We start from the raw sequence: 114,224 nt of genomic DNA on the forward strand, positions 1-114,224 counted from the left end.
TGTCTGTCTTTCAAACAGTGTGAGGCTCAAGGCACTCACACTTATCGGTAATCTGTTTTGTTAAAGAGCGTTTGAACTACTTCATCACCGCCGTTTCGTCAGCAGCGAAGAAGCGAACTATACGCTTGAAGACGTATACGGTCAATACTTTCAGCGGGATTTTTTTGGGAAATGTTGTCATATCTCTGTCGGATAAGGTTTTTTATTTCCGCCAAACGCTGCACCGCCTCCAATAATCCCTTCCTCCCCCTCCTCTGGCTGGTGCGCCTTTGTGAATATGCCGTCTGAAACTTGGGGCTTCAGACGGCATCTGTTGGCTCTTCTTATCTTTTCAGAATGATTTCCAATACGAACTTGCTGCCCATATAGGCAATCATAAGGCTGACAAATCCGATGATGGTCCACACGGCGGCTTTTTTGCCGCGCCATGCGGTCATGCTGTGCTTGAGCAGCAGTCCGCCGTAAATCAGCCATGACAATATGCCGAATACGGTTTTATGGGTAAAGGTCATGGGTTTGCCGAATACGGCTTCGGCGAAGAATGTGCCGCTGACGACGGAATAGGTCAGCAGGATGAAACCTGCCCACATGGCCTGGAACATGAGTTTTTCCAAACTGAGCAGCGACGGCAGGAATCCTGCGAGCTTGGAGAAGTTCCTGCGGTGCAGGCTCCGATTCAGCAGCAGGGTCAAAACGGACAATAATGTTGCGATGCCGAACAGCCCGTATGCGAGCAGCGAAGTTCCAATATGCAGCATAAAGGGAAGGTCGGTAATTTCATATCCCGAGAATTTTCCAGGAAAAACCAAACCTGACAGCAGCATCAGTGCGGCGCAAGGATACAGCAGCAACTGCACTCCGCGCAGCGGATAAAAAAAGCTGCCGGCAAAATAAATAAACAGCATCATCCAAACAATCAGGCTGCCGGAATACCCGAAGCCCATAATGATGATTTTGTCTTGAATGACCGGCATAAGTAGTGCCGCGCCGTGGACGGTCAATGCCGCGCCCAAAACCGGTAATTCCGTCTTCCACGGGTAATCCCGGCCGCGCCCCTGCTGTTGGCAGTGCCATGCAAATGCACCCAATCCTGCGTAAACCGCCGTCAAAAAGATGAAAACTGTCGGCATGGTGGACTTTCTCTATCTATACTGTTGCGCCGTATGCGGCCGCTTATGAAATATTGGAACTTTTAACGTTGGAATTGTAAAATCCCCGTTTCGGGCAAGCCTTGACGGATTTGCCGATATGCTGTCTGGCACACAAGCCGCATCAAATTATTTTGATTTTATTTTAACAAAGAATGCCCCTGATGGGGCAAGCTATTCTTATTCAGACCAAGGACCAGTATGTTAGACAATTTAACCAGCCGCTTCAGCAATGTCCTCAAAAACATCCGGGGGCAGGCCAAACTGACCGAAGACAATATTAAAGAAGCCTTGCGCGAAGTCCGCCTCGCCCTGCTTGAGGCGGATGTTGCCCTGCCTGTCGTCAAAGAGTTCGTCAACAACGTCAAAGAAAAGGCCCTCGGTCAGGAAGTGGCGGGCAGCCTGACGCCGGATCAGGCATTTATCGGCGTGGTCAACCAAGCCTTAGTCGAACTGATGGGCAAGGAAAACAAAACGCTGGATTTGTCGGTTTCACCGCCTGCCATTGTTTTGATGGCCGGTTTACAGGGCGCAGGTAAGACAACAACCGTCGGCAAACTCGCCCGCCTGTTGAAAAACGATCAGAAGAAAAAGGTTTTGGTGGTATCCGCCGACGTTTACCGCCCTGCCGCGATTGAACAGCTGCGTCTGTTGGCCGAACAGGTCGGCGTGGACTTTTTTCCATCCGATACCAACCAAAAACCGGTTGAGATTGCAACTGCCGCCGTCGATTACGCCAAAAAACATTTTTACGATGTCTTGATGGTCGATACCGCCGGTCGTTTGGCAATCGATGAAGAGATGATGAACGAAATCAAAGCGCTTCATGCGGCGGTCAACCCGGTGGAAACTTTGTTCGTCATCGATGCGATGCTGGGTCAGGATGCGGTGAACACTGCTCAGGCATTTAATGAAGCCCTGCCGCTGACCGGTGTCGTATTGACTAAGATGGACGGCGACTCGCGCGGCGGCGCAGCTTTGTCCGTACGCCACGTAACCGGCAAGCCGATTAAATTTATCGGTGTCGGCGAAAAAATCAACGGCCTCGAATCTTTCCACCCCGACCGTCTTGCCAGCCGTATCCTCGGCATGGGCGACGTATTGACCCTGATTGAAGACGTCCAAAAAGGTATTGATGAAGAAGCCGCCGCCAAAATGGCGAAAAAGCTACAAAAAGGCAAAGGCTTTGACCTCAATGACTTTAAAGAACAAATCCAGCAGATGCGCAATATGGGCGGCTTGGAAAGCCTGATGTCAAAAATGCCGGGCGAACTGGGTCAAATCTCGAAACAAATCCCCGAAGGCACTGCTGAAAAAGCAATGGGCAAAGTCGAAGCCATCATCAACTCGATGACCCCTAAAGAACGCGCCAACCCCGCCCTGCTCAAAGCCAGCCGCAAACGCCGTATTGCGATGGGTGCAGGTACGACCGTGCAGGAAGTGAACAAATTGCTCAAACAGTTTGAACAAATGCAGCAGATGATGAAGATGTTCAGCGGGAAAGGCTTGGGCAACCTGATGCGTATGGCGAAAGGAATGAGGGGGATGAAAGGGATGTTCCCGGGTTTGTAAGGTTTGAAAACGGATGCCGTCTGAACCGATTTTCAGACGGCATTTTGTCTGCTACCATATCCGCGTGCCATCTTGCATCATTTTAAAACAGGGCGGCGCGCCTTTTCTTAAATTTCCGAATAGCCGAACTGCCTGTCCGTGCGACAATCCCGCACCGGCAAAATCAGTCGGTTGTTCAAAAAAGCCCCACGGTCGGGGCAGTATGCGGGGGAGTGCCTTGTGCCTGCCCTACTTTCTTAAACCATAAAGGAAACATTATGAACCGTCGTCAATTTTTGGGCAGCGCCGCTGCCGTCTCCCTGGCTTCCGCCGCTTCTTTCGCGCGTGCACACGGACACGCCGACCACCATCATCATCACGATATGCAGCCTGCCGCCGCATCCGCCTACACCGCCGTCCGCCAAACTGCCGCACACTGTCTGGATGCCGGACAGGTTTGCCTGACACACTGTCTGTCCCTGCTTACCCAGGGCGACACGTCTATGTCCGACTGCGCGGTTGCCGTGCGCCAGATGCTTGCCTTATGCGGCGCGGTGCACGACCTTGCCGCACAAAATTCCCCTCTGACACGCGACGCGGCAAAAGTATGCCTCGAAGCATGCAAACAATGTTCCAAAGCCTGTAAAGAACATGCTGCCCACCATGCGGAATGCAAAGCCTGTTACGAGTCCTGCCTCGACTGTATCAAAGAATGCGAAAAACTCGTTGCCTGATACTGAAAAATGCCGTCTGAATCCTGTTCAGACGGCATTTTTTTACCCGCGAAATTATGCGCCGAACACTTTCAAACGTTCTGCAACGGGTTGGAACGTTTTTTCTCCGGCAGGCGCACCGATTCCCCCGACGACCATTTGCGCGCGCAACAACCAGTTTTCGGGGATATTCCACGCTTTGGCAATCGCCGCATCGGGCAAGGGGTTGTAATGTTGCAGGTTTGCACCTACGCCGACCACGGCAAGAGTCGTCCAGACGGCATACTGTACCATCGCGTTCGCCTGGTCCGCCCAAACGGGAAAGTTGGCGGCATAGGCAGGGAACTGCTCCTGCAAACCTTTGACAACATTTTGATCTTCATAAAACAAAATAGTTGCCGCACCCGCCTTAAACAGCTTCAATTTTTGCGCGGTCGGTTCAAAACTATCGGCAGGCACGACGGCACGCAGCGCATCTTCGACAAATTGCCACACTTTGTCGTGCTCTTCGCCAAACAGCACGACTACACGGGCAGATTGGGAATTGAACGAAGAAGGTGTGTGCAAAACGGCGTGTTCGACGATTTGGACGATTTCATCTTTGCCGACAGGCAGGTTTTTATTTAACGAATAAACGGAACGGCGGCTTTCCGCAGCCTGTTGCAGGGATTGACGGGTCATTTCTTTTCCTCAAAAACATTCAACAAAATACACTTTAGACAGTCCGGTTCAGGCTTTACGCTTAAAAAACAGCCTGTCCAGCGACCATGCTCCGCCGCCCGACGCCGCGATATAGAGGAATACGAAGCAGAACAGCACTGCGGACTCGCCGCCGTTGGCAATCGGGAACAAAGCATTTCCGGAAGCGTGCGCCATAAAATAGGCAACCGCCATCTGACCGGACAAAACAAACGCGGCAGGGCGCGTAAACAAGCCCAACACCAGCAAAATGCCGCCAACGACTTCCAAAATACCGGCAAGCAGCATCAGCCCGCCGGGCGAACCGCTGCCCATTTCAATGGGGAAGGCGAAGAATTTTGACGTACCGTGCAACAAAAACAGGTAGGCGGTTACGATACGCAAAACAGAAAGCAGAACAGGTTGGATACGGTTGCAGCAATCGGACATAAAAGCTCCTTTGATATTTGTCTTCATTTCAGGCGGCAGAGTATAGATGTTTCCCCTTTTCAAATATATACTGCTTTTATTGATACAACTTTTCCACACAAGAAAATATGGACACCCTGTTCAGCATCAAAGTTTTCCGCCAAGTCATCCAAAGCGGCGGCTTCACCCGCGCCGCCGACGCGCTCGGCATCTCCACCGCAATGGCAAGCAAACACGTCAGCCACTTGGAAAACACCGTCCAAGCCAAACTCCTGCACCGCAACAGCCGCAACCTCAGCCTGACCGAAGCCGGGGAAGAATACTACCGGCAATGCAGTTACGCGCTCGACACGCTCGACGATGCCGCGCAAAAAGCCGCCGGGGGGACGGAAAAACCGCAGGGGCTGCTGCGCGTAACGATGCCGCTGTGGTTTGCCGGCAGCCAGATATGCAACTGGCTGGCGGAATACCGCGAACGTTATCCCGAAGTAACATTAGAACTGATTTTGGACAACCGCCACGTCGATTTGATTGCCGAAGGCGTGGATTTGGCGTTGCGCGTTTCCCAAACCCTGTCCCCGTCGCTGATTGCGCGCCCGCTGGCGGAAATCGAATTTGCCCTGTTTGCCTCGCCCGATTTCCTGAGGCGCAACGGCGTACCGGAAACGCCGGAAGAAGTGGCGGGGCTACCCGCCGTCCTGCCGACCTACACCAACCAGCAGAAACTCGACCTCACCCGCAAATCGGACGGCAAAAAATACCGGCTTGAGCTGACCCCCGTCATCCGTACCGACAACACGCTGATGATGCGCGAAATGATTAAGGCGGGCGCGTGCATCGGTTATCAGCCGCTTTGGGCGGCGGAACACGATTTGCGCTGCGGCACGCTGGTGAGGCTGCTGCCCGAATATACCGTCCCGACCGACCGGCTGAACGCCGTTTATGCGGACAGGGCGTTTTTGAGTGCGAAAGTCCGCAGCTTCATCGATTTTCTGAACGAAAAAATCGCCAGCAGGAAAGGCTGCCGAAATGCCGTCTGAAACCGCCCGCCCCCTTTATGCGGACACGCGCACCGCGCACACGCTCGTCTGGTTCCGCCAAAACCTCCGTATCCGCGACAACACCGCCTTATGCGCCGCCGTTGCCGAAGGTTCGCCCGTTATCGGTATCTGGATTGACGATACCGAAACAGACAACCCGCGCCGCGCCGCGTTCTACCGCCAATCCGCCGCCGAACTCGCCCAAGGGCTTGCAGGGCGCGGCATTCCGCTCTACACGGCGGCATCGCCTGCCGGGCTCGTCCGGCTCGCCGTCCGCCTCAATATCCGCGCCGTCATCGCCGACGAATCCCATACTTTTTCCGACAAACTCGCCGACAACGCCCTTTGGCACGAATTGGACAAACACGGCATCGCGTTAACCTTCGTCAACGACCGTTCCGTTTTCGGCAAAACCGACCTGATACCCGACGGCGGCACGGCATATGCCGATTTCGACCGCTACCGCGAAGTATGGCTCGGCCGCTTTTCCAAGCAACCCCCCGCCGGTCCGGATCTATTCACGGCATACCACCAACCCTTCCCCGAAAACCTGCCCACCCCGCAGCCTGCCGCGCTTTCAGACGGCATCTTCCTGCCGCAAAACGGCGGCGAAACGGCGGCTTGGCGGCAGTGGCGGCGGTTTCTCGAACAGGCGGCTTCCTACTCCGTTTTAAAGGATTTCCCTTCGCGAAAAAACACTTCGCTGATGGGCGCGTATTTGAGTGCCGGCTGCATCTCGCCGCGCCTGCTCGCGCGGGAAAGCCTCGAACGCCGTCTGAACGCGTGGGCGGACAACATCATCCGCCGCGATTTTTTCCTCCAACTTGCCTTGCAGCACACGGATGACGACCCTTCAGACAGCAATCCGGAACACACCCTGCGCCTGACGCTTTGGCAGCAGGGCCAGACCGGCATTCCGATTATCGATGCCGCGATGCGCTGTTTGCATAAAACCGGCAGCCTCCACCCCGCCCTGAGACGCTTGAGCGCGGATTTTTTCTGCCACGTTTTAAACCTCCCCCGCCGCGAAGGCGAGATATGGTTTGCCCGGCAGCTGACTGATTTCGATGCAGCAATCAACCAAGGTAACTGGCGGCTTGTCGCCTCACTGCAAACCTGCCCCGACATTGCCGCCGCCGCACACAAGACCGACCCCGACGGCACCTTTGTCAGACGGCACATCCCCGAGCTTGCCCACCTACCGGCGGCAGTCATCCATACCCCGTGGCGCGCCGCCGGCAGCATCGACACCCACGGCTATCCAGCCTATCCTGTCGCCGGTATCCCCTAAGCGGCACGGCAACCTAAAACAAATGCCGTCTGAACTTCCGTTTCAGACGGCATTGTGTCCGAATGACTCAATATCTTCCGTTTTTTTCACTTTCAATAATCAGATATACCCAAATCACCGCCACCCAAGCCGACACCGTTCCCATCGCCAGCAAAAAATGCTGCCAATCCGTCATCGGCGGTACAGGGCAACGGCCGCATTCGATTTCCGCGCCGCCCAACAACCGGTACAGCAGCATATCCGCAATCCAAAGCAACAACGGGTATTTCAAACGCCGCAACCAAAAAACCAACCACGTCCGCACGATTCACCTCACCCCCTTTCCGACAACGATATTGTACCGCTTCCGTGCAATGTTAAAATAAGCCCACTTCTACCGCCGTACAAAACGCCATGCTCACCGATTTAGAAAAAAACGCCATCCGCGACCATTACCAAAACATCGGCAAAAACCTGCCCGGTTTCCGTCCGCGTGCTTCGCAGCGGGAAATGATTGCGGCGGTTGCCAACGCTTTTTCGCGGACGTTGACGCGCGAAGAGGGCGGCGAGCCGCCCAAGCGCGAGGGCGAGAGCATTGCCGTAATCGAAGGCCCGACCGGCGTGGGCAAATCGCTTGCCTACCTGCTTGCGGGCGGCATTATGGCGCAGACGCGCGGCAAGCGGCTGATTGTGAGCAGCGCGACGGTTGCCTTGCAGGAGCAGTTGGTTGACCGTGATTTGCCGTTTCTGGTTGAAAAAAGCGGTTTGGAGCTGACCTTTGCACTTGCCAAAGGGCGCGGCCGCTATCTTTGCCCTTACAAACTCTATCAACTGACGCAAAGCAACGCCCAGCAAAACCTGCTCGGCTTTGAAGCCCCTGCCGTCTTGTGGGACAGCAAACCCAAGCCCGAAGAATTGAAGCTGCTGCGCGACATCGCCGACGAATTTTCCGCCCGACGGTTCAATGGCGACCGCGACACTTGGCCGGAAAAAATCGATGACGCGATTTGGCTCAAAGTGACCAACGACCGCCACGGCTGCCTGAAAACCGCCTGTCCCAACCGTCCGGAATGCCCTTTTTACCTGGCACGCGATGTCTTGGAAACCGTCGATGTCGTCGTTGCCAACCATGACCTTCTGCTTGCCGACATCAGCATGGGCGGCGGCGTGATTCTGCCTGCGCCCGAAAACAGTTTTTATTGCATAGACGAAGCGCACCACCTGCCCAAAAAAGCCCTCAGCCGTTTTGCCGCCGAACATTCATGGAATATTTCCGTATGGACGCTGGAAAAACTGCCGCAGCTTACCGGCAAAATTGCCGCACTTACCGATAAAGCCGAACTTGCCAACCTGGCCGACGAAGCCGCCGCATCCTTGCTCGACAGCCTGCATGAATGGCAATTCCATTTGGCAGAAGAGCCGTCTTTAAGTCTGGGGGTGTCTGAAAACGACAGACGAACCAACAGCGAACCGACTTGGCTGTGGGAAGACGGCAAAATCCCCGAAGGCCTCGAAACCACCGTTTCCAATACGGCCATTGCTGCGCGCAGCCTGCTCAAACACGTTATCGGGCTGAACGATGCGCTTTCTGCCGCACGCCGCGAAAAAGAACAAGACGGCGCGCTCCTCGACCGCCTGACCAGCGAGTTCGGCCTTTTTATCGCCCGTATCGAACAAATCAGCGCGGTTTGGGATTTGCTCTCCACCGTCCCCCTCGAAGGCGAAGAGCCGCTGGCAAAATGGATAACCCGCCGTGCCGACGACAAAAACGACTACATTTTCAACGCCAGCCCCATCAGCAGCGCGTCCCACCTTGCCAACAGCCTATGGCGGCGCGCGGCAGGCGCGGTATTGACCTCCGCCACCCTGCAATCCTTGGGCAACTTTAACCTAATGCTGCGCCAAACCGGGCTGCAATGGCTGCCCGAAACCACCACCCTCGCCCTCAAAAGCCCCTTTGACTTTGAAAAACAGGGCGAACTCTACATCCCCCCCATATACGCCAGCCCCAAAGACCCCGAAGCCCACACCGCCGCCATCATCGAATGGCTGCCCAAGCTTATTTCACCCACCGAAGCCATCGGCACGCTCGTCCTGTTTTCCTCGCGCAAACAAATGCAGGATGTCGCCCTGCGCCTGCCCGGAGACTACCTGCCGCTCTTGCTCGTACAAGGCGAATTACCCAAAGCCGTCCTCCTGCAAAAACACCACCAGGCCATAGAAGAAGGCAAAGCCAGCATTATTTTTGGCCTCGACAGTTTTGCCGAAGGCCTCGACCTGCCCGGCACAGCCTGCGTGCAAGTTATCATTGCCAAGCTGCCGTTTGCGATGCCGGACAACCCCATCGAAAAAACCCAAAACCGCTGGATAGAACAGCGCGGCGGCAACCCTTTTATTGAAATCACCGTCCCCGAAGCCGGCATCAAACTCATCCAGGCTGTCGGCCGCCTCATCCGCACCGAACAAGACTACGGCCGCGTAACCATCCTCGACAACCGCATCAAAACACAGCGGTACGGTCAACAATTACTAGCCGGCCTGCCACCGTTTAAAAGGATAGGGTAAACATACCGCCCTTCCCGCAACAGAAAGGAAAAATCATGAACTTCACCCGGCTGCTCAACCAAGTCTTAAGCACGGTTCAAAAAAAAGGCACCACATTCTCCGACAGCCCGCTCAATTCATTTGGCGGAGGCGCGCTGGTTGCCGGTGTCGCCTCCATGCTGCTGAACGGTAAAAACCGCAAAACCATCACCAAAATCGGTTCGGCCGCCGCTTTGGGCTACCTCGCCTACCGGGGCTATCAGATGTGGCAGCAAAACAAAGGGCGGGCAACCGTAACACAAAGCGATTTCCAACCTGCCGGAGAAACTGAAGAAACATACAGCCGCACCGTATTGCGCACCATGATAGCCGCCGCCGCTTCAGACGGCATGATAGACGAAGCCGAACGCCGGGCTATCGGACAGGAAAGCGGCACAGACCCCGAAACTGCCGCATGGCTCGCCGCCGAATACCGCCTTCCCGCAAGCATCGAAGACATCGCCGCCTCCGTCGGCAACGATGAGGCACTGGCGGCGGAGGCCTATCTGGCGGCAAGACTGGTATGTGCCGATTTGTCGCGGAAAGAAACCGTCTTCCTCGCCCGCCTGTCGCAGGCTTTGAAACTGGATGACAATCTGGTGGAGAGTTTGGAAAGGCAATTGGGGTTTTGATTAAAAATTCCCTCCCGCAGGGGAGGGAAAAGCATCAAGAGAACAGTTATTTCCAGCCACTGTCTCTCAAAACGGCAAATGAGAACCGTCCGCCGACCTGAACGGGAAACGGTGCACGGCAGCACAAACGATATCGGACGGCAAGGCAGGCTACTGCAATGCACCGCCGTGTGAATGCTTGAGCAAGCTTTCGTGTTTGTGAAATTCCCGCCCCATATAATAAGAACCGAAATAGGTCAGGTGGTCTTGGTCGCCGTAAAGATAGCGGCCGTGTATTTCGACCGTGTTTTTGGGCAGGTATTTTTGTGCGTCCACCCAATGCACATTGGGGATATCTTTAACCAAATCAAAGACCGCCTGATTGCTCTTTTCAATATTTCCCATGGCTTGAATAGGTTGGAGATATTGGTTTATAGCAAATCTTTTCAATTTTTCCTCCCTCAAGGGCGAACGGCTGATTGATGTGTTGTTTGCAAAAACATAGACGGGTTTGACGGCGGCAATCCTCTTGACGGTTTCCCTGAATCGGGCTTGAAATCCGGGTATCAGGAAGGATTGCGCTTCAAATCTCGGCACGGGCTGTCCGCCCATCCTCAAATCATAGAATTGGGCAATGAAAACGGCTTCGGCCTTTTCAACTTCATCACGGTATTTTCGGCACAACGGGTTGTCTGCCAGCTTCTCATCCACCCAAACCAAACACTCCGGATCGAGGGACAAGATTTTGGCTTTCCACCCTTCCCTGCCGCCGACATAATCCAAAAAACCCCGCAAGTGTCCGGCGTGCGAGTCGCCGAGAGTCAGGACGGTTTCCGGAAAATGATTTTCCGCAGCAAGGGGCGCGCCGGGCAGCGGGCGGAGGTGTTCCTGTTTCAATATCCCCCTCGCGTACAGGTTATAGCCGACCAGTATCAGGGACGGGGCGAGATAAAGGCAGAAAAATGCCTTTTTGAAGGTCATCTTCCGTTTTCTAAGCGGCTGCTCAATCAAATAATAACTCAACAGGGAAAATCCGGCCGTCAATGCGGCAACCGCCGATACGGCAGGCAGTCCGAGCTGTTTGTCGCCTGTAACGTAATGGGCGAAGGCAATAAAAATCCAATGGTACAGGTATAGGGAATAAGAGATTTTGCCGACAAATACGATGGGGCTTGCCGACAGGATGCGGGTCGGAAGTGTCCCGTATTGCGTACTCCGGATAAGCAGTGCCGCCAGCAGGCAGGGAAGGAGCAGGGTAATTCCCGGGATAAACGGATCATGTTTGTCAATCACAAACAGGCAGATAAGCAACGCGCTCAGGCTGAGTAATGAAAGCAACTGCCGTTTTCCATTTTCTGTTTGCTGTTTACCGTTTTCCGTTTGCCCATAAACCGCCAGCAGCGAACCTGCCAACAGCTCGGGAAACCTCAGTGTCGAAAGGTAATAAGTATTGGGTTGGTTGAGGATGTCGGTATAAAACCCGCTTGGCAAAAACGATGAGGCAGTCAAAATCAGAAACAGGATGATGCTGATGTTACGCAGCACCCGTAGCGATTTGGTTTTTTTGCAGCAGAATATCAGCAAAAGGGGATACAGGAGGTAATACTGTTCCTCTACCGCCAAAGACCAAATATGCAGTACGGGGTTCTCGTTGGCACTCAAATCGAAATACCCCTGCTGAAACCCCAAATAAATATTGGACAAGAAAACCGCAGAAAGCTCCACGGTTTTCCGCATTTGGTTGAAATCTTCGTAAAGGAAGATTTGAGAGGCAATCACCGAAGCCAGCGACACGGCCGCAATAAAGGCAGGGTAAATCCGCTTAATCCTGCGGGTATAAAAATCCCGGAAAGAAAAAGAACCGTCCCGTATTTCGGCAAGAATGATGCCGGTAATGAGGAATCCTGAGATGACAAAGAAAATGTCCACCCCCAGGAATCCTCCGGGCAGCCAACGGTTATTCAGGTGGAAAATAATAACGGATAGCACGGCGACAGCCCGCAATCCGTCAATTTCAGGTCTGTATCGGACAGCTTGCATCAATATCGCCCCTGTATATCCGGTATTTTAAAAATGCCGTCTGAACGCGCGTTCAGACGGCATCGGTTTCAATAAACGCTCAAATCCGTTTCGCCAACGCTTCAGCCTTGCCCACATACAGCGCGGGGGTCAGCTCAAGCAATTTTGCTTTGGCTTCGGTAGGGATTTCCAGCGATCCGATGAAGACTTTCAGCACTTCGGGCGTGATGCCGCCTTTGCCGCGCGTCAGGTCTTTCAGTTTTTCGTAAGGATTGGCGACACCGTAACGGCGCATCACGGTTTGAATCGGCTCGGCGAGCAGCTCCCAAGTGGCATCCAAATCGGCGGCAAGGGCGGCAGGGTTGGGTTCGAGCTTGTTCAGACCGCGCAGGTGGGCGGCGAAGCCCAACACGGCATAGCCCACGCCCACGCCCATATTGCGTAAGACGGTGCTGTCGGTCAAATCGCGCTGCCAGCGTGAGACGGGTAGTTTTTCCGCCAAAAAACCCAATACGGCGTTGGCCATACCGAGGTTGCCTTCGGAGTTTTCAAAGTCGATGGGGTTGACTTTGTGCGGCATCGTGGAAGAACCGACTTCGCCCGCTTTGACTTTTTGTTTGAAGTAACCCAATGAAATATAACCCCAAACATCGCGGTTGAAGTCGATCAGAATCGTGTTGATGCGGCTGAGGGTTTGGAAAAACTCCGCCATATAGTCGTGCGGTTCGATTTGGATGGTATAGGGGTTGAAGGTCAGACCGAGGCTGATTTCGACAAAGTTGCGGCAGTGTGTTTCCCAATCCACATCGGGATAGGCCGCCATATGGGCGTTGTAGTTGCCGACCGCGCCGTTGATTTTGCCGAGGAACTCTTGCGCCTGAAGGATTTTAAACTGGCGTTGCAGGCGGTACACGATATTGGCGGTTTCTTTGCCCAAAGTGGTCGGCGTGGCGGGCTGGCCGTGGGTGCGGCTCATCATCGGGACGGCGGCAAGGTCGTGCGCCATAGCGGTCAGTTTTTCGATGATTTCGGCAAGTTTGGGCAGGATGACGGTTTCGCGCGCCTCTTGCAGCATCAGGGCGTGGGACAGGTTGTTGATGTCTTCGCTGGTGCAGGCGAAGTGGATGAACTCGCTGGCAGCAGCGACTTCCGGCACTTCGGCAAAACGTTTTTTCAGCCAATATTCGATGGCTTTGACATCATGATTGGTCGTGGCTTCGATGGCTTTGACGGCGGCTGCGTCTTCCAATGAAAAGTTTTCGATGACTTTGTCGATTTCGGCAAGCGTTCCGGCACTAAAGGGCGGCACTTCAACAATCTCCGGCTCGGCGGCGAGGGCTTTGAGCCAGTTTAATTCGACTTTGACGCGCGCCTTCATCAGACCGTACTCTGAAAAAATCGGGCGCAATGCTTCAACGGATTGGGCATAACGGCCGTCTAGGGGGGAAAGCGAGGCGATGGGGTTGATCATTTCGGCATCCTGTTCGGAAAAGACATCAAAAATTGTTAAATTGTTTGCAATTATACATCACTCTCAGGACGCTATGCCGTCTGAAGACCGTGTTCCGACAGATACGCGACGATTTCGTCTTCGTCGTCCGATATGGCGAACAAAGAAGCGGCCCCTTCGGAAATCAGGCCGCGCGCCAAAAGCTGCGCGTTTATCCACTCCGCCAAGCCCGACCAAAACGCCTTTCCAACCAAAACGACCGGACGCGGCGGCACTTTGCCCGTCTGCACCAAGGTCAGGATTTCAAACAATTCGTCCAGCGTCCCGAAGCCGCCCGGCATCACGACATATGCTTGGGAATAGCGGAAAAACACCGCCTTGCGTTCGGCAAAACGGGAAAACCGCAAGGCGATGTCCTGATACGGATTCGGTTTCTGCTCGTGCGGCAGGGAAATGTTCAGCCCCACCGAAACCGATTTCCCTGCAAACGCGCCCTTGTTTGCCGCCTCCATAATCCCCGGCCCCCCGCCCGAAATGACGGCAATGCCCGAATCCGACAGCCGCCTCGCCAGACGGCAGGCGAACGCATAATCCGCATGATTCTGCGGCGTGCGCGCGCTGCCGAAGATACTGACTGCCGGAAACACGCCCGCCAATGCTTCGTCTGCCTGCCGGCGTTCGGCATCGTAACGCGCCTGCTCCGGCACACGGTTTGTATTCCCCATTCCGTCCTCCGTTTAAAAACGGCGATTGTACCCCGTCAAAAACGCAACGCAAGCACCGCAAAGCCGCGCCAAACCTTTTTTCAGACGGCATTTTCGGTAATCTGCTAAAATCGCCCGCTTGAGTTTCCACAGAAAAATCCGAAAAATGTTTCAACACACAGGACGGCACATAAAGCACCGCCCTATGTGTTGCCCTGATTTGGAAGGGGTTGCGCCCCTCCCAAATAAATTCTGATTCTACCGCCCTAAAGGTTGGGGTTTCAACCGAAAAGGAAACACGATGAATATCTTTTACGAAGAGTCCGGCCAATTCAAAGTCGCCGCCGTCGTCCAAAAAAACGACGCCACCTACCAAGTCGATACCCAACACGGCAAACGCACCAAAGTGAAGGCAAACAACGTCTTTGCCGAGTTTGACGGCGATATGGCGGCGTTTTTGGAGAACGCGCAGGCGCAGGCGGCGGACATCGACACCGATTTATTGTGGGAAGTATGCGGCGAAGAGGAATTTACCGCCGAAGCCATCGCCGAAGAATATTACGGCCACACGCCGACCAAAACCGAGCTGGCGGCGACCTTGATTGCGCTGTACGCCGCGCCGATGTATTTCTACAAAAAAGCCAAAGGCGTGTTCAAAGCCGCGCCCGAAGAAACCTTAAAACAAGCGCTTGCCGCCATCGAACGCAAAAAACAGCAAGACGCGCAAATCGACGCTTGGGCGGAAGCCTTGAAACGCGGCGAGATGCCGTCTGAAATCGCGGCGGATTTGAAAACCATCTTACACGCGCCCGACAAGCAGTCGCTGACCTACAAAGCCTTTACCAAAGCCGCCGACGAGCTGAAAATCTCCGCCTACGAACTGGCGAAAAAAACGTGCGGCATTACCTCTATCCCTCAATACCTGCAAGACGGGTTTGAAATCAAATATTTCCCCAAAGGAACAGGCTTCCCCGACCTTCCGCTTCCTGAAATGCCCGACTTGCCCAAGGCTGACGTTACCGCCTTTTCCATTGACGACGAATCGACTACCGAAGTGGACGATGCCTTGAGCCTGACCGACTTGGGCAATGGCATGAAACGCGTCGGTATCCACATCGCCGCGCCGTCGCTTGCCATTAAACAAGGCGACAAAATGGAAAAAAACATTATGGAACGTTTAAGCACGGTTTATTTCCCCGGCGGCAAAATCACCATGCTGCCTGAAAACTGGATTGCCGCGTTCAGCCTTGATGCGGGCGCATACCGCCCTGCCGTCAGCATTTATTTCGATGTGGACAGCGAGTTCAACGTCGGCGAGCCGACCTGCAAAATCGAAGCCGTCAACATCGCCGCAAACCTGCGTATCCAAACCATCGAGCCGCATTTCAACGCCGAAACCGGCTTAGACGAAACCGGCGAAATGATGTTTGCCCACCATCAAGACCTGATTTGGTTCTATCAATTCGCCACCGCCCTGCAAAAAGCGCGCGGCAAATACGAACCCGACCGCGCACCACAATACGATTACAGCATCGAATTGGATGAGGCGGGCAACGTATCCGTCGTCCGCCGCGAACGCGGTTCGCCCATCGACATGCTGGTCAGCGAGATGATGATTCTTGCCAACAGCACTTGGGCGCAAATGCTGGACGAAAACGAGCTGCCCGGCCTTTTCCGCGTCCAACCGGCAGGTAAAGTGCGCATGAGCACCAAATCCGAACTGCACATCGGCATGGGCGTGCAACATTACGGCTGGTTTACCTCGCCGCTGCGCCGTGCCGCCGACTACATCAACCAAAAGCAGCTGATCAGCCTGATTGACGACTCTGCCGAACCGCTGTATCAAAACAGCGATGCCGAACTCTTCGCCGCCCTGCGCGACTTCGATGCCGCCTATACAGCCTACGCCGACTTCCAACGCCAAATGGAAGCCTACTGGAGCCTGGTTTACCTGCAACAGCAAGGCACGAGCGAGCTGACAGCCACCATCCTCAAAGAAGACCTCGTCCGCATCGAAGGCCTGCCGCTGGTCACGCGCGCGACCGGTATTCCGTTTGACGCGCTGCCCAAATCGCAGGCATTGTTCAAAATCACTGAATTGGATGCCGAGAAGCAGTTTGTCTCGCTCAACTACATCAAGGCAGCCGCACCCGGGGGCAAAACGGCAGGCAATGCCGTCTGAAGCCCGATACGGCAAACTCCGGCAAAAACAGAAACCCGAATCTCATCGTTCCCACAGTCGGGAATCCGGTTTTTTGGGTTTCCGTTGTTTTTCCGTTTCAATGAACTTCCAAACCGCCATTCCCGATAAATACCCGCAATCTAAAATCCCGTCATTCCCGCGCAGGTGGGAATCTAGGTCTGTCCGTACGGAAACCGATATGCCGTCATTCCCGCGAAAGCGGGAATCCAGACCTTTAAACTCCGGCCATTCCCGATAAATTCCTGTTACTTTTCGTTTCTAGATTCCCGCTTTCGCGGGAATGACGATGGAAAGATTGTTGTTGCTTCGGATAAATCTCTGCGGTTTTAAATAACCGGATTCCCGCTTGAGCGGGAATCCAGACCTTTAAACTCCAGCCATTCCCGATAAATTCCTGTTACTTTTCGTTGCTAGATTCCCGCCTGCGCGGGAATGACGATGGAAAAATTGTTGTTGTGTCAGATAACGCTGTGATTTTGAATAACCGGACTCCCGCCTGCGCAGAAATGACGGCGGAGAGATGATTGTGATTTCGGATAACGCCGTGATTTTGAAGTTTTGAAATGACAAGATAGGTATTTTCCATTTCCGTCATATCTGCCGATTTCGTGCGTCAAAATGCCGTCTGAAGCCTGTTTCAGGTTTCAGACGGCATTGCCTGCACGCTTACCGTTTAATAAGCGTATGTTTTACCGCTAAATATTTAGAGGCACTTACCATTCGAAATTGACACCGGCGTGATAAGCCGCACCGCCGCCGGGTGCAAAGGCAAATCCTGCTTTTGTTGCAAATTTTTCGTTGTAACGGTAACCGACACCGACGGCAAATGCGGATTGCGACCGATAACCGCCCACAGCGGCGGTAACGTTTGCCTTGCCGACAGAGTAGGGTTGGAATAAACCGCTTAACGCAGCTTGTGCCGCCAAACCGCGTTTCAGTTTTTTGTTTTCAGCATCTGCCGTTTTTCCGTCATTTGTTGCAACAACCGCAGTCTCATCAGAATTCGTCGCTGCAAGTGAGTAGCTAGAAACTACCCCCCCCCCGCGATTACCAGCAGGGAAAGCACTGACGGTGCCAATAATTTTTTCATCATTAAAATTCCTATGTTTAATATGATACAAAGCGTGAAATTACGATTAATCTGCCATTTTCCGGCTTATGCGGAAAATATGCTTCCCAACCGTAAGCCTGCATTGTAAAACAATAACATTCAATTACTGAATAATTTTCGCAGATTCAAGGAAAAAATCCTGATTCCTTACTTCTGCCTTCTTTGTTTCATCATTCCCCAGCAGGCGCGGATTTGGTTTTTGCGTTTCAGTTGCTTTTAGGTTTCAGGCAACTTTTAAATCGTCATTCCTGATAAATACCCGCAATCTAAAATCCCGTCATTCCTGCGCAGATGGGAATCTAGGTTTGTCCTCACCGAAACCGATATGCCGTCATTCCCGCGAAGGCGGGAATCCAGACCCTTCGGCACAGAAACTTATCGGATAAAACGGTTTCTTTAGATTCTACGTCCTAGATTCCCGCCTGCGCGGGAATGACGAATGACGGTGTAAAAGTAACTCGAAATCCAAAAAGCCATACCGCCCGAATTTTTGCCCGATCAGTATGGCTTTTTGCTTCAAACCGTTTCAGCGGATGTCGATGTATGCGCCGGAATGCAGGTCGCGCAACAGGTTGACGGTTGCCTGTTCTGCCTTCTGTTGGAAGATGTATTGGCGCACGGCGTTGCGGACGCGTTCCTGACGCGTGCCGGCCTCGCGTACTTCGTTCAGCTTGATGATGTGCCAGCCGAACTGGGTGCGTACGGGCGCGCTGACTTGGCCGGGTTTGAGGCTGCGGACGGTTTCTTCAAAGGCGGGAACCATCACGCCGTCGGCAAACCAGCCCAAATCGCCTCCATTGCCCGCGCTCGCGTCTTGCGAATATTGGCGCGCCAGGCTGGAAAAGTCTGTGCCGCTGCGGGCCTCTCCGTAGATTTTGCGGATGGTGCTTTCTGCACCGACAGCGGCGTTTTCGCTGTCGGCCTTAATCAGGATGTGTTGGGCGCGGTATTGGCGCATCGGCTCGCCTTCGGGCAGGGTGATGCCTTGTTTTTGCGCCTGCTCGAGGAAGGCATCAATTTCAGCTTCGCTTACCCGGCTGTTTTGCATCACTGCCTGCTGGCGGACTTTTTCGGCAATGATGTTGTCGGCAAGCTCGCGGCGTTGGGCGGGGCTGAGATTTTTGAGGGCGGGATTTTGTGCGACGACGGCATCGATTTCGGCTTCGGTCGCTTGGATATTGCGGCGTTTGCCCGCCTGTACGATCAGGGATTGGTTGACAAGCTGCATCAGCACCTGTCGGGACAGCTCGGATTCGCTTATCTGCGCGTCTTTGGGCAGGTTGGCTTCGGCTTCGGCAACGGCTTCGGCAAGCCGGCGGTTGGTGATGACTTCGTTGTCGGCAACGGCGGCAATGCCGTCTGAAAAGCGGATACCGCCCTGCTGTTGTGCGGGTGCGGCTTCTTTTTGCGCCGTGGCGGCAGCTTTGACCGCTTTGGCAGGTGCGGTTTTTGCCTTTTGCGGTGCGGCGTGGATATCGGCTGCTGCCAGCAATGCGGCGGCAATCATCAGGGCTTTGATTTTCATCATTCTTTCCTTATCGTTTGAACCTGCCTTTGATGGCGGGTTTGGGGTTGTCGGTGGAATGCCGTCTTGTGCGGGAACGGTGCTCCTGCCGGGTTTCCGACGGTCAGGGCCGTTTGTTGCGTCCGGCGGAAAGAGAGTGGGCGGGGATGTAGCCGGGAACGGCGACATCCATCCTGTCTGCGGGATTTTTGCCGACATTGCTCAAGTCTTTCAGGTGCAGGGTGAAGAAGACGGCGTTTTTGTAGGTGTTTTCGCCGGTAACGTAACGTTGGGCGTACACGCCCGCGCCCCAGCAGCCGCAACTGCTTTTGTATTCTGCACCAGCAAGCATTTCTATCGGTTTTTTGGCTTCAAAACCGTAGTTGTAGCGGACGACGGCAGACAGGTTGCGCGTCAGCGGCCATTGTGCGGACAGGTCGAGCTGGCTGAGTTTGTCGTAAAAATAGGAACCGTCGGACTTCAGGTAGATTTTTTCGTTGCGCCCATATTTGTAACGGGCGTTCAGCACTTTGCCCTGTGCGGGACGGTAGCTTGCGCCGACGGCGTAGTTCTCGGCGCGTTTGTCGTTTTGGTTGTAGTGGATGCTGCTGTCGAGGATGAAGCGGCTGCCGATGCCGCCGGAGGCGAATGCCACCCAGTCGGAACGGCTGCGCGGGTTTTTGCCGACGCTGCCGTCAAGCATCACCGCATCATCCTTGAAATAGAATTTCTGACCGATGCCGGCGCGGAAACGCTCCTCCCCCGTCGCGCCGTCCAAAATACGGCTCTGTACGGCGGCGGAAAGGCTGTTGGCGGCGTTGATGCGGTCGTTGCCGTAATAGAGGTTTTCGCGGAAGAGCTGCCCGTAGCCGAAACTGCTTTCCGACGAATCGAAATTGGGCAGGTCGTTTTGGGATTTGGCAGGAATGTAGTTGTAGAACAGGCGCGGCTCGAGGGTTTGCAGGACTCCGCCGCCGAACATCCGCGTATTGCGTTCGAAGGTCATGCCGCTGTCGATATTGACGATGGGCAGAGTGCGGCTGACGCGTCGGGCTTCTTGGCTGCCGAAGCGGTTGAGGCTGTAATAGGTGGCGTGCAGTCCGAGTTTGGGACGGACGTAGCCCCAGCTGTTGCTGAAATCCCATTTGATGTCGGGATAGACGACGAGGCGGCTGCCGTCCTGGCGGCTGTCGTGGCTGAAGCGGGTAAATTGTGCGGACACGCCGATTTGCGCCCTGCCTGCGTTTTTATGCCAATCGGCAGAAAGGCGCGGCATCAGGGCATACGGTTTGTCTTTGTAGCCGTTTTGGTTTGCCAGCGTCTGGTATTTTTGTGCCGACAATCCGACGTTCAAAATGCCGCCAGCCGCCTTGCTGCTGTAATCCAGCCATACGCGTCGGTTGAGGTTGACGTTGCCGGCGATTTCTTCGCTGCCGTAAAAGTCGCGGTAGTAGCCGCTGTCGGAGACTTGGTTGAAATCGACACCCGCCTGAAGTGTATCGGAAATATCGTGCCGGTGCTGCCATTTCGCCTGATAGCGGTTGTTCCTGCCGCTTTTCTTATCGTGCGGCAGCCAGGTCAGGTCGGTCTGTCCGCTGTAATCGGGACGCAGGTAGCGTACCTGTCCGTCAAACGTCGCGCCGCGTTCGCCGATAATGCCGGGGGCGAAAGTGGCATCGAAGTTGGGGGCAAGGTTGAAATAATAGGGAACGGAAAGGGAAATGCCGTCTGAACCGGTGGACAGGGAGGGAACGAGCAGACCGCTTTTGCGGTTGCCGTCAAGCGGGAAGTCCGCCCAAGGCGTATAGAAAAGGGGAACGCCTCCGAATACGAACGAGGCATGCTTGGCAACGCCCACACCCTGTTCCTGATCGGCTTCGACGGAAGCGGCCTTGATATACCAGCTGGCATCGCCTGTGGAACAGGTGTTGAATTGGGTTTCCGTCAGTTTGTAATGCCCTTCACCCAACATTTCGGCGGTGCGGCTGACGCTTTGCAGCAGCCGTCCGCCTTGTTCGGTTTCCATACGGACGTTGCGCGCTTCGCCGGTCTGCTGCTCGAGATTGTAGGTCAGGGTTTCGCCCCGAATCAGCGTACCGTCCTGTTGGAGGGCGAACCGGTCGCCTGCGGTAACGGTGTCGCCCGACTGGTCGTAATCCGCCCAATCGGCATTGAGGGTCGTCCGGTTGCGTTCGACGACGACGTTGCCTTCGGCACGCACCTGCACCTGCGACTGTCCTTCCACCTTGTCGGCGACAATGCGCGTATAGTCTTCGGGGATGGATGCTTCGCCGCTGCCTTGGACGGCGGCTTCGGTTCTCTCGGGGCTGCCGCTTTCGTTACTGCAAAACAGGCAGGTCGAGCCGAGGGTCAAATCGGAAGTTTGTGCGGATTCGGACGCGCCCTGCGCGCCGCCTTCTGCGACACGCCCGTCCGCCTCTTCCGCCGCAACGGTATCGGCGGCGCAATGCGTGCCGAAGCAGAGGCCCAATGCCAGCACCAGTGGTTTGAGTGAAAATAAACGAGCCAAAATTGCCCCTCAGGTCGGTTTGCCAGTTAGAATAGCGTTTATTGTAACCTGAAATGCTTTAGTACTGTTATGCAACGACAAATCGAACTGAAAAATTGGCTTCAGACCGTCTATCCCGAACGGGACTTCGATCTGACTTTTGCGGCGGCGGATGCGGATTTCCGCCGCTATTTCCGTGCGGCGTTTTCAGACGGCGGCAGCGTCGTCTGCATGGATGCGCCGCCCGACAAGATGAGTATCGCACCTTATTTGAAAGTTCAGAAACTGTTTGACATGGTCAATGTGCCGCAGATATTGCACGCGGACACGGATTTGGGGTTTGTGGTATTGAACGACTTGGGCAATACGACGTTTTTAACCGCGATGCTTCAGGAACAGGGTGAAACGGCACACAAAGCACTGCTGCTGGAGGCCATCGGCGAGCTGGTCGAATTGCAAAAGGCAAGCCGTGAAGGGGTTTTGCCCGAATATGACCGTGAAACGATGCTGCGCGAAATCAACCTGTTCCCGGAATGGTTTGTCGCAAAAGAATTGGGGCGCGAATTAACATTCAAACAACGCCAACTTTGGCAGCAGACCGTCGATACGCTGCTGCCGCCCCTGTTGGCGCAACCCAAAGTCTATGTGCACCGCGACTTTATCGTCCGCAACCTGATGCTGACGCGCGGCAGGCCGGGCGTTTTAGACTTCCAAGACGCGCTTTACGGCCCGATTTCCTACGATTTGGTGTCACTGTTGCGCGATGCCTTTATCGAATGGGAAGAAGAGTTTGTTTTGGATTTGGTTATCCGCTACTGGGAAAAGGCGCGGGCTGCCGGCTTGCCTGTCCCCGAAGCGTTTGACGAGTTTTACCGCCGGTTCGAATGGATGGGCGTGCAGCGGCACTTGAAGGTCGCGGGCATCTTTGCGCGACTGTACTACCGCGACGGCAAAGACAAATACCGTCCCGAAATCCCACGTTTCCTCAATTACCTGCGCCGCGTGTCGCGCCGTTATGCCGAACTCGCCCCGCTCTACGCGCTGCTGGTCGATTTGGTCGGCGATGAAGAACTGGAAACGGGTTTCACGTTCTAAGAAACTGCCCTCCGAACGCTTGAAACTAAAAATGCCGTCTGAACCTGAAATCGGGTTCAGACGGCATTTTTCAGATAGGCTTACTGCGCGGCTTTTTGTTCTTCGCGTACTTTGTCCGCCAAAAGGTCGATGGTGTGCATACCGGACTCCCAGTCGGCAAATTCGACTTTATATTTGCCGCCGACGATAACCGTGGGCGTACCGTCGATTTGGAAGGTTTCGGTCAGCTCCTGCATTTTGTCGGCGCGCGCCTGGCTTTCGGGAGATTCGTAGGCGGCAAGGACTTTTTTGCCGTCAAAGGCGGTTTGTTCACCCAGCCATTTTTTGAGGACTTCCGGCTCTTGCAGCTTAATTCTCTGATTAACCATCGCATCGAAAATATGGCTGTTCGCCACATCTTTGCTGTCGGCGGCAGCCATATCGACGGCGGCGGCGAGGCGTGCCAGCGGCAGCATTTCTTTCTGCCAGACGACGTGTTCGGTACGCAGGTACATATCGTCTTTAAAAGACTTGGCGTGTTTGCTCAAAACCGGTTCGAGGTGGGCGCAGTGCGGACAGAAGTAGCCGAAAAATTCGAGCACTTCGACTTTGCCTGCCTGCTGTTGCGGAATCGGGTTGGCAAGGACGGTGTAGTTTTGCCCTTCGACCAGTCCGGTGGGGGCGGGGGCTGCCGAAGCGGCAGGCGCGCTGTCGGCGGGGACGCTGGTTTGGACTTTGCTGTCGCACGCGGCAAGGGCGAACAGGGCGGCAACGGCAAGGGCGAGGTGTCTGGATTTCATACGGCTCTCCGTGATGTTGGAAATGGATGATTGGAAATCAATCGGAATCCGGCTATTTTATTGCATTTCCGCGTGTTGATACAGTTTGCCGCCGGAAAAGGAAGCTTTCGTTTCGGGAAACCGCTTCAGACGGCATCAAACCCGATGCCGTCTGAAGCGGTTTCTGTCGTACAATACGCGCCGTTGCCCCAAACGGGTACGACTGTTGAGGAACAATGATGAATATGCTGGGAGCTTTGGCAAAAGTCGGCAGCCTGACGATGGTGTCGCGCGTTTTGGGATTTGTGCGCGATACGGTCATTGCGCGGGCATTCGGCGCAGGCATGGCGACGGATGCGTTTTTTGTCGCATTCAAACTGCCCAACCTGCTGCGGCGCGTGTTTGCGGAGGGGGCGTTTGCCCAAGCGTTTGTGCCGATTTTGGCGGAATATAAGGAAACGCGTTCGAAAGAGGCGACGGAGGCTTTTATCCGCCATGTGGCGGGGATGCTGTCGTTTGTACTGGTCATCGTTACCGCGCTGGGCATACTTGCCGCGCCTTGGGTAATTTATGTTTCCGCACCCGGTTTTGCCAAAGATGCCGACAAATTTCAGCTCTCTATCGATTTGCTGCGGATTACGTTTCCTTATATCTTATTGATTTCACTTTCCTCTTTTGTCGGCTCGGTACTTAATTCCTATCATAAATTCAGCATTCCGGCGTTTACGCCCACGTTCCTGAACGTGTCGTTTATCGTATTCGCGCTGTTTTTCGTGCCGTATTTCGATCCGCCCGTTACCGCACTGGCATGGGCGGTCTTTGTCGGCGGCATTTTGCAACTCGGCTTCCAACTGCCCTGGCTGGCAAAACTGGGTTTTTTGAAACTGCCCAAACTGAATTTCAAAGATGCGGCGGTCAACCGCGTCATGAAACAGATGGCGCCTGCGATTTTGGGCGTGAGCGTGGCGCAGATTTCTTTGGTGATTAACACGATTTTCGCGTCTTATCTGCAATCGGGCAGCGTTTCATGGATGTATTACGCCGACCGCATGATGGAGCTGCCCAGCGGCGTGCTGGGGGCGGCACTCGGTACGATTTTGCTGCCGACTTTGTCCAAACACTCGGCAAACCAAGATACGGAACAGTTTTCCGCCCTGCTCGACTGGGGTTTGCGCCTGTGCATGCTGCTGACGCTGCCGGCGGCGGTCGGACTGGCGGTGTTGTCGTTCCCGCTGGTGGCAACGCTGTTTATGTACCGAGAATTCACACTGTTTGACGCGCAGATGACGCAACACGCGCTGATTGCCTATTCTTTCGGTTTAATCGGTTTAATCATGATTAAAGTGTTGGCACCCGGCTTCTATGCGCGGCAAAACATCAAAACGCCCGTCAAAATCGCCATCTTCACGCTTATCTGCACGCAGTTGATGAACCTTGCCTTTATCGGCCCGTTGAAACACGCCGGGCTTTCGCTCGCCATCGGTTTGGGCGCGTGCATCAATGCCGGATTGTTGTTCTTCCTGTTGCGCAGACACGGCATTTACCGGCCCGGCAGGGGTTGGGCGGCGTTCTTGGCGAAAATGCTGCTCGCGCTCGCCGTGATGTGCGGCGGACTGTGGGCGGCGCAGGCTTACCTGCCGTTTGAATGGGCGCACGCCGGCGGAATGCGGAAAGCGGGGCAGCTCTGCATCCTGATTGCCGTCGGCGGCGGACTGTATTTCGCATCTCTGGCGGCTTTGGGCTTCCGTCCGCGCCATTTCAAACGCGTGGAAAGCTGACCGATGCCGATATCCTTTTTCGGCAAACGCTTTTTCCGCGCCTATATTCGGGCGCGCATCCCCCGCGTCCGCACCGGACGGACGGTCTGCCGCATCATCAATGCCGTCTGAAAACAAGAAAACCGATACCTTATGATTCTGACACCGCCGGACACACCGTTTTTCCTCCGCAACGGCAATGCCGACACGATTGCCGCCAAATTCCTGCAACGCCCCGCGCCCGCATACCGCCGCGAGCTGCTTCCCGACAGCACGGGCAAAACCAAAACCGCCTACGACTTTTCAGACGGCATTTCGCCCGACGCGCCGCTGGTCGTGCTGTTTCACGGTTTGGAAGGAAGCAGCCGCAGCCATTACGCGGTCGAACTGATGCTCGCGGTACGCAATCGGGGTTGGAACGGCGCAGTCGTCCATTTCCGCAGTTGCGGCGGCATTGCCAACACCGCTCCGGTGTTCTACCACTTGGGCGATACCGCCGAAATCGCCTTTGCTTTGGACACGCTCGCCGCACGTTACCGTGAAATATACGCCGTCGGCGTATCGCTGGGCGGCAACGCACTGGCAAAATATTTGGGCGAACAGGGCAAAAAGGCATTGCCGCACGCCTCGGCCGCCGTATCCGCCCCCGTCGATGCAGAGGCGGCAGGCAGACGCTTCGACAGCGGCATCACGCGGCTGCTCTACACGCGCTACTTCCTCCGCACCCTGATACCCAAAGCAAAATCGCTCCAAGGTTTTCAGACGGCATTTGCCGCAGGGTGCAAAACACTGGGCGAGTTTGACGACCGCTTCACCGCACCGCTGCACGGCTTTGCCGACCGGCACGACTACTACCGCCAAACTTCCTGCAAACCGCTGCTCAAACACGTTGCCAAACCGCTGCTCCTGCTCAATGCCGTCAACGACCCCTTCCTGCCGCCCGAAGTGCTGCCGACACCGGACGAAGTGTCCGAAGCCGTTACCCTGTTCCAGCCAGCACACGGTGGTCATGTCGGCTTTGTCAGCAGCACCGGCGGCAGGCTGCACCTGCAATGGCTGCCGCAGACCGTCCTGTCCTATTTCGACAGCTTCCGCACAAACAGGCGTTAACGGTTTGATGCTAATATTCCCCCTTTCCCAGACGAATACGGAACCCGACATGACCGACATCCTCAATAAAATCCTTGCCACCAAGGCACAGGAAGTTTCCGCTCAAAAAGCCGCCGTCAACGCCGAACACATCCGCGCACTTGCCGCAGAAGCCGCGCCCGTCCGCAGCTTCATCGATTCGATACGCGGCAAACACCGCCTAAACCTGCCCGCCGTCATAGCCGAAATCAAAAAGGCAAGCCCGAGCAAAGGGTTAATCCGTCCGGACTTCCGCCCTGCCGAGATTGCACGCGCCTATGAAAACGCCGGAGCGGCGTGTTTGTCCGTACTGACCGACGAACCCTATTTCCAAGGCTCACCCGAATACCTCAAACAGGCGCGCGAAGCCGTATCGCTGCCCGTGCTGCGCAAAGACTTCATCATCGACGAATACCAGGTTTATCAGGCGCGCGCATGGGGGGCGGATGCCGTCCTGCTGATTGCCGCAGCACTGGAACAGGAACAATTGGAACGCTTTGAAGCGGTAGCGCACGAATTGAGCATGACCGTCCTGCTCGAGCTGCACAACGAAACCGAATTGGAAAAATGCCGCAACCTGACCACGCCGTTGTGGGGCGTAAACAACCGCAACCTGAGGACTTTTGAAGTCTCCCTCGACCAAACCCTGTCGCTGCTGCCCGCGCTGGAAGGCAAAACCGTCGTTACCGAAAGCGGCATTACGGGTAAGGCAGATGTGGAATTTATGCGGGCGCGCGGCGTGCACACCTTCCTGATCGGCGAAACGTTCATGCGTGCCGGCGATATTGAGGCGGAAGTGGGCAAACTCTTCTAAATCCCGATTTCAGACGGCATATTGCCGCCGACCGATCAACATCCTTACCGAGCACGGAACCATCATGCACCGACCGACCGCCAAACAGATTTTGCACGAAGTATTCGGTTATCCTGAATTTCGCGGCAGGCAGGAGGCTATCGTCAATGCTTTGGCCGGCGGCGAGAGTTTGATGGTGCTGATGCCGACGGGCGGCGGAAAGTCTTTGTGTTACCAGATTCCCGCGCTGATGCGCGAAGGCGTGGCGGTTGTCGTATCGCCGCTGATTGCGCTAATGAACGACCAAGTGGCCAGCCTGCATGTGGCCGGCATCGAAGCGGCGGCAGTCAACAGCGGCACATCGGCAGATGAGGCGCGCGAAATTGCCGACAAGCTTGCCCAAGGCCGTCTGAAACTGCTTTATGTCGCACCGGAACGCTTGGTTACCGACCGCTTTTTACGTTTTCTCGACCAACAAACCGTCAGCCTGTTTGCCATTGATGAGGCACATTGCGTCAGCCAATGGGGACACGATTTCCGCCCCGAATACCAACAGCTCGGCATGCTTGCCGAACGCTATCCGAACGTCCCGCGCATCGCCCTGACCGCCACCGCCGATGCGGCCACGCGCGCCGACATCAAGCATTATCTGCACTTGGACGATGCGCCCGAATTTGTCTCCAGCTTTGACCGCCCGAATATTTATTATCAGGTTATCGAAAAAAACAACGGCAAAAAACAATTGCTGGATTTCATCCGTAAAGAAATGACGGGGCAAAGCGGCATTGTGTATTGCTTAAGCCGCAAAAAGGTTGAAGATGTGGCGCAGTTTTTGCGTGAAAACGGATTAAACGCGATTCCGTATCATGCCGGTTTGAGCATGGACGTACGTGAGGAAAACCAACACCGCTTTACGCATGAAGACAATATTATCGTGGTGGCGACCGTGGCGTTCGGCATGGGCATAGACAAACCCGACGTGCGCTTTGTCGCCCATCTCGATATGCCCCAGAGTGTCGAACATTTCTATCAGGAATCGGGGCGCGCCGGCCGGGACGGGCTGCCAGCCGTGAGCTGGCTGTGTTACGGCCTGAACGATTGGGTGTTGCTGCGCGAACGGATTGCCGAAGGCAACAGCGATGAAGTGCAAAAGCAAATCGAAATGCAAAAACTCGATGCCATGCTTTCCGTCTGCGAAACCGCCGCCTGCCGCCGCGTACTGCTGCTCAAACATTTCGGCGAAGAATCCGAACCCTGCGGCCATTGCGACAACTGCCTGCATCCGCCCGTGCGGTTTGACGGCACGGTGTTGGTGCAAAAATTACTCAGCTGCGTGTACCGCGCCGGACAACGTTTTGCCGCCGGTTACATCACCAACCTTTTGCGCGGCAAAAGCGACGATTGGATACGCGGCAACCGGCACGAACAACTGTCCACCTTCGGCATCGGTACGGAGTTGTCCGACAAAGAATGGCGCAGCGTCATCCGCCAGTGCATCAGCCTCGGCTACCTCACCGTCAACATTACCCGATATCAGGCATTGCAACTGACCGAAGCCGCCAAAAAAGTCCTCAAAGGCGAAACCGAAGTGATGCTGCGTCCGCTCAAGCGCGACAAGCCCGCCGTTCGTACCCTCAAAGACAACTGGCTGCGTACCGAACGCGAAGAACGCCTGTGGCAGGCATTGCGCGTTTGGCGTATGAAACAGGCAGAAGCCAAAGGCATCCCCGCCTATATGATTTTCGGCGACAAAACCCTGCGCGACCTTGTCGAAAAAATGCCGCAAGACCTCAACGGGCTGCACGACATCTACGGCTTGGGCGAAGCCAAAATCGACCGTTTCGGACACGGCATACTCAAAATCTGCCAAAACGCCGCCGACTTTGGCCACGATGCCGTCATCCGTCCGCAAACCGAACGCGAACAACAACTGCGTCAAAAACTCGAAGCCTAGCGGTATAAACCGGCAACGGCGGAAAACTGTGCCCTGCATGCCGTCCTCTCCGACGAAAGCCTTGCCGATATGCTTGCCGATACGCCAGAAACCGACCTCGAAGGCGTGCACGGTTTGGGCAGCGTACGTGCCGCCAAATACGGACGGGACATCCTCGCCGTCTACCGTCCGTTTTCAGACGGCATCGATGAAACCGCCAAACACAAACGCCGCCTGATGCGCGCCCTGATTCAATGGTGCAACGAAACGGCAAAACACGAACAGTCCGAACCCTACCGCATTCTCAGCAAAGCCGCCCTGCGCGCCATTGCCGCCAAACAGCCGAAAGGTTTGGCGGAGCTTGCCGCCGTATATGGCGTGGGCGAAGAAAAAGCCGCACGTTACGGTGCGGCGGTGTTGGCGGTGTTGGGACAAAATGCCGTCTGAAGCCCGTTACCAAGTTTCAGACGGCATTGCCTCTATTTAAAAATTCCTGTTTTTATCAAATATTTCAAACAGTTTTTCCTTGTCAGCACAAGCCCCCTCCGGTATCAGGTTCAATATCGTTTCCAACGCCTCGGCAATATCTTCCCGTTCTACCGTGTCGATAAAGTGTTTTTTGTCCATTTTGTTGAAACCTCCGGTATAGGCTTTGACCGCCTCTGCCAGCTCCTCTCCTATGTTTTCAGGCGGATTGCCGAGCAGTTTGACCACGCCGGCACGGGTTTTCCGGTACAGCTCCGCCGCTTTTTTGGCATGGCTTTTCGGGATATGCTCCGCGCCGTCCCAATCGCGGAAGGGGTTGTCGAAATTTTGCGCCAGCCATTCGGGTTTTCGGGCTTTTTCTATCCACAGGTCTAGACCGTCTTCCTTCCGTTTCTTATAAAGTTTCTTCACTGCCTTCGCCGCCTCTTCGGGCAGGCTGCTCATCCACAGCCTGTGAAGCTTCGGCAGCCGGTCGGGATGCGGGATGTCGTCCGCGCCGAAACCGAACAAATCTACGGTAGTGAACACTTCCAAATCCTCAAATCCCGATACGGCGGAAAAATTGGCGATATTGCCCGGTTTGCCCCACAGCCGTATGGTTTTGAGCTTGGGATACGTTTCCGACAGGTTTTGCATATCGAAATCGGCAATGCCCATGACGTTGACGGCGGTCAGGTTTTCCAAACCCCGCACTTTGGGAACGCTTTTGCCCACTTCCAAAATCAGACCCGCGCCCTTTTCGGCGGTACAGACCTTGCAGTTTTCCTTGATTTCGCCTTTCAGACTCAGGCTGTCCAAGCCTTCGTTCAGATAAAGCGATTCCACTCCGGTCATATCGACAGAAAGGTCGGTTATGCGCGTATTGCTGAAATCCAGCACGGTCTGACCGTGGTTTTCCAGACACAATCGGGTGATAAACGGATATTCTTCCAGATATTCATATAGATTTTTATGCCATTTGGTCAGAAACAGCGAAGACAGGCAGGGAAACGCCTTCAGTTCCATCGCGTCTTCAAAATCATCCCAAACATCGCTCAAATTCTGTTTGGATATGCCGTATTCCCGTCCGGCAAACATCACGGTCTTTTTGCTTTTGGCGGCTTTTTTGAATGCCTTTCTCTGTTTTTCGGGTATCTGCTGCCATCTCAACTGACGGTACACGTCGTAGCCGTCGCCCCAAAAAGAGGCATACCGCTGCGTGTCTTCGCCGACCAGCGGCGCGGTATTCCCAACCCGTACATATCCCGTCGGCACGACGGCACTTGCCTTATACATGTGCAGACCGCGTTCCCAATACATAAAGTCTTTGTAAAGCGGTTTCAAATCCGCCAGCTCCGCCGCCCCAAGCGGTTTGTTGCCCTGCCAGTCCAAAGCCAGCAGGGTTGCATGTGTTTTTTTGCCACCATGTTCTTCAACTCGGGTAACCTGGCAGGCAGTGTACTGCTTCAGTCTGATGTTATAGACGCAATATACGTCTCCGGCATCGGCATACATCGGCATTTCCTTTATTTCTGTCGGTTTTCACAGATAAATGCCGTCTGAAACCTGAAACCGGCTTCAGACGGCTTCAGACGGCATCTGCACATCATCTTATCTAGTACAGCCCCTAAATTTTTATTCATGGAGATTTTCATTTATTAAAAATTCGGGTAAGTTTTTAAACAAGAAAAATTCATCTCCCCAATTAATCATATTCAACACTGATTGGGAAAAAATTAGCCGAAACCCGATTTCATCATCATCAAGATATAGTTTTCTCATTTCCAATAGGTCTTCATCTTTAAGGAAACCAAAAAAATCAAAATCGGTTAAATCGAATATTTTAAGCTCTCCATAACTACCTAAAGATACGTTTTCAGCTTCCTTGTTGATTTCATAAGACAGATTCGGTTCGCTGCCATTACATTTAAATAAAACAGGGATCCCTTCCAAATCAAACTGTATTTCATCGGGACGTTGGACATCAATATCAAGATCCGTTTCGTCACATATGAAGAAAAGCCCCTTTACTGATAAAATCCTTCCATTTAACTCATTCATTTATTTACCCTTATCCCTTCTTTTACTGATGGATTAGTTAAGCCATTCTTCGGAAAAAACTGCACCACGTTCTCCCCTTGCGGCAGCATCAGTTTTTTCACGGCGTGTCCGTACACTGTTTCCAGCGTAATACTCAAACCGCCTTCCCGTTCAAATATTGTCCCGACACACGAACGCGCGGCGTTTTCATCGTTCCACGCCATCGCCCGCCAGATGCCCAGCGTGTCCATATCCGCCCAAAACGTTTCCGCCTTTTTGTAATCCAACACCAGCTTCGCCGTATCGGTAACGGGGTCGTAAAACCCGTTTTCGGCAAGCATATCGCCCAAGTCGTGCATATCGGGGAAAAGCGCGCTGCGGCTTTCAATGCCGTTTTCTTTCAGACGGCATTTCAGTTCCGCTAAGGTATCGCGCCCGAAGCAGGTGAAAAACAGCAGCCCGTCCGTCTTCAGCGCGCGCGCCCAGTTGTGCAGCACGGGAAGGATTTGTTCCGCCGCCAACAGTCCGAGATTCGACCACAACATATCGGCACACGCTTCGGGCAGCGGCGCGGTCGGGGATTGGCAGTGCTGCACCACGCCCTTACCCGTAAACCTTTGCCAAAAACCGCCCTTGCGCGCGGCTGCGGCAGCCGCCAAAAAATCCGCACGGGAATCGTATTCTTCAAATACCGCCTGCGGATAGCGTTTCGCCAGCAGGCTGCGGCTGATGTCCGCATCTGCACCGGCAAGCAGGATATGTTTGGGCGCGTTGCGGACGAGTGTCAGGCGTTGGTCGGTATATTCGGCAAGATGGCGGTGAACCTGCCAGCGTGCGTCCTGATGGTTCATCTCAAACCCCTTCAACAAAGTCGCGGTACAGCGCGGCAAACGCTTCCGCATGGCTCAAAAACGGCGCATGCGCCGCCTTTTCCATCACAACCAGCCTGCTGCCCCTCAAACGGCGGTGCAGATATTCACCCATGCGCGGCGGCGTAATCGCGTCTTTACCGCCGAACACCAGCAGTACCGGAACATCTATCTTGTCCAACAAATGCCGCGCATCCGCCCTTTCCGCTGCGTCCAAAGCTTCCTGTAAGGCGGAGGGTGTGCCGCAGCGCGCCAAATCGGGCAGGATTCTGCCTATGATTTCGGCGGCATCAGGCGTGTGCAAAAGCTGTAATTGTAGAAACTGTTTGATATGTTTGGCATAATCCGAACGGAACGCACCGACCATTTTGCCCAATGCAGGCGCGGCAAGCCCTTCGGGATAATCTTCGTCAGCCGTCAGCCGCGCGAAACTCGCCGTCAGGCAGAGCGAACGGACTTTTCCGGGATGGCGGGCCGCCAGATACAGCGCAACCAATCCGCCGAGCGACCAACCGAGAATGTCAGCCGGCGTATCGATTTGTGCGGCAACAGCGTCGGCGGCTGCCTCAATATCGAAGGGTTGCACAAAGGGCGCGTCGCCGTGTCCGGGCAAATCGGGTGCGTACACCGCCCATTCCGCAGGCAGACGGGGCATTAGGTCGTCGAACACATGGCGGTTCGCCCCCCAACCGTGTATCAGGTAAACTTTTTTGACGGCATCAGGCATGGATTTTCTCTCTTGTTGGCGGCGCATCGCAGACGCGGCCGCAGTCAGACACTGCGTATTATGCCACGATTCATCAGACGTTTCAGACGGCATCTGCGCCAGCTGCAATACCGATTTGGCAAGTTTCCGCACCGACGCGGCAAACAGCTGCCCCCTGTGTTTCAGACACATCCAAGGCGGATCGGCGTGCGGCATTTGCCAAAAGAAACCGCCCGCATTCGACCGGATGTGGGCCTCGCTGCATTACGAACCACCCGTCAGCAATATGATACGCGCGCTGAAACACTTGGCTGATTTGGGCATGGTTCGCCCGTTGGCAAACCTGATGATGCAGAATCCGCCCGACCGACTTTCAGACGAATGTTTCGATTTCGTCCTGCCCGTTCCGCTAAGCAGGGAGCGGCTGCTGCAACGCGGGTTCAACCAAAGCGAAAGCATCGTCGGGTTGTTGGCGCAACGCTACGGCTGGCGGATACTGCCCCGACACACCGTATTCCGACACCACCGTCCGCCGCAAAGCACGCTCAAAGGCGGCGAACGGCGGCGAAACATCAAAAACGCCTTTGAAATCCGCACACCGCCGCCGAAAAACTGTAATATTTTGTTAATCGACGATGTCTTTACCACCGGCGCGACGCTGGACGAATTGGCAAAGACGCTGAAAAAATCGGGCGCAAACCGAATCTGCTGCTGGACGCTGGCACGCACGCCAATGAAAAAATAACTAAATTTTTTGACACCCCATCCGCCTTATGGCAAGGTTACGCGCCTATAAGTGATTGATATTTATGTTTACCATCGTTTTATACCAACCGGAAATCCCCCCGAACACAGGCAACATCATCCGCCTGTGCGCCAATACCGGCGCGGATTTGCACCTTGTCAAACCGCTCGGCTTCCCATTGGATTCCGCCAAAATGAAACGCGCCGGGCTCGACTACCACGAGTTCGCCAGCCTGACGGTGCACGAAAACTTCGACGACTGCCTCAAGTCGCTGGCAGGCCGACGCATTTTCGCCCTGACCACCAAAGGCACGGCGCGCCCCGATGAAACCGCGTTTCAAAAAGGCGACGTTTTATTGTTCGGGCCGGAAACGCGCGGACTGCCTGCCGACATCCTCAACAGCCTGCCCGCCGCACAAAAAATCCGCCTGCCCATGCAGCCCGGCAGCCGGAGTATGAACCTTTCCAACACCGTCGCCGTGATTCTCTTTGAAGCGTGGCGGCAACACGGTTATGCAGGCGGCGTTTGAACGCAAGTTCATGCCGTCTGAAAACCGTTCGGACGCATTCCGAACCGCTGCCGCAGCGCGCGGCGGTTCGGAACGCGTCCGTAGGGCATAATGCCCATTCGTCTTCAACTCAAGAACGGAACACGTTTTGACTTTAACCCGAAAAACCCTTTTCCTCCTCACGGCCGCATTCGGCACACATTCCTTTCAGACGGCATCCGCCGATGCAGTGGTCAAGGCAGAAAAACTGCACGCCTCCGCCAACCGCAGCTACAAAGTCGCCGGCAAACGCTACACGCCGATAAACCAAGTTGCCGAGTTCACGCAAACCGGCAACGCCTCATGGTATGGCGGCAGGTTTCACGGGCGCAAAACTTCCGGCGGGGACCGCTACGATATGAACGCCTTTACCGCCGCCCACAAAACCCTGCCCATCCCCAGCTATGTGCGCGTAACCAATACCAAAAACGGCAAAAGCGTCGTCGTCCGCATCAACGACCGCGGCCCCTTCCACAGCAATCGCATCATCGACGTATCCAAAGCGGCGGCCCAACAATTGGGCTTTGTCAGCCAAGGGACGGCACATGTCAAAATCGAACAGATTGTCCCGGGCAAATCCTCACCGGTTGCCGAAAACAAAGACATCTTCATCGACTTGAAATCTTTCGGTACGGAACACGAAGCACAAGCCTATCTGAACCAAGCCGCCCAAAACCTGGCTTCATCGGCATCAAACCCGAACCTATCAGTTGAAAAACGCCATTACGAATATGTCGTCAAAATGGGGCCGTTTTCCTCGCAGGAACGTGCCGCCGAAGCCGAAGCTCAGGCACGCGGTATGATTCAGACGGCATTGACTGCCGGTTGATGTCCCGCCTTTACGTCCTTCAAACACCACCAGATACTTCGCAGGAGCAAAACATGAACTTCAAACGCCTTCTCTTGACCGTCGCCGCAACCGCACTGCTGGGCATTTCCGCCCCCGCACTCGCCCACCACGACGGACACGGCGATGACGACCACGGACACGCCGCACACCAACACAACAAACAAGACAAAATCATCAGCCGCGCCCAAGCCGAAAAAGCAGCGTTGGCGCGTGTCGGCGGCAAAATCACCGACATCGATCTCGAACACGACGACGGCCGTCCGCACTATGATGTCGAAATCGTCAAAAACGGACAGGAATACAAAGTCGTTGTCGATGCCCGCACCGGCCGCGTGATTTCCTCCCGCCGCGACGACTGAATTTGATACAATCCGTGCCGTCTGAAGCCCGAACCGGTTTCAGACGGCATTTTGCACCCGACACTTCAGGATTCGGCACACATGATCAGCAGACTAACCGGCAAACTGGTTGAAAAAAACCCTCCGCAAATCGTCATCGATGTCAACGGCGTAGGCTACGAAGCCGACGTATCGATGCAGACCTTCTACAACCTGCCACCATTGGGCGAAACCGTACAGGTTTTCACCCAACTCGTCGTCCGTGAGGACGCACACCTGCTCTTCGGTTTTGCCACTGCGGAAGAGCGCAAAACATTCCGCCAACTAATCAAGGTCAGCGGCATCGGGGCAAAAACCGCCTTGGGGATTTTATCGGCAATGACTGCCGACGAACTGGCGCAGGCGGTTGCAGAAGAAGATGTCAAACGCCTCTCCTCCGCTCCGGGAATCGGCAAAAAAACCGCCGAACGCATGGTCTTGGAACTGCGCGGCAAGCTGGTCGCGCATACGGTAACGGACGGGCTGTTTGCCGCCGCACCCGCCGCCGACGAAACGGAAGACATCGTCAGCACGCTGCTTGCGCTGGGTTACAGCGAACGCGAAGCAAAAGCGGCGGTCAAAGGCGTTCCGAAGGGGACGGACGTGGGTGAAGGCGTGCGCCTTGCTTTGAAAAACCTGCTGAAATAATGCCGTCTGAAGGCGGCGCGGCGTTTGCCCTGCCGAAACCCTGCGTTTCCGCCCCGTGCTGTCTTCCCGACGGCTTTTCCCGTAAAATGGCGTTATTGTCCTTCCTTTCAGACGGCATTGTGTTTGATGCCGTCTGAAACTGTTTTACCAAAATCGAAAACAATGTTGAACAAAATCTTTTCCTGGTTCGAATCCCGAATCGACCCCTATCCCGAAGCCGCCCCGAAAACGCCTGAAAAAGGGCTGTGGCGGTTTATCTGGAGCAACATCAGGGGATTGCGCAAATGGATTGCCGTTTTGGCGACATTTACCGCAGGCATCGGCATCATGGAAGCCCTGCTGTTTCAATTTATGGGCAAAGTCGTGGACTGGCTCGGCAAATACACGCCCGCAACCCTGTTTGCCGAAAAAGGCTGGGCGTTGACGGCGATGGCGGCGATGATGGTGTTTTTCGCCCTCTGGACCTTCCTCGCGTCCAACGTGCGCCTGCAAACCCTACAAGGCGTGTTCCCCATGCGCCTGCGCTGGAACTTCCATCGCCTGATGCTGGGACAGAGCCTGGGCTTTTATCAGGACGAATTTGCAGGACGCGTGTCCGCCAAAGTCATGCAGACCGCGCTGGCGTTGCGCGACGTGGTGATGACGGTTGCCGACATGGTTGTTTATGTGCTGGTGTATTTCATTACTTCCGGCGTGATTCTGATTTCGTTCGACGGCTGGCTGCTGCTGCCCTTTATCGGCTGGATGATTGGATTCGCCCTGATTATGCGTTTCCTGATTCCCAAGCTCGGCAAAACCGCCGCGCGTCAAGCGGATGCGCGCTCGCTGATGACCGGCCGCATTACCGACGCCTATTCCAACATCACCACCGTCAAACTCTTCTCCCACGGCGCGCGCGAAGCGGCCTACGCCAAGCAGTCGATGGAAGAATTTATGGTGACGGTACACGCCCAAATGCGTTTGGCGACGCTGCTGCACACCTGCAGCTTCATCGTCAACAGCTCGCTGACCGCCGGCACGACCGCACTGGGCATCTGGCTTTGGTATCACGGGCAAGTCGGCGTCGGCGCGGTTGCCACCGCCACCGCGATGGCGTTGCGCGTCAACGGTTTGTCGCAATACATCATGTGGGAATCCGCCCGCTTGTTTGAAAACATCGGCACCGTCGGCGACGGCATGGCAACCCTGTCCAAACCGCACACCATCCTCGACAAGCCCAAAGCCCTGCCGTTGAAAGTGTCGCAAGGCGAAATCAAGTTCGAACACATCGATTTCTCCTACGAAGCAGGCAAACCGCTGCTCAACGGCTTCAACCTGACCATTCGCCCGGGCGAAAAAGTCGGCTTGATCGGACGCAGCGGCGCGGGCAAATCCACCATCGTCAACCTGCTCCTGCGCTTCTACGAACCGCAAAGCGGCACGATTTCGATCGACGGCCAAACCGTGGACAGCGTGACCCAAGAAAGCCTGCGTGCCCAAATCGGTTTGGTCACGCAAGACACCTCGCTGCTGCACCGTTCCGTGCGCGACAATATCGTTTACGGCCGCCCCGATGCGACTGATGCCGAAATGATCTCCGCCGCCGAACGCGCCGAAGCCGCCGATTTCATCCCCAACCTTTCCGACGCCAAAGGACGGCGCGGCTATGACGCGCACGTCGGCGAACGCGGCGTGAAACTTTCCGGCGGCCAGCGCCAACGCATCGCCATCGCCCGCGTCATGCTCAAAGATGCGCCGATTCTGTTGCTTGACGAAGCCACCAGCGCGCTCGACTCCGAAGTCGAAGCCGCCATCCAAGAAAGCCTCGACAAAATGATGGAAGGCAAAACCGTGATTGCCATCGCACACCGCCTCTCCACCATTGCCGCGATGGACCGCCTCATTGTCTTAGACAAAGGCCGCATCATCGAAGAAGGCAGCCACACCGAGTTGCTCGAGAAACAAGGCCTGTATGCCAAACTTTGGGCGCACCAAAGTGGCGGCTTCTTGAGTGAACATGTCGAGTGGGAAAACAATTAAACGCTTGGAAAGAAGATAAAAGGCCGTCTGAAAAAAAACAATAATTTAGATCGTGCTTAATTTGATGTCATGAATTAAAATGGTCATGTAATTCAACGATAATTTACGCTAACTTTAGAAAGACAATATGAAACGATCTATCAAATATTTGAGTATGGCTGTATTTGCACTTGCAGCGAATGCATGGGCAGGAAGTGCGGAAGAAGAGTTGCTGAATGCATTTGTAAAATGTGATGCATCTATGTTTGATATCTTGAAAAACAAGCAGGAGCAATTGAGTAAATATGCTCCGATTGAGAAAGTAGGAAAGACTGCACGTTTTCAGTTAGGTAGTGCCGATGAAGATGGGAAAAGACAGGTTATCTTCAATAAACCGATAATAGTAAACGGCATACATTTTAGTAGTTTTTCGGCAGAATATTCGGAACTGCCGGTTAATGAGACGGGTAAAAATCCTGTCTTTTATTTCTGGGGGTTCGAGCTTAAAAAAGCTCAGGCTGCTGATGTGGTAGCAAAGTTCCCTCAATGGGGATTGAAACCGATGGGAGAGGATTTTGTGACTTCTCCGCAAATTATTATTAATAGTCATAAGTCTTTGCGTTGGCAGCCAAATATGCAAGCAACGTCTGGTTCGATACCTGCAAAAAATACAGTAGAAAAATCGCTGATATTGGAAGAGAGTGACGGTAAAACTTCTCTCATCTGTACTATTCAGGGTTATCCGAATGATAAACTGATTCGTCGTGAACGACTTGATCTAATCGGGGGAAAGTAAAATGAAAAAGTTAGCTGTTTTTTTAATGACAATTTGTTTACCAATCTCAGTATTTGCTGATAAGCCAAGATTTTTGCCAATGCTGGATGGTGCTCAGAGTCGTGTTTATGCAGATATGGAAAGTATCAAGAATCATCCTCACAACCCAAATTTGTTAGTATATGATGTGATAACTAATTTTGATGATACGAATAAAAATTTGGCAGGTACTTCCATGATAGAGAAGCACTATCTGGATTGTCTGAACAGGATTGATATTATGAATCCGGAGCCGGCAAAACTATACAGTCGTCATTTCGGGAAAGGGAAATTATTGCATGAGATCCCAATGGAATCTGAACGGTTTGAAATGAAAGAGATTTCGACGATGAGTATTCTATCTGCTACTGTGTGTAGTGTCGGCGGCCATGATTTTGGTGGTAATCCGAATGCTTTAGAAGATATGGGAAAAGCGTTGGATAAAATGGAGCAAAAGAAAGGTCGGAAAAGATAAATCTCAAGGCCGTCTGAAAACATTTTCAGACGGCCTTCCCGTTCCCCTACCCGTCAAAACCATGACCGATACCGCCCAAATCATCACCAGCTACGGCCGCCGCTACATCGTGCGTACGCCAGACGGCAAAACCTACGAAGCCAGCACGCGCAAAAAGCGGGTCGATTTCGCCTGCGGCGACCGCGTGCATATCCAAAACATTAACGCCGAACAGGCCGTCATCGAAGACTACCTGCCGCGCGAAAGCCTGCTCTACCGCCAAGACGCTTGGAAAACCAAACTTATCGCCGCCAACGTCAGCCAGCTCCTTATCGTTACCGCCGCCGTTCCCTCGCCTAGCGAAGCCTTGTTGCAACGCGCCCTCCTGGCCGCTGAAGCCGCGGGCATCCAAGCTGTCATCATCCTGAACAAAGCCGACCTGCCTGAAACCGCCCTCTGGCATGAAAAACTCAAATTCTACGAAACGCTCGGTTATCTCGTCATCGAAACCCGCGCGCTGGAAAACGCCGACATCCTACGTCCCGTCCTGCAAGGGCATAGCAACATCCTGCTCGGACAAAGCGGCATGGGTAAATCCACCCTGACCAACGCCCTCTTGGGCAACCAAACCGCCCGCACCGGCGACATCTCCACCGCGCTCGATTCCGGCAAACACACCACCACCCACGCCCAGCTTTACGATTTAAACGGAGAAACCCAATTAATCGACTCCCCGGGTTTGCAAGAATTCGGCCTGCACCACCTCGAAGCCGCCGACCTGCTGCAATACTTCCCCGACCTGAGCCATCTCGTCGGACAATGCCGCTTCCACAACTGCACCCACCGCGCCGAACCCGGCTGCGCCGTCAAAGCCGCCGCGCAAACCGGTAAAATTCGCACCGAACGGCTGACCTTCCTGCAACGTATTACCGACGATCTGCTCAAATAACCTCTTGCCGTTTGCAGGACAAAAACCATGCCGTCTGAAATCCTGCTGTTTCAGACGGCATCCGGTTTTCAGAAATGCTACAATTCCGTTTTTACAGAAACTCCCGATACCATGAAGAAAATTACCCCGAAATCGTTTGAAGAGGCACTGTCGCGCCTTGAATCACTGACCCAGTCCATGCAGGGGGAAATGCCGTTGGAGGATGCATTGGCGGCATATCAGGAAGGCAACGAACTGGTCAGATACTGCCAAACCAAGTTGGCCCAAGTCGAACAAAAGCTACAGGTTTTAGACACAGACGGTCTGAAGGAGTTAAACCTTGAATCCGACGAATGATTTGAAAACGTGGCAACAGAGGGCGCAGGCGCAAACAGAGCTGCTGCTGGAACGGTTTTTGCCGTCTGAGGGGGAAATACCGCACACACTGCACGAAGCCATGCGTTATGCGGCTTTGGACGGGGGCAAACGTCTGCGGCCGATGCTGGTTCTGGCAGCTTCGGAATTAGGCGAAGCCGTGCATGAAGCAGTAGAACAGGCAATGGCAGCAATCGAAATGATCCATGCCTATTCGTTGGTTCACGACGATATGCCGGCAATGGACAACGACAGCCTGCGCCGGGGCAAACCAACCTGCCATGTGAAATATGGCGAAGCAACCGCCCTTCTGACCGGTGATGCTTTACAGACCCAAGCCTTCGATGTATTGGCGCGTCCGTCCGGCCTGCCTGCTTCGCGGCAGCTGGCGATGTTGTCGGTTTTGGCAAAAGCGAGCGGAAGCAGGGGCATGGCGGGCGGTCAGGCAATCGATTTGGCCAATGTCGGCAAGCAGATGGCCCAAACCGATTTGGAACAGATGCACAGCCTGAAAACAGGGGCGTTGATTCGTGCCGCGGTTTTATTGGGGGCGATGTCTTGCCCGAATCTGTCTGAAAACAGTCTGGCGGTATTGGATGATTATGCGGCAAAACTGGGGCTGGCGTTCCAAGTCATCGACGATGTGTTGGACTGCGAGGCAGACACGGCGACCTTGGGGAAAACAGCGGGCAAAGACGCAGACAACGACAAGCCGACTTATGTAAAACTGATGGGCTTGGACGGTGCGCGGGCATACGCGTACCAACTGACCGACGAAGCAGTCTCGCTGCTCGAACCCTTCGGCAATAAGGCATTACGGCTCAGACAACTTGCCGAATTTACGATTGCGCGTAAATACTGAGCAGACTCGGATATGCCGTCTGAACAAGGCTTCAGACGGCATTATTGTTACCCTATTCCCTGTTGCGCGTATGCCAGAAATACCGCCACACAAAACATGGAAACGCAAAAATCAGGTACAGGCAGACGACTGTGGCGTAAAACTCCCAACCCTGATCGTGTACCGATCCTGCACGGGATTCGAGAATATAGGCAAGAATGGCGGTCAGTGCGAAACCTGCCGCCAGCTCGATCAGGTGATGTCCGAAATGTTTGCGCTTGAGCGGAACAATACCGAACAGCCTGACCGTAAGAAACGGAGCATTGGCAAAAATTAAGGCAAGCAGCAAGAGTGTGTACATAGATGCGGTCATAATCTTCTTTCTCCGCTTTCAGACGGCATAGCCGTTTCCCATGCCGTCTGAAATACGGCGGCAACCTTAAATAAAACGGCAACCTCTGATACGGCTGCCGTGATGATACCGAATATTACAGCGTATTTTCCAGCGCCTTGGCGCACCAGTCGATAACGGTTTGCGGCATGATACCCCACAGGAGCAGCAGGAAGGCATTGACCGTCAGGACAAATTTGGCGGCATAGTTGCTGCCGACCGGCTGGTCATGGTCAGGTGCATCGAAGTAGATGACTTTGACCACGCGCAGGTAGTAGAACGCGCCAATCAGAGACATGATAACGGCAAATACAGACAACCAAACATGGCCTTGTTTCAAGAGTGCCATAATCACGCCGAATTTGGCGTAAAAACCCATCAGCGGCGGAATACCTGCCATGGAGAACATAGACAGCAACATCAGGAAGGCAAACCATGCATGGCGTTGGTTAAGGCCTGCGAGGTCTTTGATGTTTTCACACTCAATGTCTTTGGTGGACAATACCATCAAAACACCGAAGCTGACTGCCGCCATCACAGCATAGGTAATGGCGTAATACAAACCTGCGGTAAAGCCGACCGCGCCTGCCATAAACGCCAACAGGATAAAGCCCATGTGCGATACGGTAGAATAGGCAAGCATACGTTTGATATTGGTTTGCATGATGGCGGCCAGGTTACCGACTACCAAAGATGCAACGGCAAGAATGGCCAACATCGGCGCCCAGTCTGAATGTATGGTACCCATACCGGTAACAAGGATACGGAACGCAAAGACAACGGCGGCGATTTTCGGAGCCGTACCCACAAAGGCGGTAACAGAGGTTGGCGCGCCATCATACACATCGGGTACCCACATATGGAATGGAACCGCACCCAATTTAAATGCAATGGCGACTACAATAAACACCATACCCAATTTCAACAACCATTCATTGGCCTGCTCGTTGAAAGCAGAAGCCAAGACAGAAGCAAAATCAAGGGAACCGGTGGCGCCGTAAACCATGGAAATACCATAAAGCAGCAAACCGGAGGCCAACGCGCCCAATACGAAGTATTTCAGCGCGGCCTCGGCAGAGCGGCCGGAATCGCGGCGTAGGGCAATCATGGCGTACAGCGATAAAGACAACAATTCCAAACCGATATACGCGGTCAAGAAATGTGCCGAGCTAACCATGACGCTCATACCCAACAGGGCGAACAGCGACAGGGTATAAAACTCGCCTTTAAAAATTTGGCGGTCTTGGTTGTACGGTTTACTGTAAATAAACAGACCGAACGTCAGTGCATACAGCACCAGTTTAGCCAAACGGGACATGCCGTCCGCAATATACATACCGTGAAAGGCATCGACACTGCCCTGCTCCCATACCGCCAATTGGGTAACGGCCACGATGATGACCGTTCCCAAACTCATCAGATGGGTCAGATAGCGGTTTTTATCGCAAATCCACAAGTCTGCCAGCAATACGACACCCAATAGCGCAAGCAGCACGATTTCGGGCATGGCGGGCATTAAATTCAAATCAGACCAGTTCATTTACACACCTCAAATCTTGCTTTGTGCCACATGGGCAATCAAATCGTTTGCCGCTTGATGCACCACTTCGATAAACGCTTGCGGATACAGACCCATGCCCAAAACAGCAACCGCCAAAATCGCCAAAATCGCAAATTCGCGGCAATTGATGTCTTTCATTTCGGCAACGTGCGGATTGTGGATCGCACCAAAAATAACGCGTTTGTACATCCACAGGGTATAAGACGCACCGTAAATCAAGGTCATGGCGGCCAACGCGCCTACCCAGAAATTCACTTTAACCGCGCCCATAATCACCATAAACTCGCCCACGAAGCCGGAAGTCGCAGGCAGACCGGCATTGGCCATACCGAACAACATCATAAACGCCGCAAACTTAGGCATCACATTGACCACGCCGCCGTAATCGGCAATATTGCGCGTGTGCAGGCGGTCGTACATCACGCCGATACACATAAACATCGCGGCAGACACGAAGCCGTGCGAAATCATCTGAATGACCGCGCCTTTCAACGCCCAGTCGTCCAACTGCCCGTCAATAAACAAGAACATCCCAAGCGTTACAAAACCCATATGGCTGATGGACGAATACGCCACCAGTTTCTTCATATCGGTCTGCACCAGGGCCACCATACCGATGTAAATCACGGCAATCAGGCTCAATACGATGATTACGGGGGCAAAATAGCGTGCCGCGTCCGGCACAATCGGCAGGATGAAGCGCAAAAATCCGTATGCGCCCAGTTTCAGTGTAATTGCCGCCAACACCATCGAACCGCCGGTCGGCGCTTCAACGTGGGCATCCGGCAACCAAGTGTGCACAGGGAACATCGGCACTTTTACAGCGAATGACAGGAAGAATGCTGCAAACAAAAGCTGTTGTACGCCCAACGGAATCTGTTTGATGTTTTGGAAATCGACAATAGAGAAGCTGCCTGTCTGATAGTACAGGTAAACCATGGCAACCAGCATCAAGAGCGAACCCATCAGCGTATAGAGGAACAGCTTGACCGACGCATAGACGCGGCGCGGGCCGCCCCATACACCGATAATCAGGTACAGCGGAATCAGCATACCCTCGAAGAACACATAAAACAGAATCGCATCCTGCGCGGCAAACGCGCCGTTAATCAAACCCGACATCATCAGGAATGCCGCCATATACTGCGCCGGACGTTTCTGAATGACTTTCCAACCGGCCAATACCACCAACAGCGTAATAAACGCATTCAAGATGATAAAGAGCACTGAAATACCGTCCACGCCCAATGCGTAGTTGATTTTCAGCAGCGGAATCCACTCGTGGAACTCGGTAAACTGATAGCCGCCGCTCAAACGGTCGAAACCGGCAAACAGGGGCAGTGTTACCAAGAAACCGGCAAGCGCACCCATAAAGGCAAGCACACGCGCCAGCGGCGCACGGCTGTCTTTACCGGCCGCCAAAACCAGCACACCTGCGGCGATGGGTATCCATATTGCCAAGCTGAGTAGGTAGTTGGAAAACATAGTGGTTAACCTGTGGTTAGAATAAAAATATCGTTGTACGGGTTGGTTTGTCAGACGACGTTTTAAGAGGCCGTCTGAAACCTCATCCTTATCGGAACAATCCCCAGAAGGTCATACCGAGCAGTACCAATACGCCGAATACCATAGCGGCGGCGTAGGTGTAGATAAAGCCGGTTTGGGCTTTACGCACTTGAGCGGCAACCGCGCCGACCAGTTTGGCGGAGCCGTTGACGATGCCGTTGTCGATAATGGCGGTATCGCCGACTTTCCAAAAGAAGGTACCCAATGCGCGCGTGCCTTTGGCGAAAACGTTGAAATACAGGGCATCGAGGTAGTATTTGTTTTCAAACAAAACGTAAACCGGACGGAACGCCTGCGCGATTTTGGCGGGCAGGTGCGGCAGTTTGACGTACAAAAGCCACGCGGCGGCAACACCGGCAGCCGCCAAATACAAAACAGGCGATGTCAGGCTGTGCGACACCATCGCCAATGCGCCGTGGAACTCTTCTTTCATGATGTGCATGGTCGGATGCGCGTCGGCATTAACGAAAATCACATCTTTGAAGAAATCGCCGTAAAGCATAGGCTCGATGGCAAGGTAGCCGATGATGACGGACGGAATAGCAAGCAAAATCAAAGGCAGGGTAACAACCAGCGGGCTTTCGTGCGGATTGTCGTTTTTGCCCAAGCCGTGATGCTCTTCGCCATGATGATCGTCATGATGCTCAGGCAGGCTGCGCCATTTCTCTTCGCCGTGGAACACCATAAAGTATTGGCGGAACGCGTAAAACGCGGTAACAAACACGCTGGCGAGGACGGCAAAATAGGCAAAGCCGCTGCCCGGCAGGGTGCTGTATTTCGCTGCTTCGATAATCGAATCTTTAGAATAGAAGCCGGAGAAGAACGGCGTACCGATCAGCGACAAATTGCCGATCAGCATAGTCAGCCAAGTAACCGGCATATATTTTTTCAGGTTGCCCATATGGCGCATATCTTGGTCGTGGTGCATACCGATAATCGCGCTGCCTGCCGCCAAGAACAGCAAGGCTTTAAAGAAGGCGTGGGTCATGACATGGAACATCGCCACGGAATAGGCGGACGCGCCCAAAGCCACGGTCATATAGCCCAGTTGCGACAGGGTGGAATACGCAACCACGCGCTTGATATCGTTTTGAATCACGCCCAAGAAACCCATAAACAGGGCGGTAATCGCGCCGATCACCATAATGACAGACAGCGCGGTGCTGCTCATCTCATAAATCGGCGACATACGCGATACCATGAACAGACCGGCGGTAACCATGGTTGCGGCGTGAATCAATGCGGAAATCGGGGTCGGGCCTTCCATCGAATCGGGCAGCCAGACATGCAGCGGGAATTGTGCCGATTTACCCATCGCACCGACAAACAGAAGTAAACAAGTTACGGTAATCAAAGACCATTCCACGCCGGGGAAAAGCTGGATGGTGGCATTTTGGACGTTGGGCAGATAAGCGAATACGTCCTGATAGCGCAGGCTGCCGCCGAAATAGGCAAGCACCAAGCCGATACCGAGCAAAAAGCCGAAGTCGCCGACACGGTTGATCAAAAAGGCTTTCAGGTTGGCAAATGTCGCGCTCGGGCGTTTGAAATAGAAACCGATCAAGAGATACGACACCAAACCCACCGCTTCCCAACCGAAGAAGAGCTGGATGAAGTTGTTGCTCATAATCAGCATCAACATGCTGAATGTAAACAAAGAAATGTAGCTGAAGAAGCGTTGGTAGCCGACTTTTTCGTCGTGCATATAGCCGATGGTGTAGATATGCACCATCAACGACACGCCCGTTACCACGACCATCATCATCGCTGTCATCGTATCGACCAAGAAGCCGACGGAGAAATCCAAGCCGCCCATTGTCAGCCAGGTATAAACGTTCTCGTCAAACTTGGCACGGCTGCCATTGAGGAATCCCCACAGCACATAAGCCGACAGCAAGGCGGACACCGCCACACCGAGTATTGTTACGGTATGCGCACCGGCACGTCCGATTTTATTGCCGAACAAACCCGCAATCAGCGAGCCTGCCAAAGGCACGAGGGCAATGATGAGATATAAAGTCATGTCGTTCATTTGATTGAATCCGATTGATTTAAAAATCTATGTTTGTTTCGTACAAAATTACTTCGGAAAAACAAATCCAACACGCTCCAATCGTTTGCGTGCCACAGCTAATTGCTCTTCAGTAAATAAATCACACCACGGCTTTTGTAACACCAGATATTCCATACTGTATTTCAAGGCGTGGACTCCGCCACCACTCAAAATTAGCTCTGTAAAACCGGTCTGAGTCTTCTTTTCCCCCGTACTCAATAATTTATCCGCCGCCTCTTTACCACCAAATTCATTTACAATTTGTAAAAATCGTGTCGCCTTGTAAGGTTGCGGCAAATTCAAAGCCTCCTGATAAATATTTAACATGGCTTTATGAAATTCTTGTTCTAACTGATTTTTATCCATCATTCTTCTTTCAATATTTCAGTCTCGTAGGTCGGATTCTCGAATCCGACAAATCTGCCTGTTTCCCCAAAATGTCGGATACAAGTATCCGACCTACCGCTTAAGGTCGTCTGAAGCCGTTTTTCAGACGACCTTTACCCTTTCTTATACCCTTCGTAATAATACGACTGCTCGATTCCTTTAAAGATGATTTCGCGGTTGTCCACATCGTCGGTCAGGTTGTCCTTCAATAGAAAGCGCAGTTCTAAATCGTTGACGGGGCTGCGTTCCATCGCCTGCAAATACAGAGTTTTGCTTACATTTTGCCAGTTTACGACTTTTTTCAGGTTTTTCTTCAGCACCAAGTCCAGCCAGATGCGGGTACTTCTGCCATTACCCTCCAAAAACGGATGGGCAATGTTCATTTCAACATATTTGGCGATGATTTCTTCAAAAGTCCGCTCGGGCATCTGCTCGATTTTAGCCAAAGCCTCTTTCAGATACATGGCGTTGGCAAAACGGAAACCGCCTTTGGAAATGTTGTCTTCCCTGATTTGACCCGCAAAATCATATAAGCCGCCGAACAGGTAACGGTGAATCTGTTGCAGACCCGCGGTGGTACCGACTTCGATACGGTCGATATCGCCGCTTTCAAACAGGCGGCGGGCATTGTGCAGGCTTTGTTCGTCTATGGACTTCATCGTTTTTCCTATCGGGTTTTCAGACGGCATAGGCGCCTTGTTGGGCCTCGACCCAACCTCCTTACCCTTTCAACTCATCCAAATCGGCAACGTTGATTGTTTTTCTGTTACGGTACACCAATACCATAATCGCCAAACCGATGGCGGATTCAGCAGCAGCGACAGTCAATACGAAGAATACGAAAATCTGTCCGGCGGTATCGCCCAGATGTTGCGAGAAGGCGATAAAGTTGAAGTTCACCGCCAAAAGCATCAGCTCGATGGACATCAGCAATACCAGCACGTTTTTGCGGTTCATAAAGATGCCCATCGCGCTGATACCGAACAGGAGAGCGCCCAATACCAGATAATGCGTCAAGGTAATCATGCTTTGTCCTCCCCTTCCAGCTTGAGGCCGTCTGAAACTTCGCTTTCTTCGGCAGATTCGGTTTGCGGTTTGACCGCTTCCATTTTCACCAAGCGCATACGGCCTTGGTCGGCGCGTACTTTAACCTGGTCGGCAGGATCCATACGTTTCGGATTGATGGTTTTGCGGTGAACCAGCGCAATCGCCGCCACCATACCCAACAACAGCAATACCGCCGCCAGCTCAAACGGCAACAGGTATTCGGTATAAATACGGCTGCCCAAATCGCGGATATTGTTGTAATCGGCAGGAATGTCTTTCATCAGACCAAATGCGGCGAGGTCGGTTTTCGGGTTGACCAAAATCAGAATCAGGGCAACCGCCAACAGCGTACCGACCACACCGGCAACAGGCGCGTGCCGCCAGAAACCGGCGCGCATTTCCTCGATGTCGATATTCAGCATCATCACGACGAACAGGAACAACACCATCACAGCACCGACGTAAACCACCACCAGCGTAACGCCCAAAAACTCTGCCTGCATCAGCATCCAAATCATCGCGCTCACGCAGAAAGTCAGCACCAAATGCAAAGCGGCATGGACAGGGTTTTTAGCGGTAACGGTACGAACCGCACCGTACAAAACGATGGCGGCAAGGATATAGAACAGAATCGCGGAAAAAGTCATTCGTCTGCTCCTTAACGATACGGCGCGTCAGCGGCTTTGCGTTTGGCGATTTCGGGTTCGTATTTGTCGCCGATTGCCAAAAGGATGGGCTTGGTCATGTGCAAGTCGCCTTTTTTCTCGCCGTGGTATTCAAAAATATGCGTTTCCACAATCGCATCGGTCGGGCAGGCCTCTTCGCAGAAACCGCAGAAGATGCACTTGGTCAGGTCGATGTCGTAACGCTTGGTGCGGCGGGTTCCGTCTTCGCGTTCTTCCGATTCGATGTTAATCGCCATTGCCGGACAAACTGCCTCACACAATTTACACGCAATACAGCGCTCTTCGCCGTTCGGATAACGGCGTTGCGCGTGCAGGCCGCGGAAACGCACGGATTGCGGCGTTTTCTCTTCGGGGAAATAAATTGTGTCTTTGCGGGCAAAAAAGTTTTTGAGCGTTACGCCCAAGCCTTTTACCAATTCGCCAAGCAGAAAGGTTTTTACTAAGTTAGCCATATTTATGTTCCCTCAAATCAGGGATTTCGTTAGGTATTCAAAATCGCTTTGTTCAGACGACCTCAAGATGCCGTCTGAAACTTATTTCCACAAATTCAGCGGTGAAATCATCCACACGCCCAAAATCACGATGTAGGCGAAGCCGATCGGAATCAGCACTTTCCAGCCCAAGCGCATGATTTGGTCGTAACGGTAGCGCGGGAAGGTTGCACGGATCCACAGGTACCAGTACAGCACCGCCGCCATTTTCACGAACATCCAGAATGCGGAAGGTGTACCGATAAAGCCCCAGCTTTGCGGGAACGGAGACAGCCAGCCGCCGAGGAACATCAGCGAGGTCAGCGCGGCAATCAGAATCATGAAAATGTATTCGGCAAGGAAGAACAGCGCGAATGCGAAGCCGGAGTATTCGACGTGGTGGCCGGCAACGATTTCAGACTCACCCTCTGCCACGTCAAACGGCGCGCGGTTGGTTTCGGCAACGGCGGAAATCAGATAGACGATGAAGATGGGGAAGAGCGGCAGCCAGTTCCAAGAGAATACCGAACCGCCGGCAATACCTTTAGCTTGTGCGGCAACGATGTCGGAGAAGTTCATGCTGCCCGATACCATCACGACGCACACCAGCGCGGCACTCATGGCAATCTCGTAGGAAATGCTTTGTGCGGAAGCACGCATTGCGCCCAAAAACGAATATTTGGAGTTGGAAGCCCAGCCCGCGATGATCACGCCGTAAACCGACAGCGAGGTAATCATCAGGATGTACAAAAGGCCGATATTGATGTTGGTCAGCACCCATTCTTCGTTGAACGGAATCACTGCCCACGCCGCAAAAGACGGGGCGAGCGACATAATCGGGCCGATGTAGAACAGGGCTTTGTTTGACAGCTTCGGACGGGTTACCTCTTTAAACAAGAGTTTGAACACGTCGGCAAACGGCTGGATCAAACCCCACGGGCCGGTTACGTTCGGGCCGACACGAAGCTGCATAAAGCCGATGACTTTACGTTCGAAATACGTCAGGTAGGCAACGGTCAGAATCAGCGGAATCAGGATAATCACAATTTTGACGATGACGGATACCACCAAACCTACGGTGATACCCAAATCGCCCAGACCGAGCGTTGCGGCAAAGAGGTTTTGGAACCATTCCTGCATAATCAAGCTCCCGCCAGTTCAATAGTGTCCATCAACGCACCCAGCGCGGCATTTTCGGTATGCAGCGGCAGATGCACCACGTTTTCAGGCAAACCGGCATCGGCTTTGACGGCAACCGATACGCTTGCGCCGTTTTGTTTGGCGACAGCAGTTTGTCCGTCTTGCAGGCCCAAGCGTGCCAAAGTGTTCGGATTGACACGCGCGGCAGGCACGGCGGCATGACTGGTTTCTTGCAACGGTGCGGAACGGCGCACGATAGAATCAGTGTGATAAATACCGACGCCGCCGACACGGACGAGGCGGTCTGAGGCCGTCTGAACGCCCTCCCCTGTCCATGTGCTGCGGTTGTCCAGTTTGGACGGCAGGCTTTCCGCATCCAGCGCGTCTTTCAGAATCGCGGCGGTATCGTGGTATTCAAAGCCTTGCAGGTCAAACAGGTTGCCCAATACGCGCAACACTTTCCACAGCGGACGCGAGTCGCCGAAACCTTGAACGACGCCGTGGAAGGATTGCAGACGGCCTTCCATATTGATGAAGCTGCCCGAGGTTTCGGTAAACGGCGCAATCGGCAGCAATACGTCGCACACGTCCAACAGCGTTTCGCTGACAAACGGCGTAAACGCCATCACGCTTTTCGCCTGTTTCAACGCGGCTACGGCTTTTGCGCCGTCCACCGTATCGATTTCCGGTTCGACGTTGAGCAGCAAAACTGCCTGTTTCGGCACGTTTGCCATTTCGGCAACGCTCTCGCCCGAGTTCACGCCCAATACGTCCGCACCGACGCTGTTGGCGGCTTGCGGCAGAATGCCCAGCACCGCGCCGGTCGCGTCCGCCAGCTCTTGTGCGGCGGCGTAAATCGCGGCGTAATCAGGATGGTTTTGCACTTCCGCGCCCAAAATCACCGCTGCTTTTTCAGCGTTTTTCAGGCTCGCGGTAATCGCGTGTTCCGTATTGGCAGACAGATTTTTCAGACGGCCTGCCCACTCGTCGGGATGCACCGCTTCCTGAGCCAGAAGCGGCATAAACAACTCTTCCTTGCTGCTTGCCAACACGCTCAAGGCCATGCGCTCTTTAGCAGCGCGACGCAGGCGGGCGGTCAGAAGCGGCTGTTCTTTGCGCAGGTTCGCACCGACTACCAGTACGGCTTCGTTGTCCGCCAGCGATTCGATACTTTGTCCCAACCATTGCGCACTATTGAGGTCGTCTGAAAGACGTTTGTCCTGTTGGCGCAGGCGGGTGGCGAAATTTTTAACGCCCAAGCCGTCGGCAAGTTTCTTCGCCAAATACAGCTCTTCGACCGTATTCATCGGGTTCGCCCAAATGCCGACTTGGTTTTGGTTGCCGTCTTTGGCGATACAGTCAATCGCGCTGCGGACATATTCCAGCGCAGTTTTCCAATCCACGTCCATCCATTCGCCGCCCTGTTTGATTTTCGGGTTTTTCAGACGGCTTTCGTGATACAGGCCTTCATAGGCAAAACGGTCGCGGTCGGACAGCCAGCATTCGTTGATGGCTTCGTTTTCCAGCGGCAACACACGGCGGACGGTATGGTCTTTGGTTTGCACAATCAAGTTGCTGCCAAAAGCGTCATGGGCGGAAACGGATTTGCGGCGGTTCAATTCCCAAGTACGCGCGTTGAAACGGAACGGTTTGCTGGTCAGCGCGCCGACGGGGCACAAATCGATGACGTTGCCCGACAGCTCGGTTTCCACCGCTTTGCCGATAAAGGGCATGATTTCGGAGTGTTCGCCGCGATTCGCCATCGCAATTTCCTGCAAGCCGGCGATTTCTTCGGTGAAACGTACGCAGCGGGTGCAGTGGATGCAGCGGCTCATTTCCTCGGCGGAAACCAAAGGCCCCATGTCTTTGCCGACGACGGAACGTTTTTCCTCGGTGTAGCGGCTGGTGGTTTTGCCATAGCCCACCGCCAAATCCTGCAACTGGCATTCGCCGCCTTGGTCGCAGGTCGGACAGTCGAGCGGATGGTTGATGAGCAGGAACTCCATCACGCCTTCCTGCGCCTCCCTCGCCTTCGCCGAATGCGTACGCACAATCATGCCGTCCGTTACCGGCGTGGCACAGGCGGGCAGCGGTTTGGGGGCTTTTTCCACGTCCACCAGACACATACGGCAGTTGGCTGCGATGGAGAGCTTTTTATGGTAACAGAAATGCGGAATATAAGTACCGAGCTTGTGCGCGGCCTCAATCACCGTCGCGCCCTGCTCCACAGATACCTGTTTGCCGTCGATTTCGATTTGTAACATGGTTCGTTCCTAGTTACGGGTATTTAATAAATAATTCTTTTATGGAGGTCGTCTGAAAAATGGGTTTCAGACGGCCTTTTGAGTTTCATTGACAATCAATACTGTTTAAAACGTTTACTGCCACCTTGCCGTCATTCCCGCGTAAGCGGGAATGACGGCAAAGTTAAATTTTTAGCATTTTGCTTTTAACCAATATAAAACCAACTAAAACTATAACTCATTTATTATATTTTTAAATGACTTAAATAACTCTTTAACAGCACGCTCATTGTCTTCATCTGTAGGCTCAAACTTTTCACACCAATTAATTATATTTACATCGCCATGCAATAACTCTGCATAACATCCTACTGCATCGCAACTACCACCCCGTGTCCTTGACGTGCCAAAAATAAAATCACAATTATGCGAATAAAGTTTGTATAAATTTCTCCTAACCTCGTATTCATTATCACCAGATGAATAAAAACCAATCCTCTGACCTTCATGATCAAATACTGCAACAAAATCTAAGCCGTTTCCATGTCTTTCAAAAAAGACTAGAAATTTAGAAAATTTCCGACAAATCTGATTAAAAAGCGTATTGAGTGTCGTACTCTTACCTTTGTTAGCTGCACCGTATAGAATAAAAATTTTAGCTTCCACCATTACCACCCTCCCCACTTATGCTCTTTCATCGGTCCGCCGTGTTCGATGTAATGCACAAACTCATCACGGAAATGCTTGGTAAAGCTGCGGACGGGGAAGACGGCGGCATCGGCGAGGGCGCAGATGGTGCGGCCTGCCATTTGGTTGCCGACGGAATCGAGCAAATCCAAATCTTCCATTTTACCTTTGCCTTCTACGATGCGGTGGACGATACGGTAGAGCCAGCCCGTACCTTCGCGGCAGGGGGTGCATTGGCCGCATGATTCATCGTAGTAGAAGTAGCTTAACCGTTCGAGGGCTTTGACCATGCACACGTCTTCGTCCATGACGATAATCGCGCCGGAACCCAGCATCGAGCCTGCTTTGGAAATCGAGTCGTAGTCCATATTGGTCTGCATCATAATGTCGGCAGGCAATACGGGTGCGGACGAACCGCCGGGAATAACAGCCTTGAGTTTTTTGCCGCCGCGCATACCTCCTGCCATTTTCAAGACTTCGGCAAACGGCGTACCCAATGGCACTTCATAGTTGCCCGGACGCTCGACATGGCCGGAGATGCAGAACAATTTGGTACCGCCTGCATTCGGAATACCTTTGTCGGCAAATGCCTGTCCGCCGTCACGGATAATGAATGGGACAGAGGAGAACGTTTCGGTATTGTTGATGGTGGTCGGTTTGCCGTACAGGCCGAACGAAGCAGGGAATGGCGGTTTAAAGCGCGGCTGGCCTTTTTTGCCTTCCAACGATTCGAGCAAGGCGGTTTCTTCGCCGCAAATATATGCGCCGTAGCCGTGGTGGGCGAAGAGTTCGAATTCAAAATCCGAACCCAAAATATTTTTACCCAAAAAGCCTGCGGCGCGCGCCTGCTCCAAAGCGGTCTCAAAGCGTTGGTAGCCTTCAAAAATTTCGCCGTGAATGTAGTTGTAGCCCGCTTTCGCACCCATCGCGTAACCGGCGATAATCATGCCTTCAATCAGAGCATGGGGGTTGAACATGATGATGTCGCGGTCTTTGAACGTACCCGGTTCGCCTTCGTCGGTATTGCAGACGACGTATTTTTCGCCCGGGAAGGAACGGGGCATAAAGCTCCATTTCAAACCGGTCGGGAAGCCCGCACCGCCGCGCCCGCGCAAGCCGGAGGTTTTGACTTCGTCAATCACATCGGTTTGCGAGATGTTTTCGGACAGGATTTTACGCAGGGCGGTATAACCGCCGCGTTTGACGTATTCGTCCAATGTCCAACAATCGGGATTGGCGGTATCCACTTGGTCAAAAATCACGCCTGATTGGTAAATAGCCATTTTTGGTGTGCCTGTTTGTTTTCGTATCGGTTGCGGCTGCCTGCCGTCTCAATGTTCCTGATGCCGTCTGAAACGGTTTGTCTGTTTTCAGACGGCATTTTCCTGTCTTCGTTTAATCTGAACCAAACCTGTGTTTGTTCTTCCCGTCATCAATCAAAATTACCATCCGCTGCACATATTTTCACACGGAATGCCGTCGCCATCGCCGTCCATCTTGGTATCGGAACAGTTCCTTACAAACCATTTGGCTTCTTCGCACGAAGTCATTTGTGAGCAATATTGCCTGCCGTCGCAACGGTATGGGCTGCTGTCGGGCTGCTGCCGTTTTATTTCGGGCAATACTTGCGTTTTAACCGGCGTATTTTCCTGTTTCGGAGTCAGCTTCTCTGACGCATATTGATACGCCTTATAGCCGATTGCCGAAACAATCAGCAAACCGACCAACAAAGACAGCACAACCCGAACAATCGAAGTGGGAGATTCCTCGTCTTTTCGATGTTTCTTGCGGTACACGGGAGAAACTGCGCGCTCCCGATTCAGATAGCGTATCTGTTTTGCAGAAAATCTTCCCTTGCCGTCTGAAACCACTTCAAAACCGACCGCCTCGTTAATCTCAGGACGCGGGTTTCTTGAGGAAAAGTCGGAAATATGGCAGAAGATTTCTTTGTTACCGCCATCTATCCGTATAAAACCATAACCTTTTTCGTCATCCCATTTGACAATTACTCCCCTCATCAACCACTCCTTTTTTATTGTTACTTTTTAAAATCACAATTTAGAATTTTGGAATAACCGTTTAAATTTGATTACAACCCCGGCTGCATCCGGATAATCTATTCTAATTCTGCTAATTTTTTCTCAATCGCCTCTTCAGTCATAAAGCTGCACATGCTGTGGTTGTTGACCAGCATAACGGGGGCATCGCCGCACGCGCCCATGCATTCGCCTTCGACAAGGGTAAATTTGCCGTCGGGCGTGGTTTCGCCGTAGCCGATACCGAGTTTTTGTTTGAGGTATTCGCCGGTATCCATACCGCCGCGCAGGGCGCAGGGCAGGTTGGTACAAACGGTCAGTTTGTATTTGCCGACAGGCTCAAGGTCGTACATATTGTAGAAGGTAGCGACTTCGTAGGCTTGTGCAGGCGAGATACCGATATAGTCTGCGACAAAGGCGATGGTCTCGGGAGCAAGCCAGCCTTTTTCGGTCTGGGCGATACGCAATGCGCCCATAATGGCGGATCGGCGTTGGTCGGCAGGATATTTCGCCAACTCTATGTCGATTTGTTTTAAGGATTCTGTGGATAACATCTTGTAATCCTAAATTAGGTTTTTTTGGAATTTCAGGCAGCCTGAAAACAAATTTAAACGGTTAAATCCACTCTTCGTTTTGTAAATGATTTTACTACGGCTTCATACCATTGTTTAATGGTTTGAGTAGTTTCCACATCATCACGTACGCAACGATTTAATGTACCACGAGCTTGTTTTAATATTTTCGGTTCAATCGCCCAATCTAATACGCGAACAGGACGACGGTTAACAATCCATGCAGTTTCCAGATTGGCATCATCGGTAACTTTATATGCCCCACCGGTAATTTGGACAAGCGCAATCAATTCTTGACCGCGTTTTAGCGCAACAATGTCATTAACCTGCATTTCATTGATAAATGCGGCAATTTGACCTTTTCCACCTTCCCATTGTCCCAAACCGATAATTTTTTTGTGTTCCAAAATCCAATCAATGTTCTCAGAGAACTCCATTTCATCGGTTGGATGCATCTGCATATGCCAAAATTTCATGCTTTTTATTCCTAATAATTTTTTCAGGCAGTCTGAAAAGTACAGGCTGCTTTTTTACAGCTTTATCTGTCTACTTCGCCAAACACAATATCCTGCGTGCCGATAATCGCCACCACATCAGCCAGCATATGGCCTTTTGCCATTTCGTCCATGCCTTGCAGGTGGGCGAAGCCGGGTGCGCGGATTTTCAGGCGGTAGGGTTTGTTCGCGCCGTCTGAAATGATATAAACGCCGAACTCGCCTTTTGGGTGTTCGACAGCGGTGTAAGTCTCGCCCTCGGGAACGTGCATACCTTCGGTAAAGAGTTTGAAATGGTGAATCAGGTCTTCCATACCTGTTTTCATTTCGGTACGTTTGGGCGGGGCGAATTTGTGGTTTGTGGTGATGACCGGACCCGGATTGACACGCAACCACTCGGAACATTGTTTGATGATGCGTACGGATTGACGCATTTCTTCCATACGGCAGAGGTAGCGGTCGTAGCAGTCGCCGTTGACGCCGACGGGAATATCGAAATCCATTTTGTCGTACACTTCATACGGCTGTTTCTTACGCACATCCCATTCCACGCCAGAACCGCGCAACATCACTCCGGTAAAGCCTTTTTGCATGGCGCGCTCGGGAGTAACAACGCCGATGCCGACGGTACGCTGTTTCCAAATGCGGTTGTCGGTCAGGAGGGTTTCGAGTGTGTCGATGTTTTTCGGGAAACGTTCACAGAAGGCGTCGATGAAGTCGAGCATCGTGCCTTCGCGGGATTCGTTGAGCTGCTTCAATACTTTGGCGTTGCGGAATTTGCTGCTCTCGTATTTGGGCATGAAGTCGGGCAGGTCGCGGTAAACGCCGCCGGGACGGAAGTAGGCGGCGTGCATACGCGCACCGGACACGGCTTCGTACAAGTCCATCAGCTCTTCACGATCGCGGAAGGCGTAAAGGATGGCGGTCATCGCGCCGATGTCGAAGGCGTGCGAACCGATGCCCATCAGGTGATTGAGGATGCGCGTTACTTCGGCGAACATCACGCGGATGTATTGGGCGCGGATAGGCACATCAATTCCGGCGAGTTTTTCTACCGCCAAACAATATGCCTGCTCGTTGACCATCATGGAAACGTAGTCCAAGCGGTCCATATAGGGCAGGGCTTGCAGATAGGTTTTGGTTTCCGCCAGTTTTTCGGTGCCGCGATGCAGGAGGCCGATATGCGGGTCGGCACGGACGATGGTTTCGCCCTCCAACTCCAAAATCATACGCAATACGCCGTGCGCCGCAGGGTGTTGCGGGCCGAAGTTGATGGTGTAGTTTCTTAATTTATTGGCCACCGTAGTTCTCCTCACGGACGATACGCGGCGTGATCTCGCGCGGCTCGATGGTAACAGGTTGGTAAATCACGCGTTTTTGCTCTTCGTCGTAACGCATTTCCACATAGCCGGAAATCGGGAAGTCTTTGCGGAACGGATGTCCGACGAAACCGTAATCGGTCAGGATGCGGCGCAGGTCGGGATGGTTGTTGAACATGATGCCGTACATATCGAAGGCTTCGCGTTCGTACCAATCCGCGCTGTTGTAGATATCGACTACGGATTCGACTACGGGGAAGTCGTCGTCTGAAACCCAGACGCGTACGCGGATGCGTTGATTGTTTTTAACGGAAAGCAGCTGGCTGACGACGGCAAAGCGTTTGCCCTGCCATGCTTCGTTTTTGTAAGTGCTGTAATCGACACCGCACAAGTCAACCAGAAGCTCGAAATGCAAATCTTCATGGTCGCGCAATGCGGTCATGACTGAAATATAGTGTTCGGGCAGACACTCGACAGTAATCTCGCCCAAAGCTGAAATGACTTTGCCTGCCCGATCGCCAAGCACGCCGACGACGGTCTCGTATAAGTTTTGAATGCTTGCCATATCGTCCTCTCCTTACTCGTCACGCGCGATGGTGGAAGTGCGCTTGATTTTTTGTTGGAGCTGAATCAGGCCGTAAATCAGGGCTTCCGCAGTCGGCGGACAACCCGGCACATAAACGTCTACCGGCACGACGCGGTCGGCACCGCGCACGACGGAATAAGAGTAGTGATAATAGCCGCCGCCGTTGGCACACGAGCCCATAGACAATACCCAGCGCGGCTCGGCGAGCTGGTCGTACACGCGGCGCAGGGCGGGTGCCATTTTGTTGGTCAGCGTACCCGCCACAATCATCAGGTCGGCCTGACGGGGAGACGGACGGAAAATAATGCCAAAACGGTCAAGGTCATAACGCGCCATACCCGCGTGCATCATTTCCACGGCGCAGCAGGCCAAGCCGAAAGTAACCGGCCACAATGAACCGGTACGCATATAGTTCAACACCGTATCCGCGCTGGTGGTGATGAAACCTTTTTTCAAAACGCCTTCTATTCCCATTCCAGCGCACCTTTTTTCCATTCGTAAACAAAGCCTACCGTCAGAACGACGATAAACACCAGCATAGACCAGAAGCCGTACGCGCCCAAATCTTTGAACACGACTGCCCACGGCAACATGAACGCGACCTCCAAATCAAACAGGATAAAGAGGATGGCGACGAGGTAATAGCGCACGTCGAACTTCATCCTTGCGTTTTCAAAGGCTTCGAAACCGCATTCGTAAGGCGCGTCTTTTTCGGCGTAGTGGCGTTTCGGGCCTAAAATCGTGCCGAGCAGGATAAACAGCACGCCGGCCGCGAGGCCGACGAGGATAAAGACAAAGACGGGAAAGTAAGCGGACAACATGGTTACACCCAAATCCGTTAACAAAATTTCTACAATAATTTCGTATTTTAGCGAATTTCAAAAACCATTAAAAGGTAAATATCGGCAAAACGCCCAAAAAAACCCAATAAATACAATCATGTTATGATAACGATTCTTATTTGATTTCAAGAACGCTGGACCGTCTGTTTCGCGCCAATCCTATAAAAACAAAACGTTTCTATCTTTATTACTGCCTTCGTATAGACCAGCACGGTACAAACCGCGCGACAAGCGTTCTGTTTTCATATTACCGTTTCACAAATATCACCCTACCATGCAAAAAAATGCCGTCTGAAAACCTTTCAGACGGTATCGGTATAGTGGTTTGAATTTAAACCACTATATCCGGCGGAAAGCGTTATCGGAGGGATTGCAGGGCTTCCGAAACGCTTGCTTTGAGTTCTGCGCCGAAGCGTCTGCCCAAGATTCTGCCGAAATCGTCCTTCGGAGTGTAATCCACCACATCGGGGGCTTTGACCACGTCTCGCGCCACGCTGTAAATATTGCCGAGTCCGTCCACCAGTCCGACTTTCTGCGCATCCGCACCCGTGTACACCCGACCGCTGAACACGTCGGGATATTGTCGGAATTTGAGGCGGCCGCCGCGTCCGGTTTTGACGGCTTTGATGAACTCACCGTGTATGCCGGTCAGCATTTCTTCCCAGATTTTCGACTGTTCGGGCGTTTCGGGAGAAAACGGATCGCCCATTCCTTTGTTGCTGCCCGCAATTTTAACCCTGCGTTTCACGCCGATTTTTTCCATCAGGCCGGTCGCGTCGAAACTGCTGCCGATAACGCCGATGCTGCCGACGATGCTGGACGGGTCGGCATAGATTTTGTCCGCCGCCGCCGCAATATAGTAGCAGCCGGACGCGCACATATCCTCCGCCACGAGATAAACGGGGATGCCGGGGTGCTGCGCCTTCAGACGGCGTATTTCTTCAAAAGCGGTATTGGACACGACAGGCGAACCGCCGGGGCTGTTGGCGCGGATGACGATGGCTTTTGCCTGCGGGTTTTTGTAGGCGGCTTCCATACCGTCTTTGAGTTTTTTGACCTGGTCTTCTACGCCGTTGCCGATTTCGCCGTACAGGTTGACGACTGCGGTATGCGGCGTGTTGCCCGCCAACTGCAATGCGGCTTCGTCTTTTCGGAAAATGCCTGCAATTAGGGCAACCAGAATCAGGGTGCTGACGGCACGCCAGATGTTTTTCCACATCCGCTCCCTTCGCCTGTCCCGATAGGCGGACAGCAGCACTTCGCGCATAATGTCGCGCTCCCATAAGGTTTCCCCCGCATTTTTTGCTTCGGGTGCTTCGTTTTCTCTTCTGATTCGGTATTGCATGGTTTTCCTTAAATATCGTCCGATTTGGGCAAACGGTTTTCAGTTTACCCGATTTTTCAGCTCTGCCCCCAATCCGCCCAAGCTGTGCAACACTTCCGCCCACGCCACGTCCAAAAGGTTGACGGCTTCTCCTTCGGCTTTGATGCCGAACTCAATGTGCGGCTTGACCTGCGTGCCGTCTGAATGCGTCCAACCGACGCTGGGCAGGCTGTACGAACGCACGCCGGGATAAGTTTGCTCGATATGCTCCATAAGCGGCGTAATGCGCGATTCGGGTTGGTCGAACACATACACGCTGCGGCTGCCGCGTTCGGTTTGGTTGAAGCGGCCGGCGTAATAAGTTTCCAATACCCATTCGGCCATCGGGTGCGCCATCACGGGGAAACCAGGGAAGAAATAATGCTCGCGGATGGAAAATCCGGCGATGTTGTTGAACGGGTTGGGCACAAGCTCCGCGCCTGCGGGAAAGTCCGCCATTTTCAGGCGTTGGGCGTGTTCGGGGGCATCGAGCGGCTCGCCGCGTTTCTGGGTTATGCCTTCGATAAACTTGGCGGCTTCAAGATGGCGGACGACAGGTAAATCCAAAGCAGCGGCGGCCGCTTGGCGCGTGTGGTCGTCGGGCGTGGCGCCGATGCCGCCGGTAACAAACGTCGGTATGCCGTCTGAAAAGCTGCGGCGCAGTTGCCTGACCAGCAAATCGGGTTCGTCGGGCAGGTATTGCACCTGATTGAGCTTCAGCCCTTTGGATTCGAGCAGGGATTTGAAAAAGGCGAAATGCTTGTCTTGGCGGCTGCCGTGTAAGATTTCGTCGCCGATGATGATGAGGTTGAACGCATTCATAATGTTTTCGGTTTTAAATACCGCCTGAAACGGCGGAATACCCGTTCAGACGGCATGATGGCTGACAATATTTCCTATTTATAAGATAATGGCTTTGATTTTTCAAGCTATCGAGGATTTTTTCATGAACCAAAACCATACTATTTTACAAAACCTCCCCGTCGGTCAGAAAGTCGGCATCGCCTTCTCCGGCGGACTTGATACCTCCGCCGCGCTGTTGTGGATGAAACTCAAAGGCGCGCTGCCTTATGCCTACACTGCCAACCTCGGCCAGCCCGACGAAGACGACTACAACGCCATTCCCAAAAAAGCGATGGAATACGGTGCGGAAAACGCCCGCTTAATCGACTGCCGCGCGCAGTTGGCACACGAAGGCATCGCCGCCATCCAATGCGGCGCGTTCCACGTTTCCACCGGCGGCATCGCTTATTTCAACACCACGCCTCTGGGCCGCGCCGTAACCGGCACGATGCTTGTTTCCGCAATGAAAGAAGACGATGTGAATATTTGGGGCGACGGCAGCACCTACAAAGGCAACGACATCGAGCGTTTCTACCGCTACGGTCTCTTGACCAATCCCGCGCTGAAAATCTACAAACCCTGGCTCGACCAACAATTTATCGACGAACTCGGCGGCCGCCACGAAATGAGCGAATTTCTGATTGCCAACGGCTTCAACTACAAAATGTCGGTTGAGAAAGCCTATTCCACCGATTCCAATATGCTCGGCGCGACGCATGAAGCCAAAGATTTGGAATTCCTCAACAGTGGCATCAAAATCGTCAAACCCATCATGGGCGTTGCCTTCTGGGACGAAAGCGTCGAAGTCAAACCCGAAGAAGTCAGCGTGCGCTTTGAAGAGGGCGTGCCCGTTGCATTGAACGGCAAAGAATACGCCGACCCCGTCGAACTCTTCCTCGAAGCCAACCGCATCGGCGGCCGCCACGGTTTGGGCATGAGCGACCAAATCGAAAACCGCATCATCGAAGCCAAATCGCGCGGCATTTACGAAGCCCCGGGCATGGCATTGTTCCACATCGCCTACGAACGCTTGGTGACCGGCATCCACAACGAGGACACCATCGAACAATACCGCATCAACGGCCTGCGCCTCGGCCGCCTGCTCTACCAAGGCCGCTGGTTCGACAGCCAAGCCTTGATGTTGCGCGAAACCGCCCAACGCTGGGTCGCCAAAGCCGTTACCGGCGAAGTTACCCTCGAACTGCGCCGTGGCAACGACTACTCGATTCTGAACACCGAATCGCCCAACCTGACCTACCAACCCGAACGCCTGAGTATGGAAAAAGTCGAAGGTGCGGCGTTTACCCCGCTCGACCGCATCGGACAGCTTACGATGCGCAACCTCGACATCACCGACACCCGTGCCAAACTGGGTATTTACTCGCAAAGCGGTTTGTTGGCATTGGGCGAAGGCTCGGTATTGCCGCAGTTGGGTAATAAGCAATAAGTTTCGCCGCATTGCATCGCTGCAATTTAAGGGATTGTCTGAAAAGGCAATCCCTTAGTTAAAGGAATCCTATGTTTCAACACATAGGACGGCACATAAAGCACCGCCCTATGTATCGTCCTGATTTGGAAGGGGTTACGCCCCTCCCAAATAAAGTCTGATCCTGCCGCCCCAAAGGGCGGGGTCTCAACCGAAAAGGAAATACGATGAAAGAATACAAAGTCATCATTTATCAGGAAAGCCTGTTGTCCAGCCTGTTTTTCGGCGCGGCAAAGGTCAACCCCGTCAATTTCAGCGCGTTCCTCAACAAACAAACCCCCGAAGGCTGGCGGGTCGTAACGATGGAAAAAGATTTGCGCCGTATGCTGTTGTTTTTCAAACGCGAAGCCTACGTCGTCATTTTGGAGCGGGACCGTGTTTAAGCTCGGCGTTTATGCCTGTCTCGGACTATTTGCCGGTTGGGTGTTGCTGCTGATCGTGCAACTCTGGTTTTCTTTTCTCGAAGCGGAATTGTTCTTTAAGATCACACTGACTATGGCGGGGCTGTTTGTCATCATCCTCGCCGCCCTGCTGGTATGCGGCCAGTATTTTTCCGAAAAGAAAATGAAAGACGACGGGTTTATCAACTGATGCGGACTTGAACCGGACCCGCCGCCCCAAACATCACAATGCCGTCTGAACGCCCCCGCTTCAGACGGCATACCGTTTCCGCAAGCCCTTTCGGCACATAAGGCACACCCCGTTGTACCGCCCCGAGTGCGGGTATTCAAGCGTTAAGGAAATGCCGATGAGATTCTTTTTGTTAAAACGCAGCCGTTTAAAAAAACAGGCCGTCTGAACATTCGGACGGTCTGTGCTTCACTTTCATATTTCAACGGTCTGAAAAAGGCGGGCAGGATGCCGCCGATACGCGCGGCATCAATATCAATCCTGCTCTTTTTTGCCGGCAAACACGCCGAATCCGCCCTTTTCCGCATCTGTCGGGCGATAGCTGTATTTTCCCGCCACTTCCTCGCCGGCCGGGCCGTAAAACCTTCCGGAAACATCCCCGCCGCCATTTCCCGTCCAAGTCCCCTTAAAGCCGTTTCCATCGATAACGGCTTTGAATTTTTGCGTACCCATATGCAAATCATCGCCGCTGTCGATAATGCCGTCCACAGATTTGCTGCCAAAATCGACTTTTGCGGCAAACCTGCCCCTAGACGGGTACGGACGGCCGTTTTCCATATGGAAATGCAGCACTTCGCCGTTGTACACGGCCGCGCCCGCAAGCATTTCGCCTTTTGCCGGTTCGCCTTGCACACGGAGGGCATACGATCCGCCGGGCAATTTTTCCGCCCCGTAAGTCAGATACCGGTAATTCCCTTCGGGCGCGAAGATATTGCCGGAATGCCCCGTCAGGCTGACCGCTTCCCCATCGACAATCAGCGTATCGGCCTGATTGACGGGAATCAGCGGCATCTCGGCAGGAAGCGACCTCCTCGACCGTGCAGAACGGGTAGGTTGAGCTTGATAAATAATGGTATATTTATTCAATCCATTATTTTCAACTTTTATAGCAACCAAACCAGTAAACTTTTCTCCATCTTTTTTATATTTCTTAATTTTCTCTTCATCACTTAACGATTCAAATTCTGATTTTGGCGGTGCTTCTTCATCTAAGAAATCACTACCGCATACTTTGTCTTTACAATGTGTCAACGTTACATTTTCCGAACCGCTGTCAAGCTTGATGCCATTAGCCAAATCAACCCTTCCAAAATCGCCACCGCCATTCGCAGGTGCAGGGTTTGACGCGGGGGCGGAATCTGAAGAACCGGCTGGTTGGTTGTTCCCTGTTTGATTTGCGGATTCGGCGGCAGCCGTATTGCCGGCATTTTCCCCTGCCGACGGATCGTCCCCCTGCATTCCGTCCGCCGCATTTGCCATATCCGGTTGGTTTGCCGGTTGTGCCGATTCCCCGTTATCCGGTGCTTGGTTTCCCATATCCGCGGCGGGCATATTCGGTGCTGTGGTGTGATTCGGTGTCAAACTATCTGTATCGGCGGCATTTTGCGGCATATCATTTTGCGCCCCCTCGTCTTCATTTTTGGGGTTGTCCGTTGTTGCCGCACCGCCACTGCCTGTATTTTCTGCCGAAACTGCCGCCATATCTTGGCTGCCTTGTGTGGATGGCGCGCCCTGTTCTTGAGAACCTGCCTGTGGCGCATCTTCTTTTGCCTCTGTCTCTTTTTCAGAAACAACAGGAGCGGCCGGTTTTGACGGCGTGTCCGCCGACTTGACATCGGGCGATCCGCCACCGCCGCCCCCACAGGCTGAAAGGGCAAAAATACAAGCCATTGCAATCACACTGCGTTTAAACATCATCATCTCCTTCATATTCAAGGCAGCCGGTATTGTTTCCGCCATATGCCCATAAAATTGTAAAAATATGCCGTCTGAACGCCAACCGGGCTTCAGACGGCATAGCTTGGTTTATTCCGCCCGGTTTCTCTGTCGGCCCAAATCGGCGGCAGCGGTAAACAAAACGTCGGTTGAAGAATTCAACGCCGTTTCTGCCGAATCCTGAATCACGCCGATGATGAAGCCGACTGCGACCACCTGCATAGCGACATCGTTGCTGATGCCGAACAGGCTGCACGCCAGAGGAATCAGCAGCAGCGAACCGCCCGCCACGCCGGACGCGCCGCACGCGCTGACCGTCGCCACCAGGCTCAACAGCAGCGCGGTGGCAAAATCAACCTGTATGCCTTGGGTGTGCGCCGCCGCCATAGCCAAAACGGTAATCGTAATCGCCGCGCCGCCCATATTGACGGTCGCCCCCAACGGGATGGAAATCGAATAAGTGTCTTCGTGCAGCCCCAGTTTTTTCGCCAAAGCCATATTCACGGGGATATTGGCGGCGGAAGAACGGGTAAAGAAGGCATACACGCCGCTTTCGCGCAGGCAGGTAAACACCAGCGGATAAGGGTTGCGGCGGATTTTCCACCACACGATGGCGGGATTGACCGCCAGTGCGATAAACGCCATACAGCCCAACAGCACCGCAAGCAGCTTCGCATAACCCGCCAGCGCGCCGAAACCCGTCTCCGCTATTGTGGACGACACCAGCCCGAAAATGCCCAAAGGGGCAAAACGGATAATCCATTTCACGACGGTGGAAACCGCTTCCGCCAAATCGGCAACGACCTGCCGCGTAACGTCCGAACCGTGATTCCGCAACGCCGCGCCCAAAACCAAAGCCCAAGCCAAAATGCCGATATAGTTGGCATTGGCAATCGCGTTAATCGGGTTGGCGACCAGGTTCATCAGCAGCGATTTCAACACTTCCACAATGCCGGAAGGCGGCGCGGCGGACACATCGCCCGCGCCCGCCAAAACAATGTGCGTCGGGAAAACCATACCGGCGATGACGGCGGTCAGGGCTGCGGAAAACGTACCGATGAGGTAGAGGACGATAATCGGCCTGATATGCGCCTTGTTGCCTTTTTGGTGCTGCGCGATTGTGACCGCCACCAAAATAAATACCAAAACCGGCGCGACCGCTTTGAGCGCGCCGACAAACAGGCTGCCGAACAAGCCTGCCGCCAAGCCCAGTTGCGGGGAAACCGAACCGATTACGATACCCAACGCCAAACCGGCGGCAATCTGCCTGACCAGGCTGACGCGGCCGATCGCATGAAATAAGGATTTGCCGAACGCCATAATTCTTCCTTATGTTGTGATATGTTAAAAAATGTTGTATTTTAAAAGAAAACTCATTCTCTGTGTTTTTTTTATTTTTCGGCTGTGTTTTAAGGTTGAGTTGATTTACCCTATGCAGTGCCGGACAAGCTTTGCTTTATCATTCGGCGCAACGGTTTAATTTATTGAACGAAAATAAATTTATTTAATCCTGCCTATTTTCCGGCACTATTCCGAAACGCAGCCTGTTTTCCATATGCGGATTGGAAACAAAATACCTTAAAACAAGCAGATACATTTCCGGCGGGCCGCAACCTCCGAAATACCGGCGGCGGTATGCCGTCTGAAGCGTCCCGCCCCGTCCGAACAACACAAAAACGGCCGTTCGAAACCCTGTCCGAACAGTGTTAGAATCGAAATCCGCCACACCGATGCACGACACCCGTACTATGATGATCAAACCGACCGCCCTGCTCCTTCCGGCTTTATTTTTCTTTCCGCACGCATACGCGCCTGCCGCCGACCTTTCCGAAAACAAGGCGGCGGGTTTCGCATTGTTCAAAAACAAAAGCCCCGACACCGAATCAGTCAAATTAAAACCCAAATTCCCCGTCCGCATCGACACGCAGGACAGTGAAATCAAAGATATGGTCGAAGAACACCTGCCGCTCATCACGCAGCAGCAGGAAGAAGTATTGGACAAAGAACAGACGGGCTTCCTCGCCGAAGAAGCATCGGACAACGTTAAAACGATGCTCCGCAGCAAAGGCTATTTCAGCAGCAAAGTCAGCCTGACGGAAAAAGACGGGGCTTATACGGTGCACATCACACCGGGTCCGCGCACCAAAATCGCCAACGTCGGCGTCGCCATCCTCGGCGACATCCTTTCAGACGGCAACCTCGCCGAATACTACCGCAACGCGCTGGAAAACTGGCAGCAGCCGGTAGGCAGTGATTTCGATCAGGACAGTTGGGAAAACAGCAAAACTTCCGTCCTCGGCGCGGTAACGCGCAAAGTCTACCCGCTTGCCAAGCTCGGCAACACCCGGGCGGCCGTCAACCCCGATACCGCCACCGCCGATTTGAACGTCGTCGTGGACAGCGGCCGCCCCATCGCCTTCGGCGACTTTGAAATCACCGGCACACAGCGTTACCCCGAACAAATCGTCTCCGGCCTGGCGCGCTTCCAACCGGGCACGCCCTACGACCTCGACCTGCTGCTCGACTTCCAACAGGCACTCGAACAAAACGGGCATTATTCCGGCGCGTCCGTACAAGCCGACTTCGACCGCCTCCAAGGCGACCGCGTCCCCGTCAAAGTCAGCGTAACCGAGGTCAAACGCCACAAACTCGAAACCGGCATCCGCCTCGATTCGGAATACGGTTTGGGCGGCAAAATCGCCTACGACTATTACAACCTCTTCAACAAAGGCTATATCGGTTCGATCGTCTGGGATATGGACAAATACGAAACCACGCTTGCCGCCGGCATCAGCCAGCCGCGCAACTACCGGGGCAACTACTGGACAAGCAACGTCTCCTACAACCGTTCGACCACCCAAAACCTCGAAAAACGCGCCTTCTCCGGCGGCGTCTGGTATGTGCGCGACCGCGCGGGCATCGATGCCAGGCTGGGGGCGGAGTTTCTCGCAGAAGGCCGGAAAATACCCGGCTCGGATGTCGATTTGGGTAACAGCCACGCCACGATGCTGACCGCCTCTTGGAAACGCCAGCTGCTCAACAACGTGCTGCATCCTGAAAACGGCCATTACCTCGACGGCAAAATAGGGACGACTTTGGGCACATTCCTGTCCTCCACCGCGCTGATCCGCACCTCTGCCCGCGCAGGTTATTTCTTCACGCCCGAAAACAAAAAACTCGGCACGTTCATCATACGCGGACAAGCGGGTTACACCGTTGCCCGCGATAATGCCGACGTTCCTTCAGGGCTGATGTTCCGCAGCGGCGGCGCGTCTTCCGTGCGCGGTTACGAACTCGACAGCATCGGACTTGCCGGCCCGAACGGATCGGTCCTGCCCGAACGCGCCCTCTTGGTGGGCAGCCTGGAATACCAACTGCCGTTTACGCGCACCCTGTCCGGCGCGGTATTCCACGATATGGGCGATGCCGCCGCCAATTTCAAACGTATGAAGCTGAAACACGGTTCGGGACTGGGCGTGCGCTGGTTCAGCCCGCTCGCACCGTTTTCCTTCGACATCGCCTACGGGCACAGCGATAAGAAAATCCGCTGGCACATCAGCTTGGGAACACGCTTCTAAACTGATACGGCCGCTTCAGACGGCATTGCAGCAAACTATTTTGAAACAGACATTATGACCGATACCGCACCGACAGATACCGATCCGACCGAAAACGGCACGCGCAAAATGCCGTCTGAACACCGCCCTGCCCCGCCGGCAAAAAAACGCCGCCCGCTGCTGAAGCTGTCGGCGGCACTGCTGTCTGTCCTGATTTTGGCAGTATGTTTCCTCAGCTGGCTCGCTGGTACGGAATCCGGTTTGCGCTTCGGGCTGTACCAAATCCCGTCTTGGTTCGGCGTAAACATTTCCTCCCAAAACCTCAAAGGCACGCTGCTCGACGGCTTCGACGGCGACAACTGGTCGATAGAAACCGAGGGTGCAGACCTTAAAATCAGCCGCTTCCGCTTCACGTGGAAACCGTCCGAACTGATGCGCCGCAGCCTGCACATTACCGAAATTTCCGCCGGCGACATCGCTATCGTTACCAAACCGACTCCGCCTAAAGAAGAACGCCCGCCGCTCAGCCTTCCCGACAGCATAGACCTGCCTGCCGCCGTCTATCTCGACCGCTTCGAGACGGGCAAAATCAGCGCAGGCAAAGCCTTTGACAAACAAACCGTCTATCTCGAACGCCTCAACGCGGCATACCGTTACGACCGTAAAGGGCACCGCCTCGACCTGAAAACCGCCGACACCCCGTGGAGCAAATCGACCGGCGCAGTCGTAATCGGTCTGAAAAAACCTTTTGTCCTCAACACCGCCATCTACACCAAAGGCGAACTGGAAGGCGAAACCATACACGGTACGGCGCGCCTGTGGGGCAGTTTGCAGGATATGCACACCGACCTGATACTGGATGGCGACAATATCCATTTATCGGGGAAATCCGTCATCCACCCGTTTGCCGAATCATTGGATAAAACATTGGAAGAAGTGCTGATTAAAGGATTCAACATCAATCCGTCCGCCTTCCTGCCCTCCCTACCCAAAGCAAGGCTTAACTTTGACCTGACCGCCATTCCGTCTTTTTCAGACGGCATCGCACTGGAAGGTTCTCTCGACCTAGAAAATACCGAGGCCGGTTTTGCCGACCACAACAGCATCCCCGTCCGACAGATTTTGGGCGGCTTTGTCATCCGGCAGGACGGCACGGTGCATATCGGCAATACGTCCGCCGCCCTGCTCGGACGGGGCGGCATCAGGCTGTCGGGTAAAATCGACACCGGAAAAGACATCCTCGATTTAAATATAGGCATCAACTCCGTCGGCGCAGAAGACGTGCTGCAAACCGCGTTCAAAGGCAGGTTGGACGGCAGCATCGGCATCGGCGGCACGACCGCCTCGCCCAAAATCTCTTGGCAACTTGGCACCGGTACGGCACGCACGGACGGCAGCCTCGCCATCGCAAGCGACCCCGCAAACGGACAGCGGAAACTGGTATTCGACACCGTCAACATCGCCGCCGGGCAAGGCAGCCTGACCGCGCAAGGCTATCTCGAGCTGTTTAAAGACCGCCTGCTCAAGCTGGACATCCGTTCCCGCGCATTCGACCCTTCGCGCATCGATCCGCAACTTCCGGCGGGCAATATCAACGGCTCAATAAACCTTGCCGGCGAACTGGCAAAAGAGAAATTCACAGGCAAAATGCGGTTTTTACCCGGCACGTTCAACGGCGTACCGATTGCCGGCAGTGCCGACATTGTTTACGAGTCCCGCCACCTTCCGCGCGCCGCCGTCGATTTGCGGCTGGGGAGGAACATCATCAAAACAGACGGCGGCTTTGGCAAAAAAGGCGACCGGCTCAACCTCAATATCACCGCCCCCGATTTATCCCGTTTCGGTTTCGGACTGGAAGGCTTGTTAAACATACACGGCCATCTTTCCGGCGATTTGGACGGCGGCATCCGAACCTTTGAAACCGACCTTTCCGGCGCGGCGCGCAACCTGCACATCGGCAAGGCGGCAGACATCCGTTCGCTCGATTTCACGCTCAAAGGTTCGCCCGACACAAGCCGTCCGATACGCGCCGACATTAAAGGCAGCCGCCTTTCGCTGTCGGGCGGGGCGGCGGTTGTCGATACCGCCGACCTGACGCTGGACGGCACGGGCGCGCAGCACCGCATCCGCACACACGCCGCCATCACGCTGGACGGCAAACCGTTCAAATTCGATTTGGACGCTTCAGGCGGCATCAACAGAGAACTTACCCGATGGAAAGGCAGCATCGGCATCCTCGACATCGGCGGCGCGTTCAACCTCAAGCTGCAAAACCGTATGACGCTCGAAGCCGGTGCGGAACGCGTGGCGGCAAGTGCGGCAAATTGGCAGGCAATGGGCGGCAGCCTCAACCTGCAACACTTTTCTTGGGATAAAAAAACCGGCATATCGGCAAAAGGCGGCGCACACGGTCTGCATATCGCCGAGTTGCACAATTTCTTCAAACCGCCCTTCGAACACAATCTGGTTTTAAACGGCGACTGGGATGTCGCCTACGGGCGCAACGCGCGCGGCTATCTCAATATCAGCCGGCAAAGCGGCGATGCCGTATTGCCCGGCGGGCAGGCTTTGGGTTTGAACGCATTTTCCCTGAAAACGCGCTTTCAAAACGATCGCATCGGAATCCTGCTTGACGGCGGCGCGCGTTTCGGACGGATTAACGCCGATTTGGGCATCGGCAACGCCTTCGGCGGCAATATGGCAAATGCACCGCTCGGCGGCAGGATTACCGCCTCCCTTCCCGACTTGGGCGCATTGAAGCCCTTTCTGCCCGCCGCCGCGCAAAACATTACCGGCAGCCTGAATGCCGCCGCGCAAATCGGCGGACGGGTCGGCTCTCCGTCCGTCAATGCCGCCGTCAACGGCAGCAGCAACTACGGGAAAATCAACGGCAACATCACCGTCGGGCAAAGCCGCTCCTTCGATACCGCGCCTTTGGGCGGCAGGCTCAACCTGACCGTTGCCGATGCCGAAGTATTCCGCAACTTCCTACCGGTCGGACAAACTGTCAAAGGCAGCCTGAATGCCGCCGTAACCCTCGGCGGCAGCATCTCCGACCCGCACTTGGGCGGCAGCATCAACGGCGACAAACTCTATTACCGCAACCAAACCCAAGGCATCATCTTGGACAACGGCTCGCTGCGTTCGCATATCGCGGGCAGGAAATGGGTAATCGACAGCCTGAAATTCCGGCACGAAGGAACGGCGGAACTCTCCGGCACGGTCGGTATGGAAAACAGCGGGCCCAATATCGATATCGGCGCGGTGTTCGACAAATACCGCATCCTGTCCCGCCCCAACCGCCGCCTGACGGTTTCCGGCAACACCCGCCTGCGCTATTCGCCGCAAAAAGGCATATCCGTTACCGGGATGATTAAAACGGATCAGGGGCTGTTCGGTTCGCAAAAATCCTCAATGCCGTCCGTTGGCGACGATGTCGTCGTATTGGGCGAAGTCAAGAAAGAGGCGGCGGCACCGCTCCCCGTCAATATGAACCTGACTTTAGACCTCAATGACAGCATCCGCTTCGCCGGCTACGGCGCGGACGTTACCATAGGCGGCAAACTGACCCTGACCGCGCAACCGGGCGGAAGCGTGCGGGGCGTGGGCACGGTCCGCGTCATCAAAGGGCGTTACAAGGCATACGGGCAGGATTTGGACATTACCAAAGGCACGGTCTCCTTTGTCGGCCCGCTCAACGACCCCAACCTCAACATCCGCGCCGAACGCCGCCTTTCCCCCGTCGGTGCGGGCGTGGAAATATTGGGCAGCCTCAACAGCCCGCGCATTACACTGACGGCAAACGAACCGATGAGTGAAAAAGACAAGCTCTCCTGGCTCATCCTCAACCGCGCCGGCAGCGGCAGCAGCGGCGACAATGCCGCCCTGTCCGCAGCCGCAGGCGCGCTGCTTGCCGGACAAATCAACGACCGCATCGGGCTGGTGGATGATTTGGGCTTTACCAGCAAGCGCAGCCGCAACGCGCAAACCGGCGAACTCAACCCCGCCGAACAGGTGCTGACCGTCGGCAAACAACTGACCGGCAAACTCTACATCGGCTACGAATACGGCATCTCCAGCGCGGAACAGTCCGTCAAACTGATTTACCGGCTGACCCGCGCCATACAGGCGGTTGCCCGTATCGGCAGCCTTTCATCGGGCGGCGAGCTGACATACACCATACGTTTCGACCGCCTATTCGGTTCGGACAAAAAAGACTCCGCCGGAAACGGCAAAGGGAAATAAACGGTTTTCAGACGGCGCGGCACTGTCCGCCGCCATGCCGTCTGAAAGGCGCGCCGCCAAACCGGACATTTGAAAACCTGCTTTTCCGCCGCCGTCCGCCTGCAAGGGAACAGAATCGATATAGTGAATTAACAAAAATCAGGACAAGGCGACGAAGCCGCAGACAGTACAGATAGTACGGAACCGATTCACTTGGTGCTTCAACACCTTAGAGAATCGTTCTCTTTGAGCTAAGGCGAGGCAACGCCGTACTGGTTTTTGTTAATCCACTATAATGCGCCCTTCGGCGTGGCGGATATAAAAAAGTGATTTTCCATCTAAGTAAAAACCGCCCTATCGGATAAGCCGCTTGACTGAAAAGGCTTTACCCGCGCCGTATCGGAACACGTCCTCTAAGATATAATCCGTTGAATTGAAACAAATATCAAAACATCCGTCCGCAAAAACGGCAGCGCGTCGTTTGACAAAGAATGACAATATAGGTTACAAACCGATTTTCATACAAAAAACACCGCCGCCGTCCGCATCCGTTTCAGACGGCATTGAGAGAAAATCTTTTAGGAGAACCTTTATGTCCCGGCATCCCGCCCCCACCGGAGAAAAAACATTCTTCGGCCACCCCTTCCAGCTTTCCACCCTCTTCCATATCGAATTGTGGGAACGTTTTTCATTTTACGGAATGCAGGGCATCCTGCTGATTTACCTCTACTACACCGCCGACAAAGGCGGCTTGGGCATAGACAAAACCCTCGCCGGCGGCATTGTCGGCGCATACAGCGGCAGCGTGTACCTGTCCACCATTTTGGGCGCGTGGTTTGCCGACCGCGTATGGGGAGCGGAAAAAACCCTCTTCCTCTCGGGCATCGTCGTGATGCTCGGACACATCGTCCTTGCCGCCGCCCCGGGCCTGTACGGCCTTTTAATCGGGCTGATATTCATCGCATTGGGCAGCGGCGGTGTGAAATCTACGGCCAGCTCTATGGTGGGCGCATTATACGAACAGGACGAAATGCGCCCGCTGCGCGATGCGGGATTTTCCATTTTCTACATCGCCATCAATATCGGCGGCTTCTTAGGCCCCTTATTGACCGGACTGCTTCAAGAAAACATTGGTTTCCATTATGGTTTCGGCGCGGCGGCGGTCGGTATGGCATTCGGCTTGTGGCGTTATTCCCTGGGACGTAAAAACCTGCCCCACCCCACCGTCCCCCATCCGCTTTCAAAAGGACAGGGCAAAACTGCGGCCGCCGTCGGCATCGCCCTCATCGCCGCACTTGCAACCGCCATCAAAACCGGGCTTGTCAACCTCGACAATTTCTCCGGCATCCTCTTATCTACCGTCATCCTTGCCGTCATCGCCTATTTCGCCCGCCTGCTGACCAACCCCTGCGTCAGTTCCGACAACAAACGGCACATCATCGCCTACATCCCGCTTTTCCTGACCATCTGTATGTTTTGGGCCGTCTGGTTTCAGATTTACACCGTGGCAACCGTCTATTTCGACGAAACCGTCAACCGCACCATCGGTTCGTTTACCGTGCCCGTCGCCTGGAAAGATTCCATGCAAAGCCTGTGGGTCATCCTGTTTTCCGGACTTATGGCGGCAATGTGGACAAAAATGGGGCGCAAACAGCCCAAAACCCCGCTGAAATTCGCTATGGCGGTATTTGTTACCGGCGCGTCGTTTTTGGGATTCGTCCCCTTTATTTCCTCCGGCACGCCGATGCCTATTGCGGTTTTCGCACTGATCGTCCTCGCCATCACGATAGGCGAACTGATGATTTCCCCGATTGCGCTGTCCATCTCCACCAAAATCGCACCGCCTTTATTCAAAACCCAAATGGTCGCCCTTAATTTCCTTGCCTTTTCATTAGGCTTCACTTTGGGCGGCGTATTGTTTGAAAAAGGCTATCAGGCGGGCGACGAAATCGGCTTCTACCGGCTGCTGTTCTACATCGGCGCAGCCACAGGCTTCCTGCTGCTCCTGCTCGTCCCCAAATTGAACAAAATGCTCGAAGGCACAGACTAAGTCCCGCCCCGATGCCGTCTGAACCCTTCAGACGGCATTTTTCCGCATAATGAAACCAAACCGTTTCCACCCGACAGGACAGGCTCCCCTCAACCGGAAGGCAGCCTGCCGATTGTCATTTAAATATCTGACTGATTCCGTCTGTTTGCAAGGGAAATAGCCGTTTATTTCCGCTTGGGCGGAAACCGGTTCTATTGAGTAAAAGGCATTTTATCCGACTAAATTAGTGCTGCATCAACGGAATATATAGTGGATTAACAAAAATCAGGACAAGGCGACGAAGCCGCAGACAGTACAAATAGTACGGAACCGATTCACTTGGTGCTTCAGCACCTTAGAGAATCGTTCTCTTTGAGCTAAGGCGAGGCAACACTAATCCACTATAAAAACACAACCTAAATAAAAATGCCGTCTGAACCATATTTCAGGTTTCAGACGGCATTTGCGTGTCGGATGCACACCGGACGGGCGGTAAGCCGGGTTCTGTCTCGGACAGTCATTCCTCTAGGCATACCGTTACCGGTATGCTCAAGCAACCTACCCGAACGCTCGGCGGGCAGCGTCATTGCGTTCTGTTTGGTCTTGCTCCGAATGGGGTTTGGCCTGCCGCATATTGTTACCAAATGCGCGGTGCGCCCTTACCGCACCTTTTCACCCTTGCCTGTGCTGCCAAAGCAGCCATCGGCGGTTTTGCTTTCTGTTCCACTTTCCGTCGCGTTACCGCGCCCGGCCGTTAACCGGCATTCTACCCTGCGGAGCCCGGACTTTCCTCCCCGTATGCCTTACGCGATACGCGGCGACTGTCTGCTCGTCCCGTGTGCGGCGCGGATTATAACACGAAACGCAAAAATGCCGTCTGAAACGGTACAGGTTTCAGACGGCATACGGTTCAAACTACACGCCCTGTTTCAGGCTGGCTTCGATAAAGCCGTCCAAATCGCCATCCAATACGGCTTTGGTGTTGCCGACTTCGTAGCCTGTACGCAAGTCTTTGATGCGCGAGGAGTCCAAGACGTACGAACGGATTTGGCTGCCCCAACCCACATCGGACTTGCCTTCTTCCAACGCCTGTTTCTCTTCGTTGCGTTTGCGCATTTCCAATTCGTATAGTTTGGATTTCAACATTTCCATCGCGGCGGCTTTGTTGGCGTGTTGCGAACGGTCGTTTTGACATTGCACCACAATCCCCGTCGGCTCGTGGGTAATGCGCACGGCGGAGTCGGTTTTGTTGATGTGCTGACCGCCCGCGCCCGATGCACGGTAGGTGTCGATGCGCAAATCGGCGGGGTTGATTTCGATTTCGATAGAATCGTCGATTTCAGGGTAAACGAACACGGAGGCAAACGAGGTATGGCGTTTGTTGTTCGAGTCAAACGGCGAGTAACGCACCAAGCGGTGAACGCCGGTTTCGGTACGCAGCAAACCATAAGCGTATTCGCCTTCCACTCGGATAGTCGCGCGGTTGATGCCTGCGATTTCGCCGTCGTCTTCCTCAAGGATTTCGATTTTGAAGCCTTTGCGCTCGGCGTAGCGGCTGTACATACGGAACAGCATCCCCGCCCAGTCTTCCGCTTCGGTACCGCCCGCGCCTGCGGTGATGTCGATAAAGCAGTTGTTCGGGTCGGCAGGCTGGTTGAACATCCGTTTAAACTCCAAATCCGCCATCTGTTTTTCCAGCCCCGCCACATCTTCCTGCACGGCGGCAAAACCTTCTTCGTCGTTTTCTTCGACGGTCATTTCAATCAGCATGCGGTTGTCTTCGATGCCCGTCGCGATGTTGTCCAGCGTCAGCACGATGCCTTCGAGGATTTTGCGCTCTTTACCGATTTCTTGGGCGCGTTTCGGGTCATTCCAAAGTTCGGGGTCTTCGGAAAGGCCGATGACTTCTTCCAATCGGTCTTTCTTGCCCTGATAGTCCATATAAACGCGGATGTCTTCGCTGCGCTTCTCCAAGTCGTTCAGTGTGTTGTTAAGCTGGTTGATTACTTCGGCTTCCATGATTCTTTTGTTCTTTCAAAATTTTAGGGGCGTATTGTACGGGATTCGGGTATTTTTTTCTATGGATAAAGCCTTCTGGAAACACGTTCAGACGGCATCGCGTCAATAACGGTATGCCGCCAGTTTACGTTTAATTTCAGGCAATGCAGCACGTGCGGCCTCTTCACCCAACCGGATGGCGCGTTTTTTCTGATCGAAACCGCCGACTGCACCCAAATCCAAAACCTGCGGTTTGATAACCACATCTGCCTGCCCCAACTCATTTTGCAATGCGGAAACGCTCATTACGTTCAGCGTCTGATCGAGATAAGAGAAGAAACCTTGACCGACATTTTTGCTCGGACGTGCGGAAATATCGACAGCAATCACGAAATCCGCACCCAGCCGCCGGGCGGCACTGACGGGCACGGGCTGCGACAAACCGCCGTCAACATATTTGTGCCTGCCGATGATGACTGGCTGGAACACATTGGGAATGGCTGCGGAAGCACGAACCGCCTGTCCGACATTCCCCTGATTGAAAGTGGCGGCCTTGCCGGTTTCAAAATCAGTGGCAACGGCGGCAAATTTGATGGGAAACTGCTGAATCTGCCTGCCGCCGACTTTTCGGTTGATGTAGTTTTGCAGCTTTTCGCCTTTGATAAAACCACTGGTGGACAAGGTTAAATCGACTAAATCGGTTTTGCCTAAAATTTCGGCTTCCAATTCGAGGCGGTCGGGCGACATACCCGATGCAAAAAGGCTGCCTACTATCGAACCTGCCGATGTACCGGTAACCACATTCACAGGAATACCGTTTTCTTTCAAAACCTTAATAATACCTATATGGGCAAATCCTTTGGATGCGCCGCCACCGAGTGCCAAACCGACCACTGCGGCGGGTTTGGCGGTTTGCACCGGCTTGCGGGCGGCATTGTTTCCCTCCGTACCGCAGGCGGCAAGCAACGCGGCGGCGGCAATTGCCAAAAGTGGTCTGATTTTTGAAAACGTTACCATATTTTCCATTCCTTTATATATCGCACCCCGTCGAAAGGGGGATTGCTTTTCTTAACACCCCCCTTTGACAGCCAAGCGAAAGGGGCTTTTTATATCATCATCAAAATTAATATTTTCTTTTTTTCCTTTACGGAAATTGTATTTGAAGGCATACCGTCCAAGGCGGGAATTATCTCACAACACCGCCGTTATCCAAATATCCCGCCTTTTTCCCTTTCTTTCCGTCAAAATACTTTCTTTTTATATTCATTAACTTGTTAAATTATTGGCTGCCGGGTGTCAGTTTTTCCGACAAAATCCGTCTAATGGGGTATCAACAGAACCAAAAACAGGAACACTTATGAAAATCGGAACAACTTGGCAGACGGCATCCGCTATGCTGGTTTTGCGTCTGTTTGCCGCATATGAATTTTTGGAATCGGGTTTGCAAAAATGGAACGGGGAGAATTGGTTTTCCGAAATCAACGATCAATTCCCATTCCCGTTCAACTTACTGCCGGACGCGTTAAACTGGAATCTCGCTATGTATGCGGAGCTTTTGCTGCCCGTACTGTTGCTTTTGGGTTTGGCAACGCGCCTGTCGGCATTGGGGCTGATGGTCGTTACCGCCGTCGCTTGGGCTGCGGTTCACGCCGGTTCAGGTTACAATGTCTGCGACAACGGTTATAAAATGGCTTTAATTTATATCGTGGTATTAATCCCGCTGCTTTTGCAGGGTGCGGGCGGATGGTCGCTGGATACGCTGCTGAAAAAACGGTTTTGCCCCCGATGCCGTCTGAAACAAGATTGATTCAGTCGTGGAATCTGACTTTAAACATTCCAACCTTATCTCGTTAACTTGATATTCTGAAAAGGAAATAGAAATGAACAAAAACATTGCTGCCGCACTCGCCGGTGCTTTATCCCTGTCTTTGGCCGCCGGCGCCGTTGCCGCCGACAAACCGGCAAGCAACGCAACAGGCGTTCAAAAATCCGCCCAAGGCTCTTGCGGCGCGTCCAAATCTGCCGAAGGTTCGTGCGGCGCGGCTGCTTCTAAAGCAGGCGAAGGCAAATGCGGCGAGGGCAAATGCGGTGCAACCGTAAAAAAAGCCCACAAACACACCAAAGCATCTAAAGCCAAAGCCAAATCTGCCGAAGGCAAATGCGGCGAAGGCAAATGCGGTTCTAAATAATCCCGCCCCTTCAAACCAAGCCGCGTTTTTCAGTAAAATGCGGCTTTTTTAACGGCAAACAAAGATTTTTTTAAACAAGCACATTATTCTTTTGTGCCATCCGAACCGGGTAAAAATATGATTCAACACGCAGGCTTGGGCTACCGCCGCGACTTGGCGGAAGACTTTCTCTCGCTTTCCGAAAACAGCCCGATATGCTTTATCGAAGCCGCACCGGAAAACTGGCTGAAAATGGGCGGCAGGGCGCGCAAACAGTTTGATCGCGTGGCGGAACGGCTGCCGCTGGCGTTGCACGGATTGTCTATGTCGCTGGGCGGGCAAGCCCCGCTGGATACTGATTTGATAGACGGCATCAAAGAAATGATGCGCCGTTACGATTGCACGTTTTTCTCCGACCATTTGAGCTACTGCCACGACGGCGGTCATCTTTACGATTTGTTGCCGCTGCCCTTTACCGAGGAAATGGTGCATCATACGGCGCGGCGTATCCGCGAAGTGCAAGACCGTTTGGGCTGCCGCATCGCCGTGGAAAACACGTCCTACTATCTGCATTCCCCGCTTGCCGAGATGAACGAGGTCGAGTTCCTCAACGCGGTTGCACGTGAGGCCGATTGCGGCATTCATCTGGACGTGAACAATATCTACGTCAACGCCGTCAATCACGGTCTGTTGTCGCCGGAGGCTTTTTTGAAAAACGTTGACGCAGATCGCGTGTGCTATATCCATATTGCCGGACATGACGTGGAAACGCCGGAATTGTTGATTGATACACATGGCGCGGCAGTTTTGCCGACTGTTTGGGACTTGCTCGAACTTGCCTATGCCAAGCTGCCGACGATTCCGCCCACCCTGTTGGAACGCGATTTTAATTTCCCGCCTTTTGCCGAACTCGAAGCCGAAGTCGCCAAAATCGCCGATTATCAAACGCGTGCCAGAAAGGAATGCCGCCGTGCAGCCTGAAACCTCTGCCCAATACCAGCACCGTTTCGCCCAAGCCATACGCGGGGGCGAAGCCGCAGACGGTCTGCCGCAAGACCGACTGAACGTCTATATCCGCCTGATACGCAACAATATCCACAGCTTTATCGACCGCTGCTATACCGAAACGCTGCAATACTTTGACAGCGAAGAATGGGGCCGTCTGAAGGAAGGTTTCGTCCGCGACGCGCGCACCCAAACGCCCTATTTTCAAGAAATTCCCGGCGAGTTCCTACAATATTGCCAAAGCCTGCCGCTTTCAGACGACATTTTGGCACTGATGGATTTTGAATATACCCAATTGCTGGCAGAAGTTGCACAAATTCCGGATATTCCCGACATTCATTATTCAAATGACAGCAAATACACGCCCTCCCCTGCGGCCTTTATCCGGCAATATCGATACGATGTTACCGATGATTTGCAGGAAGCGGAAACAGCCTTGTTAATATGGCGAAACGCCGAAGATGATGTGATGTACCAAACATTGGACGGCTTCGATATGATGCTGCTGGAGATAATGGGTTCCTCCGCGCTTTCATTTGACACCCTCGCCCAAACCCTTGTCGAATTTATGCCTAAAGCCGATAATTGGAAAAATATTTTGCTTGGGAAATGGTCAGGCTGGATTGAACAAAGGATTATCATCCCCTCTTTATCCGCCATATCCGAAAATATGGAAGGCAATTCCCCGGGCCAAAACCATCTATCCGCATAAAATTACCTTGTTCCCGATACTATGCCGCTACCCGACCTGACCGATGCCGAATTAATGGAGTCGCGCAAACTGCTTCTGCATTTTGCGCGGCTCCAATTGCCCGACCACCCTGATTTGGCTGAAGATTTAGTGCAGGAAACATTGCTGTCCGCATACAGCGCAGGCGACAGTTTTCAAGGCAGGGCACTTGTCAACAGCTGGCTTTTTGCCATATTGAAAAACAAAATTATTGACGCATTACGTCAAATCGGGAGACAAAGGAAAGTCTTTACCGCACTGGATGACGAGCTGCTGGATGAAGCATTTGAAAGCCATTTTTCCAAAAACGGGCATTGGACGCCGGAAGGGCAGCCTCAACATTGGAACACTCCGGAAAAATCATTAAATAACAACGAATTCCAAAAAATTCTGCAAAGCTGCCTATACAACCTGCCTGAAAACACCGCACGGGTATTTACCCTGAAGGAAATACTCGGTTTTTCATCCGACGAAATACAACAAATGTGCGGTATCAGCACGGCCAACTACCACACCATTATGCACCGCGCCCGAGAATCATTGCGCCAATGCCTGCAAATCAAATGGTTCAACCAAGAAAACCCGAAGTAACGTTATGAAAAAATGCCGCGATATTGCCCTGCTTCTTTCCAAACATCAGGAACAGGAAACCACCCTGGGCGAGAAGATTTCTATATATATGCACCTGCTGTTCTGCCCGCATTGCCGGGAATATAAAAGACAGCTTCAAACCATCAAAATATCACTGGCAAAAACAACCCGAACTTCAAAATAAATGCCGTCTGAAAGGGCTTCAGACGGCATAAGCTGACGGAAACAAATCAAACCGATTTACTGTTATCGGCAGTTCATCCATAATACACGCTTCAAAAGCAGCATATTCCTCCATACGGAATGTATAAATACGCAAAACACGAAGGCTGCATCAATTTGCCATATTTGCCTTATTTCACAGACGGCACTACCCCTCCCGCCCAACCCGTTCTTTCTGAATGAGCGGATTTCAATGATTAAGGAAACCCTAATGCGCCCAATCTTCCTATCTTTCGTTTTACTCCCTATATTGCTAACCGCCTGCAGCACACCGGACAAGTCTGCCCGATGGGAAAATACCGGCACGATCTCAAACGGCAATATTCATACATATATCAATAAAGACAGCGTGAGAAAAAACGGAAATCTGATGATTTTCCAAGATAAAAAAGTTGTTACCAATCTAAAACAAGAACGTTTTGCCAACACCCCCGCATACAAGACTGCCATTGCAGAGTGGGAAATCCACTGCAACAACAAAACATACCGCTTAAGTTCGCTACAGTTGTTTGATACCAAAAACACAGAAATTTCCACACAAAGCTACTCAGCCTCTTCCCTCCGTCCAATGAACATCCTATCCGGAACATTAACCGAAAAACAATATGAAACCGTATGCGGAAAAAAACTCTGATTTCAACTTATACACAAACTTATCCATAAACCTTATCATAAAAATGCCGTCTAAAATACTGAAATATCAGCATTTCAGACGGCATTTTGCCATTCCCTGAAAAGTTACCCCGAAGTTATCCACATTATTTTTTTAAACCGGCTTCCATCCGAAATATAAACCTACTATACAATTTCATTATCCAAACGTAAATTGTTCCATTGATACACAAAACTGCTTGCCCCCATAATTTTGATAAAGCATTTCTTACATTCTCAGCTCCGCCCCTTAACCAACACAGCCTCTAAAAAATAATCGCTTGTTTTGACACCGATACACTCATACAGATACAGAAACTCAAGAAAATAACCTTGTGTATTGACCATCTCAAGCAATTCGGAAAGATCAAGAAATTTTCTGACCGTAAACAAACGTTTCCCTAAAAAAACAATGTCTTCAAAAATATCAACCAAATAATCGTCTTCGGCGTTTTCATTTTCATGGGTTAAAACAACACGGGAAAAATCTGTTTTCAGATGCTTTCCCGCTTGATTGTTTGGATTGTTGTCCAGAACGACAAAACCGTCCTCAAAATCAAAGCAGACGTTGCGTCCTTCTACCTTTATCTCTGTGCAATAACAATCATGTAGAGAAATACCATCCGAAAAATTTTTTCTTTGTGTATGCAAAAAAGTTTTCATTCAAGTACCCATATCTAACGCAAACGTTTACCTGTTTCCCCATCAATAATCTGACTCGGCGATTTCTGCCTGCCGATTCTCCCGCCGACAATCCACACATCGCGTCCGAACTGCCTTCTGACTTCCCTCTCCGTCCGACACGCGCGTTTGCCCGCCCGATTGCATGAAGTGGAAACCAAAGGCATACCCAATGCCTGACACAAACGTCTTGCTCCTGCATGATCGGGCACTCTGACCGCCAGCTTGCCGCGCCTCTTCCCGCGCAACTCAGGTAAGACACAGAATTTGGCAGATAATAAGAACGTTTTAGGAGCAGGCCATTCTTTTCTAAGCATATCCTGAAGATTTTCAGACGGCATTTGAAGAAAAGGCTGCAATTGTTCAAATTGATTCCCGATGACAATCATACCCTTGTGTTGCGGCCTTTTTTTCAAATGAGCCAACTTACCGAGTGCTTTGGCTAATGTCGGAAGACACCCCAAACCATAACAAGATTCGGTCGGATAAGCGACCAAACCGCCTTTTTTCAAATAAACGCTTAACTTACGTTGCGCTGATGCTGCGATAATTCTCGGAAATAACATAATATAAAATGCCGTCTGAAGCATATCAGTCATACTTGGCTTCAGACGGCATCATCCTCTTTCTAATTAACGGTTAATCGCTTTATCGGCAATGTCTTTACGGTATTGCATCCCGTCGAAGCTGATTTTTTCCAATGCGCCATATGCCTTGGCTTTCGCTTGCGCCACATCGTCGCCCAATCCTACAACACACAATACGCGGCCGCCGTTGGTCAATACGTCGCCTTTATCGTTTGCCATTGTGCCAGCATGGAAAACTTTGCCTACTTGGTTAGCAGCATCCAGACCGGAAATAACATCGCCTTTTTTAGGCGTTTCGGGATAATTTTGTGCCGCCAGCACCACGCCTACAGCAGTTTGCGGGTTCCATTCTGCGGCTACACTATCGAGTTTGCCGTCTATTGCTGCTTCGACCAAATCCGCCAAGTCGCTGTTCAGACGACTCATAATCGGCTGGGTTTCGGGATCGCCAAAACGGCAGTTAAACTCAATCGTATAAGGTGCGCCGCTTTGATCAATCATCAAACCTGCGTACAGGAAACCGGTAAACTCATGCCCTTCCGCTTTCATACCCGCCACGGTCGGCAAAATAATCTCGTTCATCGCGCGCTCGTACACGGCAGGCGTTACCACAGGCGCGGGACTGTACGCGCCCATACCGCCCGTATTCGGGCCTTTGTCGCCGTCTAAAAGACGCTTGTGGTCTTGGCTGGTCGCCATAGGCAATACATGATTGCCATCGACCATAACGATAAAGCTCGCTTCTTCGCCTTGCAGGAAATCTTCAATCACAACGCGTGCGCCTGCATTGCCCATTTTATTGCCCAACAACATATCATCAATTGCAGCATGCGCTTCATCCAAAGTCATTGCCACAATCACGCCTTTACCTGCCGCCAAACCATCGGCTTTGATGACGATGGGCGCACCTTTCTGATTGACGTAATCGTGTGCAGCATCGGTATTTTTAAAGGTTTGATATTGCGCGGTTGGAATGTTGTATTTCGCCATAAATGCTTTGGCAAAATCTTTAGAACTTTCCAACTGCGCCGCATATTGTGTCGGACCAAATATTTTCAGCCCTGCGGCACGAAAATCATCCACAATACCTGCCGCCAAAGGCGCTTCAGGGCCAACGACGGTAAAAGTAATATTTTCTTTACGACAAAATTCAATTAAATCCTGATGCGCAGTCAAGGCGATGTTTTGCAACTTGGGTTCAATCGCCGTACCGGCATTACCGGGCGCAACAAATACTGTTTCCACTTTGGGCGACTGCGCCAATTTCCAAGCCAGCGCGTGTTCGCGACCACCATTACCGATAACCAGCAGTTTCATGCCATCTCCTTGACAAATATGTACTTTTAACGAAAACTCAATACAAAGGGACTTTTGTCCCGTTTAAAGAAATTTTGGTGAAATTAAACAAAAAACCGTTTCATTCCACTCTGCAACCTATTCAACTTATTCACAAATTAAAAAAGGACAAGCAAACATACAAAAACGTATTGATGAAATCCAAAGCAAATACCGCGAATGGTGTTATTTACTACCGCAATTAGAAGAAAACATCCGCCGTTGGAAATATGCCGTCGCTTTAATTCGCGATATGGCTAATTTCTACACCCACGAATATCAGGCGTGTCATCAGGCTATTGAAGACGGGGCGGAACTGGATTTAAGTACGGAAGGCGAATACAGCATTATGAGTGAAGACGCGTTATGGAACGCGCTGGGCGAATTTCATCAATTAGCCTGGCTATATTTGCGCTCCAGCGTCGATGCCTTAGACAGATATACGCAAGAAGATTAATGAACGAAGAGGTCGTCTAAAATACCATCACAAAGCATTTCAGACGACCTTTTCATTCAAAAGGCTTTTCCGTATTTACTTCAATTTGCCGTGTATTCTTCCAAGCCAAAACACAGGCCTCATAATTTGCCAACGACAAATTTACCGTCAATCGGCAATCCAACTGTAAATCCTGCTCCAATATATCCACCTGATATTGTTTGGCAATGCGTATCGCTTCATTCAAAAACGGATATTCACATTTCAGCCAAACGGTTTTTTCAATATTCTTTTTAACCACTTCTGCAACTGCCAACGCTTGAGCCGTCGCCTCTTTGTACGCATGTATCAGACCTGGAACGCCTAATAAAGTACCGCCGAAATAGCGGACAACCACAACCAAAACATCGGTGATACCCACCGAATCAATCTGTCCCAAAATTGGTCGTCCAGCACTTCCTGATGGCTCTCCATCATCGTTGGCACGAAATTGCATACCATCTACACCCAAACGATAGGCATAGCACCAATGCCGCGCTTTATGATGTTCTTCCTTTAACGGATCGAGGTATTTTTTTCACATCAGACAATATCCGAATCGGATAGGCAAATGCAATAAAACGGCTGCCTTTATCTTTAAACTCAGCCTGCGTCGGGGAAGTAATGGTTTTATAAGTCGTAATCATGCTGAAATGTTTTCAGACGACCTCATTAATAACGAGGTCGTCTGAAAGTTTCACGTGAAACATTAATTTTTCAATACTTCTGTTAATTGTGGAACGATTTCAAATAAATCACCTACTAATCCATAATCGGCTACATTGAAAATCGGCGCATCAGCATCTTTATTGATTGCAACAATCACCTTACTGTCTTGCATACCGGCAACGTGTTGAATTGCACCTGAAATACCGATTGCAAAATAGAGTTGCGGCGCAACCACTTTACCGGTTTGTCCGACTTGAGCATCGTTTGGCGCATATTCAGCATCAACTGCCGCACGGGATGCACCGATTGCCGCACCTAAAACATCCGCCAACGGTGTCAGCACCTCATTGAATTTTTCTGCACTACCCAACGCACGACCACCGGAAATAATCACTTTTGCCTGAGTCAGTTCAGGACGATCGGAATGGGAAAGCTGACGGTTCACAAAACGACTCAGGTTTTGGGCAGGGGTTGTTTCAACATTAATTACCTCAGCATTGCCACCTTGCGCCGCCACTGCGTCAAAAGCCGTCGCACGGAAGGTTAGCACTAATTTTTCTGCATCGGCTTGCACGGTTTCAAATGCATTACCTGCATAAATCGGGCGCACAAAAGTCGTGTTATCTACAATCTCGGTTAAATCAGAAATTTGCGGTACGTCTAATAAGGCGGCTACGCGGGGCAGAAGGTTTTTACCGAATGTAGTCGCCGTTGCTACAACATAGCGGTAATCCACCGCCAATTTAACAACCAGCGGAGCCAACTCTTCAGCCAAACCTTCAGCATAATGAGTAGCATCTGCAACCAAAACTTTTTCCACTCCCGCTACTTGCTTCGCGAATTCCACGACGGACGATGCGCCGTTTCCGGCAACCAATAAATCGACTTTGCCCAGTTTGACGGCAGCGGTAACAGCATGCAAAGTGGCAGGATTCAACTGTTTGTTGTCGTGTTCAGCAATAATCAATACACTCATTTCAGTCTCCTCAAATCACTTTGACTTCGTTTTTCAATTTTTCAACCAATTCGGCAACGCTTGCTACTTTTACGCCTGCCTGACGCGCCTTAGGTTCAGCAAATTTCACCGTTTTCAGACGAGGTGAAATGTCGGCAACCAAATCGGCAGGAGCCAGTTTTTCCAAAGGTTTTTTCTTTGCCGCCATAATATTAGGGAGTTTGACAAAGCGAGGCTCATTCAAACGCAAATCTGCACTGATGACTGCAGGCAGTTTCAATGCAATCGTTTCTTCGCCGCCATCGATTTCGCGCACAATCTGTACTTCATCACCTTCAATTTGTACTTTTGAAGCAAACGTACCTTGCGCCGCATTCAACAAAGCTGCCAGCATTTGCGCCACTTGGTTAGCATCATCATCAATCGCTTGTTTGCCCAAAAAGAAAATTTGCGGATTTTCTTTGTCCGCAACGGCTTTCAGCAGCTTGGCAACAGCCAGAGGCTCCAATTTCGCATCGGTTTCAACATGAATTGCACGGTCGGCACCCATAGCCAAAGCGGTACGCAACGTTTCTTCGCATTTTTTCTCGCCCAAAGAAACCGCTACGATTTCGCTTACTTTTCCGGCTTCTTTTAGTCGGACGACTTCTTCCACAGCGATTTCGTCAAATGGGTTCATCGACATTTTGACATTACCGATATCCACATCCGAACCATCGGCTTTTACACGAACTTTGACGTTGTAGTCTACTACGCGCTTTACCGCGACCAGTGCTTTCATTAAATTCTCCCAAAAAGAACGTTGCTTTCCATCCGGCGAAACCAAACCTTCTTCTCTACAAAACCAAATCCGTTTTCCTTAAAACCGGATTTATTTAAAAATCTTCCGGATAATACTTGCCGATTATATCATTTAAAAGTATTTACTCAGGCCGGTAGATAGACATTTCCACACTCGATAAATTAGAAACATCATCCCGCCATTTCAGTTTCAGACGGCATCCAAACCTCATCAGCAGCCACACAATCCATCAAAGCTTGATAAACCAAATCTGCGGTCGGAATCTGCCCGATATTACCCAAATTTCTTGCAATAAGCGAAACCTGAACGCCTGTTTTAATCGGATCGGTATCGGTATAAATGCCGACTACAGGTTTTTCCAAGGCGTTTGCCAAATGCAGCAAACCGGTATCCACGCCAACAATTCCGACCGCGTGTTTCAGCAGATACGCTGCCTGCAATAAATTCATTTTGTCACACACAATAGCAAAAGGCAGTCCATCTGCAATCTGTTCGGCACGCGTTTTTTCAGCTTTACTTCCCCATGGCAGGTAAATATTGCATTGTTGCTCTTCATTCAGTTTTTGCAGCAACACCCGCCAGTTTTCCATAGGCCATAATTTACTGTCTCGGCTAGTCGCGTGCAAAGCTGCATAATACGGCTGCTCTAAATTTTTCAGACGACCCGCCTCAGGAACAGTCAAACCGAATACCTGCGTTTCAGGCATCACATACCCAAATACTTGGGCAAACAGCTCTCGGTTGCGCCAAACGGCATTTTTCCCCTTCGGTACAGCGTATGTTTTCTCATACGCAACCGCAGCCAATCTCTCACGCGCGCTATTTTTATCCAAACCATAAATAGGGGATTTCGCCATTTTGGCGAAACACGCGCTTTTAATCAGACCTTGACTATCCAATACAAAATCAAATGCTTCCTGCCGCAAAGCCTGTTTCAGACGACCTATTTCTCGCCAAGTTTCAACCCGAAAGAGATGTTTGCGCCATTGCCGCCATCTCATCACATGGATTTTTTTCACAAACAGATGCAGGCGCGCAATATCTGCAAATCCAGCTTCACACAGCCAATGAAGTTCCACATTAGGGCATTGTCGCGCCAAATCCTCGATTGCGGGCAAAGTGTGAATTAAATCGCCCATACTGGACAAGCGGACAAGCAAAATTTTCATATTTAAGAAGTATGTTTCACGTGAAACGATTTTAACTCATTGATTATTAATATATTTTTTAATTTCTTCGGCGTTTTTTAAGATAATTGCACCGGCAGAACGCATTTCCTGCCATGCCGTTTCAATGGTATCCGGCGCAATGCCCCGACAAGCCGCTTCATTGACGATAACCTGCCAATTACCACCTTTAAGCAACTGCAAAACCGTTATTTTTACACAATAATCCGTAGCCAACCCGCCGACAATGACCGTATCCGTATGTTGACAACGCAGCCACTCAATCAATCCAGTGCTCAGTTTTTCCTCAATATCGTGAAAACACGCGCCGTAAGGATGCAATTCGGGATCGACGCCTTTCCAAACACAATAATCGTATTCTTTGGCAGAAGGCAGACCGCCCAACAATTCATAGCCACGCGTACCGACCATTGCATGAGCCACCCAAGTCAAATCCGCATCAGGCAAACCTGTCGGCTTCAACATATCAACAGAGTTACCCACAAGCCATTTCGCTGCCGTATGATGCGCATCTTTCGTCATCACGCGCAAATCCGCCAAAGCGGCTTGGGCATTCAACTCTTCGACAATCAAATGCCCCTCGTTCACAGGTAGCTCGTCAGGACACAAAGGCGTAAAAGTTTTTTGTGCATCAACATCAATGGAAACAATCATCTCATTACTTCTTCACTTAAGATCGTCATTCTCTATTTTACGAATAACAAAACTCTTACCTTCTTTATTTAAGGAGTACAATTCATCTAGGTGGATATGATATGTCATATCCACCTCCTCCATTTTAGCTATACCTAAGATGCTCCTTGCTAGAAGCTGTAATCCGATTTTATTACCCAAAATTTCAATCTCACCTCCTATAGGTGAGATCTGAAAGGAAAGATAACAACCTGACTTGGGTGTAATATACGGGATTCCCTCTTCGTTATAGCGAACCGTTATGCTTCTTTTTTTTTATCAATACTCCAATGCCTTTTTTAAGAGCGTCTTGGACACGAGGATTCTGTGCTACTTTATTTCAACACGATTAAAATGCCCTGTATTATAACAAATTACTGCCCGAAAGCGGTAAAACCGGCTGTGATAAGATAAGGTTTTTCCAAAAAACTTATCCACAATCTTATGACTTATACCATTACCCCCATCGGCACCGCCCGATCGCCCTACAAACAGAAATTCGGCATCGCCCGCCAGCCCGGTTTAGTCTCCGCCGCAGAAGTATGCATCGAGCTGAATCCCGAATTTACCGCAGACAGCGTGCGCGGACTGGAACACTTCGATTATGTGTGGATAAGTTTTATTTTTCACGGCGTATTGGATGAAGGCTGGGCACAAATGGTGCGCCCGCCACGGCTCGGCGGCAAACAAAAAATGGGCGTATTCGCCACGCGCAGCCCCCATCGCCCCAACCATCTCGGACTATCGCTCTTAAAACTCGAACGTATCGAAACCGGCAAACCCGTCCGCCTTTATTGCAGCGGCGCAGACCTACTGGACGGCACACCGATTATCGACATTAAACCCTACATCCCCTTTGTCGAATCCAAACCCGATGCATCATCCGGCTTCGTCAGCGGCAAACCCGAAGAACTTGAAGTCGTATGGCTGGAAAACATCGGCGCGGAAAATTTATCTGAAAGCACCCAAAACCTAATCAGCCAAAGCATTGCCCAAGACCCACGCCCCGCCTATCAGAATATTCCCGAACGGATTTACGTCATGAATATTGAGAATTATGAAGTCAAGTTTCAAATCGAGGAAAACCGCGCAACCGTTATTGATCTTTCTCCAACCCCGCTTTAAATCGGGCAAAAATCCGGTTTTGCCGCATGGCAGTTGAACAAACGGCTGTTGTTTGTTCGCCATAAGCCGCAATATCAAGTTACAGACAAACAATGCCGTCTGAACGCAATGTGTTCAGACGGCATTTACTTATCCACAGGTTTGTTCAAGCCTTAGATTTTGCCTGCAAAGTATTCCAAAGTGCGGACGAGTTGGCAGGTGTAGGACATTTCGTTATCGTACCAGGCAACGGTTTTCACCAGTTGTTTGCCGCCCACGGTCATCACGCGGGTTTGGGTTGCGTCAAAGAGCGAGCCGTATTCGATGCCGACAACGTCGGAAGAAACAATTTGATCTTCGTTGTAGCCGTAAGATTCGCTGGCGGCGGCTTTCATCGCGGCGTTGATTTCTTCTTTGGTTACAGGGCGTTCGAGGACGGAAACCAATTCGGTCAGCGAGCCGGTGGCGACGGGGACGCGTTGGGCAGAGCCGTCGAGTTTGCCGTTCAATTCGGGGATAACCAGACCGATGGCTTTGGCGGCGCCGGTGCTGTTGGGCACGATGTTGAGCGCGGCGGCGCGGGCGCGGCGCAAATCGCCTTTGCGGTGCGGCGCGTCAAGGGTGTTTTGGTCGCCGGTGTAGGCGTGGATGGTGGTCATCAGGCCTTCGACTACGCCGAACTCTTTTTGCAGGATTGCCGCCATCGGGGCAAGGCAGTTGGTGGTGCAGGAAGCGGCGGAGATAACGGTTTCGCTGCCGTCCAAAATGTCTTGGTTTACGCCATATACGACGGTTTTCACATCATTGCCGCCAGGTGCGGAAATCACGACTTTGCGCGCGCCGGCACGGATGTGTGCTTCGGCTTTGGTTTTGCTGGTAAAGAAACCGGTACATTCAAGGACGACATCCACACCCAACTCGCCCCAAGGCAATTCTTCAGGATTTGGATTGGCGAAAACTTTGATTTCTTTGCCATTTACTACGATGGCATCGTCTTTTAATTCGGCAGTACCTTGGAAACGGCCTTGTGTGCTGTCGTATTTGAAAAGGTGCAGCAGCATTTCGGCAGGGGTCAGGTCGTTGACGGCGACGACTTCGATGCCGTGGGCTTTTTCAATTTGACGCAATGCGAGGCGGCCGATGCGGCCGAAACCGTTAATCGCTACTTTAATGCTCATGTTTATACTCCAAGCTATGAAACGAAATTTCAATGCCCGTATTGTATTCTGAAATAAAGTTACACTCCACTATTACACCCAACTACTTGACGCTTATTTGATATAGATGAATTTTGTTGTTTTCACAGATTTCCAAAACTTTTATTATCAATATTTGAATTTAAAATTTTAATGATGATTTTGATGATTGCCGACCTGCTTGTGTATAAGTAGCAAATATCCAATATTTTCATTAACTTTTTGTCAAATAAATTTGAGTTTAAGGCTTGCCGTATAAGACAGATAAGCGTGGATGTTTTTTGACTTAATAATATTCTTGTGGATAAGTTTGCTGTTTTCCTATTTGTCTCCACAACTTTATTGACAGGCTTACGGTCAGTCTCATTCCGTCGAAGACAAAACCTTTTGCTACAATACCGTTTTCCTAATGATAAGGCAGCCCCATGTCCAAACCCTCCGTTTCCCCGATGATGCAGCAGTATCTCGCCATCAAAGCGCAACATGCCGACAAACTGGTGTTTTACCGCATGGGCGATTTTTACGAGCTGTTTTTGGATGACGCAGTGGAAGCGGCAAAGCTGCTGGACATTACCCTGACCACGCGCGGGCAGATGGACGGCGTGCCGATTAAAATGGCGGGCGTGCCGTTTCACGCGGCGGAACAGTATCTGGTGCGGTTGGTGAAGATGGGCAAAAGCGTGGCAATTTGCGAACAGGTCGGCGAAGTCGGCGCGGGCAAAGGGCCGGTGGAACGCAAAGTTGTCCGCATCGTAACGCCCGGCACGCTGACCGATTCCGCATTGCTGGAAGACAAGGAAACCAACCGCATCGTTGCCGTGTCTCCCGACAAAAAATACATCGGTTTAGCGTGGGCATCGCTGCAAAGCGGCGAATTCAAAACCAAGCTGACAACTGTGGATAAATTGGACGACGAACTGGCGCGCCTGCAGGCGGCGGAAATTCTGCTGCCGGACAGTAAAAACGCGCTGCAACTTCAGACGGCATCGGGTGTTACACGCCTGAATGCGTGGCAGTTTGCCGCCGACGCGGGGGAAAAACTGCTGACGGAATATTTCGGCTGCCAGGATTTGCGCGGCTTCGGTTTGGACAGCAAAGAACACGCCGTTGCGATTGGCGCGGCGGGCGCGCTGTTGAACTATATCCGCCTGACGCAAAACCTGATGCCGCAACACTTGGACGGCCTGTCGCTCGAAACCGACAGCCAATATATCGGCATGGATGCCGCCACGCGCCGCAACCTCGAAATCACACAAAGCCTCTCCGGCAAAAAATCGCCGACCCTGTTTTCCATACTAGACGGCTGCGCCACCCATATGGGCAGCCGCCTGTTGGCATTGTGGCTGCACCACCCTTTACGCAACCGCGCTCACATCCGAGCGCGCCAAGAAGCCGTTGCCGCACTGGAAAGCCAATACGAACCCCTCCAATGCCGTCTGAAAAGCATTGCCGACATCGAACGCATCGCCGCCCGTATTGCCGTGGGCAACGCCCGCCCGCGCGACCTCGCCGCCCTGCGCGACAGCCTGTTTGCCCTGTCCGAAATCGAACTGTCCGCCGAGGGCAGCAGTCTCTTAGAAACCCTCAAAGCCGTTTTCCCGGAAAACCTATCCACAGCCGAACAGCTCCGACAAGCTATTTTGCCCGAACCTTCCGTCTGGCTGAAAGACGGCAATGTCATCAACCACGGTTTTCATCCCGAACTGGACGAATTGCGCCGCATTCAAAACCATGGCGACGAATTTTTGCTGGATTTGGAAGCCAAGGAACGCGAACGTACCGGTTTGTCCACACTCAAAGTCGAGTTCAACCGCGTTCACGGCTTTTACATTGAATTGTCCAAAACCCAAGCCGAACAAGCACCTGCCGACTACCAACGCCGGCAAACCCTCAAAAACGCCGAACGCTTCATCACGCCGGAACTGAAAGCCTTTGAAGACAAAGTGCTGACTGCCCAAGACCAAGCCCTCGCCTTAGAAAAACAACTCTTTGACGGCGTATTGAAAAACCTTCAGACGGCATTGCCCCAGCTTCAAAAAGCCGCCAAAGCCGCCGCCGCGCTGGACGTGTTGTCCACATTTTCAGCCTTGGCAAAAGAGCGGAACTTCGTCCGCCCCGAGTTTGCCGACTATCCGGTTATCCACATCGAAAACGGCCGCCATCCCGTGGTCGAACAGCAGGTACGCCACTTCACCGCCAACCACACCGACCTCGACCACAAACACCGCCTCATGCTGCTCACCGGCCCCAATATGGGCGGCAAATCCACCTACATGCGCCAAGTCGCGCTGATTGTTTTATTGGCACACACCGGCTGTTTCGTGCCTGCCGATGCCGCCACAATCGGGCCTGTCGATCAAATCTTCACCCGCATCGGCGCATCGGACGACCTCGCCTCCAACCGCTCCACCTTCATGGTCGAAATGAGCGAAACCGCCTACATCCTGCATCACGCCACCGAACAAAGCCTTGTTTTAATGGACGAAGTCGGACGTGGTACTTCCACTTTCGACGGTCTCGCCATCGCGCACGCCGTTGCCGAACACCTGCTGCAAAAAAACAAATCCTTCAGCCTGTTTGCCACCCACTATTTCGAGCTGACCTACCTGACCGAAGCCCACTCCGCCGCCGTCAATATGCACCTTTCCGCGCTCGAACAGGGACAGGACATCGTGTTCCTGCACCAAATCCAACCAGGGCCCGCCGGAAAAAGCTACGGCATCGCCGTCGCCAAACTCGCCGGCCTGCCTGTACGCGCATTGAAATCCGCCCAAAAGCATTTGAACGGACTGGAAAACCAAGCCGCCGCAAACCGGCCCCAACTGGATATTTTCAGTACCATGCCGTCTGAAAAAGGAGATGAACCGAATGTGGGCAGCTTTGTGGACAAAGCAGAGGAAAAACATTTTGAAGGTATATTGGCAGCAGCCCTGGAAAACCTCGATCCCGACAGCCTGACCCCGCGCGAAGCATTGTCAGAACTGTACCGTCTGAAAGATTTGTGCAAATCCGTATCTTAATTTCCGTTGGCGGAACAGCATCAAACCATATGGAAAAATCTGTGGATAAACTTTATAGTGGATTAACAAAAATCAGGACAAGGCGACGAAGCCGCAGACAGTACAAATAGTACGGAAGCGATTCACTTGGTGCTTCAGCACCTTAGAGAATCGTTCTCTTTGAGCTAAGGCAAGACAACGCCGTACCGGTTTTTGTTAATCCACTATATCTGACAGGAAGTTTCCAAACATAAAAATGCCGTCTGAACAGCTCAGACGGCATCTGTCCATTCGGCTTAAACCTTATCCACATCCAAACGCATAACCGTAACCCATTCCCCGTTATGGAAATGTCGCCCGACAACCGCCCAGCCGAATGATTCATAAAATATTTGCACATCAGGCGTATAAAGATACAAGAATTTTATCCCCAGCGAACGAGCCGCGCCTATGCAGTGGGCGACCAGCCTCCTGCCAATGCCTTTTCCGCGATATTCAGGTAAAACAAAGACATCGCCCAACCAATATTCATACTGTGGAAAACTTTCCATATCATGCCGCTTGACCGCAGCCGAACCCAACAGGATTCCGGAATCATCCACAGCCGCAAAAGCCAGCGGCAGTTCGTCATCCTTCAAACACCTGCCGTAATAGGCACGAATCTTATCCACAGAAGACCACGGTTCAAATCCGTGCCACTCCTCAAACAACGCCTGAACCAACCTGCCGATATGCCCGGCTTTCAGCCGTGTGATGGAAACAGTATTGTCCACAAAGAGAGAATTCATCGGTCAATTCCCCGACGCCTTTGTTCCCCCCGCACCGTAAACCGCATTCCAAGCATGGTCCAAACGCACTCCGATTTGCCTCAGCTCTTCAGCCTGCCGGGCTTTTTGCGCCATTGCAGCAGGAATTTCCGCTTCCAAACGGGTAATATCCGCCTGCGCCGTCTGCAACCGCCGGCGCGCATCTTCCAAATCCGACTGCATCCCGATGATTTTTCCGTCCAAATTGTTTTGTTTTTGCAGTAAGGCACGATAGCCGGATTGGATGCTGAGCAGATTGTCTTCCGCATCCCCCGCCCATACGCCTGTAGAAAAAACAAACATCAGAAAATACAATATTTTTTTCATGTTCAACTTCCGTTTAAATGCCGTCTGAAGCCGCATTCCGACATCAAACGGCATTGCCCGCACCTGTGGATAACTTAAGCGCGGATGCGTTTCAACACTTCCTCTTTGCCGATTAATGCCAACACGGCATCGACGCTCGGGGTTTTCGCCGTACCGCAGACGGCGAGGCGCAGGGGCATACCGAGTTTGCCCATTTTGATGCCTTCTTCGTCACAGAAGGGCTTGAACAAGTCGTGGATGGCTTCGGCGTTCCAGTCTTCCAGCCCTTCGAGGCGTTCGGCGAAGCGCAGCATACGGGCGGCGGCTTCGTCGTCCCAGTGTTTCTGCACATCCGCTTCGGCAGGCGTTTGTTTGACGTAGAAGTAGAGGCACTCGTCGGCGAGGGTGTTCAGGTCTTGGGCGCGGTCTTTGACCAATGCCAACACGTCTTCCAAAGCAGGCTTGCTTGTTTCATGGATATCGCGCAGGGCGAGGCGCGGTTTCACCATTTCGGCCAGTTTTTCGTTGGTGGTGATTTTGATGTGTTCGCCGTTGATCCAGTAGAGTTTTTTCAAGTCCATACGGCTTGGAGACGGGGAAACGTCTTTCAAATCAAACCATTCGATGAATTGTTCCATTGTGAAGAATTCATCGTCGCCGTGCGCCCAGCCCAAGCGTGCCAGATAGTTGAGCATCGCTTCGGGCAGGATGCCCATTGCGCCGAAATCGGTAATGGCAACGGTATCGCCGCTGCGTTTGGAGATTTTTTTGCCTTGTTCGTTAAGAATCATCGGCAGGTGGCCGTATTCGGGCAGGTTCGCGTCGATGGCTTTTAAGATGTTGATTTGTTTCGGCGTGTTGTTCACATGGTCGTCGCCGCGGATAACGTGGGTAACGCCCATGTCGTAGTCGTCTACGACAACGCAGAAGTTGTAGGTCGGCGTACCGTCGGCGCGGGCGATAATCAGGTCATCGAGTGCTTCGTTGGGGATGGAGATTTCGCCTTTGACCAAGTCTGTCCATTTGGTCACACCGTCCAAAGGCGTTTTGAAACGGACAACGGGTTGTACGTCGGACGGGATTTCGGGCAGGGTTTTACCTACTTCCGGACGCCAGCGGCGGTCGTAAGTCGCCGAGCCTTCTTTTTCGGCTTTCTCACGCATGGCTTCCAGCTCTTCTTTGCTGCAATAGCAGTAGTAGGCATGGCCTTTTTCTAAAAGTTCGGCAATGACCTCTTTGTAGCGGTCGAAACGGCGAGTTTGGTAAACGACGTTGTCGGCGTTGTCGTAATTGAGACCGACCCATTTCATGCCGTCGAGGATGATGTTGACGGATTCGGCGGTAGAACGCGCCAAGTCGGTGTCTTCAATACGTAATAGGAACTCGCCTTTATGATGGCGGGCAAACGCCCATGAAAACAAGGCGGTGCGCACGCCGCCGATATGCAGGTAGCCGGTGGGGCTGGGGGCGAAACGGGTTTTGACGGTCATGATGGCTCCGAAATCTTTGAAAGCGTTTATTTTACTGGTTTTACCGTGCTTGGGCATCAAAAATGCCGTCCGAACCCTGCCTGCGGATAAGTTTCAGACGGTATTTTCCTTGTTTTCAATGCTTCGGCACGCGGAACAGTGTATCACGCACCGCCGACCGGGTTCCTTTGGGATTGCGTCCGAAAAAAGGTTCAATGAAACAGCCAATTGAAAAAATCCCACCCCCATTTTTCCAAACGGTAGAGGGATAACGCATATCCCTCTTGCAGCATAAAGATTTTTTTCTTATTTCCCGCATCAAACCGAGTGGTCGGCGTGGCAGACATATAAACGCGGACACCCAAATCCTCCGCCATTTCCGCCGCCCGCGCCAAATGGTAGGGATCGCTGACAATCACCACACTGGCAATACCGTTGGCACGCAAAACCGGACGGATGTTGTTCAGGTTTTCATAAGTGTTGCGCGAAGTGTTTTCAAACAGGATGTTGCGCGCCGGAACCCCCTGTTTGAGCGCGTACCGCCGCCCGACCTCGGCTTCGGTCATATAGCCTTTTTTGGTCCGGCCTCCCGTAAACACGATTTTGCCTACCCTGCGGCTTTGGTAAAGCGCGATGGCGTGGTTGATGCGTTCCCGAAAAACAGGGGAAGGGCGTTTGTCCCATGCGGCGGCACCCAACACCAGCGCGGCATCCGCCCGGACATACGGCGGCAAAACCTGCCCGCCCGTCCGATAAACCGCCCAAACGGATGAGGCAAACACCAGCAAAAGCGGAAAAACACTCAAACAGAAACCGCCCAACAGGTAATAGCGCAAGCCGTTGCGGCTGCAAAACAGCCGTTTGTTCACAATACCGCTTCGATATTTTCCAAAGGCCTGCCTACAGCCGCCTTACCATTCGCCAAAACAATCGGACGCTCCAACAGGGCGGGATGATCGGCGATGGCACGCAGCAGCGCGTCATTGTCCAAATCGGGGTTGTCCAAACCCAATTCCTTGTACAAATCATCTTTCACGCGCATCATCCCGCGCGCCGATGCCAAACCCAATTTGTTGAAAATATCCTTCAATTCGGACAAGTCGGGCGGCGTATCCAAATATTTGACCACTTCGGCAGCAATGCCGCGTTCTTCCAATAGGGACAAGGCGGCACGCGATTTGCTGCAACGCGGATTGTGGAAAATTTTGATTTCAGACATGACATTTCCTTACTTCTCGACAATCCCCTTATTATCGGCTTACACAGGGTTTTACTCAATATCCCGCCTACAACCGTACCAAACGGTTTACAATACCCGAATCGACATACAAAGGACAAAACGATGAAATACTTGAATCTTGCCGCAATCACCCTTGCCGCCACATTTGCCGCACATACCGCCTCGGCAGACGAACTGGCCGGATGGAAAGACAACACCCCGCAAAGCCTGCAATCGCTCAAAGCCCCCGTACGCATCGTCAACCTTTGGGCAACCTGGTGCGGTCCGTGCCGAAAAGAGATGCCTGCCATGTCCAAATGGTACAAAGCGCAGAAAAAAGGCAGCGTCGATATGGTCGGCATCGCGCTCGACACATCCGACAATATCGGCAACTTCCTCAAACAAACTCCTGTTTCCTACCCGATTTGGCGTTACACCGGGGCGAACAGCCGAAACTTTATGAAAACCTACGGAAACACTGTCGGCGTACTGCCCTTTACCGTCGTCGAAGCCCCGAAATGCGGATACAGGCAGACCATTACCGGGGAGGCAAACGAAAAAAGCCTGACCGAAGCCGTCAAACTCGCCCATTCAAAATGCCGTTAAATGCCGGATGCCGTCTGAAGCCGCTTCAGACGGCATTTTTCTTCCCCCCCGCCTGCCGGTGCAAACTTATCCACTATCTAAAAACAGGCGGAATCTTTATAATCGGTACTGTCTTACCTATTGTTCAGACGGCATATCCCTGCGGACGCAACCGCCCGAAACGATATGCCGCCCATTCCTCACAGGACCTCCTATGATCCGTTTCGAACAAGTTTCCAAAACCTATCCCGGCGGTTTTGAAGCCCTGAAAAACGTCAGCTTCCAAATCAACAAAGGCGAAATGATATTTATCGCGGGACACTCCGGTTCGGGCAAATCCACCGTCCTCAAGCTGATTTCGGGCATCACCAAGCCGAGCAGGGGCAAAGTCCTGTTTAACGGGCAGGACCTCGGCACATTGTCCGACAACCAAATCGGCTTTATGCGCCAACATATCGGCATCGTGTTTCAAGACCACAAAATCCTCTACGACCGCAACGTCCTGCAAAACGTCATCCTCCCACTGCGGATTATCGGTTATCCGCCGCGCAAAGCCGAAGAACGCGCCCGCATCGCCATTGAAAAAGTCGGCTTGAAAGGGCGAGAATTGGACGATCCCGTAACCCTCTCGGGCGGTGAACAACAACGCCTGTGCATTGCCCGCGCCGTCGTTCATCAGCCCAGCCTGCTGATTGCCGACGAACCATCAGCCAACCTCGACCGCGCCTACGCGCTCGACATCATGGAATTGTTCAAAACCTTCCACGAAGCAGGAACCACCGTCATCGTTGCCGCCCATGACGAAACCCTCATGGCGGACTACGGACACCGCATCCTGCGCCTCTCGAAAGGACGACTCGCATGAGCATCATCCACTACCTCTCGCTGCACGTCGAATCCGCACGCACCGCACTCAAACAACTCATGCGCCAACCTGTCGGCACAATACTGACCCTCCTGATGCTCGCCGTCGCCATGACGCTGCCGCTGTTTATGTATTTGGGCATCCAAAGCGGACAAAGCGTGTTGGGCAAACTCAACGAGTCGCCGCAAATCACCGTCTATATGGAAACCGCTGCCACACAAAGCGACAGCGAGACCGTGCGCAGCCTGCTGACTCGCGACAAACGGCTCGACAACATCCGCTTTATCAGCAAAGAAGACGGTCTGGAAGAATTACAGTCCAATCTCGACCAAAATCTGATTTCCATGCTTGACGGCAACCCCCTGCCGGATGTCTTTATCGTTACCCCCGACCCGGCAACCACTCCCGACCAAATGCAGGCAATCTACCGAGACATTACCAAACTGCCTATGGTCGAATCCGCCAACATGGATACGGAATGGGTACAGACACTGTACCAAATCAACGAATTCATCCGTAAAATTTTATGGTTTCTTTCACTGACGCTGGGGATGGCGTTCGTCCTTGTCGCACACAACACCATCCGCCTGCAAATCCTCAGCCGCAAAGAAGAAATCGAAATCACCAAGCTGCTCGGTGCGCCCGCATCGTTTATCCGCCGCCCTTTCCTTTACCAAGCCATGTGGCAGAGCATCTTCTCCGCCGCCGTCAGCTTGGGACTGTGCGGCTGGTTGCTTTCCGCCGTGCGTCCGTTGGTCGATGCCATCTTCAAACCCTACGGTCTCAATATCGGCTGGCGTTTCTTCCATTTCAGCGAAGTTTCGCTGGTGTTCGGCTTCGTCATCGCGTTGGGCGTATTCGGCGCGTGGCTTGCCACCACCCAGCACCTGCTCGGCTTCAAGGCCAAAAAATAAAACACCGTCAAAAATGCCGTCTGAAGCCGTTTCAGACGGCATTTCGATTTGCCAGTATAATGGCGCATTTTCCCAATAAGGACTCCCCACTATGCTGACACCCGAACAAGTCAAAGCCCTGATTGCAGGCGTGGCAAAATGCGAACACATCGAAGTAGAAGGCGACGGACACCATTTTTTCGCCGTCATCGTTTCATCAGAATTTGAAGGCAAGGCACGCCTTGCACGCCACCGCCTGATTAAAGACGGGCTTAAAGCCCAACTGGAAAGTAACGAACTGCACGCACTTTCCATTTCGGTAGCCGCCACACCGGCGGAATGGGCAGCCAAAGCACAATAAACGCCACACAAAAATGCCGTCTGAAACAGCACAACGTTTCAGACGGCATTTTTTATCTCAAACCGCTTACGCGCCGCGTTTTTCCAAAGCGGCTACGGCGGGCAACTCTTTGCCTTCCAAGAACTCCAAGAACGCGCCGCCTCCGGTAGAAATATAGCCGATTTGACCGGTAACGCCGAATTTGGCAATCGCCGCCAGCGTGTCGCCGCCGCCCGCAATCGAGAACGCTTTACTTTGGGCAATGGCTTCGGCAAGGGCTTTCGTGCCGCCTGCGAATTGGTCAAACTCGAACACGCCGACCGGGCCGTTCCACACCACCGTGCCTGCGGCTTTGAGCAACTCAGCAAGCGCGGCGGCGGATTTCGGGCCGATGTCCAGAATCATGTCGTCTTCGGCAACGTCGGCAATGTCTTTCACGACCGCTTCGGCATCGGCGGCAAAGGCTTTGGCAACGACGACATCGGTCGGCAGCGGTACGGAGCCGCCTTTGGCCGCCATTTTCGCCATAATTTTTTTGGATTCTTCCACCAAATCGTGTTCCGCCAAAGATTTACCGATGGCTTTGCCTTCCGCCAACAGGAAGGTGTTGGCGATGCCGCCGCCGACGATGAGTTGGTCGACTTTGTCCGCCAGCGATTCGAGAATGGTCAGCTTGGTGGACACTTTGCTGCCGGCAACAATCGCCACCATCGGGAGCGCGGGCTGTTTCAGGGCTTTGCCCAAAGCGTCGAGTTCGCCCGCCATCAATACGCCGGCGCAGGCAACGGGCGCGGCTTGGGCAACGGCTTCGGTCGAAGCTTGGGCGCGGTGCGCGGTGCCGAACGCGTCGTTGACGAACACGTCGCACAAGGCGGCATAGGCTTTGCCCAGTTCCAAATCGTTTTTCTTCTCGCCCTTGTTGATGCGCACGTTTTGCAGCATAACGACATCGCCCGCGTTCAGGGCGGGTTTGTTTTCACGCCAGTCGTTCAATACTTTCACGTCTTTGCCCAACAGGCTGCCCAAGTGCGCGGCAACGGGCGCGACGTCGTCTTCGGGGTGGAACTCGCCTTCGGTCGGTCGGCCCAAGTGGGTCATCACGATAACGGACGCGCCGTTGTCCAGGCAGTATTTGACGGACGCGAGCGAGGCGCGGATACGGGTGTCGTCGCTGATTTTGCCGTCTTTGAACGGCACGTTCATATCGGCGCGGATGAGGACGGTTTTGCCCTGCACGTTTTGTTCGGTCAGTTTTAAAAATGCCATAATCAGTCCTTTTCAATCAGTGTTTGCGATACAGAAACAATTGATGCCGTCTGAAGCCTTCAGACGGCATCGCAACCCGATCAGCCGGATACGCGCTCGATTTTCGCGCCGACGCTGCCGAGTTTTTTTTCAATATTTTCATAACCGCGATCCAAGTGGTAAATCTGTTCGACCACGGTTTCGCCGCGCGCCGCCAAACCGGCGATAACGAGGCTTGCGGACGCGCGCAAATCCGTCGCCTTGACGACCGCGCCGGAAAGCTGTCCCACACCCTGCACAAATGCCGTATTGCCCTCGGTTGTAATGTTCGCCCCCATCCGGTTCAACTCGGGGACGTGCATAAAGCGGTTTTCAAAAATCGTTTCCACCACACGGCAGCTTCCCTCCGCCACGGCATTCAATGCCATAAACTGCGCCTGCATATCCGTGGGGAAGCCGGGGTGGACGACCGTGCGGATGTCCACCGCCTTCGGACGCTGCCGCATATCGATGGTGATCCAATCGTCGCCCGCTTCAATCACCGCACCTGCCTCGACCAGTTTGTCCAACACCACTTCCATCGTTTTCGGGGCGGCATTCCGCAAAACCACCCTGCCGCCGGTTATCGCCACCGCGCACAGGAACGTCCCCGCTTCAATCCGGTCGGGGACGACGCTGTGTTCGCAGCCGTGCAGCTCGTCCACACCTTCCACAATCATTGTGGACGTACCGATGCCGCTGATTTTCGCGCCCATTTTGACCAGGCATTCCGCCAAATCGACCACTTCAGGCTCAATGGCGCAGTTTTCCAAAACCGTCGTACCTTCCGCCAGCGTCGCCGCCATCAGCAGGTTTTCCGTGCCGCCGACGGTAACGACATCCATCGCCACGCGCGTACCTTTGAGTTTGCCTTTGGCTTTGACGTAACCGTGTTCGATGACGATTTCCGCCCCCATCGCTTCCAAGCCTTTCAAATGCTGATCGACGGGGCGCGAACCGATGGCGCAACCGCCCGGCAGGCTGACTTGCGCCTCGCCGAAACGCGCCAGCGTCGGGCCAAGCACCAAAATCGAAGCGCGCATCGTCCGAACCAACTCGTAAGGGGCGCAGGTGTTGTTTACCGTACCGCCGTTGATTTCAAATTCACTGATATTGTCGGTCAGGACGCGCGCGCCCATGCCCTGAAGCAGCTTTTGTGTGGTTTTCACATCTGCCAGCATAGGGACGTTTTTCAGGCGCAACGTACCCGATGTCAGCAAACCCGCGCACATCAGCGGCAATGCCGCGTTTTTCGCGCCCGAGACCGTTATTTCCCCGTTGAGCGGGCCGTTTGCGGAGATTTTCAGTTTGTCCACGTTTGTTCTTTCCTGGTGGGTACTTGTAATATTTCAATACTCGGGACAACGCATAAAGCATCACCCGATGAAGGTTGCAGAGGCGGAATTATAAGGGATTTTCGGGAAAAATACGGAAGCCGCACCAAAGAATTTGACGAAATGCCGCGCTTTCCGAACAAGGATTGTCGGAAGACAAAAAAAGCCGAGTTTTGAAAACTCGGCTTTTTTTTGTTTTATCTGGTGGGTCGTGAGCGATTCGAACGCTCGACCAACGGATTAAAAGTCCGCTGCTCTACCGACTGAGCTAACGACCCGATAAGCCCGAAATTCTATACATCAAGCCTGATGCAGTCAACCATTTTATCGGCGTTCAGACGACATTTTATTTATCAGGCTGTTTTTTCGTATAAATTAACGAGGTCAGTATCGATGCACCCAACGCGCCGAACACAACCGACAGCGAAATGGAAATCGGGATGTGCACCCAATGCATCATCAGCATTTTCAGACCGATGAAACTCAAAACAAATGCTAATCCATATTTCAGGAATACAAAACGTTCCGCGATATCTGCCAGAAGGAAATACATCGCCCTCAAACCCAGAATCGCGAAAATATTGGAAGTCAGCACGATAAACGGATCGGTGGTAACGGCAAAGACGGCGGGAATGCTGTCCACGGCAAACACGACATCGCTCAATTCAATCATGACCAGCACCAAAAACAGCGGCGTGGCGATTTTTTTGCCGTTTTCGACGGTAAAAAATTTCTCGCCGTGAAACTCCGTGCCGACCGGAACGACTTTCTTGACGGCATTCAGCAGCCTGCTGTTTGCCAAATCCTCTTCCTCATCGCCTTCGGGCTTCATCATGTGTATGCCGGTATAGAGCAGGAACGCGCCGAACAGATACAGAATCCACTCGAACTGCCGAACCAGTGCCGCGCCGACGAAAATCATGACGGTGCGCAATACCAATGCGCCCAATACGCCGTACAGCAGCACGCGGTGCTGAAACTGCGGTGCGACTTTGAAGTAGCCGAATATCATCAGGAACACGAAAATATTGTCGACTGCCAACGATTTTTCCAAAATGTAGCCGGTAAAGAATTCCAATACTTTTTCTTTTGCGACTGCCGCGCCGTAGCCGGGATTGCCGGCGAGTTCGAAATACAGCCAGCCCGCGAACAGGCAGGATACGGCAACCCACAAGCCGCTCCATGCCAAGGCTTCTTTGACACCGACTTTATGGCTGCCGTTTTTCTTCAGCGAAAACATATCCAAGGCAATCATGACCAGCACTGCCGCAAAAAAAACGCCGTAAAACAACGGCGACCCGATACCGGGATATTCTGTCATGGTTCAATCTCCTGATTTGAAATGTAGTTGTGTTACCAGCTGATATAAAACATCGCTTTTGCCAAAAAGACAATCAGCAGCATATGGGTAAAGACGACGGCGTGTATGTATTTCGACCAGCCGACCGTCAGTGTGGAACGCGCCATTTTGACGACGGCGATGGCGAAATGCGCCAACACGCTGAACGCCAACAGGATTTTCAGCGTCAGCATCGTGCCGAAGGAAGTGGCAAACGGTTCGCCCAATATAGGAAGGTAGCGGTTTGCCGCCATCACGATGCCGCTGGCGAACAGCAGTCCGACCACAAACGGCATCACCCTGACGGCGCGGTAAGACATTGCCTTTTCCACTTCGCGCCGCGCCTCGCGCGACACCCGTCCCGTGTGCAGGACGGACAAAACCAGCACTTCAAAAAACACGCCGCCGACAAAGGCAATGGCGCAATACAGATGGACGATGTGCGCGACGGCATAAATACTCATACGATGCTCCAACCGGAAAACTCGGATACGGATTGTATCACTATCGCCCCCGATGTCCGCATACCGCTTCCCGTACCGCGTCGGCGATTCTCGCGCCCGCTCCGCGATGTTGTGCGATAAAGCCGTCCACGCGCGCCTGCATCCGCATTCCGCCCCCCTCGTCCGATAAGGTTTTTTCAACGGCTTCCCTCCACGCATCCGCCGATTCGACTTGAACCGCCGCACCCGATGCCAAGGCGTGCCGGCAGGCTTCGGAAAAATTGTAGGTCGAAAAGCCGAATATCGTCGGAACGCCGCAGGAAAGCGGTTCGATGATGTTCTGACAGCCCGAATCGACCAGACTGCCGCCGACAAAAGCGACATCGGCGCACAGGTAATACGCATACAGCTCGCCCATACTGTCGCCTATCCACACCTGCGTATCGGGTTCGACCGGCAAACCGTCGCTGCGCCGCTGAACCTTAAACCCGAAGCGTTTTGCCGTTTCAAATGCCGTCTGAAAATGCTCGGGATGGCGCGGCACGACGACCAGCAGGGCATCGCCGCGATATTGTTGCCACGCCGCCAGCAGTTTCTCCGCCTCGTCTTCGCCCCGATAAACGCGCGTGCTGCCGCACACGGCAACCGGCCGGCCTCCGATGCGTTTTTTAAACTGCCCCGCCAGCGTTTTCATCTGTTCAGACGGCATCAGGTCGTATTTGGTATTGCCGCACACCTGCACGGATGCCGCGCCCAATTTCGCCAACCGCGCCGCATCCGCCTCCGTCTGCGCCAGACAACCCGTCAGCGAAGCGGCGGCAGGACGGATCAGGCGGCGGACTTTCAGATAACCGTTCAGCGATTTTTCCGACAGCCGCGCATTCGCCAAAAACAGCGGCACACCCGCGCGCCGGCATTCCCTCATCAGGTTGGGCCAGATTTCGGTTTCCATCAAAATGCCGAACATCGGGCGGTGTTCGCGCAAAAACTGCCGTACCCACGTTTTTTTGTCATACGGAAGATAGCGGCATTGCGCATCGGGAAACAGAACTTGCGCGGTTTCCCGCCCCGTCGGGGTCATCTGCGTCATCAGCAGCGGCGCATCGGGAAAACGCCGCCGCAACTCGCGTATCAAGGACTGGGCGGCACGCGTTTCTCCGACCGAAACGGCGTGTATCCAAACCGCGCCGGTAATGGGATTCGGATACGGCTTGCCGAAACGCTCGTCCCGATGCGCCCGATATGCCGGGGCACTTCCGGAGCGTTTGTCCAAATAACGCCGTATCCATATCGGCGCAAGCAGCCACAATACATCATAAAGCCATTGGAACATCTTTCTATTTCCTGCAAAACAAATGCCGTCTGAACGGTTCAGACGGCATTTCGGCAACGGAATCAAATATCGTAGGTTGTCGAAGCGGTATCTCCGCCCTTGCCCGTCCAGTTGGTATGGAAAAACTCGCCGCGCGGTTTGTCGGTGCGCTCGTAAGTGTGCGCGCCGAAGTAGTCGCGCTGTGCCTGCAAGAGGTTGGCAGGCAGACGTTCGGTCGTGTAGCCGTCCAAGAACGTAATCGCCGAAGCCATGCAGGGCATAGGGATGCCGCATTCGACCGCCTTGGCAACCACCTTGCGCCATGCCGGCAGGCAGTTTTCCAAAATATTTTTGAAATACGGATCCACACCCAAGAACACCAAATCGGGATTGTTTTCATAGGCATCGCGGATATTGCCCAAAAACGCGCTGCGGATAATACAGCCTTCACGCCACAGCAGCGCAGTGTTGCCGTAGTCCAAATCCCAGCCGTAACTTTCGCCCGCTTCGCGGATCAGCATAAAGCCTTGTGCGTAGGAAATGATTTTGGATGCAAGTAGAGCCTGTCTCAACGCCTCAACCCATTCTTGTTTGCCGCCTTCGACGGGCATAACGGTTCGGGCGAACAGCTTGCCAGTCTGCACGCGCTGTTCTTTGAACGACGAAACGCAGCGGGCGAATACCGCTTCGGAAATCAGCGTCAGCGGAATGCCCAAATCCAAAGCATTGATGCCCGTCCACTTGCCCGTGCCTTTTTGCCCTGCCATATCGAGGATTTTCTCGACCAGCGGTTCGCCGCCTTCGTCCTTATAGCCCAAAATTGCCGCTGTGATTTCAATCAGATAAGAATCCAGCTCGGTTTTGTTCCACGCGGTAAACACGCGGTGCATTTCGTCGTAGGACAGTCCCAAACCGTCTTTCATAAACTGGTACGCTTCGCAAATCAACTGCATATCGCCGTATTCGATACCGTTATGCACCATTTTGACAAAATGTCCCGCGCCGTCCTTGCCGACCCAGTCGCAACACGGTTCGCCCTGCGGCGTTTTGGCGGCAATCGCCTGAAAAATCGGTTTGACCGCTTCCCAAGCGCGCTTATCCCCGCCCGGCATAATGGACGGCCCGCGCCGCGCGCCTTCTTCGCCGCCGGATACGCCCGCGCCGACAAACAAAATCCCTTTTCCAGCAAGGTAATGTGTCCGCCGTGTCGTGTCGGGATAATTGGCATTGCCGCCGTCGATAATGATGTCGCCTTCTTCCAACAACGGAAGCAGTTGTTCAATAAAGTCGTCAACCACCGAACCTGCGCGAACCATCATCATGATTTTTCTCGGTTTTGCCAGCTTATCGACCAAGTCTTGCAGGGAATTCGCGCCGACAATATCCGTTCCCTTAGCCGCGCCGTTTAAAAATTCGTCCACTTTACTGGTTGTCCGGTTGTAGGCGACAACCTTAAATCCGCAATCGTTCATATTCAAAATCAGGTTTTGACCCATAACCGCCAAACCGATTACGCCAATATCGCCTTTCATTGCAGGAAGCTCCGTTATAGATTTAATTTATCGACTGCAACTCTACCTGATTTACACTTGTTTAACAATCCTTAACTTTTTAATTTTTTGAAAAGATGCCTTTACGCTTTACTGTGGCGTTCCCCTGAAGGGTTATAAATAAAATATAAAATTTAAATAATAAAACGATGATTATATTGATATGAAAAATTTTCTGTGGGTAACTTTTTTTTATTTTAAAAATCATTGGGATTTCCGTTTTAAAAGGGTGTCGGTAAGGCGGATTCCCTTTTGTGCATGCCTGTGGATTGTTTTTCGTGAAGGATTGGTTTTATGGATAGTTTGCTTGTTGTGCAGATGGCATCCTACTTTTCTTTACCGAATGGCTGCCGGCGCCTTTAAGAACGGGAATACTGTGGAGATTTGAGAGGGAAATGTGTTTGGAACTTGTGGGAATAGTAAGTTGACGGCACGAATGTCTTTTTTTCTGCATATTGGCAGAGTGTGCATCCGGATTTGTGTATAAGTGGTGGAGAAAATGAGATTTCCGGGTAAATCTCACAATATTTCAGTTAAATAGCTTTGGGTTGGTTGTGTATAAGTATAGTGGATTAAATTTAAAGCAGTATGGCGTTGCCTCGCCTTGCCGTACTATTTGTACTGTCTGCAGCTTCGTCGCCTTGTCCTGATTTTTGTTAATCCACTATAAAGTTTCGGATGGGATACGTATATAAAAATGCCGTCTGAAGCGGGTATTTTATCGATTCAGACGGCATTTGTTTGGAGAATGGGGCGTTATCCACAATTTCTGATGTTCAGCTCGTGAAATGCGTCGGGCAAATCATCGCTGTCGGAAAATTCCACCCATTCGTAAGCCGTTTCGTCTGCTAAAACCGCGCGCAAGAGTGCGTTGTTGATGGCGTGTCCCGATTTGTAGCCTTCAAACGCGCCGACAATCGGATGTCCGACGATATACAAATCGCCGATGGCATCAAGGATTTTGTGGCGGACAAACTCATCGGGATAGCGTAAACCTTCGGGATTCAGGACATCTGTGTCGTCAATCACGATGGCGTTGTTCAAATTGCCGCCTAAGCCGAGATTGTGGGCACGCATCATTTCAACTTCGTGCATAAAGCCGAAAGTGCGCGCGCGTGCGATTTCATCGATGTAGGATTTGCCAGCGAAATCGATTTCAAAAGTGGGCGAACTGCGGTTGAAAACCGGATGGTCGAATTCGATGGTCAGGGTAACTTTAAATCCGTCATACGGTGTAAAGCGCACCCATTTTCCCGCTTCTTTGACTTCGACGGGGTTGAGGATTTTTAAAAAACGCTTTTGCGCCTTTTGGTCGACAACGCCCGCATCTTGCAGGAGGTAAATAAACGGCAGGCTGGAGCCGTCCATAATCGGGATTTCGGGTGCGTTCAATTCAATCAGCGCATTGTCGATACCGTAGGCGGACAGTGCGGACATGATGTGTTCGATGGTGCCGACGCGCACGCCTTTGTCGGTAACGATGGTGGATGAAAGGCGGGTATCGTTGATCAAATAAGGGGTCAGTTTGATTTGCCCACCCATTTCCCCTTCCAAATCCGTGCGGCGGAATGAAATCCCGCTGTTTTCAGGTGCGGGGTGCAGGGTCAGCGCGACCCGTTCGCCGGAATGCAGGCCGACTCCGGTAACACTGATGGATTTCGCCAAAGTTCTTTGCAGCATAAACCGCTTCCTTATCAATGGGGTAAGTTGGGGAATGATACGATAAAACCGGAAAAACAGGCTATGTTTTTCAATAGTATTTGCCAATACGGATGTTTTATTTAAAACAAAATGCCGTCTGAAACGATTTGTTTGTGTTTCAGACGGCATTGGTCAGGCAGCTTTATTCGTACACTTTTAACAGCTCGACTTCAAATATCAAAGTGGCGTGCGGGGGAATCACACCGCCGGCACCGTGTGCGCCGTAACCCATTTCCGAAGGGATGGTCAGCTTGCGTTTGCCGCCTTCCTTCATGCCGCCGAAGCCTTCGTCCCAACCTTTGATAACTTGTCCGACGCCGAGCGTGATGGTCAGCGGTTGGCGGCGGTCGAGGCTGGAGTCGAATTTGGTTCCGTTTTCCAGCCAGCCAGTGTAGTGGACGGTGATTTCTTTACCCTTTACCGCCTCTTTGCCGAAGCCTTCCTGCAAATCTTCAATAATCAGGCTGCCCATATTTGTCCTTTCGTTGCTTGTTGGTCAAAACGGCAAGGGTAACATACCGTCCGTCGAAGTCAAATGCCGCTCAAACGTCAGCTGCACCGGTGCAGCTGAAACGGCTGTGTTTGTTTGACTGTTTTATTTTTTTCGTAAAGGTTCCATGCTTTTTCATGGAAATAGAAAACGACGGTGTTGATTAGGGGCTCGACCAGCGCGACCGCCCCCGATACGCCTATACTGTCCGTCAGTACATAGGTTACACTGAAGGCAACGCTGAAATGCAGTGCGGCAAAAGTCAGGGTTTTAAGCATCATCCTCTCTCGGATTGGACATTGACGGAGGGATGATAAAGATTATCATAAGGCTGCGCGGTTTAAATTTGCTATTTGTTGTTAGTGTAAATAAATCATTTTTCAAATGGGGATAAAATTATGAATCAGAAGAAAGTAGTCGTATTGGATGCGGATACTTTACCCGGTCGGACTTTTCACTTCGATTTCCCGCACGAGCTTACGGTTTACGGCACGACAGATGATGCGGAAACGGCGGTACGCGTATGCGGTGCGCACATCGTCATCACCAATAAGGTTGTCATTTCTGCCGATATCATTGCGGATAATCCTCAGCTTGAGCTGATTGCCGTCAGTGCGACCGGTGTGAACAATATCGATATTGAGGCTGCGAAGGCGGCTGGTATTGCTGTATGCAATGTCCGCGCCTACGGAAACGAATCGGTTGCGGAACATGCCTTTATGCTGATGATTGCCTTGATGCGGAATTTGCCCGCCTATCAGCGTGATGTTGCGGCAGGATTATGGGAGAAGTCGCCGGTTTTCTGCCATTACGGCGCGCCTATTCGGGATTTGAACGGTAAAACGCTGGCGGTTTTCGGACGCGGCAATATCGGGCGGACGCTTGCCCGATACGCGCAGGCGTTCGGTATGGGGGTGGTGTTTGCCGAACACAAACACGCGCCCGACGTGCGCGAAGGCTATGTTTCCTTTGAAGATGCGGTACGGACTGCCGACGTGTTGTCGCTGCACTGTCCGCTGAACGCCCAAACTGAAAATATGATAGGCGAAAACGAATTGCGGCAGATGAAGCCCGGTGCGGTTTTAATCAATTGCGGACGCGGCGGGCTGGTGGATGAAAACGCGCTGCTTGCTGCACTCAAATACGGGCAGATCGGCGGGGCGGGTGTTGATGTTTTGACGGAGGAACCGCCTAGGGGCGGCAATCCCTTGCTGAATGCACGATTACCCAATCTGATTGTTACGCCGCATACCGCGTGGGCAAGCCGCGAGGCTTTGGATAGGCTGTTCGATATATTGTTGGCGAACATTCATGCCTTTGTGAAAGGCGAGGCGCAAAACCGGGTGGTTTGATTTTATTGGGATAACGAAAAACAATGCCATCTGAAGGACTCAAGGGTTCAGACGGCATTGTTTGAGATTTCTGCTTAACCGACTTTGTCGCCCGGCTGCGCGCCCGCATCCACATCCAAGAGCTTCAGTTTCCCGTCTGCCGTGGCGGCGGAGAGGATCATGCCTTCGGATACGCCGAATTTTGCCATTTTGCGCGGGGCGAAGTTGGCGACGGCGATGACCATGCGGCCGTTCAATTCGGCAGGGTTCGGGTAAGACGCGGCGATGCCGGAGAAGATGATGCGTTTTTCAAAACCGAAATCGAGGTCGAATTTTAAGAGTTTGGTGCTGCCTTCGACAGCTTCGCAGTTCAATACTTTGGCAACGCGCATATCGATTTTCATAAAGTCGTCAAAGCTCGCTTGTTCGGCGACTTTTTCGTATTTGCTCTCTTCGGCGGCAGGCGCGGCTGCGGCGGTGATGCTTTGTTTGTTGGCTTCGATTAAATCGTCCACTTGTTTTTGCTCCACTCGTTGCATTAAATGTTCGTATTTGTTGATGGTGTGTTCGCCTAAGGTTACCCTTGTGTTCGCCCAAGTAACCGCGTCCAGATTGAGGAAACGCGCGGCATTGGCGGCGGTTTGCGGCAACACGGGGGTGAGGTAGGCGGTCAATATGGTAAAGGCGTTGATGAGCTCGCTGCATACTTCGTGCAGGCGTGCGTCTTGGCCTTCTTGTTTGGCAAGCTCCCAAGGTTTGTTGGCATCAACGTATTCGTTCACCGCATCAGCCAAAGCCATAATGTCGCGCAGGGCGCGGGCGTATTCGCGGTTTTCGTATTGCTCGGCGATGGTGTCGCTTTCGGCGGCGAGTTTTGCCAGCAATGCGCTGCCTGAAACGTCTTTCAGACGGCCTTCAAAGCGTTTGGCGATGAAACCTGATGCGCGGGCGGCGATGTTGACGTATTTGCCGACGAGGTCGCTGTTGACGCGCGAAATAAAGTCTTGCAGGTTCAAATCGATGTCTTCGATTTTGCTGTTGAGTTTGGCGGCGATGTAGTAGCGCATCCACTCGGGGTTCAGGCCTTGTTCCAGATAGGATTTGGCGGTGATGAATGTGCCGCGCGATTTGGACATTTTTTGTCCGTCCACGGTCAAAAAGCCGTGTGCGTACACGCCGGTCGGGGCGCGGTGGCCGGAGAAATGCAGCATGGCGGACCAGAACAGGGCGTGGAAATAGAGGATGTCTTTGCCGATGAAGTGGTACATCTCGGTTTGGCTGTCGGCTTTGAAGTATTCGTCAAAATCGATACCGATGCGGTCGCACAGGTTTTTAAACGACGCCATGTAGCCGACGGG

At 52.7% G+C, this 114,224-nt stretch carries 109 protein-coding genes, 1 tRNA gene, 1 other RNA gene and 3 pseudogenes (1 of these 114 running past the window's edge); 46 read left to right on the plus strand and 68 right to left on the minus strand.

Features of this window, described 5'->3' with window-relative positions; translation table 11 throughout:
• Positions 1–323: 323 nt before the first annotated feature.
• Positions 324–1,130, minus strand: a complete 807-nt coding sequence (locus Q3O12_RS03705) for a cytochrome C assembly family protein (RefSeq protein WP_013449598.1) — start codon at positions 1,128–1,130, stop codon at positions 324–326.
• Between the two features lie 219 nt (positions 1,131–1,349).
• On the opposite strand from Q3O12_RS03705, the gene ffh reads away from it, so the two are divergent.
• Both ffh and Q3O12_RS03715 read left to right on the plus strand, forming a co-directional pair.
• Positions 1,350–2,720: a signal recognition particle protein gene (gene ffh, locus Q3O12_RS03710; protein WP_301669398.1), complete on the plus strand. Its 1,371-nt coding sequence runs from the start codon at positions 1,350–1,352 to the stop codon at positions 2,718–2,720.
• 257 nt (positions 2,721–2,977) lie between these two features.
• Complete coding sequence (locus tag Q3O12_RS03715) at positions 2,978–3,433, plus strand: four-helix bundle copper-binding protein (RefSeq protein ID WP_118997772.1); 456 nt, start codon at positions 2,978–2,980, stop codon at positions 3,431–3,433.
• Positions 3,434–3,487: 54 nt separating this feature from the next.
• On the opposite strand, the gene Q3O12_RS03720 is transcribed toward Q3O12_RS03715, so the two are convergent.
• Both Q3O12_RS03720 and Q3O12_RS03725 read right to left on the minus strand, forming a co-directional pair.
• A complete protein-coding gene (locus Q3O12_RS03720) occupies positions 3,488–4,093 on the minus strand; it encodes a nitroreductase family protein (RefSeq protein ID WP_301669399.1) in 606 nt (201 codons plus the stop codon).
• Positions 4,094–4,141: 48 nt separating this feature from the next.
• Positions 4,142–4,540: a DoxX family protein gene (locus tag Q3O12_RS03725; RefSeq protein WP_301669400.1), complete on the minus strand. Its 399-nt coding sequence runs from the start codon at positions 4,538–4,540 to the stop codon at positions 4,142–4,144.
• Positions 4,541–4,647: 107 nt separating this feature from the next.
• Between Q3O12_RS03725 and Q3O12_RS03730 the strand changes: the two genes are divergently transcribed.
• The 5 genes from Q3O12_RS03730 to Q3O12_RS03750 all read left to right on the plus strand — a co-directional run bounded on the left by Q3O12_RS03730 (position 4,648) and on the right by Q3O12_RS03750 (position 10,044).
• Complete coding sequence (locus Q3O12_RS03730; RefSeq protein WP_301669402.1) at positions 4,648–5,559, plus strand: LysR family transcriptional regulator; 912 nt, start codon at positions 4,648–4,650, stop codon at positions 5,557–5,559.
• Entirely contained in the window at positions 5,549–6,850 is a 1,302-nt protein-coding gene (locus tag Q3O12_RS03735; protein WP_301669403.1) for an FAD-binding domain-containing protein, read from the plus strand. Before Q3O12_RS03730 ends, Q3O12_RS03735 begins: the two co-directional genes overlap by 11 nt.
• A gap of 62 nt (positions 6,851–6,912) precedes the next feature.
• Entirely contained in the window at positions 6,913–7,215 is a 303-nt protein-coding gene (locus Q3O12_RS03740) for a hypothetical protein (RefSeq protein ID WP_301669404.1), read from the plus strand.
• 28 nt (positions 7,216–7,243) lie between these two features.
• Positions 7,244–9,394, plus strand: a complete 2,151-nt coding sequence (gene dinG, locus Q3O12_RS03745; protein ID WP_301669406.1) for an ATP-dependent DNA helicase DinG — start codon at positions 7,244–7,246, stop codon at positions 9,392–9,394.
• 35 nt (positions 9,395–9,429) lie between these two features.
• A complete protein-coding gene (locus Q3O12_RS03750) occupies positions 9,430–10,044 on the plus strand; it encodes a tellurite resistance TerB family protein (protein ID WP_301669407.1) in 615 nt (204 codons plus the stop codon).
• A gap of 150 nt (positions 10,045–10,194) precedes the next feature.
• Here the strand turns inward: Q3O12_RS03750 and Q3O12_RS03755 are convergent, their stop codons facing one another.
• The 3 genes from Q3O12_RS03755 to Q3O12_RS03765 all read right to left on the minus strand — a co-directional run bounded on the left by Q3O12_RS03755 (position 10,195) and on the right by Q3O12_RS03765 (position 14,217).
• A complete protein-coding gene (locus Q3O12_RS03755) occupies positions 10,195–12,063 on the minus strand; it encodes an acyltransferase family protein (protein WP_301669408.1) in 1,869 nt (622 codons plus the stop codon).
• A gap of 79 nt (positions 12,064–12,142) precedes the next feature.
• The gene (gene purB, locus Q3O12_RS03760) at positions 12,143–13,513 is read right to left on the minus strand and encodes an adenylosuccinate lyase (protein WP_301669410.1); all 1,371 of its coding nucleotides are present in this window, start codon (positions 13,511–13,513) and stop codon (positions 12,143–12,145) included.
• Between the two features lie 71 nt (positions 13,514–13,584).
• Complete coding sequence (locus Q3O12_RS03765) at positions 13,585–14,217, minus strand: LOG family protein (RefSeq protein WP_301669411.1); 633 nt, start codon at positions 14,215–14,217, stop codon at positions 13,585–13,587.
• A 280-nt stretch (positions 14,218–14,497) separates the two neighbouring features.
• On the opposite strand from Q3O12_RS03765, the gene Q3O12_RS03770 reads away from it, so the two are divergent.
• Positions 14,498–16,378, plus strand: a complete 1,881-nt coding sequence (locus Q3O12_RS03770) for a ribonuclease catalytic domain-containing protein (protein WP_301669412.1) — start codon at positions 14,498–14,500, stop codon at positions 16,376–16,378.
• A gap of 734 nt (positions 16,379–17,112) precedes the next feature.
• Here Q3O12_RS03770 and Q3O12_RS03775 read toward each other — a convergent pair.
• From Q3O12_RS03775 to Q3O12_RS03785, 3 genes are all read right to left on the minus strand, one after another.
• Positions 17,113–17,520: a YadA C-terminal domain-containing protein gene (locus Q3O12_RS03775; protein WP_300905476.1), complete on the minus strand. Its 408-nt coding sequence runs from the start codon at positions 17,518–17,520 to the stop codon at positions 17,113–17,115.
• A 516-nt stretch (positions 17,521–18,036) separates the two neighbouring features.
• Positions 18,037–19,038, minus strand: coding sequence for a peptidylprolyl isomerase (locus Q3O12_RS03780; RefSeq protein WP_301669413.1), 1,002 nt, complete (start codon positions 19,036–19,038; stop codon positions 18,037–18,039).
• Positions 19,039–19,138: 100 nt separating this feature from the next.
• Positions 19,139–21,544: an LPS-assembly protein LptD gene (locus Q3O12_RS03785; RefSeq protein WP_301669414.1), complete on the minus strand. Its 2,406-nt coding sequence runs from the start codon at positions 21,542–21,544 to the stop codon at positions 19,139–19,141.
• A 69-nt stretch (positions 21,545–21,613) separates the two neighbouring features.
• On the opposite strand from Q3O12_RS03785, the gene amgK reads away from it, so the two are divergent.
• Positions 21,614–22,618 (plus strand): N-acetylmuramate/N-acetylglucosamine kinase AmgK, encoded by a 1,005-nt coding sequence (gene amgK / locus Q3O12_RS03790; RefSeq protein WP_002247317.1) that lies wholly within the window; start codon positions 21,614–21,616, stop codon positions 22,616–22,618.
• Between the two features lie 80 nt (positions 22,619–22,698).
• On the opposite strand, the gene Q3O12_RS03795 is transcribed toward amgK, so the two are convergent.
• Positions 22,699–23,397, minus strand: coding sequence for a thiol:disulfide interchange protein DsbA/DsbL (locus Q3O12_RS03795; RefSeq protein WP_002247316.1), 699 nt, complete (start codon positions 23,395–23,397; stop codon positions 22,699–22,701).
• Between the two features lie 218 nt (positions 23,398–23,615).
• On the opposite strand from Q3O12_RS03795, the gene murJ reads away from it, so the two are divergent.
• From murJ to recQ, 4 genes and pseudogenes are all read left to right on the plus strand, one after another.
• Positions 23,616–25,154 (plus strand): murein biosynthesis integral membrane protein MurJ, encoded by a 1,539-nt coding sequence (murJ, locus tag Q3O12_RS03800; protein WP_301669524.1) that lies wholly within the window; start codon positions 23,616–23,618, stop codon positions 25,152–25,154.
• A gap of 132 nt (positions 25,155–25,286) precedes the next feature.
• Positions 25,287–26,243: a YheT family hydrolase gene (locus Q3O12_RS03805; RefSeq protein ID WP_301669416.1), complete on the plus strand. Its 957-nt coding sequence runs from the start codon at positions 25,287–25,289 to the stop codon at positions 26,241–26,243.
• 49 nt (positions 26,244–26,292) lie between these two features.
• Positions 26,293–27,075: an indole-3-glycerol phosphate synthase TrpC gene (gene trpC, locus Q3O12_RS03810; RefSeq protein WP_301669419.1), complete on the plus strand. Its 783-nt coding sequence runs from the start codon at positions 26,293–26,295 to the stop codon at positions 27,073–27,075.
• A 64-nt stretch (positions 27,076–27,139) separates the two neighbouring features.
• Positions 27,140–29,434, plus strand: a pseudogene (gene recQ / locus Q3O12_RS03815) (DNA helicase RecQ).
• A gap of 36 nt (positions 29,435–29,470) precedes the next feature.
• Here the strand turns inward: recQ and Q3O12_RS03820 are convergent.
• The 4 genes from Q3O12_RS03820 to bioH all read right to left on the minus strand — a co-directional run bounded on the left by Q3O12_RS03820 (position 29,471) and on the right by bioH (position 33,088).
• Positions 29,471–30,967: a gliding motility protein gene (locus Q3O12_RS03820; protein ID WP_301669421.1), complete on the minus strand. Its 1,497-nt coding sequence runs from the start codon at positions 30,965–30,967 to the stop codon at positions 29,471–29,473.
• A gap of 120 nt (positions 30,968–31,087) precedes the next feature.
• A complete protein-coding gene (locus Q3O12_RS03825; RefSeq protein ID WP_301669423.1) occupies positions 31,088–31,513 on the minus strand; it encodes a hypothetical protein in 426 nt (141 codons plus the stop codon).
• On the minus strand, positions 31,510–32,343 hold the full coding sequence (locus Q3O12_RS03830; protein ID WP_301669424.1) for a class I SAM-dependent methyltransferase: 834 nt from the start codon (positions 32,341–32,343) through the stop codon (positions 31,510–31,512). Before Q3O12_RS03830 ends, Q3O12_RS03825 begins: the two co-directional genes overlap by 4 nt.
• Before the next feature lies 1 nt (position 32,344).
• On the minus strand, positions 32,345–33,088 hold the full coding sequence (bioH, locus tag Q3O12_RS03835) for a pimeloyl-ACP methyl ester esterase BioH (protein WP_301669426.1): 744 nt from the start codon (positions 33,086–33,088) through the stop codon (positions 32,345–32,347).
• Between bioH and Q3O12_RS03840 the strand changes: the two genes are divergently transcribed.
• From Q3O12_RS03840 to Q3O12_RS03895, 12 genes are all read left to right on the plus strand, one after another.
• Positions 33,087–33,812, plus strand: a complete 726-nt coding sequence (locus Q3O12_RS03840) for a ComF family protein (protein WP_301669428.1) — start codon at positions 33,087–33,089, stop codon at positions 33,810–33,812. The two genes, bioH and Q3O12_RS03840, sit on opposite strands and share 2 nt — an antisense overlap.
• Positions 33,813–33,876: 64 nt before the next feature.
• The gene (trmL, locus tag Q3O12_RS03845; RefSeq protein ID WP_301669429.1) at positions 33,877–34,341 is read left to right on the plus strand and encodes a tRNA (uridine(34)/cytosine(34)/5-carboxymethylaminomethyluridine(34)-2'-O)-methyltransferase TrmL; all 465 of its coding nucleotides are present in this window, start codon (positions 33,877–33,879) and stop codon (positions 34,339–34,341) included.
• A gap of 127 nt (positions 34,342–34,468) precedes the next feature.
• Positions 34,469–35,188, plus strand: coding sequence for a septal ring lytic transglycosylase RlpA family protein (locus tag Q3O12_RS03850; RefSeq protein ID WP_301669431.1), 720 nt, complete (start codon positions 34,469–34,471; stop codon positions 35,186–35,188).
• A 53-nt stretch (positions 35,189–35,241) separates the two neighbouring features.
• Positions 35,242–35,568: a PepSY domain-containing protein gene (locus Q3O12_RS03855; RefSeq protein WP_301669433.1), complete on the plus strand. Its 327-nt coding sequence runs from the start codon at positions 35,242–35,244 to the stop codon at positions 35,566–35,568.
• Positions 35,569–35,649: 81 nt separating this feature from the next.
• Positions 35,650–36,234, plus strand: coding sequence for a Holliday junction branch migration protein RuvA (gene ruvA, locus Q3O12_RS03860; protein ID WP_301669435.1), 585 nt, complete (start codon positions 35,650–35,652; stop codon positions 36,232–36,234).
• Positions 36,234–36,371 carry a hypothetical protein gene (locus Q3O12_RS03865; protein WP_118778457.1) on the plus strand — a complete coding sequence of 46 codons (138 nt, stop codon included), beginning with the start codon at positions 36,234–36,236 and terminating at the stop codon, positions 36,369–36,371. The genes ruvA and Q3O12_RS03865 overlap by 1 nt, the downstream gene beginning before the upstream one ends.
• Before the next feature lie 25 nt (positions 36,372–36,396).
• A complete protein-coding gene (locus tag Q3O12_RS03870) occupies positions 36,397–38,253 on the plus strand; it encodes an ABC transporter ATP-binding protein (protein WP_301669525.1) in 1,857 nt (618 codons plus the stop codon).
• Between the two features lie 127 nt (positions 38,254–38,380).
• On the plus strand, positions 38,381–39,028 hold the full coding sequence (locus tag Q3O12_RS03875) for a hypothetical protein (protein WP_128582410.1): 648 nt from the start codon (positions 38,381–38,383) through the stop codon (positions 39,026–39,028).
• 1 nt (position 39,029) lies between these two features.
• Positions 39,030–39,521 (plus strand): surface-adhesin E family protein, encoded by a 492-nt coding sequence (locus Q3O12_RS03880; protein WP_301669436.1) that lies wholly within the window; start codon positions 39,030–39,032, stop codon positions 39,519–39,521.
• Between the two features lie 61 nt (positions 39,522–39,582).
• On the plus strand, positions 39,583–40,449 hold the full coding sequence (gene rsgA, locus Q3O12_RS03885) for a ribosome small subunit-dependent GTPase A (RefSeq protein ID WP_301669437.1): 867 nt from the start codon (positions 39,583–39,585) through the stop codon (positions 40,447–40,449).
• A gap of 27 nt (positions 40,450–40,476) precedes the next feature.
• Entirely contained in the window at positions 40,477–40,785 is a 309-nt protein-coding gene (locus Q3O12_RS03890; RefSeq protein ID WP_003676973.1) for an exodeoxyribonuclease VII small subunit, read from the plus strand.
• Positions 40,769–41,665 (plus strand): polyprenyl synthetase family protein, encoded by an 897-nt coding sequence (locus tag Q3O12_RS03895; RefSeq protein WP_301669438.1) that lies wholly within the window; start codon positions 40,769–40,771, stop codon positions 41,663–41,665. The genes Q3O12_RS03890 and Q3O12_RS03895 overlap by 17 nt, the downstream gene beginning before the upstream one ends.
• A gap of 52 nt (positions 41,666–41,717) precedes the next feature.
• Here Q3O12_RS03895 and Q3O12_RS03900 read toward each other — a convergent pair whose 3' ends face one another.
• The 23 genes from Q3O12_RS03900 to Q3O12_RS04010 form a co-directional block, all read right to left on the minus strand.
• A complete protein-coding gene (locus Q3O12_RS03900; protein ID WP_003676976.1) occupies positions 41,718–42,017 on the minus strand; it encodes a DUF2818 family protein in 300 nt (99 codons plus the stop codon).
• A gap of 115 nt (positions 42,018–42,132) precedes the next feature.
• Positions 42,133–43,575, minus strand: coding sequence for an NADH-quinone oxidoreductase subunit NuoN (gene nuoN / locus Q3O12_RS03905; protein ID WP_301669439.1), 1,443 nt, complete (start codon positions 43,573–43,575; stop codon positions 42,133–42,135).
• A 9-nt stretch (positions 43,576–43,584) separates the two neighbouring features.
• Positions 43,585–45,081 carry an NADH-quinone oxidoreductase subunit M gene (locus Q3O12_RS03910; RefSeq protein WP_301669440.1) on the minus strand — a complete coding sequence of 499 codons (1,497 nt, stop codon included), beginning with the start codon at positions 45,079–45,081 and terminating at the stop codon, positions 43,585–43,587.
• Positions 45,082–45,169: 88 nt separating this feature from the next.
• Positions 45,170–47,194, minus strand: a complete 2,025-nt coding sequence (gene nuoL, locus Q3O12_RS03915) for an NADH-quinone oxidoreductase subunit L (protein ID WP_301669442.1) — start codon at positions 47,192–47,194, stop codon at positions 45,170–45,172.
• A gap of 48 nt (positions 47,195–47,242) precedes the next feature.
• Complete coding sequence (locus Q3O12_RS03920; RefSeq protein WP_002215633.1) at positions 47,243–47,584, minus strand: hypothetical protein; 342 nt, start codon at positions 47,582–47,584, stop codon at positions 47,243–47,245.
• Between the two features lie 131 nt (positions 47,585–47,715).
• Entirely contained in the window at positions 47,716–48,291 is a 576-nt protein-coding gene (fic, locus tag Q3O12_RS03925; RefSeq protein ID WP_118820334.1) for a protein adenylyltransferase Fic, read from the minus strand.
• Positions 48,292–48,322: 31 nt separating this feature from the next.
• Positions 48,323–48,628: an NADH-quinone oxidoreductase subunit NuoK gene (nuoK, locus tag Q3O12_RS03930; protein WP_003759427.1), complete on the minus strand. Its 306-nt coding sequence runs from the start codon at positions 48,626–48,628 to the stop codon at positions 48,323–48,325.
• On the minus strand, positions 48,625–49,296 hold the full coding sequence (locus tag Q3O12_RS03935) for an NADH-quinone oxidoreductase subunit J (protein ID WP_301669443.1): 672 nt from the start codon (positions 49,294–49,296) through the stop codon (positions 48,625–48,627). Before Q3O12_RS03935 ends, nuoK begins: the two co-directional genes overlap by 4 nt.
• Before the next feature lie 11 nt (positions 49,297–49,307).
• A complete protein-coding gene (gene nuoI / locus Q3O12_RS03940; protein ID WP_070837200.1) occupies positions 49,308–49,787 on the minus strand; it encodes an NADH-quinone oxidoreductase subunit NuoI in 480 nt (159 codons plus the stop codon).
• A gap of 81 nt (positions 49,788–49,868) precedes the next feature.
• Positions 49,869–50,945: an NADH-quinone oxidoreductase subunit NuoH gene (gene nuoH, locus Q3O12_RS03945; RefSeq protein WP_002216340.1), complete on the minus strand. Its 1,077-nt coding sequence runs from the start codon at positions 50,943–50,945 to the stop codon at positions 49,869–49,871.
• 2 nt (positions 50,946–50,947) lie between these two features.
• Complete coding sequence (gene nuoG, locus Q3O12_RS03950) at positions 50,948–53,209, minus strand: NADH-quinone oxidoreductase subunit NuoG (protein ID WP_301669445.1); 2,262 nt, start codon at positions 53,207–53,209, stop codon at positions 50,948–50,950.
• Between the two features lie 210 nt (positions 53,210–53,419).
• Positions 53,420–53,857, minus strand: a complete 438-nt coding sequence (locus Q3O12_RS03955; protein WP_002215619.1) for a hypothetical protein — start codon at positions 53,855–53,857, stop codon at positions 53,420–53,422.
• Positions 53,857–55,158 (minus strand): NADH-quinone oxidoreductase subunit NuoF, encoded by a 1,302-nt coding sequence (nuoF, locus tag Q3O12_RS03960; RefSeq protein WP_096137320.1) that lies wholly within the window; start codon positions 55,156–55,158, stop codon positions 53,857–53,859. The genes Q3O12_RS03955 and nuoF overlap by 1 nt, the downstream gene beginning before the upstream one ends.
• Entirely contained in the window at positions 55,134–55,256 is a 123-nt protein-coding gene (locus Q3O12_RS03965) for a hypothetical protein (protein ID WP_003708125.1), read from the minus strand. Before Q3O12_RS03965 ends, nuoF begins: the two co-directional genes overlap by 25 nt.
• 61 nt (positions 55,257–55,317) lie before the next feature.
• A complete protein-coding gene (locus Q3O12_RS03970) occupies positions 55,318–55,893 on the minus strand; it encodes a cold shock domain-containing protein (protein WP_301669446.1) in 576 nt (191 codons plus the stop codon).
• Positions 55,894–55,991: 98 nt separating this feature from the next.
• Positions 55,992–56,465 (minus strand): NADH-quinone oxidoreductase subunit NuoE, encoded by a 474-nt coding sequence (nuoE, locus tag Q3O12_RS03975; RefSeq protein ID WP_101130103.1) that lies wholly within the window; start codon positions 56,463–56,465, stop codon positions 55,992–55,994.
• 53 nt (positions 56,466–56,518) lie between these two features.
• Positions 56,519–56,959, minus strand: a complete 441-nt coding sequence (locus Q3O12_RS03980) for a pyruvate kinase (protein ID WP_101130102.1) — start codon at positions 56,957–56,959, stop codon at positions 56,519–56,521.
• Positions 56,960–57,021: 62 nt separating this feature from the next.
• Positions 57,022–58,278 carry an NADH dehydrogenase (quinone) subunit D gene (nuoD, locus tag Q3O12_RS03985; protein ID WP_101125068.1) on the minus strand — a complete coding sequence of 419 codons (1,257 nt, stop codon included), beginning with the start codon at positions 58,276–58,278 and terminating at the stop codon, positions 57,022–57,024.
• Positions 58,268–58,861, minus strand: a complete 594-nt coding sequence (locus Q3O12_RS03990; RefSeq protein ID WP_301669447.1) for an NADH-quinone oxidoreductase subunit C — start codon at positions 58,859–58,861, stop codon at positions 58,268–58,270. Before Q3O12_RS03990 ends, nuoD begins: the two co-directional genes overlap by 11 nt.
• Before the next feature lie 12 nt (positions 58,862–58,873).
• Complete coding sequence (locus tag Q3O12_RS03995; RefSeq protein ID WP_002215610.1) at positions 58,874–59,356, minus strand: NuoB/complex I 20 kDa subunit family protein; 483 nt, start codon at positions 59,354–59,356, stop codon at positions 58,874–58,876.
• Positions 59,347–59,703: an NADH-quinone oxidoreductase subunit A gene (locus tag Q3O12_RS04000; RefSeq protein ID WP_002216332.1), complete on the minus strand. Its 357-nt coding sequence runs from the start codon at positions 59,701–59,703 to the stop codon at positions 59,347–59,349. The genes Q3O12_RS03995 and Q3O12_RS04000 overlap by 10 nt, the downstream gene beginning before the upstream one ends.
• Positions 59,704–60,082: 379 nt before the next feature.
• Positions 60,083–61,069 carry a S49 family peptidase gene (locus tag Q3O12_RS04005; protein ID WP_301669449.1) on the minus strand — a complete coding sequence of 329 codons (987 nt, stop codon included), beginning with the start codon at positions 61,067–61,069 and terminating at the stop codon, positions 60,083–60,085.
• Positions 61,070–61,108: 39 nt separating this feature from the next.
• Entirely contained in the window at positions 61,109–61,909 is an 801-nt protein-coding gene (locus tag Q3O12_RS04010; protein WP_061700949.1) for a competence/damage-inducible protein A, read from the minus strand.
• 124 nt (positions 61,910–62,033) lie between these two features.
• Between Q3O12_RS04010 and argG the strand changes: the two genes are divergently transcribed.
• From argG to Q3O12_RS04025, 3 genes are all read left to right on the plus strand, one after another.
• Positions 62,034–63,377, plus strand: a complete 1,344-nt coding sequence (argG, locus tag Q3O12_RS04015) for an argininosuccinate synthase (RefSeq protein WP_061700953.1) — start codon at positions 62,034–62,036, stop codon at positions 63,375–63,377.
• Positions 63,378–63,583: 206 nt separating this feature from the next.
• Positions 63,584–63,799: a DUF4177 domain-containing protein gene (locus Q3O12_RS04020; protein ID WP_002242091.1), complete on the plus strand. Its 216-nt coding sequence runs from the start codon at positions 63,584–63,586 to the stop codon at positions 63,797–63,799.
• Positions 63,792–64,007, plus strand: coding sequence for a hypothetical protein (locus Q3O12_RS04025; protein ID WP_002233267.1), 216 nt, complete (start codon positions 63,792–63,794; stop codon positions 64,005–64,007). The genes Q3O12_RS04020 and Q3O12_RS04025 overlap by 8 nt, the downstream gene beginning before the upstream one ends.
• Positions 64,008–64,301: 294 nt before the next feature.
• Here Q3O12_RS04025 and Q3O12_RS04030 read toward each other — a convergent pair whose 3' ends face one another.
• A complete protein-coding gene (locus tag Q3O12_RS04030) occupies positions 64,302–65,741 on the minus strand; it encodes a transferrin-binding protein-like solute binding protein (protein ID WP_301669526.1) in 1,440 nt (479 codons plus the stop codon).
• A gap of 111 nt (positions 65,742–65,852) precedes the next feature.
• Positions 65,853–67,082, minus strand: coding sequence for a serine/threonine transporter SstT (gene sstT, locus Q3O12_RS04035; protein WP_061700951.1), 1,230 nt, complete (start codon positions 67,080–67,082; stop codon positions 65,853–65,855).
• 410 nt (positions 67,083–67,492) lie between these two features.
• Between sstT and Q3O12_RS04040 the strand changes: the two genes are divergently transcribed.
• The 3 genes from Q3O12_RS04040 (at position 67,493) to Q3O12_RS04050 (ending at position 75,593) form a co-directional block, all read left to right on the plus strand.
• Entirely contained in the window at positions 67,493–69,340 is a 1,848-nt protein-coding gene (locus Q3O12_RS04040; protein WP_025458220.1) for an autotransporter assembly complex protein TamA, read from the plus strand.
• A gap of 54 nt (positions 69,341–69,394) precedes the next feature.
• Positions 69,395–73,564: a translocation/assembly module TamB domain-containing protein gene (locus Q3O12_RS04045; protein ID WP_301669453.1), complete on the plus strand. Its 4,170-nt coding sequence runs from the start codon at positions 69,395–69,397 to the stop codon at positions 73,562–73,564.
• 571 nt (positions 73,565–74,135) lie between these two features.
• Entirely contained in the window at positions 74,136–75,593 is a 1,458-nt protein-coding gene (locus Q3O12_RS04050) for an oligopeptide:H+ symporter (protein WP_301669454.1), read from the plus strand.
• A 456-nt stretch (positions 75,594–76,049) separates the two neighbouring features.
• Here the strand turns inward: Q3O12_RS04050 and rnpB are convergent.
• The 3 genes from rnpB to Q3O12_RS04065 form a co-directional block, all read right to left on the minus strand.
• Positions 76,050–76,409, minus strand: an RNA gene (rnpB, locus tag Q3O12_RS04055) — RNase P RNA component class A.
• Positions 76,410–76,487: 78 nt separating this feature from the next.
• The gene (gene prfB / locus Q3O12_RS04060) at positions 76,488–77,591 is read right to left on the minus strand and encodes a peptide chain release factor 2 (protein ID WP_002237430.1); all 1,104 of its coding nucleotides are present in this window, start codon (positions 77,589–77,591) and stop codon (positions 76,488–76,490) included.
• A 102-nt stretch (positions 77,592–77,693) separates the two neighbouring features.
• A complete protein-coding gene (locus Q3O12_RS04065) occupies positions 77,694–78,587 on the minus strand; it encodes a patatin-like phospholipase family protein (RefSeq protein ID WP_301669456.1) in 894 nt (297 codons plus the stop codon).
• Between the two features lie 340 nt (positions 78,588–78,927).
• On the opposite strand from Q3O12_RS04065, the gene Q3O12_RS04070 reads away from it, so the two are divergent.
• The 7 genes from Q3O12_RS04070 (at position 78,928) to Q3O12_RS04100 (ending at position 82,920) form a co-directional block, all read left to right on the plus strand.
• The gene (locus Q3O12_RS04070; RefSeq protein WP_003710760.1) at positions 78,928–79,377 is read left to right on the plus strand and encodes an HvfX family Cu-binding RiPP maturation protein; all 450 of its coding nucleotides are present in this window, start codon (positions 78,928–78,930) and stop codon (positions 79,375–79,377) included.
• A 73-nt stretch (positions 79,378–79,450) separates the two neighbouring features.
• Complete coding sequence (locus Q3O12_RS04075) at positions 79,451–79,759, plus strand: HvfA family oxazolone/thioamide-modified RiPP metallophore (protein ID WP_003688122.1); 309 nt, start codon at positions 79,451–79,453, stop codon at positions 79,757–79,759.
• A 117-nt stretch (positions 79,760–79,876) separates the two neighbouring features.
• A complete protein-coding gene (locus Q3O12_RS04080; RefSeq protein ID WP_301669462.1) occupies positions 79,877–80,719 on the plus strand; it encodes an HvfB family MNIO-type RiPP peptide maturase in 843 nt (280 codons plus the stop codon).
• Positions 80,709–81,455 (plus strand): HvfC family RiPP maturation protein, encoded by a 747-nt coding sequence (locus Q3O12_RS04085; RefSeq protein WP_301669464.1) that lies wholly within the window; start codon positions 80,709–80,711, stop codon positions 81,453–81,455. The genes Q3O12_RS04080 and Q3O12_RS04085 overlap by 11 nt, the downstream gene beginning before the upstream one ends.
• 21 nt (positions 81,456–81,476) lie before the next feature.
• Entirely contained in the window at positions 81,477–82,064 is a 588-nt protein-coding gene (locus Q3O12_RS04090; protein WP_301667596.1) for a sigma-70 family RNA polymerase sigma factor, read from the plus strand.
• A 4-nt stretch (positions 82,065–82,068) separates the two neighbouring features.
• Positions 82,069–82,248, plus strand: a complete 180-nt coding sequence (locus Q3O12_RS04095) for a zf-HC2 domain-containing protein (protein WP_301667597.1) — start codon at positions 82,069–82,071, stop codon at positions 82,246–82,248.
• A gap of 231 nt (positions 82,249–82,479) precedes the next feature.
• Positions 82,480–82,920: a surface-adhesin E family protein gene (locus Q3O12_RS04100; RefSeq protein ID WP_301669466.1), complete on the plus strand. Its 441-nt coding sequence runs from the start codon at positions 82,480–82,482 to the stop codon at positions 82,918–82,920.
• A gap of 164 nt (positions 82,921–83,084) precedes the next feature.
• Here the strand turns inward: Q3O12_RS04100 and Q3O12_RS04105 are convergent.
• The 3 genes and pseudogenes from Q3O12_RS04105 to purD form a co-directional block, all read right to left on the minus strand.
• Positions 83,085–83,600: pseudogene (locus Q3O12_RS04105) on the minus strand (hypothetical protein).
• A 14-nt stretch (positions 83,601–83,614) separates the two neighbouring features.
• On the minus strand, positions 83,615–84,217 hold the full coding sequence (locus Q3O12_RS04110) for an L-threonylcarbamoyladenylate synthase (protein ID WP_301669468.1): 603 nt from the start codon (positions 84,215–84,217) through the stop codon (positions 83,615–83,617).
• A gap of 33 nt (positions 84,218–84,250) precedes the next feature.
• Positions 84,251–85,522 (minus strand): phosphoribosylamine--glycine ligase, encoded by a 1,272-nt coding sequence (gene purD, locus Q3O12_RS04115; RefSeq protein ID WP_301669470.1) that lies wholly within the window; start codon positions 85,520–85,522, stop codon positions 84,251–84,253.
• Positions 85,523–85,679: 157 nt separating this feature from the next.
• Between purD and Q3O12_RS04120 the strand changes: the two genes are divergently transcribed.
• Positions 85,680–85,997, plus strand: coding sequence for a DUF4298 domain-containing protein (locus Q3O12_RS04120; RefSeq protein WP_301667627.1), 318 nt, complete (start codon positions 85,680–85,682; stop codon positions 85,995–85,997).
• A gap of 52 nt (positions 85,998–86,049) precedes the next feature.
• On the opposite strand, the pseudogene Q3O12_RS04125 reads toward Q3O12_RS04120, so the two are convergent.
• From Q3O12_RS04125 to Q3O12_RS10930, 6 genes and pseudogenes are all read right to left on the minus strand, one after another.
• A pseudogene (locus Q3O12_RS04125) lies at positions 86,050–86,662 on the minus strand (IMPACT family protein).
• Between the two features lie 62 nt (positions 86,663–86,724).
• Positions 86,725–87,660 (minus strand): electron transfer flavoprotein subunit alpha/FixB family protein, encoded by a 936-nt coding sequence (locus tag Q3O12_RS04130; RefSeq protein ID WP_301669472.1) that lies wholly within the window; start codon positions 87,658–87,660, stop codon positions 86,725–86,727.
• 10 nt (positions 87,661–87,670) lie between these two features.
• Complete coding sequence (locus Q3O12_RS04135; RefSeq protein ID WP_301669474.1) at positions 87,671–88,420, minus strand: electron transfer flavoprotein subunit beta/FixA family protein; 750 nt, start codon at positions 88,418–88,420, stop codon at positions 87,671–87,673.
• A gap of 191 nt (positions 88,421–88,611) precedes the next feature.
• A complete protein-coding gene (gene waaC / locus Q3O12_RS04140; protein WP_301669476.1) occupies positions 88,612–89,610 on the minus strand; it encodes a lipopolysaccharide heptosyltransferase I in 999 nt (332 codons plus the stop codon).
• A gap of 36 nt (positions 89,611–89,646) precedes the next feature.
• Entirely contained in the window at positions 89,647–90,282 is a 636-nt protein-coding gene (locus Q3O12_RS04145; RefSeq protein ID WP_301669478.1) for a nicotinamidase, read from the minus strand.
• Between the two features lie 12 nt (positions 90,283–90,294).
• Positions 90,295–90,462 (minus strand): Imm32 family immunity protein, encoded by a 168-nt coding sequence (locus Q3O12_RS10930; RefSeq protein ID WP_432758151.1) that lies wholly within the window; start codon positions 90,460–90,462, stop codon positions 90,295–90,297.
• A 282-nt stretch (positions 90,463–90,744) separates the two neighbouring features.
• Between Q3O12_RS10930 and tsaA the strand changes: the two genes are divergently transcribed.
• The gene (gene tsaA / locus Q3O12_RS04150; protein ID WP_301669480.1) at positions 90,745–91,425 is read left to right on the plus strand and encodes a tRNA (N6-threonylcarbamoyladenosine(37)-N6)-methyltransferase TrmO; all 681 of its coding nucleotides are present in this window, start codon (positions 90,745–90,747) and stop codon (positions 91,423–91,425) included.
• Positions 91,426–91,577: 152 nt separating this feature from the next.
• On the opposite strand, the gene gap is transcribed toward tsaA, so the two are convergent.
• Entirely contained in the window at positions 91,578–92,582 is a 1,005-nt protein-coding gene (gene gap / locus Q3O12_RS04155; protein WP_301669481.1) for a type I glyceraldehyde-3-phosphate dehydrogenase, read from the minus strand.
• A gap of 443 nt (positions 92,583–93,025) precedes the next feature.
• On the opposite strand from gap, the gene mutS reads away from it, so the two are divergent.
• Entirely contained in the window at positions 93,026–95,620 is a 2,595-nt protein-coding gene (gene mutS / locus Q3O12_RS04160) for a DNA mismatch repair protein MutS (RefSeq protein WP_301669482.1), read from the plus strand.
• 275 nt (positions 95,621–95,895) lie between these two features.
• On the opposite strand, the gene Q3O12_RS04165 is transcribed toward mutS, so the two are convergent.
• The 5 genes from Q3O12_RS04165 to arsC form a co-directional block, all read right to left on the minus strand.
• Positions 95,896–96,387, minus strand: a complete 492-nt coding sequence (locus Q3O12_RS04165; protein WP_301669483.1) for a GNAT family N-acetyltransferase — start codon at positions 96,385–96,387, stop codon at positions 95,896–95,898.
• A 3-nt stretch (positions 96,388–96,390) separates the two neighbouring features.
• Positions 96,391–96,786, minus strand: coding sequence for a coiled-coil domain-containing protein (locus Q3O12_RS04170; protein ID WP_301669484.1), 396 nt, complete (start codon positions 96,784–96,786; stop codon positions 96,391–96,393).
• 20 nt (positions 96,787–96,806) lie between these two features.
• Complete coding sequence (gltX, locus tag Q3O12_RS04175) at positions 96,807–98,201, minus strand: glutamate--tRNA ligase (RefSeq protein WP_301669485.1); 1,395 nt, start codon at positions 98,199–98,201, stop codon at positions 96,807–96,809.
• Positions 98,202–98,392: 191 nt separating this feature from the next.
• On the minus strand, positions 98,393–99,049 hold the full coding sequence (locus Q3O12_RS04180; protein ID WP_061695179.1) for a YdcF family protein: 657 nt from the start codon (positions 99,047–99,049) through the stop codon (positions 98,393–98,395).
• Positions 99,046–99,399: an arsenate reductase (glutaredoxin) gene (gene arsC, locus Q3O12_RS04185; RefSeq protein WP_002242104.1), complete on the minus strand. Its 354-nt coding sequence runs from the start codon at positions 99,397–99,399 to the stop codon at positions 99,046–99,048. Before arsC ends, Q3O12_RS04180 begins: the two co-directional genes overlap by 4 nt.
• 123 nt (positions 99,400–99,522) lie before the next feature.
• Here arsC and Q3O12_RS04190 point away from each other — a divergent pair, with 123 nt between their 5' ends.
• The 4 genes from Q3O12_RS04190 to Q3O12_RS04205 all read left to right on the plus strand — a co-directional run bounded on the left by Q3O12_RS04190 (position 99,523) and on the right by Q3O12_RS04205 (position 102,103).
• Entirely contained in the window at positions 99,523–100,005 is a 483-nt protein-coding gene (locus Q3O12_RS04190; protein WP_002240892.1) for a TlpA disulfide reductase family protein, read from the plus strand.
• 193 nt (positions 100,006–100,198) lie between these two features.
• Positions 100,199–100,849: a cell division ATP-binding protein FtsE gene (gene ftsE / locus Q3O12_RS04195; protein ID WP_301669488.1), complete on the plus strand. Its 651-nt coding sequence runs from the start codon at positions 100,199–100,201 to the stop codon at positions 100,847–100,849.
• On the plus strand, positions 100,846–101,763 hold the full coding sequence (gene ftsX / locus Q3O12_RS04200; RefSeq protein WP_301669489.1) for a permease-like cell division protein FtsX: 918 nt from the start codon (positions 100,846–100,848) through the stop codon (positions 101,761–101,763). Before ftsE ends, ftsX begins: the two co-directional genes overlap by 4 nt.
• Positions 101,764–101,854: 91 nt before the next feature.
• Entirely contained in the window at positions 101,855–102,103 is a 249-nt protein-coding gene (locus Q3O12_RS04205; RefSeq protein ID WP_002247180.1) for a BolA family protein, read from the plus strand.
• A gap of 66 nt (positions 102,104–102,169) precedes the next feature.
• Here the strand turns inward: Q3O12_RS04205 and Q3O12_RS04210 are convergent, their stop codons facing one another.
• The 10 genes from Q3O12_RS04210 to Q3O12_RS04255 form a co-directional block, all read right to left on the minus strand.
• The gene (locus Q3O12_RS04210; RefSeq protein ID WP_301669493.1) at positions 102,170–103,348 is read right to left on the minus strand and encodes a phosphoglycerate kinase; all 1,179 of its coding nucleotides are present in this window, start codon (positions 103,346–103,348) and stop codon (positions 102,170–102,172) included.
• Positions 103,349–103,428: 80 nt separating this feature from the next.
• The gene (gene murA / locus Q3O12_RS04215) at positions 103,429–104,682 is read right to left on the minus strand and encodes a UDP-N-acetylglucosamine 1-carboxyvinyltransferase (RefSeq protein WP_301669494.1); all 1,254 of its coding nucleotides are present in this window, start codon (positions 104,680–104,682) and stop codon (positions 103,429–103,431) included.
• Between the two features lie 220 nt (positions 104,683–104,902).
• Positions 104,903–104,978 (minus strand) — tRNA-Lys (locus Q3O12_RS04220).
• 68 nt (positions 104,979–105,046) lie between these two features.
• Entirely contained in the window at positions 105,047–106,021 is a 975-nt protein-coding gene (locus Q3O12_RS04225) for a TerC family protein (RefSeq protein WP_301669495.1), read from the minus strand.
• Between the two features lie 32 nt (positions 106,022–106,053).
• Positions 106,054–106,503, minus strand: a complete 450-nt coding sequence (locus Q3O12_RS04230) for a CopD family copper resistance protein (RefSeq protein ID WP_025458123.1) — start codon at positions 106,501–106,503, stop codon at positions 106,054–106,056.
• A 40-nt stretch (positions 106,504–106,543) separates the two neighbouring features.
• Positions 106,544–107,815, minus strand: a complete 1,272-nt coding sequence (waaA, locus tag Q3O12_RS04235; protein ID WP_301669496.1) for a lipid IV(A) 3-deoxy-D-manno-octulosonic acid transferase — start codon at positions 107,813–107,815, stop codon at positions 106,544–106,546.
• Positions 107,816–107,877: 62 nt separating this feature from the next.
• Positions 107,878–109,326 carry a decarboxylating NADP(+)-dependent phosphogluconate dehydrogenase gene (gnd, locus tag Q3O12_RS04240; protein ID WP_301669497.1) on the minus strand — a complete coding sequence of 483 codons (1,449 nt, stop codon included), beginning with the start codon at positions 109,324–109,326 and terminating at the stop codon, positions 107,878–107,880.
• A 774-nt stretch (positions 109,327–110,100) separates the two neighbouring features.
• Positions 110,101–111,024 (minus strand): UDP-3-O-acyl-N-acetylglucosamine deacetylase, encoded by a 924-nt coding sequence (gene lpxC, locus Q3O12_RS04245; RefSeq protein ID WP_301669499.1) that lies wholly within the window; start codon positions 111,022–111,024, stop codon positions 110,101–110,103.
• A 163-nt stretch (positions 111,025–111,187) separates the two neighbouring features.
• Positions 111,188–111,517 carry an FKBP-type peptidyl-prolyl cis-trans isomerase gene (locus Q3O12_RS04250; protein WP_002240914.1) on the minus strand — a complete coding sequence of 110 codons (330 nt, stop codon included), beginning with the start codon at positions 111,515–111,517 and terminating at the stop codon, positions 111,188–111,190.
• Between the two features lie 77 nt (positions 111,518–111,594).
• The gene (locus Q3O12_RS04255) at positions 111,595–111,813 is read right to left on the minus strand and encodes a DUF2061 domain-containing protein (protein ID WP_107860405.1); all 219 of its coding nucleotides are present in this window, start codon (positions 111,811–111,813) and stop codon (positions 111,595–111,597) included.
• Between the two features lie 120 nt (positions 111,814–111,933).
• Between Q3O12_RS04255 and Q3O12_RS04260 the strand changes: the two genes are divergently transcribed.
• Positions 111,934–112,887, plus strand: a complete 954-nt coding sequence (locus tag Q3O12_RS04260; protein ID WP_301669503.1) for a D-2-hydroxyacid dehydrogenase — start codon at positions 111,934–111,936, stop codon at positions 112,885–112,887.
• 74 nt (positions 112,888–112,961) lie between these two features.
• Here the strand turns inward: Q3O12_RS04260 and metG are convergent, their stop codons facing one another.
• On the minus strand, positions 112,962–114,224 hold the 3' portion of the coding sequence (gene metG / locus Q3O12_RS04265) for a methionine--tRNA ligase (RefSeq protein WP_301669504.1). The gene runs 795 nt beyond the window's last position; the window shows 1,263 of its 2,058 coding nt (coding positions 796–2,058); its start codon lies beyond the right edge, outside the window; it ends in the stop codon at positions 112,962–112,964.

This window comes from Neisseria benedictiae (genome assembly GCF_958267435.1).
GTDB lineage: Bacteria > Pseudomonadota > Gammaproteobacteria > Burkholderiales > Neisseriaceae > Neisseria > Neisseria bergeri.

What these genes read in the sequence shown, in the direction of transcription:
- Q3O12_RS03890 (WP_003676973.1), top strand. Translation starts at nt 40,477, where the DNA reads ATGCCGTCTGAAATCCTGCTGTTTCAGACGGCATCCGGTTTTCAGAAA.
- trmL (WP_301669429.1), top strand. Translation starts at nt 33,877, where the DNA reads ATGTTTACCATCGTTTTATACCAACCGGAAATCCCCCCGAACACAGGC.
- murJ (WP_301669524.1), top strand. Translation starts at nt 23,616, where the DNA reads ATGAATATGCTGGGAGCTTTGGCAAAAGTCGGCAGCCTGACGATGGTG.
- ftsX (WP_301669489.1), top strand. Translation starts at nt 100,846, where the DNA reads ATGAGCATCATCCACTACCTCTCGCTGCACGTCGAATCCGCACGCACC.
- Q3O12_RS04145 (WP_301669478.1), bottom strand. Translation starts at nt 90,282, where the DNA reads ATGATTGTTTCCATTGATGTTGATGCACAAAAAACTTTTACGCCTTTG.
- Q3O12_RS04000 (WP_002216332.1), bottom strand. Translation starts at nt 59,703, where the DNA reads ATGTTGTCCGCTTACTTTCCCGTCTTTGTCTTTATCCTCGTCGGCCTC.
- Q3O12_RS04065 (WP_301669456.1), bottom strand. Translation starts at nt 78,587, where the DNA reads ATGGTAACGTTTTCAAAAATCAGACCACTTTTGGCAATTGCCGCCGCC.
- Q3O12_RS04070 (WP_003710760.1), top strand. Translation starts at nt 78,928, where the DNA reads ATGAAAATCGGAACAACTTGGCAGACGGCATCCGCTATGCTGGTTTTG.
- Q3O12_RS04170 (WP_301669484.1), bottom strand. Translation starts at nt 96,786, where the DNA reads ATGCCGTTTGATGTCGGAATGCGGCTTCAGACGGCATTTAAACGGAAG.
- nuoF (WP_096137320.1), bottom strand. Translation starts at nt 55,158, where the DNA reads ATGGCTATTTACCAATCAGGCGTGATTTTTGACCAAGTGGATACCGCC.
- Q3O12_RS03740 (WP_301669404.1), top strand. Translation starts at nt 6,913, where the DNA reads ATGACTCAATATCTTCCGTTTTTTTCACTTTCAATAATCAGATATACC.
- Q3O12_RS03825 (WP_301669423.1), bottom strand. Translation starts at nt 31,513, where the DNA reads ATGAATGAGTTAAATGGAAGGATTTTATCAGTAAAGGGGCTTTTCTTC.
- Q3O12_RS03955 (WP_002215619.1), bottom strand. Translation starts at nt 53,857, where the DNA reads ATGGTGGAAGCTAAAATTTTTATTCTATACGGTGCAGCTAACAAAGGT.
- Q3O12_RS04010 (WP_061700949.1), bottom strand. Translation starts at nt 61,909, where the DNA reads ATGAATGCGTTCAACCTCATCATCATCGGCGACGAAATCTTACACGGC.
- Q3O12_RS03990 (WP_301669447.1), bottom strand. Translation starts at nt 58,861, where the DNA reads ATGGCAAGCATTCAAAACTTATACGAGACCGTCGTCGGCGTGCTTGGC.
- Q3O12_RS03970 (WP_301669446.1), bottom strand. Translation starts at nt 55,893, where the DNA reads ATGAGGGGAGTAATTGTCAAATGGGATGACGAAAAAGGTTATGGTTTT.
- Q3O12_RS03795 (WP_002247316.1), bottom strand. Translation starts at nt 23,397, where the DNA reads ATGAAATCCAGACACCTCGCCCTTGCCGTTGCCGCCCTGTTCGCCCTT.
- sstT (WP_061700951.1), bottom strand. Translation starts at nt 67,082, where the DNA reads ATGGCGTTCGGCAAATCCTTATTTCATGCGATCGGCCGCGTCAGCCTG.
- nuoI (WP_070837200.1), bottom strand. Translation starts at nt 49,787, where the DNA reads ATGGCTAACTTAGTAAAAACCTTTCTGCTTGGCGAATTGGTAAAAGGC.
- Q3O12_RS03780 (WP_301669413.1), bottom strand. Translation starts at nt 19,038, where the DNA reads ATGATGAAAATCAAAGCCCTGATGATTGCCGCCGCATTGCTGGCAGCA.
- gap (WP_301669481.1), bottom strand. Translation starts at nt 92,582, where the DNA reads ATGAGCATTAAAGTAGCGATTAACGGTTTCGGCCGCATCGGCCGCCTC.
- nuoE (WP_101130103.1), bottom strand. Translation starts at nt 56,465, where the DNA reads ATGTTATCCACAGAATCCTTAAAACAAATCGACATAGAGTTGGCGAAA.
- Q3O12_RS04135 (WP_301669474.1), bottom strand. Translation starts at nt 88,420, where the DNA reads ATGAAAGCACTGGTCGCGGTAAAGCGCGTAGTAGACTACAACGTCAAA.
- Q3O12_RS04255 (WP_107860405.1), bottom strand. Translation starts at nt 111,813, where the DNA reads ATGCTTAAAACCCTGACTTTTGCCGCACTGCATTTCAGCGTTGCCTTC.
- waaC (WP_301669476.1), bottom strand. Translation starts at nt 89,610, where the DNA reads ATGAAAATTTTGCTTGTCCGCTTGTCCAGTATGGGCGATTTAATTCAC.
- nuoK (WP_003759427.1), bottom strand. Translation starts at nt 48,628, where the DNA reads ATGATTACCTTGACGCATTATCTGGTATTGGGCGCTCTCCTGTTCGGT.
- ruvA (WP_301669435.1), top strand. Translation starts at nt 35,650, where the DNA reads ATGATCAGCAGACTAACCGGCAAACTGGTTGAAAAAAACCCTCCGCAA.
- Q3O12_RS04225 (WP_301669495.1), bottom strand. Translation starts at nt 106,021, where the DNA reads ATGACAGAATATCCCGGTATCGGGTCGCCGTTGTTTTACGGCGTTTTT.
- purD (WP_301669470.1), bottom strand. Translation starts at nt 85,522, where the DNA reads ATGAAACTGCTGGTTATCGGTAATGGTGGTCGCGAACACGCGCTGGCT.
- argG (WP_061700953.1), top strand. Translation starts at nt 62,034, where the DNA reads ATGAACCAAAACCATACTATTTTACAAAACCTCCCCGTCGGTCAGAAA.
- Q3O12_RS03730 (WP_301669402.1), top strand. Translation starts at nt 4,648, where the DNA reads ATGGACACCCTGTTCAGCATCAAAGTTTTCCGCCAAGTCATCCAAAGC.
- Q3O12_RS04090 (WP_301667596.1), top strand. Translation starts at nt 81,477, where the DNA reads ATGCCGCTACCCGACCTGACCGATGCCGAATTAATGGAGTCGCGCAAA.
- Q3O12_RS03705 (WP_013449598.1), bottom strand. Translation starts at nt 1,130, where the DNA reads ATGCCGACAGTTTTCATCTTTTTGACGGCGGTTTACGCAGGATTGGGT.
- Q3O12_RS03830 (WP_301669424.1), bottom strand. Translation starts at nt 32,343, where the DNA reads ATGAACCATCAGGACGCACGCTGGCAGGTTCACCGCCATCTTGCCGAA.
- Q3O12_RS03765 (WP_301669411.1), bottom strand. Translation starts at nt 14,217, where the DNA reads ATGGGGAATACAAACCGTGTGCCGGAGCAGGCGCGTTACGATGCCGAA.
- Q3O12_RS03755 (WP_301669408.1), bottom strand. Translation starts at nt 12,063, where the DNA reads ATGCAAGCTGTCCGATACAGACCTGAAATTGACGGATTGCGGGCTGTC.
- tsaA (WP_301669480.1), top strand. Translation starts at nt 90,745, where the DNA reads ATGACTTATACCATTACCCCCATCGGCACCGCCCGATCGCCCTACAAA.
- Q3O12_RS03900 (WP_003676976.1), bottom strand. Translation starts at nt 42,017, where the DNA reads ATGACCGCATCTATGTACACACTCTTGCTGCTTGCCTTAATTTTTGCC.
- Q3O12_RS04045 (WP_301669453.1), top strand. Translation starts at nt 69,395, where the DNA reads ATGACCGATACCGCACCGACAGATACCGATCCGACCGAAAACGGCACG.
- Q3O12_RS03980 (WP_101130102.1), bottom strand. Translation starts at nt 56,959, where the DNA reads ATGAAATTTTGGCATATGCAGATGCATCCAACCGATGAAATGGAGTTC.
- nuoN (WP_301669439.1), bottom strand. Translation starts at nt 43,575, where the DNA reads ATGAACTGGTCTGATTTGAATTTAATGCCCGCCATGCCCGAAATCGTG.
- prfB (WP_002237430.1), bottom strand. Translation starts at nt 77,591, where the DNA reads ATGGAAGCCGAAGTAATCAACCAGCTTAACAACACACTGAACGACTTG.
- Q3O12_RS04230 (WP_025458123.1), bottom strand. Translation starts at nt 106,503, where the DNA reads ATGAGTATTTATGCCGTCGCGCACATCGTCCATCTGTATTGCGCCATT.
- Q3O12_RS04130 (WP_301669472.1), bottom strand. Translation starts at nt 87,660, where the DNA reads ATGAGTGTATTGATTATTGCTGAACACGACAACAAACAGTTGAATCCT.
- Q3O12_RS03935 (WP_301669443.1), bottom strand. Translation starts at nt 49,296, where the DNA reads ATGACTTTTTCCGCGATTCTGTTCTATATCCTTGCCGCCATCGTTTTG.
- dinG (WP_301669406.1), top strand. Translation starts at nt 7,244, where the DNA reads ATGCTCACCGATTTAGAAAAAAACGCCATCCGCGACCATTACCAAAAC.
- Q3O12_RS03750 (WP_301669407.1), top strand. Translation starts at nt 9,430, where the DNA reads ATGAACTTCACCCGGCTGCTCAACCAAGTCTTAAGCACGGTTCAAAAA.
- Q3O12_RS04020 (WP_002242091.1), top strand. Translation starts at nt 63,584, where the DNA reads ATGAAAGAATACAAAGTCATCATTTATCAGGAAAGCCTGTTGTCCAGC.
- Q3O12_RS03715 (WP_118997772.1), top strand. Translation starts at nt 2,978, where the DNA reads ATGAACCGTCGTCAATTTTTGGGCAGCGCCGCTGCCGTCTCCCTGGCT.
- trpC (WP_301669419.1), top strand. Translation starts at nt 26,293, where the DNA reads ATGACCGACATCCTCAATAAAATCCTTGCCACCAAGGCACAGGAAGTT.
- Q3O12_RS03880 (WP_301669436.1), top strand. Translation starts at nt 39,030, where the DNA reads ATGAAAAAGTTAGCTGTTTTTTTAATGACAATTTGTTTACCAATCTCA.
- bioH (WP_301669426.1), bottom strand. Translation starts at nt 33,088, where the DNA reads ATGCCTGATGCCGTCAAAAAAGTTTACCTGATACACGGTTGGGGGGCG.
- Q3O12_RS03820 (WP_301669421.1), bottom strand. Translation starts at nt 30,967, where the DNA reads ATGTATGCCGATGCCGGAGACGTATATTGCGTCTATAACATCAGACTG.
- fic (WP_118820334.1), bottom strand. Translation starts at nt 48,291, where the DNA reads ATGCCGTCTGAAAACCCGATAGGAAAAACGATGAAGTCCATAGACGAA.
- Q3O12_RS04250 (WP_002240914.1), bottom strand. Translation starts at nt 111,517, where the DNA reads ATGGGCAGCCTGATTATTGAAGATTTGCAGGAAGGCTTCGGCAAAGAG.
- Q3O12_RS04190 (WP_002240892.1), top strand. Translation starts at nt 99,523, where the DNA reads ATGAAATACTTGAATCTTGCCGCAATCACCCTTGCCGCCACATTTGCC.
- waaA (WP_301669496.1), bottom strand. Translation starts at nt 107,815, where the DNA reads ATGTTCCAATGGCTTTATGATGTATTGTGGCTGCTTGCGCCGATATGG.
- Q3O12_RS04030 (WP_301669526.1), bottom strand. Translation starts at nt 65,741, where the DNA reads ATGTTTAAACGCAGTGTGATTGCAATGGCTTGTATTTTTGCCCTTTCA.
- Q3O12_RS04205 (WP_002247180.1), top strand. Translation starts at nt 101,855, where the DNA reads ATGCTGACACCCGAACAAGTCAAAGCCCTGATTGCAGGCGTGGCAAAA.
- amgK (WP_002247317.1), top strand. Translation starts at nt 21,614, where the DNA reads ATGCAACGACAAATCGAACTGAAAAATTGGCTTCAGACCGTCTATCCC.
- ftsE (WP_301669488.1), top strand. Translation starts at nt 100,199, where the DNA reads ATGATCCGTTTCGAACAAGTTTCCAAAACCTATCCCGGCGGTTTTGAA.
- Q3O12_RS04095 (WP_301667597.1), top strand. Translation starts at nt 82,069, where the DNA reads ATGAAAAAATGCCGCGATATTGCCCTGCTTCTTTCCAAACATCAGGAA.
- arsC (WP_002242104.1), bottom strand. Translation starts at nt 99,399, where the DNA reads ATGTCTGAAATCAAAATTTTCCACAATCCGCGTTGCAGCAAATCGCGT.
- nuoH (WP_002216340.1), bottom strand. Translation starts at nt 50,945, where the DNA reads ATGCAGGAATGGTTCCAAAACCTCTTTGCCGCAACGCTCGGTCTGGGC.
- Q3O12_RS04005 (WP_301669449.1), bottom strand. Translation starts at nt 61,069, where the DNA reads ATGCAATACCGAATCAGAAGAGAAAACGAAGCACCCGAAGCAAAAAAT.
- Q3O12_RS03720 (WP_301669399.1), bottom strand. Translation starts at nt 4,093, where the DNA reads ATGACCCGTCAATCCCTGCAACAGGCTGCGGAAAGCCGCCGTTCCGTT.
- ffh (WP_301669398.1), top strand. Translation starts at nt 1,350, where the DNA reads ATGTTAGACAATTTAACCAGCCGCTTCAGCAATGTCCTCAAAAACATC.
- Q3O12_RS03840 (WP_301669428.1), top strand. Translation starts at nt 33,087, where the DNA reads ATGGATTTTCTCTCTTGTTGGCGGCGCATCGCAGACGCGGCCGCAGTC.
- Q3O12_RS03805 (WP_301669416.1), top strand. Translation starts at nt 25,287, where the DNA reads ATGATTCTGACACCGCCGGACACACCGTTTTTCCTCCGCAACGGCAAT.
- nuoG (WP_301669445.1), bottom strand. Translation starts at nt 53,209, where the DNA reads ATGTTACAAATCGAAATCGACGGCAAACAGGTATCTGTGGAGCAGGGC.
- Q3O12_RS03735 (WP_301669403.1), top strand. Translation starts at nt 5,549, where the DNA reads ATGCCGTCTGAAACCGCCCGCCCCCTTTATGCGGACACGCGCACCGCG.
- gltX (WP_301669485.1), bottom strand. Translation starts at nt 98,201, where the DNA reads ATGACCGTCAAAACCCGTTTCGCCCCCAGCCCCACCGGCTACCTGCAT.
- Q3O12_RS03870 (WP_301669525.1), top strand. Translation starts at nt 36,397, where the DNA reads ATGTTGAACAAAATCTTTTCCTGGTTCGAATCCCGAATCGACCCCTAT.
- Q3O12_RS03865 (WP_118778457.1), top strand. Translation starts at nt 36,234, where the DNA reads ATGCCGTCTGAAGGCGGCGCGGCGTTTGCCCTGCCGAAACCCTGCGTT.
- Q3O12_RS04100 (WP_301669466.1), top strand. Translation starts at nt 82,480, where the DNA reads ATGATTAAGGAAACCCTAATGCGCCCAATCTTCCTATCTTTCGTTTTA.
- gnd (WP_301669497.1), bottom strand. Translation starts at nt 109,326, where the DNA reads ATGAAAGGCGATATTGGCGTAATCGGTTTGGCGGTTATGGGTCAAAAC.
- Q3O12_RS04110 (WP_301669468.1), bottom strand. Translation starts at nt 84,217, where the DNA reads ATGACTGATATGCTTCAGACGGCATTTTATATTATGTTATTTCCGAGA.
- Q3O12_RS03910 (WP_301669440.1), bottom strand. Translation starts at nt 45,081, where the DNA reads ATGTTTTCCAACTACCTACTCAGCTTGGCAATATGGATACCCATCGCC.
- purB (WP_301669410.1), bottom strand. Translation starts at nt 13,513, where the DNA reads ATGATCAACCCCATCGCCTCGCTTTCCCCCCTAGACGGCCGTTATGCC.
- rsgA (WP_301669437.1), top strand. Translation starts at nt 39,583, where the DNA reads ATGACCGATACCGCCCAAATCATCACCAGCTACGGCCGCCGCTACATC.
- Q3O12_RS03725 (WP_301669400.1), bottom strand. Translation starts at nt 4,540, where the DNA reads ATGTCCGATTGCTGCAACCGTATCCAACCTGTTCTGCTTTCTGTTTTG.
- nuoL (WP_301669442.1), bottom strand. Translation starts at nt 47,194, where the DNA reads ATGAACGACATGACTTTATATCTCATCATTGCCCTCGTGCCTTTGGCA.
- Q3O12_RS03855 (WP_301669433.1), top strand. Translation starts at nt 35,242, where the DNA reads ATGAACTTCAAACGCCTTCTCTTGACCGTCGCCGCAACCGCACTGCTG.
- Q3O12_RS03770 (WP_301669412.1), top strand. Translation starts at nt 14,498, where the DNA reads ATGAATATCTTTTACGAAGAGTCCGGCCAATTCAAAGTCGCCGCCGTC.
- Q3O12_RS04040 (WP_025458220.1), top strand. Translation starts at nt 67,493, where the DNA reads ATGCACGACACCCGTACTATGATGATCAAACCGACCGCCCTGCTCCTT.
- Q3O12_RS04050 (WP_301669454.1), top strand. Translation starts at nt 74,136, where the DNA reads ATGTCCCGGCATCCCGCCCCCACCGGAGAAAAAACATTCTTCGGCCAC.
- Q3O12_RS04210 (WP_301669493.1), bottom strand. Translation starts at nt 103,348, where the DNA reads ATGGCATTTTTAAAACTGACCGAACAAAACGTGCAGGGCAAAACCGTC.
- Q3O12_RS04075 (WP_003688122.1), top strand. Translation starts at nt 79,451, where the DNA reads ATGAACAAAAACATTGCTGCCGCACTCGCCGGTGCTTTATCCCTGTCT.
- Q3O12_RS03965 (WP_003708125.1), bottom strand. Translation starts at nt 55,256, where the DNA reads ATGCCGTCTGAAAACAGACAAACCGTTTCAGACGGCATCAGGAACATT.
- Q3O12_RS04165 (WP_301669483.1), bottom strand. Translation starts at nt 96,387, where the DNA reads ATGAATTCTCTCTTTGTGGACAATACTGTTTCCATCACACGGCTGAAA.
- Q3O12_RS03875 (WP_128582410.1), top strand. Translation starts at nt 38,381, where the DNA reads ATGAAACGATCTATCAAATATTTGAGTATGGCTGTATTTGCACTTGCA.
- Q3O12_RS03995 (WP_002215610.1), bottom strand. Translation starts at nt 59,356, where the DNA reads ATGGGAATAGAAGGCGTTTTGAAAAAAGGTTTCATCACCACCAGCGCG.
- Q3O12_RS03920 (WP_002215633.1), bottom strand. Translation starts at nt 47,584, where the DNA reads ATGATGGATAAAAATCAGTTAGAACAAGAATTTCATAAAGCCATGTTA.
- Q3O12_RS04260 (WP_301669503.1), top strand. Translation starts at nt 111,934, where the DNA reads ATGAATCAGAAGAAAGTAGTCGTATTGGATGCGGATACTTTACCCGGT.
- mutS (WP_301669482.1), top strand. Translation starts at nt 93,026, where the DNA reads ATGTCCAAACCCTCCGTTTCCCCGATGATGCAGCAGTATCTCGCCATC.
- lpxC (WP_301669499.1), bottom strand. Translation starts at nt 111,024, where the DNA reads ATGCTGCAAAGAACTTTGGCGAAATCCATCAGTGTTACCGGAGTCGGC.
- Q3O12_RS04080 (WP_301669462.1), top strand. Translation starts at nt 79,877, where the DNA reads ATGATTCAACACGCAGGCTTGGGCTACCGCCGCGACTTGGCGGAAGAC.